The organism is Catenuloplanes sp. NPDC051500, assembly GCF_044454585.1.
Classification (GTDB): Bacteria; Actinomycetota; Actinomycetes; order Mycobacteriales; family Micromonosporaceae; genus Catenuloplanes.
In genome coordinates this window covers 170703-286045 of the sequence record NZ_JBITDX010000010.1, presented here as the reverse complement: position 1 = coordinate 286045, position 115343 = coordinate 170703, and the positions used below count along the sequence as shown (strand labels likewise).

Annotated in this window: 99 protein-coding genes, 3 tRNA genes and 2 pseudogenes (2 of these 104 cut by a window edge); 51 read left to right on the top strand and 53 right to left on the bottom strand. The window is 71.2% G+C overall.

Annotated features, from left to right (window positions below; all coding sequences use genetic code 11):
* Window positions 1–1846: the 5' portion of a CHAT domain-containing protein gene (locus ACIA8K_RS22340; RefSeq protein ID WP_396062163.1), read on the bottom strand. It extends 743 nt beyond the left edge of the window; only the first 1846 of its 2589 coding nucleotides appear in the window; it begins with the start codon at window positions 1844–1846; the stop codon falls past the left edge of the window.
* 34 nt (window positions 1847–1880) lie between these two features.
* On the opposite strand from ACIA8K_RS22340, the gene ACIA8K_RS22335 reads away from it, so the two are divergent.
* Window positions 1881–3245 (top strand): S8/S53 family peptidase, encoded by a 1365-nt coding sequence (locus ACIA8K_RS22335; protein ID WP_396062161.1) that lies wholly within the window; start codon window positions 1881–1883, stop codon window positions 3243–3245.
* A 197-nt stretch (window positions 3246–3442) separates the two neighbouring features.
* Here the strand turns inward: ACIA8K_RS22335 and ACIA8K_RS22330 are convergent, their stop codons facing one another.
* The 3 genes from ACIA8K_RS22330 to ACIA8K_RS22320 form a co-directional block, all read right to left on the bottom strand.
* Window positions 3443–4867, bottom strand: coding sequence for a rhamnulokinase family protein (locus tag ACIA8K_RS22330; RefSeq protein ID WP_396062159.1), 1425 nt, complete (start codon window positions 4865–4867; stop codon window positions 3443–3445).
* Window positions 4864–6894: a bifunctional aldolase/short-chain dehydrogenase gene (locus ACIA8K_RS22325; protein ID WP_396062157.1), complete on the bottom strand. Its 2031-nt coding sequence runs from the start codon at window positions 6892–6894 to the stop codon at window positions 4864–4866. Before ACIA8K_RS22325 ends, ACIA8K_RS22330 begins: the two co-directional genes overlap by 4 nt.
* A gap of 167 nt (window positions 6895–7061) precedes the next feature.
* Window positions 7062–8117 carry a LacI family DNA-binding transcriptional regulator gene (locus ACIA8K_RS22320; RefSeq protein ID WP_396062155.1) on the bottom strand — a complete coding sequence of 352 codons (1056 nt, stop codon included), beginning with the start codon at window positions 8115–8117 and terminating at the stop codon, window positions 7062–7064.
* Window positions 8118–8299: 182 nt separating this feature from the next.
* Here ACIA8K_RS22320 and ACIA8K_RS22315 point away from each other — a divergent pair, with 182 nt between their 5' ends.
* The 6 genes from ACIA8K_RS22315 to rhaI are packed head-to-tail and all read left to right on the top strand — an operon-like array spanning window position 8300 to window position 14512.
* Window positions 8300–9823 (top strand): sugar ABC transporter ATP-binding protein, encoded by a 1524-nt coding sequence (locus ACIA8K_RS22315; protein WP_396062153.1) that lies wholly within the window; start codon window positions 8300–8302, stop codon window positions 9821–9823.
* A 31-nt stretch (window positions 9824–9854) separates the two neighbouring features.
* A complete protein-coding gene (locus tag ACIA8K_RS22310) occupies window positions 9855–10886 on the top strand; it encodes an ABC transporter permease (RefSeq protein ID WP_396062151.1) in 1032 nt (343 codons plus the stop codon).
* On the top strand, window positions 10879–11874 hold the full coding sequence (locus tag ACIA8K_RS22305; RefSeq protein WP_396062149.1) for an ABC transporter permease: 996 nt from the start codon (window positions 10879–10881) through the stop codon (window positions 11872–11874). Before ACIA8K_RS22310 ends, ACIA8K_RS22305 begins: the two co-directional genes overlap by 8 nt.
* 36 nt (window positions 11875–11910) lie before the next feature.
* Window positions 11911–12981, top strand: a complete 1071-nt coding sequence (rhaS, locus tag ACIA8K_RS22300) for a rhamnose ABC transporter substrate-binding protein (RefSeq protein ID WP_396062147.1) — start codon at window positions 11911–11913, stop codon at window positions 12979–12981.
* A 21-nt stretch (window positions 12982–13002) separates the two neighbouring features.
* Window positions 13003–13344 (top strand): L-rhamnose mutarotase, encoded by a 342-nt coding sequence (locus ACIA8K_RS22295; RefSeq protein WP_396062145.1) that lies wholly within the window; start codon window positions 13003–13005, stop codon window positions 13342–13344.
* Between the two features lies 1 nt (window position 13345).
* On the top strand, window positions 13346–14512 hold the full coding sequence (rhaI, locus tag ACIA8K_RS22290) for an L-rhamnose isomerase (protein ID WP_396062143.1): 1167 nt from the start codon (window positions 13346–13348) through the stop codon (window positions 14510–14512).
* Here rhaI and ACIA8K_RS22285 read toward each other — a convergent pair.
* The 4 genes from ACIA8K_RS22285 to ACIA8K_RS22270 are packed head-to-tail and all read right to left on the bottom strand — an operon-like array spanning window position 14509 to window position 16577.
* The gene (locus ACIA8K_RS22285) at window positions 14509–15051 is read right to left on the bottom strand and encodes a GNAT family N-acetyltransferase (protein WP_396062141.1); all 543 of its coding nucleotides are present in this window, start codon (window positions 15049–15051) and stop codon (window positions 14509–14511) included. The two genes, rhaI and ACIA8K_RS22285, sit on opposite strands and share 4 nt — an antisense overlap.
* Window positions 15048–15623 (bottom strand): hypothetical protein, encoded by a 576-nt coding sequence (locus ACIA8K_RS22280; protein ID WP_396062139.1) that lies wholly within the window; start codon window positions 15621–15623, stop codon window positions 15048–15050. Before ACIA8K_RS22280 ends, ACIA8K_RS22285 begins: the two co-directional genes overlap by 4 nt.
* Before the next feature lie 24 nt (window positions 15624–15647).
* The gene (locus ACIA8K_RS22275) at window positions 15648–16160 is read right to left on the bottom strand and encodes a hypothetical protein (protein ID WP_396062137.1); all 513 of its coding nucleotides are present in this window, start codon (window positions 16158–16160) and stop codon (window positions 15648–15650) included.
* Entirely contained in the window at window positions 16161–16577 is a 417-nt protein-coding gene (locus tag ACIA8K_RS22270) for a hypothetical protein (protein ID WP_396062135.1), read from the bottom strand.
* Between the two features lie 1732 nt (window positions 16578–18309).
* Here ACIA8K_RS22270 and ACIA8K_RS22265 point away from each other — a divergent pair.
* Window positions 18310–18753 carry a YciI family protein gene (locus ACIA8K_RS22265; RefSeq protein ID WP_396062133.1) on the top strand — a complete coding sequence of 148 codons (444 nt, stop codon included), beginning with the start codon at window positions 18310–18312 and terminating at the stop codon, window positions 18751–18753.
* Window positions 18750–19994 carry an RNA polymerase sigma factor gene (locus ACIA8K_RS22260; protein ID WP_396062131.1) on the top strand — a complete coding sequence of 415 codons (1245 nt, stop codon included), beginning with the start codon at window positions 18750–18752 and terminating at the stop codon, window positions 19992–19994. The genes ACIA8K_RS22265 and ACIA8K_RS22260 overlap by 4 nt, the downstream gene beginning before the upstream one ends.
* Here the strand turns inward: ACIA8K_RS22260 and ACIA8K_RS22255 are convergent.
* Window positions 19937–20260, bottom strand: coding sequence for a hypothetical protein (locus ACIA8K_RS22255; RefSeq protein WP_396062129.1), 324 nt, complete (start codon window positions 20258–20260; stop codon window positions 19937–19939). The two genes, ACIA8K_RS22260 and ACIA8K_RS22255, sit on opposite strands and share 58 nt — an antisense overlap.
* Window positions 20261–20308: 48 nt before the next feature.
* Between ACIA8K_RS22255 and ACIA8K_RS22250 the strand changes: the two genes are divergently transcribed.
* Together ACIA8K_RS22250 and ACIA8K_RS22245 are read left to right on the top strand one after the other, a co-directional pair.
* On the top strand, window positions 20309–20803 hold the full coding sequence (locus tag ACIA8K_RS22250; protein ID WP_396062127.1) for a hypothetical protein: 495 nt from the start codon (window positions 20309–20311) through the stop codon (window positions 20801–20803).
* 43 nt (window positions 20804–20846) lie between these two features.
* The gene (locus ACIA8K_RS22245; RefSeq protein ID WP_396062125.1) at window positions 20847–21860 is read left to right on the top strand and encodes a Gfo/Idh/MocA family oxidoreductase; all 1014 of its coding nucleotides are present in this window, start codon (window positions 20847–20849) and stop codon (window positions 21858–21860) included.
* On the opposite strand, the gene smpB is transcribed toward ACIA8K_RS22245, so the two are convergent.
* From smpB to ACIA8K_RS22230, 3 genes are all read right to left on the bottom strand, one after another.
* Window positions 21826–22356 (bottom strand): SsrA-binding protein SmpB, encoded by a 531-nt coding sequence (smpB, locus tag ACIA8K_RS22240; protein ID WP_396062123.1) that lies wholly within the window; start codon window positions 22354–22356, stop codon window positions 21826–21828. The two genes, ACIA8K_RS22245 and smpB, sit on opposite strands and share 35 nt — an antisense overlap.
* Window positions 22357–22397: 41 nt before the next feature.
* Window positions 22398–22859, bottom strand: a complete 462-nt coding sequence (locus ACIA8K_RS22235; protein WP_396062121.1) for a response regulator transcription factor — start codon at window positions 22857–22859, stop codon at window positions 22398–22400.
* 70 nt (window positions 22860–22929) lie between these two features.
* Window positions 22930–23490 (bottom strand): CGNR zinc finger domain-containing protein, encoded by a 561-nt coding sequence (locus ACIA8K_RS22230; RefSeq protein ID WP_396062119.1) that lies wholly within the window; start codon window positions 23488–23490, stop codon window positions 22930–22932.
* A gap of 68 nt (window positions 23491–23558) precedes the next feature.
* On the opposite strand from ACIA8K_RS22230, the gene ACIA8K_RS22225 reads away from it, so the two are divergent.
* On the top strand, window positions 23559–24572 hold the full coding sequence (locus tag ACIA8K_RS22225) for an EamA family transporter (RefSeq protein ID WP_396062117.1): 1014 nt from the start codon (window positions 23559–23561) through the stop codon (window positions 24570–24572).
* Between the two features lie 17 nt (window positions 24573–24589).
* Here ACIA8K_RS22225 and ACIA8K_RS22220 read toward each other — a convergent pair.
* A pseudogene (locus tag ACIA8K_RS22220) lies at window positions 24590–25309 on the bottom strand (UbiA family prenyltransferase); the annotation flags it as partial.
* A 97-nt stretch (window positions 25310–25406) separates the two neighbouring features.
* Here ACIA8K_RS22220 and ACIA8K_RS22215 point away from each other — a divergent pair.
* On the top strand, window positions 25407–26237 hold the full coding sequence (locus ACIA8K_RS22215; RefSeq protein ID WP_396062115.1) for a PmoA family protein: 831 nt from the start codon (window positions 25407–25409) through the stop codon (window positions 26235–26237).
* Window positions 26238–26279: 42 nt separating this feature from the next.
* Window positions 26280–28040 (top strand): protein kinase, encoded by a 1761-nt coding sequence (locus ACIA8K_RS22210; protein ID WP_396062113.1) that lies wholly within the window; start codon window positions 26280–26282, stop codon window positions 28038–28040.
* A gap of 4 nt (window positions 28041–28044) precedes the next feature.
* Here ACIA8K_RS22210 and ACIA8K_RS22205 read toward each other — a convergent pair whose 3' ends face one another.
* Window positions 28045–28404, bottom strand: coding sequence for a winged helix-turn-helix transcriptional regulator (locus ACIA8K_RS22205; protein ID WP_396062111.1), 360 nt, complete (start codon window positions 28402–28404; stop codon window positions 28045–28047).
* 48 nt (window positions 28405–28452) lie between these two features.
* Here ACIA8K_RS22205 and ACIA8K_RS22200 point away from each other — a divergent pair, with 48 nt between their 5' ends.
* The 8 genes and pseudogenes from ACIA8K_RS22200 to ACIA8K_RS22165 all read left to right on the top strand — a co-directional run bounded on the left by ACIA8K_RS22200 (window position 28453) and on the right by ACIA8K_RS22165 (window position 33995).
* The gene (locus ACIA8K_RS22200) at window positions 28453–29214 is read left to right on the top strand and encodes a short-chain dehydrogenase (protein ID WP_396062109.1); all 762 of its coding nucleotides are present in this window, start codon (window positions 28453–28455) and stop codon (window positions 29212–29214) included.
* Between the two features lie 70 nt (window positions 29215–29284).
* Entirely contained in the window at window positions 29285–29488 is a 204-nt protein-coding gene (locus tag ACIA8K_RS22195) for a 4-oxalocrotonate tautomerase family protein (protein WP_396062107.1), read from the top strand.
* Window positions 29489–29493: 5 nt separating this feature from the next.
* Window positions 29494–30252 (top strand): annotated as a pseudogene (locus ACIA8K_RS22190) (helix-turn-helix domain-containing protein); the annotation flags it as partial.
* A 259-nt stretch (window positions 30253–30511) separates the two neighbouring features.
* Complete coding sequence (araA, locus tag ACIA8K_RS22185) at window positions 30512–32002, top strand: L-arabinose isomerase (RefSeq protein ID WP_396062105.1); 1491 nt, start codon at window positions 30512–30514, stop codon at window positions 32000–32002.
* A gap of 32 nt (window positions 32003–32034) precedes the next feature.
* Window positions 32035–32454, top strand: coding sequence for a MarR family winged helix-turn-helix transcriptional regulator (locus ACIA8K_RS22180; RefSeq protein ID WP_396062103.1), 420 nt, complete (start codon window positions 32035–32037; stop codon window positions 32452–32454).
* Between the two features lie 41 nt (window positions 32455–32495).
* Window positions 32496–32942, top strand: coding sequence for a universal stress protein (locus ACIA8K_RS22175; protein WP_396062101.1), 447 nt, complete (start codon window positions 32496–32498; stop codon window positions 32940–32942).
* A 133-nt stretch (window positions 32943–33075) separates the two neighbouring features.
* Window positions 33076–33480, top strand: coding sequence for a DUF3224 domain-containing protein (locus ACIA8K_RS22170; protein ID WP_396062099.1), 405 nt, complete (start codon window positions 33076–33078; stop codon window positions 33478–33480).
* Between the two features lie 8 nt (window positions 33481–33488).
* On the top strand, window positions 33489–33995 hold the full coding sequence (locus ACIA8K_RS22165) for a GNAT family N-acetyltransferase (protein ID WP_396062097.1): 507 nt from the start codon (window positions 33489–33491) through the stop codon (window positions 33993–33995).
* On the opposite strand, the gene ACIA8K_RS22160 is transcribed toward ACIA8K_RS22165, so the two are convergent.
* The gene (locus ACIA8K_RS22160) at window positions 33992–34930 is read right to left on the bottom strand and encodes a hypothetical protein (protein WP_396062095.1); all 939 of its coding nucleotides are present in this window, start codon (window positions 34928–34930) and stop codon (window positions 33992–33994) included. The two genes, ACIA8K_RS22165 and ACIA8K_RS22160, sit on opposite strands and share 4 nt — an antisense overlap.
* 273 nt (window positions 34931–35203) lie before the next feature.
* Between ACIA8K_RS22160 and ACIA8K_RS22155 the strand changes: the two genes are divergently transcribed.
* Complete coding sequence (locus ACIA8K_RS22155) at window positions 35204–35755, top strand: hypothetical protein (protein WP_396062093.1); 552 nt, start codon at window positions 35204–35206, stop codon at window positions 35753–35755.
* A gap of 353 nt (window positions 35756–36108) precedes the next feature.
* Here ACIA8K_RS22155 and ACIA8K_RS22150 read toward each other — a convergent pair whose 3' ends face one another.
* From ACIA8K_RS22150 to ACIA8K_RS22130, 5 genes are all read right to left on the bottom strand, one after another.
* Complete coding sequence (locus ACIA8K_RS22150; RefSeq protein WP_396062091.1) at window positions 36109–38982, bottom strand: AAA family ATPase; 2874 nt, start codon at window positions 38980–38982, stop codon at window positions 36109–36111.
* 165 nt (window positions 38983–39147) lie between these two features.
* The gene (locus tag ACIA8K_RS22145) at window positions 39148–40194 is read right to left on the bottom strand and encodes a LacI family DNA-binding transcriptional regulator (RefSeq protein ID WP_396062089.1); all 1047 of its coding nucleotides are present in this window, start codon (window positions 40192–40194) and stop codon (window positions 39148–39150) included.
* Window positions 40195–40218: 24 nt separating this feature from the next.
* The gene (locus ACIA8K_RS22140; protein ID WP_396062087.1) at window positions 40219–41088 is read right to left on the bottom strand and encodes an FAD-dependent oxidoreductase; all 870 of its coding nucleotides are present in this window, start codon (window positions 41086–41088) and stop codon (window positions 40219–40221) included.
* A gap of 78 nt (window positions 41089–41166) precedes the next feature.
* A complete protein-coding gene (locus tag ACIA8K_RS22135; protein ID WP_396062085.1) occupies window positions 41167–42414 on the bottom strand; it encodes an alginate lyase family protein in 1248 nt (415 codons plus the stop codon).
* Between the two features lie 93 nt (window positions 42415–42507).
* Window positions 42508–43110 (bottom strand): TetR/AcrR family transcriptional regulator, encoded by a 603-nt coding sequence (locus ACIA8K_RS22130; RefSeq protein WP_396062083.1) that lies wholly within the window; start codon window positions 43108–43110, stop codon window positions 42508–42510.
* 181 nt (window positions 43111–43291) lie between these two features.
* Between ACIA8K_RS22130 and ACIA8K_RS22125 the strand changes: the two genes are divergently transcribed.
* The 5 genes from ACIA8K_RS22125 (at window position 43292) to ACIA8K_RS22105 (ending at window position 46827) form a co-directional block, all read left to right on the top strand.
* Entirely contained in the window at window positions 43292–45421 is a 2130-nt protein-coding gene (locus ACIA8K_RS22125; RefSeq protein WP_396062081.1) for a TRAP transporter permease, read from the top strand.
* Window positions 45421–46422, top strand: coding sequence for a TAXI family TRAP transporter solute-binding subunit (locus tag ACIA8K_RS22120; protein WP_396062079.1), 1002 nt, complete (start codon window positions 45421–45423; stop codon window positions 46420–46422). Before ACIA8K_RS22125 ends, ACIA8K_RS22120 begins: the two co-directional genes overlap by 1 nt.
* 134 nt (window positions 46423–46556) lie before the next feature.
* Window positions 46557–46629: transfer RNA gene (locus ACIA8K_RS22115), tRNA-Gly, on the top strand.
* A gap of 34 nt (window positions 46630–46663) precedes the next feature.
* Window positions 46664–46734, top strand: a tRNA-Cys gene (locus ACIA8K_RS22110).
* 18 nt (window positions 46735–46752) lie between these two features.
* Window positions 46753–46827, top strand: a tRNA-Val gene (locus ACIA8K_RS22105).
* A gap of 250 nt (window positions 46828–47077) precedes the next feature.
* Here the strand turns inward: ACIA8K_RS22105 and ACIA8K_RS22100 are convergent.
* The gene (locus ACIA8K_RS22100; protein WP_396062077.1) at window positions 47078–47770 is read right to left on the bottom strand and encodes an SDR family oxidoreductase; all 693 of its coding nucleotides are present in this window, start codon (window positions 47768–47770) and stop codon (window positions 47078–47080) included.
* Window positions 47771–47817: 47 nt separating this feature from the next.
* Between ACIA8K_RS22100 and ACIA8K_RS22095 the strand changes: the two genes are divergently transcribed.
* The gene (locus tag ACIA8K_RS22095; RefSeq protein ID WP_396062075.1) at window positions 47818–48201 is read left to right on the top strand and encodes a MerR family transcriptional regulator; all 384 of its coding nucleotides are present in this window, start codon (window positions 47818–47820) and stop codon (window positions 48199–48201) included.
* 729 nt (window positions 48202–48930) lie between these two features.
* On the opposite strand, the gene ACIA8K_RS22090 is transcribed toward ACIA8K_RS22095, so the two are convergent.
* Entirely contained in the window at window positions 48931–51990 is a 3060-nt protein-coding gene (locus ACIA8K_RS22090; RefSeq protein ID WP_396062073.1) for a putative bifunctional diguanylate cyclase/phosphodiesterase, read from the bottom strand.
* An 85-nt stretch (window positions 51991–52075) separates the two neighbouring features.
* On the opposite strand from ACIA8K_RS22090, the gene ACIA8K_RS22085 reads away from it, so the two are divergent.
* Together ACIA8K_RS22085 and ACIA8K_RS22080 are read left to right on the top strand one after the other, a co-directional pair.
* Window positions 52076–53248 carry a cytochrome P450 gene (locus tag ACIA8K_RS22085; protein ID WP_396062071.1) on the top strand — a complete coding sequence of 391 codons (1173 nt, stop codon included), beginning with the start codon at window positions 52076–52078 and terminating at the stop codon, window positions 53246–53248.
* Window positions 53249–53492: 244 nt separating this feature from the next.
* Entirely contained in the window at window positions 53493–54026 is a 534-nt protein-coding gene (locus ACIA8K_RS22080; RefSeq protein ID WP_396062069.1) for a cupin domain-containing protein, read from the top strand.
* Window positions 54027–55070: 1044 nt separating this feature from the next.
* Here the strand turns inward: ACIA8K_RS22080 and bioD are convergent.
* On the bottom strand, window positions 55071–55772 hold the full coding sequence (gene bioD, locus ACIA8K_RS22075; protein WP_396062245.1) for a dethiobiotin synthase: 702 nt from the start codon (window positions 55770–55772) through the stop codon (window positions 55071–55073).
* A gap of 344 nt (window positions 55773–56116) precedes the next feature.
* Complete coding sequence (locus tag ACIA8K_RS22070; RefSeq protein ID WP_396062243.1) at window positions 56117–57349, bottom strand: 8-amino-7-oxononanoate synthase; 1233 nt, start codon at window positions 57347–57349, stop codon at window positions 56117–56119.
* 153 nt (window positions 57350–57502) lie between these two features.
* On the opposite strand from ACIA8K_RS22070, the gene bioB reads away from it, so the two are divergent.
* The 3 genes from bioB (at window position 57503) to ACIA8K_RS22055 (ending at window position 59424) form a co-directional block, all read left to right on the top strand.
* Window positions 57503–58498: a biotin synthase BioB gene (bioB, locus tag ACIA8K_RS22065; RefSeq protein ID WP_396062067.1), complete on the top strand. Its 996-nt coding sequence runs from the start codon at window positions 57503–57505 to the stop codon at window positions 58496–58498.
* 148 nt (window positions 58499–58646) lie between these two features.
* Window positions 58647–58835, top strand: a complete 189-nt coding sequence (locus ACIA8K_RS22060; protein WP_396062065.1) for a hypothetical protein — start codon at window positions 58647–58649, stop codon at window positions 58833–58835.
* Between the two features lie 85 nt (window positions 58836–58920).
* Window positions 58921–59424 carry a GNAT family N-acetyltransferase gene (locus ACIA8K_RS22055; RefSeq protein WP_396062241.1) on the top strand — a complete coding sequence of 168 codons (504 nt, stop codon included), beginning with the start codon at window positions 58921–58923 and terminating at the stop codon, window positions 59422–59424.
* A gap of 114 nt (window positions 59425–59538) precedes the next feature.
* Here ACIA8K_RS22055 and ACIA8K_RS22050 read toward each other — a convergent pair whose 3' ends face one another.
* The 4 genes from ACIA8K_RS22050 to ACIA8K_RS22035 form a co-directional block, all read right to left on the bottom strand.
* Window positions 59539–59736, bottom strand: coding sequence for a DUF3072 domain-containing protein (locus ACIA8K_RS22050; RefSeq protein ID WP_396062063.1), 198 nt, complete (start codon window positions 59734–59736; stop codon window positions 59539–59541).
* A 147-nt stretch (window positions 59737–59883) separates the two neighbouring features.
* The gene (locus ACIA8K_RS22045; protein ID WP_396062061.1) at window positions 59884–61764 is read right to left on the bottom strand and encodes a glycoside hydrolase family 9 protein; all 1881 of its coding nucleotides are present in this window, start codon (window positions 61762–61764) and stop codon (window positions 59884–59886) included.
* Window positions 61765–62028: 264 nt separating this feature from the next.
* A complete protein-coding gene (locus ACIA8K_RS22040; protein WP_396062059.1) occupies window positions 62029–63024 on the bottom strand; it encodes a GNAT family N-acetyltransferase in 996 nt (331 codons plus the stop codon).
* Between the two features lie 145 nt (window positions 63025–63169).
* Complete coding sequence (locus ACIA8K_RS22035) at window positions 63170–64735, bottom strand: hypothetical protein (RefSeq protein WP_396062057.1); 1566 nt, start codon at window positions 64733–64735, stop codon at window positions 63170–63172.
* Window positions 64736–64936: 201 nt separating this feature from the next.
* Here ACIA8K_RS22035 and ACIA8K_RS22030 point away from each other — a divergent pair, with 201 nt between their 5' ends.
* Window positions 64937–69217 (top strand): FtsK/SpoIIIE domain-containing protein, encoded by a 4281-nt coding sequence (locus ACIA8K_RS22030; protein WP_396062055.1) that lies wholly within the window; start codon window positions 64937–64939, stop codon window positions 69215–69217.
* Between the two features lie 352 nt (window positions 69218–69569).
* On the opposite strand, the gene ACIA8K_RS22025 is transcribed toward ACIA8K_RS22030, so the two are convergent.
* Genes ACIA8K_RS22025 through ACIA8K_RS22015 form a run of 3 tightly spaced genes read right to left on the bottom strand, consistent with a single transcriptional unit; the run spans window position 69570 to window position 70736 of the window.
* The gene (locus ACIA8K_RS22025) at window positions 69570–69866 is read right to left on the bottom strand and encodes a WXG100 family type VII secretion target (protein ID WP_033344845.1); all 297 of its coding nucleotides are present in this window, start codon (window positions 69864–69866) and stop codon (window positions 69570–69572) included.
* Between the two features lies 1 nt (window position 69867).
* A complete protein-coding gene (locus tag ACIA8K_RS22020; protein ID WP_396062053.1) occupies window positions 69868–70473 on the bottom strand; it encodes a hypothetical protein in 606 nt (201 codons plus the stop codon).
* A complete protein-coding gene (locus ACIA8K_RS22015; protein WP_396062051.1) occupies window positions 70473–70736 on the bottom strand; it encodes a hypothetical protein in 264 nt (87 codons plus the stop codon). Before ACIA8K_RS22015 ends, ACIA8K_RS22020 begins: the two co-directional genes overlap by 1 nt.
* Before the next feature lie 181 nt (window positions 70737–70917).
* On the opposite strand from ACIA8K_RS22015, the gene ACIA8K_RS22010 reads away from it, so the two are divergent.
* Window positions 70918–73647 (top strand): toxin glutamine deamidase domain-containing protein, encoded by a 2730-nt coding sequence (locus tag ACIA8K_RS22010; protein ID WP_396062049.1) that lies wholly within the window; start codon window positions 70918–70920, stop codon window positions 73645–73647.
* 13 nt (window positions 73648–73660) lie between these two features.
* Entirely contained in the window at window positions 73661–73981 is a 321-nt protein-coding gene (locus ACIA8K_RS22005) for a YrhB domain-containing protein (RefSeq protein ID WP_396062047.1), read from the top strand.
* Window positions 73982–73987: 6 nt separating this feature from the next.
* Here ACIA8K_RS22005 and ACIA8K_RS22000 read toward each other — a convergent pair whose 3' ends face one another.
* The 6 genes from ACIA8K_RS22000 to ACIA8K_RS21975 form a co-directional block, all read right to left on the bottom strand.
* Window positions 73988–74740, bottom strand: a complete 753-nt coding sequence (locus ACIA8K_RS22000) for an amino acid-binding protein (protein ID WP_396062045.1) — start codon at window positions 74738–74740, stop codon at window positions 73988–73990.
* Between the two features lie 120 nt (window positions 74741–74860).
* Entirely contained in the window at window positions 74861–75907 is a 1047-nt protein-coding gene (locus tag ACIA8K_RS21995; protein ID WP_396062043.1) for a LacI family DNA-binding transcriptional regulator, read from the bottom strand.
* Between the two features lie 63 nt (window positions 75908–75970).
* Window positions 75971–77347, bottom strand: coding sequence for a GH1 family beta-glucosidase (locus tag ACIA8K_RS21990; protein WP_396062041.1), 1377 nt, complete (start codon window positions 77345–77347; stop codon window positions 75971–75973).
* Window positions 77344–78168, bottom strand: coding sequence for a carbohydrate ABC transporter permease (locus ACIA8K_RS21985; RefSeq protein WP_396062239.1), 825 nt, complete (start codon window positions 78166–78168; stop codon window positions 77344–77346). The genes ACIA8K_RS21990 and ACIA8K_RS21985 overlap by 4 nt, the downstream gene beginning before the upstream one ends.
* 83 nt (window positions 78169–78251) lie before the next feature.
* Window positions 78252–79250, bottom strand: coding sequence for a carbohydrate ABC transporter permease (locus ACIA8K_RS21980; RefSeq protein WP_396062039.1), 999 nt, complete (start codon window positions 79248–79250; stop codon window positions 78252–78254).
* Window positions 79251–79355: 105 nt separating this feature from the next.
* Window positions 79356–80666: an extracellular solute-binding protein gene (locus tag ACIA8K_RS21975; protein ID WP_396062037.1), complete on the bottom strand. Its 1311-nt coding sequence runs from the start codon at window positions 80664–80666 to the stop codon at window positions 79356–79358.
* Between the two features lie 238 nt (window positions 80667–80904).
* Here ACIA8K_RS21975 and ACIA8K_RS21970 point away from each other — a divergent pair, with 238 nt between their 5' ends.
* The 5 genes from ACIA8K_RS21970 (at window position 80905) to ACIA8K_RS21950 (ending at window position 88407) form a co-directional block, all read left to right on the top strand.
* Window positions 80905–81609, top strand: coding sequence for a pyrimidine reductase family protein (locus tag ACIA8K_RS21970; RefSeq protein ID WP_396062035.1), 705 nt, complete (start codon window positions 80905–80907; stop codon window positions 81607–81609).
* 147 nt (window positions 81610–81756) lie between these two features.
* Window positions 81757–83520, top strand: coding sequence for an ATP-binding protein (locus ACIA8K_RS21965; RefSeq protein ID WP_396062033.1), 1764 nt, complete (start codon window positions 81757–81759; stop codon window positions 83518–83520).
* Between the two features lie 11 nt (window positions 83521–83531).
* Window positions 83532–84698 carry an exonuclease SbcCD subunit D gene (locus ACIA8K_RS21960; RefSeq protein WP_396062031.1) on the top strand — a complete coding sequence of 389 codons (1167 nt, stop codon included), beginning with the start codon at window positions 83532–83534 and terminating at the stop codon, window positions 84696–84698.
* Entirely contained in the window at window positions 84695–87412 is a 2718-nt protein-coding gene (locus ACIA8K_RS21955; RefSeq protein WP_396062029.1) for an AAA family ATPase, read from the top strand. The genes ACIA8K_RS21960 and ACIA8K_RS21955 overlap by 4 nt, the downstream gene beginning before the upstream one ends.
* Window positions 87409–88407: a hypothetical protein gene (locus ACIA8K_RS21950; RefSeq protein ID WP_396062027.1), complete on the top strand. Its 999-nt coding sequence runs from the start codon at window positions 87409–87411 to the stop codon at window positions 88405–88407. The genes ACIA8K_RS21955 and ACIA8K_RS21950 overlap by 4 nt, the downstream gene beginning before the upstream one ends.
* A 155-nt stretch (window positions 88408–88562) precedes the next feature.
* Here the strand turns inward: ACIA8K_RS21950 and ACIA8K_RS21945 are convergent, their stop codons facing one another.
* The 7 genes from ACIA8K_RS21945 to ACIA8K_RS21915 form a co-directional block, all read right to left on the bottom strand.
* Window positions 88563–89468: a DNA-3-methyladenine glycosylase family protein gene (locus ACIA8K_RS21945; protein WP_396062025.1), complete on the bottom strand. Its 906-nt coding sequence runs from the start codon at window positions 89466–89468 to the stop codon at window positions 88563–88565.
* Window positions 89469–89678: 210 nt separating this feature from the next.
* Entirely contained in the window at window positions 89679–90683 is a 1005-nt protein-coding gene (locus ACIA8K_RS21940; protein WP_396062023.1) for a Pecanex-like protein 1, read from the bottom strand.
* Between the two features lie 125 nt (window positions 90684–90808).
* Entirely contained in the window at window positions 90809–91573 is a 765-nt protein-coding gene (locus tag ACIA8K_RS21935) for a DUF4142 domain-containing protein (protein ID WP_396062021.1), read from the bottom strand.
* Window positions 91574–91766: 193 nt separating this feature from the next.
* Window positions 91767–92471: a hypothetical protein gene (locus ACIA8K_RS21930; RefSeq protein WP_396062019.1), complete on the bottom strand. Its 705-nt coding sequence runs from the start codon at window positions 92469–92471 to the stop codon at window positions 91767–91769.
* Between the two features lie 171 nt (window positions 92472–92642).
* A complete protein-coding gene (locus tag ACIA8K_RS21925; RefSeq protein ID WP_396062017.1) occupies window positions 92643–93443 on the bottom strand; it encodes a hypothetical protein in 801 nt (266 codons plus the stop codon).
* Window positions 93440–94081 (bottom strand): sigma-70 family RNA polymerase sigma factor, encoded by a 642-nt coding sequence (locus ACIA8K_RS21920; protein ID WP_396062015.1) that lies wholly within the window; start codon window positions 94079–94081, stop codon window positions 93440–93442. Before ACIA8K_RS21920 ends, ACIA8K_RS21925 begins: the two co-directional genes overlap by 4 nt.
* 814 nt (window positions 94082–94895) lie before the next feature.
* On the bottom strand, window positions 94896–95420 hold the full coding sequence (locus ACIA8K_RS21915) for a helix-turn-helix domain-containing protein (RefSeq protein ID WP_396062013.1): 525 nt from the start codon (window positions 95418–95420) through the stop codon (window positions 94896–94898).
* A 67-nt stretch (window positions 95421–95487) separates the two neighbouring features.
* Here ACIA8K_RS21915 and ACIA8K_RS21910 point away from each other — a divergent pair, with 67 nt between their 5' ends.
* From ACIA8K_RS21910 to ACIA8K_RS21900, 3 genes are all read left to right on the top strand, one after another.
* The gene (locus ACIA8K_RS21910; RefSeq protein ID WP_396062011.1) at window positions 95488–96999 is read left to right on the top strand and encodes a benzoate/H(+) symporter BenE family transporter; all 1512 of its coding nucleotides are present in this window, start codon (window positions 95488–95490) and stop codon (window positions 96997–96999) included.
* Between the two features lie 21 nt (window positions 97000–97020).
* A complete protein-coding gene (locus tag ACIA8K_RS21905) occupies window positions 97021–97500 on the top strand; it encodes a DUF3592 domain-containing protein (RefSeq protein ID WP_396062009.1) in 480 nt (159 codons plus the stop codon).
* Window positions 97501–97740: 240 nt separating this feature from the next.
* Complete coding sequence (locus ACIA8K_RS21900) at window positions 97741–98808, top strand: ATP-dependent DNA ligase (RefSeq protein ID WP_396062007.1); 1068 nt, start codon at window positions 97741–97743, stop codon at window positions 98806–98808.
* A 1422-nt stretch (window positions 98809–100230) separates the two neighbouring features.
* Here ACIA8K_RS21900 and ACIA8K_RS21895 read toward each other — a convergent pair.
* The gene (locus tag ACIA8K_RS21895; RefSeq protein WP_396062005.1) at window positions 100231–101061 is read right to left on the bottom strand and encodes a hypothetical protein; all 831 of its coding nucleotides are present in this window, start codon (window positions 101059–101061) and stop codon (window positions 100231–100233) included.
* Between the two features lie 67 nt (window positions 101062–101128).
* On the bottom strand, window positions 101129–102052 hold the full coding sequence (locus ACIA8K_RS21890) for an AEC family transporter (RefSeq protein WP_396062003.1): 924 nt from the start codon (window positions 102050–102052) through the stop codon (window positions 101129–101131).
* 93 nt (window positions 102053–102145) lie between these two features.
* Between ACIA8K_RS21890 and ACIA8K_RS21885 the strand changes: the two genes are divergently transcribed.
* Window positions 102146–103711 (top strand): alpha/beta hydrolase, encoded by a 1566-nt coding sequence (locus ACIA8K_RS21885; RefSeq protein WP_396062001.1) that lies wholly within the window; start codon window positions 102146–102148, stop codon window positions 103709–103711.
* Window positions 103712–103748: 37 nt separating this feature from the next.
* Here ACIA8K_RS21885 and ligD read toward each other — a convergent pair whose 3' ends face one another.
* On the bottom strand, window positions 103749–104750 hold the full coding sequence (gene ligD / locus ACIA8K_RS21880) for a non-homologous end-joining DNA ligase (protein WP_396061999.1): 1002 nt from the start codon (window positions 104748–104750) through the stop codon (window positions 103749–103751).
* Window positions 104751–104821: 71 nt separating this feature from the next.
* Window positions 104822–105454, bottom strand: coding sequence for a chaplin family protein (locus ACIA8K_RS21875; protein WP_396061997.1), 633 nt, complete (start codon window positions 105452–105454; stop codon window positions 104822–104824).
* Between the two features lie 202 nt (window positions 105455–105656).
* Here ACIA8K_RS21875 and msrB point away from each other — a divergent pair, with 202 nt between their 5' ends.
* Entirely contained in the window at window positions 105657–106067 is a 411-nt protein-coding gene (msrB, locus tag ACIA8K_RS21870) for a peptide-methionine (R)-S-oxide reductase MsrB (protein ID WP_396061995.1), read from the top strand.
* Between the two features lie 117 nt (window positions 106068–106184).
* On the opposite strand, the gene ACIA8K_RS21865 is transcribed toward msrB, so the two are convergent.
* From ACIA8K_RS21865 to ACIA8K_RS21850, 4 genes are all read right to left on the bottom strand, one after another.
* Window positions 106185–108287: a diguanylate cyclase domain-containing protein gene (locus ACIA8K_RS21865; RefSeq protein ID WP_396061993.1), complete on the bottom strand. Its 2103-nt coding sequence runs from the start codon at window positions 108285–108287 to the stop codon at window positions 106185–106187.
* A 187-nt stretch (window positions 108288–108474) separates the two neighbouring features.
* A complete protein-coding gene (gene fgd / locus ACIA8K_RS21860) occupies window positions 108475–109479 on the bottom strand; it encodes a glucose-6-phosphate dehydrogenase (coenzyme-F420) (protein ID WP_396061991.1) in 1005 nt (334 codons plus the stop codon).
* A 74-nt stretch (window positions 109480–109553) separates the two neighbouring features.
* Entirely contained in the window at window positions 109554–109832 is a 279-nt protein-coding gene (locus ACIA8K_RS21855; RefSeq protein ID WP_396061989.1) for an isoamylase early set domain-containing protein, read from the bottom strand.
* A gap of 57 nt (window positions 109833–109889) precedes the next feature.
* The gene (locus ACIA8K_RS21850) at window positions 109890–110933 is read right to left on the bottom strand and encodes an ABC transporter substrate-binding protein (protein ID WP_396061987.1); all 1044 of its coding nucleotides are present in this window, start codon (window positions 110931–110933) and stop codon (window positions 109890–109892) included.
* Window positions 110934–110982: 49 nt separating this feature from the next.
* Between ACIA8K_RS21850 and ACIA8K_RS21845 the strand changes: the two genes are divergently transcribed.
* Genes ACIA8K_RS21845 through ACIA8K_RS21835 form a run of 3 tightly spaced genes read left to right on the top strand, consistent with a single transcriptional unit; the run spans window position 110983 to window position 113876 of the window.
* Window positions 110983–112011: a FecCD family ABC transporter permease gene (locus ACIA8K_RS21845; RefSeq protein WP_396062237.1), complete on the top strand. Its 1029-nt coding sequence runs from the start codon at window positions 110983–110985 to the stop codon at window positions 112009–112011.
* Entirely contained in the window at window positions 112008–113012 is a 1005-nt protein-coding gene (locus ACIA8K_RS21840) for a FecCD family ABC transporter permease (protein WP_396061985.1), read from the top strand. The genes ACIA8K_RS21845 and ACIA8K_RS21840 overlap by 4 nt, the downstream gene beginning before the upstream one ends.
* A 15-nt stretch (window positions 113013–113027) precedes the next feature.
* Window positions 113028–113876 (top strand): transglutaminase domain-containing protein, encoded by an 849-nt coding sequence (locus tag ACIA8K_RS21835; RefSeq protein WP_396061983.1) that lies wholly within the window; start codon window positions 113028–113030, stop codon window positions 113874–113876.
* A gap of 47 nt (window positions 113877–113923) precedes the next feature.
* Here ACIA8K_RS21835 and ACIA8K_RS21830 read toward each other — a convergent pair whose 3' ends face one another.
* Window positions 113924–114508, bottom strand: coding sequence for a hypothetical protein (locus tag ACIA8K_RS21830; protein WP_396061981.1), 585 nt, complete (start codon window positions 114506–114508; stop codon window positions 113924–113926).
* A gap of 416 nt (window positions 114509–114924) precedes the next feature.
* On the opposite strand from ACIA8K_RS21830, the gene ACIA8K_RS21825 reads away from it, so the two are divergent.
* Window positions 114925–115343, top strand: the 5' portion of a protein-coding gene (locus ACIA8K_RS21825) for a polysaccharide lyase family 1 protein (protein WP_396061979.1). 634 nt of this gene lie beyond the right edge of the window; 419 of the gene's 1053 nt are visible here — the first part of the coding sequence; the start codon lies at window positions 114925–114927; the stop codon falls past the right edge of the window.

The following is a 115343-nucleotide window of genomic DNA, read 5'->3' as shown; positions in this document are numbered from 1 at the left end:
GCCGGCGCCCGGCCTGGACCAGCGCGTCCGTGGCACCTCGTGCGGTCCGGCCGCGGGCGAGGCGGCGCAGCATGAACCGGGCCAGCTCCACCTCCCGGACCGCGATCGCGGCCGGGCCGGTCGTGTGCAGCCGCACCCGCCGGTTCCGCACCGTGACCACGTGCAGCACGCCGTCCACCACGACAAGCTCAAGGAGCAGCCGGTCACCGAGCCCGTCCAGCACGTCCGCGGCCGCAGACGCCGACGAGCGGGGACGGTCGCCGGACACCCGCCGGGTACGGGCGCGGATCGCGGCCTCCAGGCTCCGGCGTCGCTGCTCAAGCGCGGTCGCGGGCTCGCCGGCCGCCCGGGCCGCGTCCAGCCGGATGATCACCGCCCGCAGCATGGTCAGGTCCGCGGCCAGGTCCGTGTCGTCCGCCGGGCGCGGCGAGGGATGACTGAGCGCGCCGGCCCGCCAGCGCTCGCTCCAGGCCAGCAGCGCCCGCGCGTCGTTGCGGCGCACCGCGTGCCGCTGGCCGAGCGCGGCCAGCTCGGTGCCGTACCCGGCCGCGTAGGCCCGCAGCTCCACCGCGCCGAGCCGCCGCTGATGGTCGGACGCGGCGACCAGCCCGCGCCGGCACGCGCTGAGCGCCGCCCGGGTGGCGCCCCGGGCCTCCGCCCGCAGCGCCTGCGCCAGCCAGCCGCCCGCACGGCCGTAACTGGGGCCGCGGCTCCGGGAACGCGCGGCCCGCTCCAGGTGCCGTTCCGCGTCCGCGAGGCGGCCGGTGACCGCGGCGAGCCGCCCAGCGAGCAGGTCCGCGGCCGGCGCCTCCTCCGCACCGAGCGCGTCCAGCCGGTCCGCGATCCGGCCGGCGGCGGCGCGCAGCCGGCCGTCCCGGCGCCCACCGTCGTACCGTGCCTGGACCAGCACGAACGCGGCCCGCGCCGCCCACCATGGACGGTGCTGCGCACGGAACAGGTCACGGGCCCTCGCCGCGCGGCGTGCCGCCTCGTCCGGGCGGCCCGCCAGGTGCGCCGCCCGCGCGGAGACGAACTGCAGCTCCGCCGTGTCCGAGGTGCGCCGGCCGAGCCGGGCCAGACCGGCGTCCGCCGCCTCCAGCGCCTCTGCGGCGAGCCCGGCCGCGAGCAGCACCTTGCACCGATCGAAGACCAGATCCGCCGGGTACGACCCGAGCGTCGAGTACCGCTGCTCCGCCTCGTCCAGGAACGCAAGCGCGGCCGGCAGGTCACCGGACTGCGCGGCCAGGTCGGCCCGGTTGTGCACAGCGGTCACCGACTCCAGCTCCGATCCGGCCGCCCGGAACAGCCGGTCCGCCTCGGCCAGGTCCCGGTGCGCGCGGGCCGCCTGGCCGAACGTGGCGTACACGCCGAATCTGCTTGTCCGCGCGCGGGCCTCCCACACGCCGTCGCCGGCCCGGTGCAGCAACGCGATCGACCGGTTCAGGTCGGCCAGCGCCTCCTCGCGACGGCCCATCGCGGCCAGCTGGTAGCCGCGCCGCATCAGCGCGCGCCCGGCCAGCTGCCCGCGGCTGGCCGCCACCACCTCGTCAAGCACCGCGAGCCCGGTCGCGGTCCGCCCCGACATGGCAAGCGTGACCCCGAGCGTGGCCTGCACGTCCAGCGCGCGGTCCCGGTCCCCGGACGCCCTGGCCAGCCGCAACCCGGTCCGCAGCGCGCGGATCGCCTCGCCGAACCTGCCCTCGTCGCGCAACACGATCGCGCGCGCCTGAAACGCCACCGACCCGGCCGCGCCGCCCACCCCGCCCGCGATCAGCCGGGAGGCCTCCGCAAGGGCCTCAACCGGCCGGGACAACGCAAGCCGAAGCAACTCGTCGCCATCGGGCACGCGCCAAGTGTCCTCGCCCACACAGGAGGTTGTCATGCCCCGCAACCACGACCGCCCGAGTCCCGACTCCGAACTGCGGGCCGACACCCAGGTCGGCCTGCTGCTCCACGACTACGGGCTGTACGCCGCCCCCGGACCGGAGAACTGGGCGGAGGTGGGCATCAAGTACTTCGTACGACGCCGGTTCGTGCTGGTCCGCAGCGAGTTCGCCGCCGCGGCCCGGGATCTCCTCAGGCACGATCCCCCGCTGCTCGCACCGCCCCACGCGGATCCACTTCCAGGCGAGCCCGCGGACGGAGACGTCGCCTACGGCATCGAGTGGATCCGCATCGTCGAGACCGAGGACATCACAGTCTTCACCGCGCTGAAGCGCATCCGTGAGGGCCTCCGCCGCACGGTCAATCGGGACATCATCGAGCCCGGCGACGCGAGCCGCACCCCGAGATACGCCGGCGTCGCCGGCCCGGAGCTGCTTGTGCACGTCGCACACGACCACGGCACGGTGTGCCCCTCCGAGGAGCCGCACCCGGTCTGCTGCGACGACCGCCCGGACCCGCCGGTCGTGCCGGACGACCAGGCCGGACTCGGCGTCAAGGTCCTGGTCATCGACACCGGCCTCGACCCCGCCGCGACGTCTCTGCCGTGGATGAAGGGCGTCTGCGGCGACCCCGACCCCGGCCTGATCACCACGAATTCGAAGACCACAATCAGCCGGTACGCCGGCCACGGCACCTTCATCGCCGGCCTGATCCGCACGGTGGCTCCCGCGGCCGAGGTCGTCGTCCGGCTCGGCGTGCCCGCGCCCGTGCACGGCCACACCCACCCGGCCGGCACCATGTGGGAGGGCGACCTGGCCGATGCGATCCGGCGCGGCCTGCTCTTCGACCAGCCGGACATCATCAACCTCTCCGCCGGCACCGTCTCCGGCGAACCCTCCGGCCCGATGATCCTCACCGCGTTCCACGAACAGGTTCTGCGTCACCAGAAGGGCTTGGTGCTCGTCGCCGCCGCCGGCAACGACGGGATACGACAGCGCTTCTGGCCCGCCGCCGCACCGTGGGCGGTCGGCGTCGGCGCGCTCGCGCAGAACCGCCGGCGGCGCGCCGACTTCAGCAACTCCGGCAGCTGGGTGGACGTCTACGCCCCCGGCGAACGCCTGGTCAACGCGTTCCCGAGAGGCAACTACACCTACGAGGAGCCCAAGAACCGCGGCACCGCCCGCGACTTCGACGGCCTGGCCCGCTGGAGCGGCACCTCCTTCGCCGCACCGCTTGTCGCCGGCCTGATCGCCTCCCGCATGTCCCGTACCGGCGAGAACGGCGAGCGCGCCGCCCGCCGCCTCCTCGCCAGGTCCCGCCGCCACCACCTCCCCGGCGTCGGCCCGGTCCTCCTGCCCTAACACCGACAGCACCTGGAGGTATCCCGCGGCAGCACATCACCCCGGTTCATCGCGCCTCCTCGGCGCGATGAACCGAGCCCGGAAGGGCCGCCGGCCGAGCGAGGTGTGCCGGGGCGGGGCGCGTGTCGGAACGGACGGCGGCCCGCTCGGGCTCATGGTCGAGAGGGCCGCCGTCCCGGTCGTACCGTGTGATGCTCTTAGATGTTTGTCCAGCCCAGGCGCGATGCCGCCGCGTCCCACGGTGCCTGGTCACCCGTGGGCTGGTAGCGGGTGAGGGACTGGGTGTCGCGCAGCAGCGTGCGCAGGTCGGTCAGGGTCGGGCCGGTGGCGCCGGCGGCACGGGCCTGGACCAGGACGTTGCCGAGCGCGGTCGCCTCGACCGGGCCGGCCAGGACCGGGAGGCCGCAGGCGTCCGCGGTCAGCTGGCAGAGCAGCGTGTTGCGGGCGCCGCCGCCGACGATGTGCACCACGTCGACGCGTTTGCCGGAGAGCGCGGCCGCCTCCCGGATCGTCCGGCGGTGTGCCAGGGCGAGGCTGTCCAGGATGGTACGGGTGACGGCGGGCGCGTCGGCGGGGACGGGCTGGCCGGTGCGGCGGCAGAATTCGGCGATGCGGGCCGGCATGTCGCCGGGGGCGAGGAAGTCCGGGTGGTCGGGGTCGATCACCGAGACGAACTGTTCCCGGTCGCCGGCCGCCGCGATCAGCGTGGGCAGGTCCGGGTCGCCCCAGGTGCGGCAGGACTCCTGGAGCAGCCAGAGGCCCATCACGTTGCGCAGGTAGCGGATGGTGCCGTCGACGCCGCCCTCGTTCGTGAAGTTCGCCGCGCGGCTCGCCTCGGAGAGCACGGGCGCGTCCAGCTCCACGCCGACAAGCGACCAGGTGCCGCAGGAGATGTAGGCGAAGTGCGCATCCGCAGCCGGCACCGCGACCACCGCGGAGGCGGTGTCGTGCGAGCCGACCGCGATCACCGGGGGATTGCCGTCGATCTCACGCGCGCGGCCGATGATCGTGCCTGGCTCGCGCAACGGCGGGAAGAGCGCGGCGTCGAGGCCCGCCTCGGCGATCAGCTCCGCGGACCATAGGCGTGCGCGAAGGTCGTAGAGCTGCGTGGTGGACGCGTTGGTGATCTCCGCGCCGATTTGACCGGTCAGCCAGTAGGCGATCAGGTCCGGGATCATCAGCAGCCGCCGGGCCGCCCCGAGCTGTGGCGTGCCCTTCGCGGCCGCCAGCTGGTAGAGCGTGTTGAAGCTCAGCTGCTGCAGCCCGGTGGTCGCGTAGAGCCGCTCCTCGCCGATCCGCGCGGCCACCTGCTGCCAGCTGTCCGTGGTACGCGCGTCCCGGTAGTGCACCGGGTTGCCGAGCAGCGCGCCGGTGCTGTCGATGAGTCCGTAGTCGACGGCCCAGGAGTCGATGCCGATGCTGTCCACCGGCCCGGCCCGGCGCAGTCCCTCGAGCACGCCCCGGTAGAGCGCGAGGACGTCCCAGTGCAGCGTGCCGTTGACTGTGACCGGCTCGTTCGGGAAGCGGTGCACCTCGTCGAGGCGCAGCTCCGCCCCGTCGAGGGTGGCGCGGATGACCCGCCCGGACGAGGCGCCGAGGTCGACTGCCGCGAAAACCCTCATCGCAGGAACGCGGCCGCGACGCCCGCGTCGACCGGGATGTGCAGGCCTGTGGTGTGCGACAGCTCGCCCGCGGTGAGCACGAACACCGCGTTCGCCACGTGCTCCGGCAGCACCTCGCGCTTGAGCAGCGTGCGCTGCGCGTAGTAGGCGCCCAGCTCCTCCTCGGGCACGCCGTAGACCGCGGCCCGCTTGGCGCCCCAGCCGCCGGCGAAGATGCCGGAGCCGCGGACCACGCCGTCCGGGTTGATGCCGTTGACCCGGATGCCGTGGCCGCCCAGCTCGGCCGCGAGCAGCCGGACCTGGTGCGCCTGGTCGGCCTTTGCCGCGCCGTAGGCGACGTTGTTCGGCCCGGCGAAGAGCGAGTTCTTCGACGAGATGTAGACGATGTCGCCGCCCAGGCCCTGCGCGACAAGCACCTTCGCGGCCTCGCGGGAGACCAGGAACGAGCCCTTGGCCATCACGTCGTGCTGCAGGTCCCAGTCCGCCTCGGTGGTCTCCAGCAGCGGCTTGGAGACGGAGAGGCCGGCGTTGTTGACGATCAGGTCGACGCCGCCGAACGCGAGCGTGACCTTTCGCAGTGCTTGCGCCACCGCCTGGCCGTCCGTCACGTCCGCCTCGACAGCGATGGCCTGGTCGGTGCCGCCGATCTCGCTCGCCACGGTCTGTGCGGTGTCAAAGTTGCGGTCCGCGACGACCACACAGGCGCCCTCGGCCGCGAGCCGGAGCGCGATCGCCCGGCCGATGCCGGAGCCGCCGCCGGTCACGAACGCGATGCGGGTGGCGAGCGGCTTCGGCTTGGGGAGGCGTTGCAGCTTCGCCTCCTCCAGAGCCCAGTACTCGATCCGGAACTTCTCCGCCTCGTCGATCGGCGCGTAGGTGGAGAGCGCCTCCGCGCCGCGCATCACATTGATCGCGTTGACGTAGAACTCGCCTGCGACGCGCGCTGTCTGCTTGTTCGCACCGAAGGAGAACATGCCCACGCCGGGGACCAGCACGATCGCCGGGTCCGCGCCGCGCATGGCCGGGCTGTCCGCGGTGGCGTGGCGCTCGTAGTAGGCCCGATAGTCCTCGCGGTACCGCTCGTGCAGCTCCCTCAGCTTTTCGACGGTCTCGTCCAGCGGCGTGGTGGGGTCGACATCCAGAACCAGGGGCTTCACCTTGGTACGGAGGAAGTGGTCCGGGCAGGACGTCCCCTTCTCCGCAAGCTCGCCGAGCCGCTCCCGGCCCACGAAGTCAAGCACCTCGGGCACGTCCGTGTAGTGGCCGACCTGTGGCCGGTCGGTCGACGCCAGGCCCCGGACCACCGGGAACAGGGCCGCGGCGCGCGCGTGACGCTCCGCCTCGGGCAGCGCCTCGACCACAGTGGCGCCGAACGGGTCCGGCCGGCCGTTCGCCTCGATGTAGGCGGCCGCGGCCTCGATGACGGCGAGCGAGTTGCGCTCCGACTCCTCGCTTGTGGCGCCCCACGCGGTGATGCCGTGGCCGCCGAGGATCGCGCCGATCGCCTGCGGGTTGGACGCCTGCACCGCCGCGATGTCCAGGCCCAGCTGGAAGCCGGGCCGCCGCCACGGCACCCAGACCACCCGGTCCCCGAAGATCTCCTTGGTCAGTGCCGGCCCGTCCGCCGCGGTGGCGATCGCGATGCCCGCGTCCGGGTGCAGGTGGTCGACGTGCGGCGCGTCCACAAGCCCGTGCATCGCGGTGTCGATCGACGGTGCCGCACCCCCACGTCCGTGCAGGCAGTAGTCGAACGCCGCGACCATCTCGTCCTCGCGGTGCACGCCGGGGTACACGTCCACAAGCGCGCGCAGCCGGTCCAGCCGCAGTACCGCGAGGCCGGCCTCGGTAAGCGTGCCGAGGTCGCCGCCGGACCCCTTCACCCAGAGCAGCTCCGTCGGCGCGCCGGTCACCGGGTCGGTCTCCGTGCCCTTTGCCGAGGTGTTGCCGCCGGCGTAGTTGGTGTTGCGCGGATCCGCGCCCAGCCGGTTGCTGCGATCAAGCAGGTCACGTACTGCGGGGTTCGTCATGGTGTCCTTCTCGCGCGGGGGACGGGACTGCAGGCTAACCTGAAACGTTTCATGAACGTCGGACAGGTTACGGCGAGTGGCCGCGCCGGGTCAAGACCCGGCGCGGCCACTGAAACGTTCAATGATGCGGCCGATCGTGCGCCCCCGCCCGCGGGAGTCCCGGGGACTCACGCCGAGGCGCCCGGCCGGTTCGCCGTGGAGGCGCGGGCCACCAGCTCCGGGATGAACGTCGCCTGCTCGTGCCGGTGCTGCGGGTTCGTCGCCTCGTCGAGCAGCAGCTTCGCGGCCGCGCGCCCCAGCTCCTGGCGGGGCTGCCGCACCGACGTGAGCGGCACCGCTGCGGCGGCGGCGAACTCGATGTCGTCGAAGCCGACGATTGCCAGATCCTCCGGGACACGCGCGCCCGCACTCACCGCCTGTTGCAGCAGGCCCAGCGCGAGCAGGTCGTTCGCGCAGAACGCGGCGGTCGGGCGGCGGCGGCCGGCGATCCCGGCCAGGCGCTCCCCCGCAGAGCGGCCCTCGCTCACCGTGAGCGCATCAGTCGGCAGCCAGACCAGGTCCTCGGGGTTGCGGCCGAACTCGGCCCAGAGCCGGCGCGCCCCCTCCAGCCGATCGCGGACCTGGCCGATCGAGTCGGGGCCGCCGACGAACGCCACCCGCGAGTGCCCCTGCTCGATCAGGTGCTCGACCGCGATCCGGCCGCCCAGCACGTCGTCGACGCCGACCGAACAGAACGCGCCGGAGTCGCGGTGCCGGTCGACGATCACGATCGGGATGCCGCGGCGGGCGATCTCGTCCAGGTGCGGCGCGTCCGCGTTCACCGGGGTGATCAGGATGCCCTGGACGCGCTGCTGGAGCAGCCGGTCGAGGTGCGCCTCCTCGCGGGCGGCGCGGCCGTTGCTGTTGCAGATGAACAGCGACAGGTCCGCGTCCTCCGCGGCCAGCTCGATGCCCTGCGCCACGTCGTTGAAGAACGGGTTTGTGGCGTCAAGCATCACGTACGCGAGCGTGCGACTGGTCCCGGCCCGCAGCTGGCGAGCGGACTCGTTGCGCACGAAGCCCAGGTCGGCCATGGCCCGCTCGACGCGCTCACGGGTGGTGGGGCTTACCCGCTCGGGGCGGTTGAGCACGTTGGAGACGGTGCCGAGCGAGACGTCCGCGGCGGCGGCCACGTCCTTGACCGAGGGCGTCCGGGAGCCCGGCCGGGCATGCTGCTGGCTCACCAAGGGGCACTCCTGACACTTTGAAACGTTGTAGAGACACCCTACGGTACGCACACCCGTGCGAACGACGTGTTTCCTAACGATTTCTCTCCGCTGCTTGACACGTGTGACCGGGGCCACCTAGCGTCGCCGTACACACCTTGAAATGTTTCAACGAACCCACTCAAACGCGGAGGTGGCCCGTGACGACAGCTCGAAGCGTGTCGTCAGGCCCGGCGTTGCTCGAGGTCCTTGACGTCTCCAAGTCCTTCGGCGCCGTGGCCGCGGTGCAGGGGGTGTCCTTCCCGCTCTTCCCCGGCGAGGCGCACGCGCTTGTCGGCGAGAACGGCGCGGGCAAGTCCACGATCGTCAAGATGCTCGCCGGCGTGCACCGGCCGGACACCGGCACGCTGCGGGCGAACGGTGCGGACGTCATGTTCGGCTCCCCCGCCGACGCGAAGGCCGCCGGCATAGCGGTCATCTACCAGGAGCCCACGCTCTTCCCGGACCTGTCGGTCGCGGAGAACATCGCGATGGGCAACGCGCCGCTGACCCGGCTGCGCCAGATCGACCGCCGGTCCATGCGGGCCACGGCCGAGGCGCTGTTCGCGCGGCTCGGCGTGCGCATCGACCCGGACCGGCCGGCCCGCGGCCTCTCCATCGCGGACCAGCAGATCGTCGAGATCGCCAAGGCCCTGGCGACGAAGGCCCGCGTGCTGATCATGGACGAGCCGACAGCCGCACTCTCCGGGGTGGAGGTCGAGCGGCTGTTCTCGGTGGTCAGGTCGCTTCGTGACGAGGGCGCCACGATCATGTTCATCTCGCACCGGTTCGAGGAGATCACCGCGCTCTGCCAGCGCGTCACGATCATGCGGGACGGTAGGCACGTCTGCACGGAGAAGGTCGAGGACCTCTCGGTCGACGACATGATCCGGCGGATGGTCGGCCGCGACCTCTCCGTACTCTTCCCGAAGCAGGACGTGACCGCCGGCGACGTGGTGCTTCAGGTCGAGGGCCTGACCCGGGAGGGCGTGTTCCGCGACATCAGCTTCGAGGTCCGGGCCGGCGAGATCGTGGCGCTGGCCGGGCTGGTCGGCGCCGGCCGTTCCGAGGTGATGCAGGCCGTGTTCGGCGTCGACCCCTACGACAGCGGCACTGTCACGTTCCGCGGCAAACGGCTCAAGCCGCGCAACCCGCGCGCCTCGATGAACGCGGGGATGGCGCTGGTCCCGGAGGACCGCCGCCAGCAGGGCCTGATCATGGACCTGTCGATCGCCCGCAACGTGACGCTCCCCCGCTCCGGCGCGCTCGCCCGGCTCGGCCTGCTGTTCGGCAGCGCCGAGCGGGACGAGGCGACCACCTGGACACGGAAGCTGCAGACCAAGTTCGGCCGGCTCTCCGACGCGGTCGGCACCCTCTCCGGCGGCAACCAGCAGAAGGTCGTGCTCGCCAAGTGGCTGGCCACCGGCCCGAAACTGCTCATCGTCGACGAGCCCACCCGCGGCATCGACGTCGGCACCAAGGCCGAGGTGCACCGGCTGATGTCCGAGCTGGCCGCGGACGGGATGGCCGTGGTGATGGTCTCGTCCGAACTGCCCGAGGTGCTCGGCATGGCGGACCGGGTGCTTGTGCTGCGCGAGGGCCACCTGGTCGCGGCGCTCTCCCGCGCGGAGGCCACCGAGGAGTCAGTGATGTATGCCGCGATGGGACAGAAGGTAGCCGCATGAGCGAGTCGGGAAGCGCAGCGGGGGAGACGGCATGACCGCCGCCACCGTCGAGGCCCACAAGCAGGATCACAGGCAACAGCGCAGCCTGGGGTACGTCTTCCGCCAGCGCGAGATGGGCATCGTGCTCGCGCTGGCGATCCTGGTCGCCTACACCGCGATCAACCAGTCGCGCTTCCTGTCCTCGCAGAGCATCACGGACATCCTGCTCAACACCGCGATCCTGGCGGTGCTCGCGTCCGGCATGGCGGTCGTGGTGATCACCAGGCACATCGACCTGAGCGTCGGCTCCGTGCTCGGCCTCAGCGCGTTCACCGTCGCGACGGTGATGCAGAACAACCAGGACCTGCCGGTGGTGGCCGCGCTCGCGCTCGGCCTGCTGATCGGCGCGGTGGCCGGCGTGGTCAACGGCGCGCTCGTCCACTTCGGAAACGTGCCCGCGCTGGTGGTCACGCTCGGCACCATGTACGCCTACCGCGGTCTCACCTACTCGTGGGCCGGCGGGCAGCAGGTCACCGCGGACGAGGTGCCCCGGCACTTCCTGCGCTTCGCGAACAGCGACGTGCTCGGCGTACCGTGGCTGGTCATCATCGCCCTGGTGGTGATCGCCGGCGTCGGCCTGATGATGCGCAACTACCGGATCGGCCGCGAGCTGTACGCGATGGGCTCCAGCCCGCAGGCGGCCGCGCTGGCCGGCATCGCCGTCGCCCGGAACACGCTTGTCGCGTTCGTGATCAGCGGCGCGCTCGCGGGTCTCGGCGGCGTGCTCTATGCCTCCCGGTTCGGCACCGTCGACGCGGCCTCCGGCAACGGGTACGAGCTGCAGGTCGTCGCGGCCGTGGTGGTCGGCGGCGTGGCGGTGTTCGGCGGCAGCGGCACGATCTGGGGCGCGGGCCTCGGTGCGCTGCTGCTCACGGTCATCGGCAGCGCGCTCGCGGTGCTTGACATCAACCAGTTCTGGCAGCAGGCCATCGTCGGCGCGCTGATCGTGCTTGCCATCGGCGCGGACCGGCTGGTCGCCGTCCGCATCGCCCGCTCGCTGAGGAAGAAGGACTCCCATGTCTGAGCTGAAGGGGCGGCTCGCCGGCTGGGACAGCGCGATCATTCTGATCACTGTGGTGGTGCTGGCCGGTGCGAGCGTCGGCGTGGAGAACTTCGGCAACGGCACGAACTTCACGTTCCTGATCCTCGATCTGCTGCCGATCGCGCTGATCGCGCTGCCGATGACGATGATCGTGATCACCGGTGAGATCGACCTGAGCGTGGCAAGCACGCTCGGCCTGACCAGCGCGATCATGGGCGACCTGTGGAACCGCGGCCTGACCATCGAGACGATCATGCCGCTCTGCCTCGTGGCCGGCGCGCTGCTCGGCGCCGTGAACGGCGCGCTGATCAACCGGCTCGGGCTGCCGTCGCTTGCGGTCACGATCGGCACGCTTGCGCTCTACCGGGGCCTGGCGCTTGTGGTGCTCGGCGACGCCGCGGTGGCGGACTTCCCGCGGGTCTACACCGGCTGGGTCACCGGCACGATAGGCGGCAGCGCGGTCCCGAACGTGCTGATCATCCTGGTGGTGCTCGCGGTGATCTTCGGGGTGGTGCTGCACGCCACGCCGTTCGGCAGGTCGCTGTTCGCGATCGGGGCGAACGACCAGGCCGCACGCTTCTCCGGCATCGACGTGGCCCGTACGAAGTTCTGGCTGTACGTGGTCAGCGGCGCGATCGCGGGTCTGGCCGGCGTGCTCTGGACGCTTCGCTACTCGAGCGCGCGGGCCGACAACGGCGCCGGGCTGGAGCTGGCGGTCGTGGCGGCCGTGCTGCTCGGCGGCGTCTCGATCTTCGGCGGCAAGGGCAGCCTGTGGGGCGTGCTCGCCAGCGTGCTGCTGCTGGCCACGTTGCAGAACGCGCTGCGCCTGCAGGACGTGTCCGGCCAGGCGCTCAACATCGTGACCGGCGTGCTGCTCATCGCGTCAGTGCTACTTCCCAACCTGATCACCGGCGTCCGGAACTCGGTGCAGAAACGGCGGCTCCGGGCCGTACCCGCGAAGAGTATTTGATCTTGTGATTCCGTGGCGAACACTGAAAGGGCACCCATGAAGATGCACACCACGCGCGCGCTGGCCGTGGCCACCGCGTCGCTGCTGACGCTCGGCATAGCCGCGTGCGGCGGCACCAGCAAGGGCGACCACACAGGTGCGGCCGGGCCCGCCTCCACCGCGAAGGCGGACCCGAATGCCGCGCTCAAGGAGGGCCTGAAGATCGCCTTCCTGCCGAAGCAGCTGAACAACCCCTACTCGGACGTGGAGACCAGCGGCGGCGAGGCGGCGGTCGGCGAGCTCAAGGGCGAGTACAAGCTGGTCGGGCCGAACGACGCGTCCGCGTCCAGCCAGGTCAGCTACATCAACACGCTGATCCAGCAGCAGCAGAACGTCATCACGATCGCGGCGAACGACCCGAACGCGGTCTGCCCGTCGCTGCAGCAGGCCCGCCAGGCCGGCATCAAGATCGTCGCGTTCGACTCGGACGCGTCGAAGGACTGCCGCGACGTCTTCATCAACCAGGCCACCACGCAGGGCATCGGCGAGAGCCTTGCGAAGATGGCGAACGAGCTGGCCGGCGGCGAGGGCGAGATCGCCATCCTGTCCGCGACGCCGAACGCGACAAACCAGAACGCCTGGATCGCGGTCGTCGAGCAGGAGCTTAAGAAGCCGGAGTACAGCAAGATCAAGCTGGTCAAGACGGTCTACGGCAACGACGACGACCAGAAGTCGTTCCAGGAGGCCCAGGGCCTGCTGCAGTCGTACCCGAATCTGAAGGTGATCGTCTCGCCGACCACAGTGGGCATCGCGGCGGCCGCCCGGTACGTCTCCTCCTCCAACTACAAGGGCAAGGTCGCGATCACCGGCCTGGGCCTGCCGAACCAGATGCGGGAGTACGTCAAGGACGGCACCGTCTCGAAGTTCGCGCTGTGGAACCCGGCGGACATCGGCTACCTGGCGGCGTACGCCGGCGCCGCGCTCGCCTCCGGCCAGATCACCGGCGCGGCCGGCGAGAAGTTCACTGCCGGCAAGCTCGGCGAGTACACGATCGAGGCCGACGGCGAGATCGTGCTCGGCCCGCCGACCGAGTTCACCGCGCAGAACATCGATCAGTTCAACTTCTAGAGGCTGTTACAGGGAGTGGTTGTGCCTCGGTACTGCTTTGCACTGCAGGTCCGGCCGGATCGCCTCGGCGAGTACGTCGAGCGGCACAAGGCCGTCTGGCCGGAGATGCTCGCGGCGCTTCGCGACACCGGCTGGCGCAACTACTCCCTGTTCCTCCGCCCGGACGGGCTTCTCATCGGATACGTCGAGGCGGACGACCTGGCCGCGGCGCAGGCCGCGATGGCCCGGACCGAGGTCAACGCACGCTGGCAGTCGGAGATGGCGCAGTTCTTCACCGGCATCGACGGGGGCCCGCCGGACGAGGGGTTCGTGCAGCTGACCGAGGTGTTCAACCTGGACGACCAGCTACGGAAGAGTGAGTGACATGGCTGACCTGAACGCGGTGAAGCAGGCGCTTCGCGAACAGCAGATCGAGACGCCGTCCTGGGCGTTCGGCAACTCGGGCACCCGGTTCAAGGTGTTCGCGCAGGCCGGGGTGCCGCGCACGCCGGAGGAGAAGATCGCGGACGCGGCCACGGTCCACCGGTTCACAGGCGTGGCGCCTTCGGTGGCACTCCATATCCCGTGGGACAAGGTCGCGGACTACTCGGCGCTGTCCGGGTTCGCCGCTGATCTCGGTGTGCGGCTGGGCGCGATCAACACGAACGTCTTCCAGGACGACGACTACAAGCTCGGCTCCGTCACCAACCCGGACCCGGCCGTGCGCCGCAAGGCCACCGATCACCTGCTCGAAGCGGTCGACATCATGGATCAGACCGGGTCGCGCGACCTGAAGCTCTGGTTCTCCGACGGCCTCAACTACCCGGGCCAGGACGACCTGCGGTCCCGCCAGGACCGGCTCGCTCTTGCGCTGCGCGAGGCCTACGACCGGCTGAGCGACGACCAGCGGATCCTGCTCGAGTACAAGCTGTTCGAGCCGGCGTTCTACGCCACAGACGTGCCGGACTGGGGCACGTCCTACGCGCACTGCATCGAGCTCGGCCCGAAGGCGACCGTCTGCATCGACACCGGCCACCACGCGCCCGGCACGAACATCGAGTTCATCGTGTCGTTCCTGCTCCGCCAGGGGAAGCTCGGCGCGTTCGACTTCAACAGCCGGTTCTACGCGGACGACGACCTGATGGCCGGCGCGGCGGACCCGTTCCAGCTGTTCCGGATCATGTACGAGATCGTCCGGGCCGACGCGCTGAACCCGGCCTACGGCATCAACTTCATGCTCGACCAGTGCCACAACATCGAGGCGAAGATCCCGGCGATCATCAGGTCCGTGATGAACATCCAGGAGGCGACCGCGAAGGCGCTGCTCGTGGACCGGGACGCGCTGTTCAAGGCGCAGGCCGAGGGCGACGTGCTGGAGTCGAACGCGATCCTGATGGACGCCTACAACACCGACGTCCGGCCGCTGCTCGGCGAGGTCCGCGAGGAACTCGGCCTCGACCCGAACCCGGTCGCGGCATACAAGCGCAGCGGTTACCAAGAGAAGATCGTCGCGGACCGGGTCGGCGGCGAGCAGGCGGGCTGGGGAGCCTAACGTCGGCCGTGGCGCTCTACCACCGCGTAGAGCGCCACGTCCTCGTTGCGGTCGGCGAAACGCATCGCCTTCCGCAGGACGCCCTCAAGCTCATAGCCGCAGCGCTCCGCGACCGCCCGCGCCCGCTTGTTCGTCACCATCGTGCGGATCTCCACGCGGCGCATGCCGTACACGTCGAACGCCGCCTCGGTAAGCGCCGTCACCGCGCGGGTGACCAGGCCCTTCCCCTCCGCGGCCGCGTCCAGCCAGTAGCCGATGTCCGCGATCAGCGTCTGCGGATCACGCCGCATCCCGCACGCCCCCACCGGCACACCCTCGTGCTCGATCATCAGGTACAGCTCGCGCCCCTCCGCGAACCGGTCCAGACACCCGCGGATGTACGACCTGGTGCTCTCCACCGACGGCCGGTAGGCCGCCCACGGCTGCCACACCGCAAGCCGCTCCTGATTACGAAGCATCAGGCCGGCGATCGGCTCCGCGTGATGCGGCTCGGCGAGAACCAGCCGGAGGCCGCCGTCGAGGGTAAGCGCGAACGTCATCCGGGTTCACAGGACGTCGAGTAGGTGGCCGGCCAGCCCGCCGCCGCCAGGTCCATCGAGGAACCGATCTCACTGCGCACGCCGTCAGCCGACTCGATCAGCACGCGCGTCGACGCCGGCACCGGCGTCTCCGACCCGCAGTCGAACAGGATCGTCACATCGATCTCGACAGTGCCACCCGGCTGCAGCCAGCGCGGCTTCTCCTCCACGGTGGTCATCCGCAGCCCGTTCGCCTCCGCGGACACCGCGTGCACCACAACCTCGGCGCGCCCGGTGTTGGAGACGACTATCCGGCCGTACGCCCGCGCCTCGGTACCCGTGCGGTCGACGGTGAAGAACTTCGGATCCCGGGAGATCGTCAACTCGGGCTCGGCCGTTCCCGCCTGCGCCTCCACCGGCCGCAACGCCAGATAGACGCCGCCACCACCCGTCACCGTGCCCGCGGCGAAGAACACGATCACCAGCAGAATCGGCGGGTACGCCCGGAGCCTCCGCCGCTGAAAGGCCAGCCAGCCCTCGCCCGCCTGCTCCGGCGGCTGTGCTGCCACGTCCAGCTCGATGGTCTGCGACACCGGGACACCCTACCGCCACCACGGTCAGCCGGCGGAGCCGTTCCGGAGCATCTCGCACGCGCGCATCCGCATCGCCGGCCACGACCGCACCGCGGTGATCGGCACATCCACCTCACCCCGGCGCCCACCCGCCCGGTCCACCACCGCACGCCCGACCGTCCCGCTCAACTCGCCGGCCGCACAGCTCAACGTGATCGTCACCCCCATCGGCGCCGTCCCGCCCGGCACCATCCGATGCGGTCGCTCCTCGTTCGCCGCGATCCGTACCCCGGGCCAGTCCGCACGCACGGCGTGCACCACCGCCGCCTCGTCATCCACATTCGTCACCGTGGCGATCCCCCGCACCCGGACCTCGGCCGCCCCCACCTGCACCTCGTCCCCCACCGAGACGTGCGCGGTGAACTCCTCCCCCATCACCGGCCCGCGCACCCCAAGCCACACCACCACCCCGAGCACCACCACCAGGGGGTACGCCCAGAGCGCCACCCGCCGCGGCCGGGCCCGTTCCGGCGGCGGCCCCCCATCCAACTCGATCATCTAGGCCCCGTCCCCCAGGCGCCGCCGCAGCAGTTCGGCAAGCGGCATCGAGTCCCCGTCCCGCCCGCCCTCGCCCACAGTCATCCGAGGCGTCGCAGGCAGGACAGTGACGCCGGCGAGCCGCGCCCACAGTCCGCCCGGCGCGCTGAGCGCGTAGAACTGCCCGTCCGTTCCGACCGCCACCGAACGGTCCGCCCGCAGGTACCAACCACGCAGGCCCGTCCGTAGTCGACCGCCACCCCCGTAGGCCTCGGCCGTCAGCTTCTCGGCCGCGATACCCCGGCTGCCGGCCTCCCTCACGAACCCCAGCAGCAGCTCCCTGGCCCGAGCCGCCTCGCCGTCACGCACTTCCTGCCGCGCGGCCGCGTGCGCCTCGATCGCGCGACGCCGCTGCTCAGCCCACTCCCCCTCACTCATGGCCGCAGCGTAGCCCGGCCCCCGCCGCCTCGCCTCCCACCGTTTCGGCGCCCCGGGCGGGAGCCCGCCGGACCTCCACCGCCGGTGGTCAGGACTCGTGACCTACTGACCTTTCGGCGCCGGAGGTCGAGCCTCAGGCGCTCCGTGCTCGAAATTCCGGCATAAAGCAGCCCACCGAGACACGCTCTGACCCCGGAAAATCGGACCTTCCGTTTTGGTTCTCCTCGATGTGCGGAGCACACCAGCGGTGACCGCCTGACCGCCCCGCCTGCCGTCGACCTGCCCTCCAGGGGAGCAGATCATCGGCGGGTGGGGATGAACCACTAGCCGGTGGGCGATTTGTAGGGTTTTACGGCCGCACTGCGTCGGCCCGCTCGGTAACGCGATCGCCGAACGATCAATGAGTGTCGCGAAAAGAGGGTCGATCAGCGAAATCGGGGCCGTTTTCGCGACACTCATTGATCGTTGCCCGCCAGGACCGGCCACCCACTGAGCGTTGCGCCACGACACCGCCGCCCACTTACTGAGGTTTCGCGGTCGGGGTGTGAGTCGGGCACTCCGCGCCCGAAATTTCGGTATATAGAAGCCCTTGACGCGCCCTCACCCTGACAGCGAAAGGTCAGTAGCGTTGCGCCACGACACTGGCCGCTCGTTGAGCGTTGCGGCGATCGGGGGCAGCCGCTGGGTTTTCGGGAGCAGCGCGGGACCGGCTCCGAGCGACGTGGGAAGCACCAGCGGAGCCCGGCGCGAGATTTGCCGCGGGAGCGACTCTGTTGCCCATTCGTGTCCGGCGGCCTGGGGCCTGACGGATCGAAGGCTGGCATCGAGGCCGGGAGCGTGGCGGTTTGTTCCGGCTGGTCGGCGGTCTCGCGGCACGCGGGGGCAGCACGGCCATCATCTACTAAGGTTTCGCGGTCGGGGTGCGAGTCGGGCACTCCCCGCCCGAAATTTCGTCATATAGAACCCTGGCGCGCCCTCACCCTGACCGCGGAAGGTTAGTAAGCGGCGGCCGGTCAGGGCGACTGCTGTCTGGACGGCTGCGGCCAGGACGGCTGCGGCCAGGACCGCTGCGGCCAGGACCTGCACCGAGGGAGCGATGTGGCCGGGAGGGTCGGTTGATCTTGGCCTGGGTGGTTGCAAGGGCCAGCACCGAAGCCGAGAGCCTGCCGAAGCGCCAGTCGATCTTGGCTCTCGCGTGTCGCCGCGCCAGGGCAACGGCAGCCCGGACGCGCCGCGCCGAGATGGGTTCGTTGTTCGGGATCTCGCGTCCATCTGACGGGATGCAAGATCCTTGCGGCTCTGATGGCCCTTATCGCGCTCGAATAAGGGCCACCAGAGCCGCAAGGATCTTGACGTAGGCCTTCCTTGACCTTCGGCGTCAGGAAGAACCCAAGGCAGGCACTCATATAACGAAATATCGGGCGAGTAGGGCTCGAACCTGAGCACTGACCGCGGGGCCTCCACCTGGCCCGGGCCATGAGCGCGAGCTGTGTCCTGACATATGCGGATCCGGTATGGCTCCGCATCGGTGACCCCGACCCTGAGACCTGCCGAAGTGCCACGACTGACCCGCACGCCTACGGAACCCGCGGCCTCGGTGGAAGAACGGGTGAGAAAGAAAGTGGCGGGCGGTGTCGAAAACGGGGAGGGCTGGATCGAGGAGCAGGTGAGAAGGGCTTGGGGGCCGTTAGGGTCGCCGAGCGGAGAGAGTCACGGGAGAGGGAGCAGCGGGATGCGGGTCATGGTGATGATCAAGGGGCATGGGGTCGACGAGGAGCGGATCGCGCCTACGACTGAGATGTTCGAGGAGATGGGGCGGTACAACGAGGAGCTGGTCAAGGCGGGGATCATGCTCGGTGGGGATGGGCTGAAGCCGACCTCGGCCGGGGCGCGGGTGGTCTTCGCGGCGGGTGGTGACACGTCTGTGGTCGACGGGCCCTTCGCCGAGTCGAAGGAGATCGTGGCCGGGTACTGGATCTGGCAGGTGTCGTCGATGGCGGAGGCTGTGGAGTGGGCGAAGCGGTGTCCGCATGACGCCTACTACGGGGCGGAGCAGGTGTTGGAGGTGCGGCCGTTCTTCGAGCCGGAGGACTTCGCTGATCAGATGACGCCGGAGCTGCTGTCGAAGGAGGCGGATCTCGCCCGGCAGATCCGGGAACAGCACCCGGGGGCGTGAGCGTGGAGCGACGGATCGAGGCGATCTGGCGGATGGAGTCGGCCCGGCTGATCGCCTCGCTCGCCCGGCTGACCCGGGATGTGGGGGTGGCGGAGGAGATCGCGCAGGATGCGTTCGTGGCGGCGCTTGAGCAGTGGCCGGTGGAGGGCGTACCGCCGAATCCGGGCGCGTGGCTGCAGACGACCGGGCGGCACAAGGCGATCGACCGGATCCGGCGGGACCGGATGCGGGACGACAGGCAGCTTCTCGCCGCGAGCGATCCCACAGTGTCCGGCACGTCGGATGACGACCTGCTGGCGCTGATCTTCACGGCGTGTCATCCGGTGCTGGCCAGGGAGGCGCGGACCGCGCTCACGCTGCGGCTGCTCGGCGGGCTCAGCACGGAGGAGATCGCCCGCGCCTACCTGAAACCGCCTGCCACGATCGGTCAGCGGATCTCCCGGGCGAAGCGCACGCTTGCCGAGGCGAAGGTGCCGTTCGAGACGCCTGCCGACAAGGCGGAGCGGCTGCCCGCGGTGCTCGAGGTGGTCTATCTGATCTTCACCGAGGGGCACGCTGCGACGAGCGGCGACGGCTGGATCCGGCGGGACCTGGCCGAGGAGGCGATGCGGCTGGGGCGGATGCTGACCGGCCTGCTGCCGCGCGAGCCGGAGCCGTACGGCCTGGTGGCGCTGATGGAGTTGCAGGCCTCCCGGTTCCGGGCGCGCGTCACCCGGGAGGGCGAGCAGGTGCTGCTGCAGAACCAGGATCGCGCCCGCTGGGACCGGACGCTGATCCGGCACGGACTGTCCGCGCTGGACCGGGCGATCGCGCTCGGCCGCCCGCTCGGGCCGTACTCCGTGCAGGCCGCGATCGCCGCCTGCCACGCGCGGGCCGGCAGCTTCGAGACGACGGACTGGGAGGCGATAGTGGCGCTGTACGACGCGCTCGCCCAGATCGCGCCGTCACCTGTGGTGCTGCTGAACCGCGCGGTCGCGGTGCTCTACGCGGACGGGCCGGAGGCGGCGCTGAACGCGATGGACGCGGTGCGCGCGGACCCGAGGATGGCGCGGCATCACCTGGTCGGCGCCGTGCGCGCGGACATCCTGATCGCGCTGGGCCGGAATGCGGAGGCGGTGGACGAGCTGGCGGGCGCGGCCGCGCTGGCGCCCACCGAGCGTGAGCGCGACCTCCTGCACGACCGTCAGCGGAGGATCAGCACCGCGATCACGACGACCGCGACCACGCCCGGCACCAGGTAGGGGCGCAGGGTCCGGAGGCGTTCGGGGACGGCGACCGGTTCCAGCCATTCGTCCGGGCCGAGCACCTCCGGATATCCGCCGCGCCACTCGACCCGGTAGTCGGCCGGGACCCTGATCGTGACGATGTCCCGGCGGCGCGACCAGATCAGCGCGTGCATCGCATAGACCGCCACCCACCAGCCGAGCGTCAGAAACGACAGCGCCAGGTGCAGCGCGTGCGCCGGATGCCCGAACTGTCCCACCCGTACCGTGTAGGTCTCGTCCACGTATGGGTGAACGCTTCACCGGGCGGCGAGGAAACTACGCTCTCCCTCATGGACGACGGTGCGGAACTGGCCGCGGCGCTCGCCGCCCACTTGGACGGGCTGGCCTTCACCGGGCTCGGTGCGGATCAGGTGACAGCGCTTGTCATCGACGAGATCGCGGGCTGGGCGCAGGGGCAGGGGTGGCGCGTCTACCGCCGGGCGCCGAGCGTGGTGTCGTTGCCGCCGCCGCTGGACCGGCAGAAGTCGGTGCTTGACGTGGCGTGCGCGCGGCCGGGCGGCGCCCCGCCGATCGCGATCGAGGTCGATCACACGGACCGACGCCGGACCGTGGACAAGCTTGTCGAGGAGGTCGCGGCCGGCCGGGTGGCGCTCTGGGTCCGCTGGTCGCCCGGGAAGATCGCGGATCCCGGGCCGCCTGTGCACCTGGTTCCGCTCGCGGTGACCCGGCCGCGTCCCGGCCAGTTCGCCAGGGGTGCCGAGCGGCCGCCGCCCCCGCACTCGACCGGGGCCGGTTCCGGCACGGCCCAGGAATTCCCCCTTTAAGATCAAAAAATCGCCACGGTACGCCCCGGAAAGGCGGATTTTCATGGCTGTTCGCGTCGGTCTGCTCGGTTTCGGCCTCGGCGGCCGGGTGTTCCACGCCCCGCTGATCGCGGCCACGCCCGGCCTGGAGTTGTCCGCGATCGTGACTGGCAACGCCGACCGGCAGGCCGCCGCGCACGGGGCCTACCCGGGCGCCGCGATCGTCCGGGACCTGGACACGCTGCTGGCGGGCGGTGGAATCGACCTGGTCGTGGTCGCCACGCCGAACGCGCAGCACGTGCCGCAGGCGCGCGCCGTGATCGACGCCGGGCTGCCGGTGGTGGTGGACAAGCCGTTCGCGCCGACCGCCGCGGAGGGCCGCGATCTGATCGAGGCCGCGCAGACCGCGGGCGTGGCGCTCACCGTGTTCCAGAACCGGCGCTGGGACGGCGATCTGCTCACCGTCCGCAAGCTGCTCGACGACGGGGTGCTCGGCAGCGTGCACCGGTTCGAGTCCCGTTTCGAGGTGTGGAAGCCGGCACTGAAGGAGGGCTCCTGGAAGGAGGAGTCCGCGCCTGGCGCCGGCGTCCTCTACGACCTCGGCGCGCACGTGATCGACCAGGCGCTGCTGCTGTTCGGCCCGGCCGAGGTGGAGCACGCGGAACTGGGCGTGGTGCGGTCCGGCTCGGCCGTCCCGGACGACGCGTTCGTGGCGTTGCGGCACCTGACCGGCGTGCGCTCACATCTGTGGATGAGCCGGCTCGCCGCGCAGCCGGGGCCGCGGTTCCGGGTGCTGGGCTCGGCGGCGGCCTACGTCAAGCACGGGCTGGACGGCCAGGAGGCGGCGCTCGCCGCCGGTGGAGACCCGGCCGCGCCCGGCTGGGGTGCGGGATCGCCGGGTCTGCTCGGCGCCGGTGACGCGGTGGAGCCGGTCGAGACCGAGCCGGGCGCCTATCCCGCCTTCTACGCGGGTGTGGCGGCCGCGCTGCTCGAGGGTGCGCCAGTGCCTGTCGACCCGGCGGGCCCGCTCGCCACGCTGGAGATCATCGAGGACGCGATGCGGGTTTCTGACCTTTGAGGTGCCGGCCCATCTGGCGGGCGATCTCGCGGTTCGCATCCCGTTCCGCGAGCGTCTGCCGCTTGTCGTAGGCGCGCTTGCCCTTCGCAAGTGCCAGCTCGACCTTGGCCCAGCCGTTGAAGAAGTAGAGCGACAGCGGCACCAGCGTGGTTCCGCCGCCCTCGCGCAGCTTCGCGACGATGCGGTCGATCTCCACCCGGTGCAGCAGCAGCTTGCGGGTGCGTTTTGGCACGTGAAGCGAATAGTCGCCGAAGCCCCAGTCCGCGATGTGCAGGTTGTGCAGCATCAGCTCGCCGTCCCGCTCCTGCGCGAACGCCTCCTTGAGCGACACGTGCCCGGCGCGAAGCGACTTGACCTCGGCACCGGCCAGCACCAGCCCGGCCTCGTAGGTCTTCAGCACCGTGTACTCGTGCAGGGCCTTCTTGTTGGAGGCGACGAGCGTCCGCCCGTCCGGGCTCTCCCTCTTCGCCTTCGGCGACACGTTGCGCTGGACCATGGCGAAGAGGTTACGCGGCCGGGCGGGTTGTCGGCCTCTGGTTATCCGCGCATGTTCCGCGGTCCGGACGGGCTGGCGAAGCGGTGCTTGCGGGCGTGGGCCGGGACGCTCCTCCCGGAGTGCCGTCCGAGCAGCGCGGTCAGCCGGGCCCGGAACGCGCGCGGCGAGAACGGCTTGGCCAGGTATTCGTCCGCGCCGGCGGCGTACCCCGCCTCGATGTCGTCCGCGTTGATCGCGGCCGAGACCATGATGACCGGCACGCCCCGGTGTCGCGCCTGCGAGCGCACCAGGCGGCACAGCTCCAGCCCGGTCATGGCCGGCATGCCCACGTCCGTGACGATCGCCCGTGGCCGCACGGACTCGAGGATGCGCGCGGCAGTGATCCCGTCCGTGGCGCAGATCGTGCGGAGCCCGGCGGCCTCGACGGACATGGCGATCAGCTCCCGCAGGTCGGGGTCGTCCTCGGCGATGAGGACGAGGTCGGTGGCGGGGGCATGGGTCATCTGGCCTTCTCCCGGGCTCGGCGGACGTGCGGGGACCACGTTCCGCCCCGGGCGGAGCGGCAACCGGCGGTCAGGGGTTGCCGTTGAGGTGCTTCCGGCTGCGATGGGCGATCATGTTCATCCGGTTTCCGCAGCGCACGGTGCAGAAGCGCTTGGAGCCGTTCTTCGAGAGGTCGACGAAGAGGCCTGTGCAGTCGTCGGCCGCGCACACCCGCAGCCGCCCGGTCTCGTTCGTCCGGACCACGTCGATCAGCGCGAACGCGGCCTCGACCTCCATCCGGGTCGCGAGCGGCGCGTCCGGGTCGGTGGCGTGCAGATGCCAGTCGTAGTCGTCGTGGCGGGCGAGGTAGGGCAGCGCGCGTCCGTCCCGCAGCATCCGGTTGATCACCACGACCGCGTCGTCCCGGTCGAGTGTCCAGAGGTCGCGCAGCAGGTCCCGCGTGCGCCGGACCGCGTGCAGCTCGGGCTCGTCCCAGTCGAAGCGGCCGGAGTAGGTGAACCGGCCGATCAGCGCGCGCAGGTCGTCGATCGAGGTCAGCTCGTCCGCGCCGGAGCGGGAGGCGCCGGGCTCGGTGTTGACGAGCGCGACCACGAACTCGAGCGCCTCCTCGGTGTCAGGGGCGAAAAGCAATTTGACTCCTCACGTGGGTCGCCCTAGCGTCAGGGGTGACAGTAATTTAGCCCATGACAGGAGGCACCGTGAAGCAGTCCACAGGCCTGGTCGCCGCGTTCGTGTCCGCCGCGTCCTTCGCCACGTCCGGCGCCTTCGTCAAACCACTTCTGGAAGCGGGCTGGTCACCTGCGGCCGCGGTCTCCGCCCGTACCCTCTCGGCAGGTCTTCTGCTTCTGCCTTTCGTGCTCTGGTCGCTGCGGGGGCGCTGGCACGCGCTGTGGCGGGCGCGCTGGCGGGTGCTCGGCATGGGCGTGGTCGCGGTCGCGTTCACCCAGGTCACCTACTTCGCGGCGATCTCCCGCATCCCGGTCTCCACAGCGCTGCTCGTGGAATACCTGGCGCCACTGCTGCTCGTGCTCTGGGCCTGGCTCAGCACCCGGCGCGCGCCACGCCCGGCCGTGCTGCTCGGCTCCGTGCTGGCGATCGGCGGCCTGGTGCTGGTGATCGGCCCGGGCGCGGTGCAGGCCGTCGACCCGGCCGGTCTGTTGCTCGCGGTCGCGGCCGCGGTCGGCTGCGCGATCTACTTCGTGGTCGGCGCCCGCCCGGCGGACGGGCTGCCGCCGGTCGCGCTGGCCGGCGTGGGACTGCTTGCCGGCGGCGCGCTGCTCGGCCTGATCGGTGCGGCCGGACTGCTGCCGTTCACTGCCACGTTCGACGACGTGCCGCTGCTCGGGACGCCGGCGCCGTGGTGGGTGCCGCTGGCCGTGGTCGCGATCTTCGGCACCGCGATCGCCTACGCCACAGGCATCTTCGGTGCCAACCGGCTGGGCTCGCGCCTCGCGTCCTTCATCGGGCTGCTCGAGGTGGTGTTCGCGTCGATCTTCGCCTGGCTGCTGCTCGGTGAGAATCTCACGCTCATGCAGCTGGCCGGCGGCGTGCTGATCCTGGCCGGGATCGCGGCGGTCAATCAGGCCACCGACACCACGAACCCGGCCGACGGCAGCGCGAACAGCAGCGCCAGCACCGCAAGCCTCGGAATCGACGGCCTCCAGGTCAGCCCGGCGTACGCGCCGAGCAGCACCGGCGCCAGCCCCAGCTGATACGGCAGCGTGGACGTGGGGATGAGCACGCCCGCGCTGGCACAGGCGAGCGACAGGCCGAGAGCGAAGGACCAGAGCGAGAGCCCGAGTCGGTACGCCCCGGCGGCGCCGTACCGGACCGCGATCGTGGAGTAACCGGCCCGCAGGTCAGCGGGCCGGTCCACGACCGTGGTGGGGAGGTAGAACGCGGCCGCGAAGAGCAGGCCGAGAACCCCCATCTGCCACGGGAAGTCCCACGGCTCGCGCGCCACCGACCAGCCACCGAGCGGGGCGACCACGCCCACCACAAGCGCGTTGACCAGGACGTCCGCACCGGGCCTGGTCTTCAGCCGCAGCGGCGGGGCGCTGTAGGCCCAGCCGAGCGCCAGGACCGCGGCCACGCCGAGCACGAAGAGCGGGCCGATGAACGCGGCGGTCACCAGCGCGGCCGCTCCGGCGATCAGCGAGTAGGCCCGCAACGTGGCCGGTGCTACCGCGCCGGCGCCGGTCTTCCGCGGATTCAGCCGGTCGGTGGGCAGGTCGTGCAGGTCGTTCTGGGCCAGCACCGCGCCCCAGATCAGCGGGCCGAGCACGAGCAGCGTGAGCGCCGCCCGTCCCCAGTCGGCAGGGGTGAGCGACCCGCCCGCCAGGACCAGGCCGAGGTAGGCCGGCACCCAGGAGACCGGCCAGAACCACGGGCGGGACACGGCCGCAAGCACGACCGCCCGATGTGTACGCACCCGTGACCGCTGCAGCATGGGCCGATCCTGTCCGGACCCCGCTGTGACGACGCTGAGAACAATCGACGGGGTAGGCTGGGCAAGCGCTTTCCCCGATCACCCGGAGGTGCCGCACATGGCCGAGACAGCCCGCCTCACCGTCGGCGGCATAGTCGTCGCCCGGCTTCAGGACGGCACGGACGTGGAGCACACGCTCGGCCCGCGCCCGTACCTGCACCCGGTCTCCACGCTCGCCGGCGTGCCGGTCACCGACGCGTTCCCGGAGGACCACCGCTGGCACCTCGGCGTCTCCGTCGCGATGCAGGACGTGGCCGGGACCAATCTGTGGGGCGGCCGCACCTACGTACGCGACCGGGGCTACACCTGGCTCGACGACCACGGGCGGATCGTCGACGTCCGCCTCTCCCCCACCGCGGCGTCGGACGCGCTTGTCCAGACGCTGCACTGGCTCGATCCGGACGGCGCGCTGCTGATCACGGAGGACCGCACGTTCGCAGCCCGGCCACTGTCCGCGCGTGCGTGGTCACTTGAGGTCGCCTACACGCTCGCCGCGCCCGCGGACCGGGACATTCCACTCGGCAGCCCCGCCACGAACGGCCGCCCGGACGCCGCGGGGTACGGCGGCTTCTTCTGGCGCTGCGCCCCCGGGCCCGCCGAGGTGTTCGACGCATCAGGCGCGCACGGCGAGGCCACTGTCAACGGCGGCACGGCGGACTGGGTCGCGTTCGCCGCGGCCGACCACACACTGATCTTCAGCGGGCTCGGCGAGGGCGACCACTGGTTCGCCCGCACCGGCATCTATCCGGGCGTCTGCGTCGCGCTCGCCTGGGAGAAGCCACTGATAGTTCCGGCGGGCGGTACCCTGTCCCGTCGCCACACAGTGATCGTCGCGGACGGCGCCCTGACGCCGGGCGAGGTGGCGTCGACCGTCCACACTGGCGACTGACATCCGCGGCCTCCGGCCCATCGACACCCGGGATTGCGTTCCATGGCTCAGACGATGCCGTTACAGCAGGACGACCCACGACGGATCGGCGACTACGAGGTGATCGGCCGGCTCGGGGCCGGTGGCATGGGCGTCGTGTTCCTGGCCCGGTCCGCCACGGGCCGGCCGGTCGCGATCAAGGTGGTGCACGCGGAGCTGGCCCGGGACCCGGAGTTCCGCAGCCGGTTCAGCGGCGAGGTCACCCGCGCCCGGCAGGTGCCGCCGTTCTGCACGGCCGAGGTGATCGACGCCGACCCGGAGGCGGACCGGCCGTACCTGGTGGTGGAGTACGTCGAAGGCCCCACGCTTGCCGAGGAGGTCACGGCGCGCGGCCCGATGAGCGCGGCGAACCTGCACGGGCTGGCGATCGGCATCGCCACCGCACTGACCGCCATCCACGAGGCCGGCGTCATCCACCGCGATCTCAAGCCCGGCAACGTGCTGCTCGCGCCGGGTAGCCCCAAGGTGATCGACTTCGGGATCGCACGGGCACTCGAGGCACCTCACCAGGAGACGCGGAACGGGCAGTTCGTCGGCACGATCGGCTACATGGCGCCGGAACGGTTCGAGGGGTCCGCGCTCACGCCTGCCGCGGACGTGTTCTCGTGGGGGTGCGTGGTCACCTACGCCGGCACCGGGCGGGCGCCGTTCGACGCGAACACGCCGGTGGCGACGCTGGCCCGGATCCTGACCCAGCCGCCGGCGCTCGACGGGCTGGCCGAGGGGCCGTTGCGCCGGCTCGTCGAGCGGGCACTGTCCGCCGATCCGGCCCAGCGGCCCAGCGCGCGGGAATTACACGCGGCGCTGCTGTCAGGTTCGTCGAGCGTGCCGCGTGCCGCTGAGGTGCCGCCGTCGTCGCTCGCCGGCATGCCGTCGCTTCAGGCCGGCGACGAGGCGCCCACCCAGGCCGCTGACGTGCCGGCCCGGCAGCCCGCCGCACGCCCGGACCGCCGCCGTCCGGTGGTCACCGTGCTGGGCGCCGTACTGGCGCTGGCGTTGGCCGGTGGCATCGGCTTCCTGGCCTATCGCGGCACGGCCGAAGCGCGCGCGGACACCGACCCGGTTTCCGGGCTGCAGTCCGTCGACCCGGGCTACTCCACCCCGCAGAACGCGCCGCCGCTCTCCTCGATCCCGGCCAGCGCGATTCCCACGCCGAGCGCCTCGACCCCGGCCGCCCGGCCACCGTCGTCCGCAGCGAAGCCGAGCAGCGCGCCGCCGAAGCCCACACCGCCCGCGGGCCGGAAGAACCAGCCGGCGATCAAGGCTGCCGACCGGAACGGCGCCGCCGCGTACGGGCCGTACTTCGTCCAGAACCTGCACACCGGCCGGTGCATCGACGTGCCGGGCACCGGGGCGGGCGCCGTCAACCAGCAGGTGAAGCAGGACGTCTGCCTCACCGCTGCGGACGACAACCAGGAGTACCTGTTCATACCGCACGGCGCCGATGCGGCCGGCAACCAGCTCTACTGGATCCGGAACACCGCCGACGACCTGTGCCTCGACGTCCCCGGCGCCGGCGCGGTCCCGACCGCCACCCGGGTCACCGAGATGAACTGCATCGAGCAGGACAACCAGGACTACACCCTGGTCCCGCGGCTCACCTCCGGCGGCTGGGAGTACTACCACCTGCGGAACGCCGCCTCCGGCATGTGCATCGACGTGTACGGCAACCGCGACCCCGCCCCGGCCCTCGTCCTGACGCTCGTCACCTGCGGCACCGACAACGACCACGAGTGGGCGCTGATCGAGAGGTCCGAGTGGTGACCACTCACCCGGCGGCGTCGGCGACCGCCCAGTCCGCGAGCGCGGACAGCGGCACCAGCAGCGAACGGCCGCGGGGCGTCAGCGCGTACTCCACGCCCGGCGGGACCGTGGCGAAGACGGTACGGGTGATCAGTCCGTCGGCCTCAAGCGTGCGCAGCGTGCGGGTAAGCATGCGCTGGCTGACGCCCTCGATCGACCGGTGCAGCTCGTTGTAGCGGTACGGCCTCGTCCCGAGCAGGATCACCACGAGCATGCTCCACCGGTCGCCGACCCGGCGGAACACGTCGCTGACCGGGCAGGTGTCGAACTCGGCGAGCGGCACCGGGCTGGGCAGGCGGTGGCTGACGACCGAGGGTACGGACATTGATGTGCCTTCTTTCCCGCTGCGGGGCGACGCCGGACGATGTCCATCATGACGAAGACCGTGGTGATCAGCGGGGGCACGACCGGAATGGGACGTGCCACAGCGCTGGCCCGGACCGCGCGCGGGGACCGGGTGGTCGTGATCGGTAGCCGGCCCGGCGCGCCCTACCGCGCCGACCTGAGTTCGATCGCGGAGACCCGGCGGGTGGCGGCGGAGATCGTGCGGGACCACCCGGTGGTGGACGCGCTGCTGCTGTTCGCGAACCGCATCTACCCCCGCCGTACGCCGACGCCCGAGGGCCTGGAGTCGACGTTCGCGCTCTACTACCTCAGCCGGTATCTGCTCGCCGAGCTGCTGGCGCCACAGCTGGAGGCGGCCGGGAATCCCGTCATCGTCAACGTCTCCGGCACGGGCACGACCGCGGGCCGCATCATCTGGGACGATCCCCAGTTCACGACCACGAGATACGGCGCGATCAAGGCGCAGTTGCAGGCCGGCCGCGCGAACGACCTGCTCGGCGCCGCGTACGCCGGCCCGGCCCGTTATGTCCTCTACCACCCCGGCTTCACCAGGTCCGGCGCGAGTCCGAACCCGGTGCTCGGCGCCGCGATCCGCGCGCTGGGCCTGGTCGCGGCGCGCCCGGTCGAGGCGTCGGTCCGGCCGGTCGTCGGCTGGGTCGACCACCCGCCTGCCGCCCGGCTGACCGCGGTCGACCGGGGGAAGGAGCTGCCGCTCACGTACCCCACGCTCGACCCGGGCAACGCGGAGCGGCTGCGCGTCTACACGGAGGGGTTGCTGACCCCCGGGTGAGCGGCCACTGGTTCCGCCGGCCGGCAGCGCCGACGATCGAACGGCACGCAGTAACGACGAAGGAGAGATCATGCCGTTCGCGAACTTCAAGGTGCCCGCCGGAACGCTCAGCGCGGACCAGAAGGAGACGATCGTCCACCGCGCCACCGACCTCTACGCCGAGATCTACGGCGACCAGGTGCGGCCGAACACGATGGTGCTGGTCGAGGAGGTCGCTGACGGCGGCTGGGGCATCGGCGACACCGTGCTCACACTCGCGAAGCTGTCACACTAGGACGTGTGGATCTCGCGGAGTTAGGACTCTTCCTGGCCTCGCGGCGCGGCCGGATCACGCCCGAGGCGGCGCGGATCCCGGCCGGGCCGCGACGCCGGGTGCCCGGCCTGCGCCGTGACGAGGTTGCCGCGCTGGCCGGCGCGTCGACCGACTACTACATCGAGCTGGAGCGCGGCCGTGGCGTGCAGCCGTCCGCGCAGATGCTTACCGCGCTGGCCCGCGCGCTGCAGCTGGACGGCGACGAACGGCACCACCTGTTCGCGCTGGCCGGCCGCCAGGCGCCGCCGCCGGACGACACGCCGCCGGCGGACGCGATGCTGGCGCTGCTCGACCGGCTGGACGACCCGGCCCGGATCATGACCGACCTGCACGAGACGCTGGCGCAGAACGCGGCCATGACCGCGCTGCTCGGCCCGCCGGACCGGGACCATCCGCACCGCTGGTTCACCGACCCGGCCGGCCGCGACCTCTACCCGGCCGAGGACCACGCGCACCACTCGCGCGTGCTCACCGCGGATCTGCGGGCCGCCCTCGCCCGGCGCGGCGGCACCGGCCGGGCCGCGGACCTGGTCGCCGGCCTGCGCCGGGACAGCCCGGAGTTCGCCGCGCTCTGGGCCACCGGCGACGTGGCGGTCCGGCGCGGCGACCGGAAGCGGATCGTGCACCCGGAGCGCGGCCTCGTGGACGTCGTCTGCCACAACCTGTTCAGCGAGGACGGCCTGCAGCGCCTCCAGTTCTTCACCGGCTCCGCGCTCGGCGGCCCGCGCTGAGCACGGCGGAGCACGATCCAGACCAGCAGCGCTACGGGCGGGCGGGCGCGGGACCGTACCCAATTAGCCGTGATCGCCCATCGGGCGCGCCTGTGACGGGGGACCGGGCTGTGCCATGATCCAGGATGTGAGCGCTCACTTTCGCCGTGGGGAGATCGGCGTGTCCTCCGCCGGCGGGCCCCACGGGCGACGACGGTGAGTGCAGACAACCCACCGAGCGCGACACCGCGATCACGGCAGACAGGAACCTGCGATGACGCACCAGATCTGGTTTCTCACCGGCAGCCAGCATCTCTACGGACCCGAGACGCTGGAGCAGGTGGCGGCGCAGAGCCGGGACATCCAGAACCAGCTGACCGCCGGAGGACTCAGCGCCGAGCTGGTCGGCAAGCCGGTCCTCACCGATTCCGGCGCGATCCGGCAGGTGATGCTCGACGCGAACGCCGACCGCAACTGCATCGGCGTGATCACCTGGATGCACACGTTCTCCCCGGCCAAGATGTGGATCACCGGGCTGGACACGCTGCGCAAGCCGCTTCTGCACCTGCACACGCAGCACAACGTCTCGCTGCCGTGGTCGACGATCGACATGGACTTCATGAACCTCAACCAGGCCGCGCACGGCGACCGGGAGTTCGGGTTCATCCAGGCGCGGCTGGGCGTGCCGCGCAAGACGATCGCCGGGCACGCGTCCGACCCGGTGGTGGTCACCCGGGTCAACGACTGGATCCGCGCGACCGCGGGCGTGGCCCGGATCCGCAGCCTGCGCCTGGCCCGGTTCGGCGACAACATGCGCAACGTCGCGGTGACCGAGGGCGACAAGGTCGAGGCGGAGCTGCAGTTCGGCGTCTCGGTCAACACGTACGGCGTGAACGACCTGGTCGAGGTGGTCGACGCGGCCTCGGACAAGGCGATCGACGCGCTGATCGACGAGTACACAGACGCCTACGAGCTGGCACCCGAACTCGCGAAGGGCGGCGACCGGCACGAGTCGCTGCGGTACGCGGCCCGGATCGAGGCCGGTCTGCGCACGTTCCTGACCGACGGTGACTTCGGCGCGTTCACCACGAACTTCGAGGATCTCGGCGGTCTGCGCCAGCTCCCCGGCCTCGCGGTGCAGCGGCTGATGGCGGACGGCTACGGCTTCGGCGGCGAGGGCGACTGGAAGACGTCCGTGCTTGTCGCGACGTTCAAGGCGATGGGCGAGGGCACGGGCCGGGGCACCTCGTTCATGGAGGACTACACCTACCACTTCGGACCGGGCGAGCCGAAAATCCTCGGCGCGCACATGCTTGAGGTCTGCCCGACCATCGCGTCAGGCAAGCCGCGCCTGGAGATCCACCCGCTCGGCATCGGCGGCCGCGAAGACCCGGTCAGGATGGTGTTCGACGCCAAGCCCGGCGCCGGCATCGTGGTCGGCCTGGCCGACATGGGTGACCGGTTCCGCCTGGTGGCGAACGAGATCGAGGTGACCGAGCCGGACGAGCCGCTGCCGAACCTGCCGGTCGCGCGCGCGGTATGGAAGCCGGCGCCGTCGCTCTCCACGTCCGCCGAGTGCTGGCTGACCGCGGGCGGCCCGCACCACACGGTGCTGACCCAGGCGATCGGCACCGAGACGCTTCGCGACTTCGCCACGATCCTGCAGACCGAGCTGCTGCTGATCGACGGCAAGACCACCACGCACGAGTTCGCGGACCGCATCAGGTGGAACTCGGCCTACTACCGCCTGGCCCGCGCGCTGTAACGCACGTGCTCGGGCCTGTGCATAATTTACTTATGAACAGGCCCGAGCTCGGCACGGTCTTCGACGAACTCGCGGTCATGGTCCGCCGTCTCTCCACGGCCGGGCAGCTCAACATGACCGCCGCCGCCGTCCTGGCCCGGCTGCGCCGCGACGGCCCGCAGCGCCTCACCGAGCTCGCGGTCTGCGAAGGCGTCTCCCAGCCCGGTATGACCCAGCTCGTCACCCGCCTCGAACGCGAGGGCCTCGCCCGGCGTACCCCCGATGCCTCTGATCGTCGCGTCGTGCTTGTCGAGGCCACACCGGCCGGCCTGGAGCTTGTCGAGCGCCGCCGCGCCGAACGCGCCGCCGCGCTCCACGACCTGGTTTCCGCACTCGCTCCTGACGAACGCGCCGCCCTCGACGCCGCGCTGCCCGCGCTGACCCGCCTGGTCGCCATCCACCGCGAATCCTGAAACAATCTCGCCCACGCACGGCAGATGCAGGAGGCCCGGACGTGGGCGCTTTCGAACTCGGCACCGACGGCCCCGCGGCCCTCGTCGTCGGCGTGGACGGGTCCGAGAGTTCGTTACGGGCGGCCGCCTACGCGCTCGGGCTCGCACGACGGCAACGCGCGCGGCTGGTCGCGGTCTACGCCCGCCGCGAGCCGGGCAGCTTCCTCACCTTCGGCGGGACCGCGGTGCAGGCCATCGTCGAGGCGCAGGGCGAGGTCGAGGCGCAGCTGCTGGGGATGCTGGACGAGCAGGCCCGCGAGTGGGGCGTCGACGCGCGGCTGGTCGTGCGCTCCGGGGACCCGCTGCGCGTGCTCGGCGACGTGGCCACCGAGGTGCGCGCGAGCGGCATCATCGTGGGCGCGTCCGCCGGGCTCGGCCACAAGATAGCCGGCTCGCTGGCGATCCGCCTGGTGCGCGCGGCCCGCTGGCCGGTCACTGTCGTTCCATAACCGATATTCCCGCTTCCGCCGTGGTCAGGACCCGCGTGCTCCCGCGGGCCGGCGGATCCGTGGGTGGGCACGCCCCCGCGGCACCTGCCACCGATCCCACAGGTCATCCCACCGGGCCGTTACAGTCTTGCGGATGAGAGCCGATGGCATCTTCACCGTGACGTCCTTCGTCCCCACCGACCTGGCGCAGGAGCCGCCGATCGCCACCGCGCTCCCGGTCGGCGTCGCGCGGCTTGAGAAGGTCTTCGCCGGCGAGATCGAGGGGCGGTCGGCCACCATGTTCACCGCCGCGTTCGACCAGGGGACAGGCGTGGGCACCTACGTGGCGATGGAGTCGTTCGAGGGCTCGCTGCACGGGCGCGCGGGCACCTTCAACTTCGCCCACTCCGCCACCACCCGGGGCAGCGACCGCGCGGCCGAGTTCTTCACGATCGTGCCGACAAGCGGCACCGGCGACCTCGGCACGATCACAGGCGGCGGCGGACTGGCCATCGACGAGGACGGCACCCACCGCCTGTGGTTCGAGTACGAGCTGTAGGTCGGATCATGAACATCTCTCTGCGCCGCGCCGACCTGCCCGCCGACTCCGACGCGCTTGCCGGGCTGCTGAGCGACTACCTGACCTGGGCGGTCGGGCGGCTGCGCGAGGAGTACGGGCTGGCCGACTCGCCCACCGATCTGGGCACGATCCGGGAATCGCTGCCCTCGTTCGTACCCCCGAAAGGCCTTCTGCTCGTCGCCGAGGCGGACGGGGAGGCCGTCGGCGTCGCCGCGCTGCGCACGATCGGCCCCGGGATCGTCGAGGTCAAGCGGATGTATGTGGCGCCGCACGCCCGCGGGACGGGAGCCGGGTCCGCGCTGCTGGACCGGCTGATCGAGGAGGGCCGGGAGACCTTCGGCGCGAAGATCATCCGGCTGGACACGGTCCGGTTCATGGCCGAGGCGCAGGGGCTGTACGGCTCGCGCGGCTTCATCGAGCGCGAGCCGTACGAGGAGACGGAGATCCCGGCGCACATGCGGCAGTACTGGCGGTTCTTCGAGCGGGAGCTCTAGACCGCTGGGGTCGGCCTGCCGTGCAGGCGCAGGCTGGTCAGGCCCGCGGCAAGCAGTGTCAGGCCGGCCGCGAGCATGACGCCGCTCGGGCCGAGTGAGCCGCCGGTGAGGTCAGAGAGGAACTCCGGGACCAGCACTGTCGCGCCGACGACGCCGCCGGCCAGCAGGATCCACTCCCGGGTGCGGAGGTAGGCGGCGAAGCAGGCGGCGGCGACAAGCGCGGGCACGGCGTACCGGCCGAGGTTGTCCATCGAGAAGATGACGATCTGGCCGCCGGCGAACGCGAGAATCACAGCGATCGCGAGGGCGGGGCGGCGATCCGCGCGGAGCACGAACCAGCCGAGCGCGGCCCAGAGCGCGGCCATCGCCACCAGGCCGAAGCCCCACGCACCGGATTCGTCGACGAAGAACCGGTCCAGCAGCGCGCCGTAGAGTCCGCAGACCGCCACGGCCGCGGTGAGCAGGCCGAGCGCTCCGCGAGCGAGCAGGTAGCCGGCGACCGCCACCACCAGCGCGGCAAACCAGGTCGCGATGTCCTTGTCCCCGGCCGTGAGCACGGTCAGGTCCAGGGCCGCGTGCGCGGCCGCTGCGGCGGCGATCGTGGCACCGGTCAGCAACGTGGCGGCCAGGCGGCGGCGCACCGCGTCGGCCCCGCGACGGGCCAGCAGCGCGCTGCCGAACAGGACGACCGCCAGCGCGGCGAGCACCGCCACCCGGCCCGGCTTCCCGAGCTCCTCCCAGTGCTCGCCGACGATCAGCACTGTCGCGCCAAGCACCAGCGAGGCGCCAAGATATCCGGCGACCTCCGCCAGCCGCTTGCGCAGTCCCTCCACACGCCGGACCGGAACCGTGAACTCGGCCGCCACCGCCTCGGCCTGCGCCTGGTCAAGAACGCCGCGCGCGACCAGGCCGGCCAGCTTCGTCTCCATCTCCATGGCGCCAGTCTCGTGGAGCCGCCGGTCACCGGTCCTGAGCCCTCATACTCACCCGATCCAGATCTCCGCGGTCGAACCGTTCGGTTTTTTCCGGCGGTCGTCCCGGCTGCATCGCGTGCCGGCCGCCCCCGGTCAGGCTCGACAGCTCTGCGTGACGATTCAGTGACGCGCTCATGGGAGCGCTACCAATAAATCTAGACATATTTAAGTTTTGTGATCTTTATCGAGGAGATGAGTATTCGCGTACGCAAAACCAACAGATAGGGATGAAGCATGACGAAGCTCTCCATGCGGACACTCGCTGCGGCCTGCGTCCTCGCGATGGCGGCAACCGGCCTCACCGCCGCCCCCGCAGCTGCCGCCCCCGCCGAGCCCCTGGGCACGCTCACCTCGACGGTCACCGGCACCTTCACCGACGCCACCGGCGGCATCGGCACCTTCACCGGCACGTTCACCCCGTCGCAGTTCACCGAGGACGGCGAGACGATCTCCGCCACCGGCCTCGTCGACGGCGAGCTGATCGACTCGGCCGGCACCTCCCTCGGCACCACCTCCGCGCCGGCAACCACACAGGTCACCCAGCTGCTGCCGGGCGCGAGCTGCGAGGTTCTCGACCTGCGGCTGGCCCCGCTCAACCTGGACCTGCTCGGCCTGGTCGTCCACCTGGACTACCTGCACCTGAACATCACCGCCGTCCCGGGCGCCGGCAACCTGCTCGGCAACCTCCTGTGCGCGGTCGTCGGCCTGCTGGACCCGCTCGGCCCGCTGAGCGGAATCGTCGCGCTCCTCAACCAGATCCTGGCGGCCCTGGGCCTCGCCCTCTGACATGACGTCGCCGGGTCGTGATGGCAGTCGCGACCGTGTGGTTGATGATCGGGCGCCCTCGTCTGACGGGGGCGCCCGATCACGTCCACGACGCGACGGCACTGCCGGACCCGGGGCTGTCGAGCGCATCCACCACACGCGGGTGTCACTCCTCCGCAGGATGTCCTGATCGACGCCGATTGCCGCAAAATCGCGCGAGGGACCCGGACATCTTCCGTTTCCGGATCGGTAACAAGAAGCGCGGCCGGTGGGTCCTATGTGTACTGGTAGGACGCCAAGCACGAGGTCCACCCGCTCGAGAAGGACCAACCGCACCGCGCCTGTCCCGCTTGAACCGGGTGGGGTCGCCGGCGTCAGCCCTCCGTCAGACGCGACGCCAGCTGCGTCCGGGACCGGACCCCCACCTTCCGGTAGATGCGGGTCAGCGTCGCCTCGACGGTTTTGACGCTCAGGTACAGCTGGGTGGCTATCTCGCGGTTGCTGGCGCCCTGCCGGACCAGGGCCGCGATCCGCGCCTCCGTCGTGGTCAGTCCCGCCTCGGAGACCGAGGTGGTCGACGAGGACGGGGGCGGGTCCGACTCCGGCGAGCGCCGCTGCGCCCCGACGGTCAGCGCGCCAAGCGCCCGCTGCGCCCGCTGGGTCCACGGGGTCGCCTGCGCCTGCGCGAAGATGTCCCGGGCCTGCTCGATCGCGGCCCGGGCGGCCGCGTAGCGACGGCGGCGTCGTTCGGCGGTGCCGAGCACAAGCAGGGCGCTGCCCTGGGCGATCGGCTGTCCCAGGTCCGCGAACGTCTGCGCCGCGCCGGTGGCAAGCGCGGCCGCGGCCGCCGCCTCGCCCTGATGCACAAGCACCAGCGCTTCGGCTCGGTCGAGCTCGGCGAGCACGCCACGGGACCGTTTGAGCCGCTGGGCCGCGTCCCGGGCCTCCGCGATCACCTCGGCGGCCGCGGTCGCCTCGCCCGCGTTGACCAGGGCGGCGACCAGGTCGCCGTGCCAGCGGAGCGTGGACGGGTCGGCGGTGCCGCGGTCCGCCTCGAGCGTCTGGAGGCGGCGCAGGGTGGTGAGCGCGGCGCCGTTGTCGCCTGTGGTCAGCTGGGCCTGGCCGAGGACGTGCAGGTTGCGGGCGAGGTAGACCATGTCCATGTCGAACTCGGAGGATCGGACGCCGCGGTCGGCGTAGGAGAGCGCGCGGGCGGGGCTGCCGCCGGCCAGTTCCGCCATCGCCAGCGTGTACCAGCTCGGGCCGAGCGACAGCTCGTTCTCCTGGAAGAGGCGGGCGGCGCGGTACGCGTACTCCAGCGCGTCCCGGGTGTGGCCGTCCCGGCTGGCCACCTCGGCCAGGTTGCGCAGGATGTCGAGCAGCTCGTCGAGGCCGCTGCGTTCCGCCTGGGGCAGCATGCGGAGCAGTTCGGCTCGGGCCTCGGTGAGCCGGTCGTCGAAGAGCGCGAAGCGGACGGCCAGGAAGCGCGGCGTCAGGTTCAGCATGCCGCGGCCCTCCTCGGCCGGCACGTCGAGCGCCTCGGCCAGCACCTGGAGGTAGTCCGGCCGGCCGGAGGCGCGTGTCACCTGCGCCACGATCGCGCCGGCCATGCTCTCCACCCAGGTGTCGCCGACGAGCCGGGCGAGGCGTACCGCGGCGTTCGCCTCGCGTTCGGCCAGGTCGGTTTTGCCCTGGTGGATGCGCTGCCAGGCGAGGCGCAGGCGCAGCGGCGCGAGGAGCGCGGCGTCGTCGCCGGCCTCGACGAGCGCGGTGGACAGCGCCTCCTCCATCACGCCGAGCTGCTGGCCGCGGACGTCGAGCATGGCGATTCGCGCGCGGACCCGCTGGGCCGGTGACGCGTCCGCCGCGAGCACGGCCTCGCCGGCCTGCAGGCAGAGTTCCCGGCGGCTGGCGGAGGCTGCGGCTTCGGCGGCGGAGACCAGCCACTCCGTGCGTTCCGATTCAAGATCTCCGCCGGTACGGTCCGCAGCCAGCAGATACAGGTCGGCGACAAGGCCTGGTGCGCCCCGCTGCAGCGCGGTCTCCGCGGCGGCGACAAGCGACCGGGCGATCTCCGCGTCCGGGTGTTCGTCGGCCAGTGCACGGTGCCGGATGCGTTCGACCGGGTCGGACGCGGTCGCGGCAAGCTGTCTGTGCATCGCGGACCGCCGCTCGGCCGGCGCCTCCTCGGCGAGCACGATCGCGATCGCGGGCGGGGTGAAGCGCACGGTGCCGTGGTCGATGGAGATCAGCCCGGCGGTGGCGGCGGCGCGCAGTTCCCGGTCGGCGTCCGGGCGGCCGGCCATCCGCAGCTGGGCGGCGGTGGGGCGGGTGGCGAGCGCGGCCGCGAACAGCGTTTCGCGGACCGCGCCGGGCAGCGCGTCGAGCCGGTCGACAAGCGCGGCGCGCACCTGCTCGGGCAGCCGGGTGCGGGTGCTCCCGGCCGGGGAGTCGTCGAACGCGAACGCGCCGGCAAGTGCGAGCGCGAGGTAGGGGTTGCCGCCGCTGTCCGCGTGCAGCCGGGCCGCGGCCCAGTAGGTGAGGCCGTGTGCGTCAAGCAGCGGGGTGAGGTCCTCCGCGGCAAGCGGCGGCACGGTCAGCTCCTGCACCGGCGGCGGGCTGAGGTGCATGACCCGGGTCCGGACGGCCGGGCTGTCCGGCGAGCGCTGGGCGACCACGGCCCGGACCGGGCGGTCGGCGAGGCGGCGGCTGGCGTACCCGATCACGTCAGCGGACGCGCCGTCCAGCCACTGTGCATCGTCGATGATCAGCAGCACCGGATCGGCGGCGGCTTCCAGGCAGGCCTGCCAGGCGAGACGGCGGGCCAGCTCGGCGCGGCCGCCGCGGCCCTTGGAGTCGCCGCGGCGGACAAGCATGGTGTCGAACGCGGCGCGCTGCGGGCCGGGCAGCCGCTCGACCACCTCGTCCGGCACCTGGGCGAGCAGCTCGGCCATGCCCGCGAACGGCAGGAAGCGCTCGGCGACTGTCGCGGTCAGCCGGAGCACACGCTCGCCGCGCTGGACGGCGGCGGACGCCACCGCCTCCAGGATGGCGGTCTTCCCGATGCCGCTCGGGCCGGTGAGCACCACGCCACCGCCGGACCGCAGCCGGCTCTCGATCGCACCGAGCAGTGCCGCACGCCCTACCAGGGGTACGCCGTGGGCCGAGACGTCGGTAGTCAGCGTGATCTCCGAACTGTCGGCGCCCGTCCCCACCAGGCAGGCGCCCTCAATCTTGATCGGCGGCACGCCACCGATGGCATCACTGTCAGCGGCCGGCCCGCCGAACGGCGACCGACTCGCACGCAGACGTCCGGCGGAGCCGATGTTTCCGGCGCTTACCGGCCGACCTGGCCTTCTGGGCACGTGCCGGCGATCTGGGAGCTGCCCCCAGCTTACTCGTTGATCCTGCGATTACGCCGTCCCGGATCCGCGGGTGAACTGGCTCGATTCGCGTACGACAAGCTCCGGCTCGAAGATCACCTGGCGGTGGATGTGCGTCCGCGGATCGGCGGCCTCGTCGAGCAGCAGCTCCGCGGCGGCCCGGCCGAGTCGCTGGCGGGGCTGGCGGACCGAGGTGATCGGCACCGCCGCCGCGGCCGCGAAGTCGATGTCGTCGTACCCGACCAGCGCGATCTCTTCCGGCACCCGTACCCGCTGCATGGTCAGTCCTTGAAGCATGCCCAGCGCGAGCAGGTCGTTCGCGCAGAACACCGCGGTCGCGCGCGTCCCCTTGGGCAGCCCGAGGAGGCGGGCGGCCGCGTCCCGCCCGGCGGCCACTGTCGGGCTCGGCGTCTCGCAGCGGCGCAGCGACTCCTCCGGCAGCCCGGCCTCGGCAAGCGCCCGCACGCCGCCCCGGTATCTGTCGCGGACCTGCGGCAGCCCCCACGGGCCGCCGACGAACGCGACCCGCCTGTGGCCCATCTCGATCAGGTGCCGGAGCGCCTGTTCGCCGCCGTGCACGTCGTTGACCGAGACGGAGCAGATCTCCGCGCGCGGCGACACCCGGTCGAGCAGCACGACAAGCACGCCGCGCTCGCGCAGCCGCAGCAGCCGGGCGCTGGTGTCGTCGACCGGCGTGATCAGCACACCCTGCACCCGCTGTTCCTCAAGCAGGTCGAGGTAGGCGGACTCCTTCGCCGCGTCGCCGTCCGAGTTGCAGAAGATCACCGGGAGGCCGGCCGGGCCGGTCGCGTCCTCCACGCCCTTCGCCACGTCGGTGAAGAACGGGTTGGCCACGTCGAGCACGACCAGTCCGAGCGTGCGGCCACGGCCGCGGCGCAGCTGGCGGGCCGACTCGTTCGGTACGAAGCCGAGCGCGGTGATCGCGTCAAGCACCCGGGTGCGCGTGGTCGGTGCGACGATGTCCGGACGATTGAGCACATTGGAGACGGTGCCGACTGACACGCCCGCCCGGGTCGCCACGTCACGGATGCTGATCGTCGGAGTCGCCACCTGCATCGACCGCCCTGCCTGGGGAAATCGTCAGGATACTCTGAGAGCCAGCTCCATGACGTCGTCCGCGCAGCCCCAGGACATGGTCATCCCGGCGCCGCCGTGGCCGTAGCAGTGGATGATGTTTCCCTGCCGTTCCAGGCGGGGCCCGCCGCGCCGGGTGGGTCGCAGCCCGATGAGCGAGCCGAGCACCCGGGCGCCCGCCAGCCGGGGCTCCACCTCGACGCACCGCGCCCTGATCGCCTCCGCCCCCGCCGGGTCGGCTGTCAGATCGCCGCGTCCCTGCTCGAACGTGCCGCCCAGCACCACGTCTCGGCTGCGTGGGTGAATGTAGAGGGATCGGGACTCGTCGCGGATCGAGACGTCCAGGCCCGGGTTCTCCACAAGCACGATCTGGCCGCGGGCCGGTTCCACCGCGTCGTCGCCGGCCAGCTCGCGGGCGGCCAGGCCGGTCGCGTTGACCACGAGGCCGGGCAGCTCGTCGAGGGCGGAAATGCGGCGGCGCTCGATCGTCAGACCGCGGGCCAGCCAGGCGAGATATACCGGCATCTCCACTAAAGGGGCGGTGAAGCGCAGCTCGTCGTCGAGGAGCGTCACGTCGCCTGCCGCGGCCGCCCACCAGGGCACAGTGGACAGCAGCATCCGCGTCCGGCGCAGCAGCACGCCCGGCACGCCGTCGTGCGCCTGCCGGGTGAACTCCTGGTACGCGGCCGCGGACCAGCGCAGCACACGCGGATCCGCCTCCTGGTGCGCCGGGTACCAGACCGCGGCCGCCACCGCCGACACCGTGTCCTCCGGCGGATCCGCCGCGATCACCGTCACCCGCGCGCCGGCCTCGTGCAGCCGCCGCGCGGCCGTCAGCCCGATCACGCCGCCGCCCACCACAGTCACATCCGTCATAAGCTCATCGTGGGGGTTGGCGTTCCTGGGCGACAGTACGAACCCGGCCGTACACCGGCTGCGTGATCTGCTCGTGAATCACCCGCCGTGGGTCACGGTCTCCCAGGCGAAGAAGTAGGCCGCCTCCGCCGGGCGGTATTTCCGGACATAGGCAGTGGTGCCCGGCAGGTCGAGCCCGAGGCGGTCGACCAGGTGATGGCGGGCCGCCTCCGGCAGCGGCGCGTACGACTCGGTGTCCGGCTCGCCGTCGCAGAGCCAGGACGGCGCCTTCTCGCCAAGCGCGTACGGCATGTGCAGTTCCAGCGCGGCCACCATCCGCGGCTGGATCTCCGACCACAGGTCAAGCCCCTGCAGCCGCGCGGTCTCCGCCACGTGCGACGCCGCGGACAGCCCCCAGCCGGTGTGCCCGAAGTCGCGGCAGGTCTCCTGCGTGAGCCCGTCCACGAACGTCTCCTGCCCCTGCCAGTAGCCGATCAGCCGCCCCTCCGGCACGTCCGTCTCACCGGGCGGCGCGACCGGCAGCGGCCCGTCGCTCGTCAGGTAGATGTAGGCCTTGACCCGCTCCCGGAACCGCGCCACCGCCCGGTCGAACGAGGCCCGGTCGTCCAGGAACACCGCGATCCCGGTCGCCGCCTCCATCATGATCAGTTCCCAGTTGCCGTTCGTCCAGGTCGCGCCGCCGATCACCTCGGGCAGGTAGACGTCGCGGAACATCGCCTCGGCCGGCGCCGGATCCCAGCCGTCGTAGCTGTAGCGGATCAGTTCGGCCGCGCGCACCATCGGCACCGCGGACCAGGCCGACTGCAGCGGCCCGTTGACGTTCGTGTGGCTCTCCAGCACCGCCGCCCACGCGTCGATGATCCGGATCGCGGCCTGCGCATGCGCCCGGTCGCCTGTCAGATTCCAGAGCAACGCCTGCGTGTACGCCGCGACGCCGTCCTCCGCCTCCTCGGTGCACCCCAGATCCGGATCCGAGTACGGCCCGCACTCCACCACCGCGCGCGGCCGCGGCTGCCAGTCCGCCTTGCCGTACCGGGTGCCGGCCATCTGCGCGAAGGCGGACGCCCACGGCTCCGTCCCCGCGTCGACCCGCTCCTTGATCCGGGCCAGCTCGTCCGCCCCGATCAGCACGCCCGGATGCCGAAACGCTCCGTCCGGAGGCGCGGCGAGCACGGCCGGCCCGGCGGACTCCCACGGCGTCTCCGCCACCGCCGGTTCGTCGCCCGGCCGGTTGATCATCGCGAGCCCGATCACCGCGGCAAGCATCACGACGACGGCTGCGGAACAGGCCACCACCACGCCTCTGCGGGTACGAGTGAGGGTCACCGCTCCATCGTTATCCCAGGCAGGAGCGATGTCGCCACTTCGGCTGCCGGTTACCTACCCGTCCGGCCCGCGCTCGCCGGAATGTCCTGTCACTCAGGCGACCTGCTCCGGCTTGAGGGACAGTTCGCGGGAGACCGCCTCGCTGACCCAGCCGCCGATCGCCGTGCGGGCGATTATTCGCGGATGGGCTGAGGACTGGATGGCGAGGCCGTCGATGAGCGACGCGATCCGCCAGGCCGCCGCCTCCGCGTCCGCACACTCGAAGGAGCCGTCCCGCACGCCGTCGGAGATGACGTCGCGCAGCGCCTCACGCCAGCGGAGCACCCGGCGGCGGGAGATCTTCTCCAGCTCGGGCACGCGCGGCGCCTCGGCCCAGCCGTCTATCCACATCGTCCAGGCCTTGACGCGCGTGGTCGGCGTGTAGTGCCGCAGCAGCTTGCGCAGCCGGTCGAGCGGAGAACCGGGCGATTTGAGGATCGCGTCGAGCTTCTGAAGGTCCTGCTCCGTCGCATAGGCGAATGCCTGAGCGAGCAAGCGTTCTTTTGTGGCGAAATGGTAGAAGACCAGCGCCTGACTCACGCCGGCGGCGCGTGCGACATCGGCGGTCCGCGTGTTAGCGAGGCCGCGTTCGGCGATGACATCACAGGCAGTACGCAGGAGTGCGTCGAGCCGTACCTCGGCAAGGCGTCTGGTCACGAAACACACCGTAGCCGATGAATACCAGTTCACGGATGCCCTGGTTGCGTCACTCATATGAGCGCGAAGTCGCTTTCGGACGACTCGAAGTTGCAAATTCCCACGATGGGATTACCACGGTCGAGAATTGACGTCGCGGATTGACCGTTACAAACGGAAAATAGCGCGGTAAAGTCCGATCATGTTGGACGGTGCAGCCCGGGCCACGCGTACGGTGGACGTCCCCGAGCCCGTTTACGACGACGAGGAACGGCCCTCCCGCGAGCTCACCGGCGGCGTCGCGCGCATCGTCGGCGGCGTCGCGCTGACGATCACGCTGCTCGCGCTCTGGCAGGTCTTCCGGCCGTTGCCACAGGGCAGCCAGTACTACCTGATCTTCTTCCTGGCCGGCGCACTGCCGCTGGTCTTCCTCGCCTACCGGTCCGGCGCACGCCTGCCCGTGCTGGGCGGCGGCGACCGTCCCGCGCTCGCGGACTGGGCGCTCGCCGTACTCACCGCCGCCGTCTGCCTCTACCCGGTGCTGCCGTTCCGCGGCGGCTACGACGGATTCCTCGATCGGCAGGGCCTGCTCGACCCGGTCGACGTGCTGCTCGGCGCGTTCCTGCTGCTCCTGGTTCTGGAGGCCGCACGGCGTACCACCGGATGGGTGTTGCCGTTGGTGTGCCTGGCCTTCCTCGCCTACGGCTACTACGGCGGGCTGCTGCCGCAGGACTGGTCCGTCGCCCACGCGGGGCTGGACTTCTCGCAGATCGTGGACGCGCTCTACAACTCCGGCAGCGGTTTCTACGGCACGCCGCTTGACGTCGCGGCCACCTACATCGTGCTGTTCACCATCTACGGCGCGGTGCTCGACCTCTCCGGCGCGGGCCGGTTCTTCGTCGACCTGTCCGTCGCCGCGTTCCGCCGCTCCCGAAGCGCCGCCGGCCGCACCGCGGTCACCGCCGGATTCCTGCTCGGCACCGTCTCCGGCTCCGGCACCGCCACCGCGGTAAGCGTCGGCGCGGTCACCTGGCCGATTCTTCGCCGCGCCGGATATCCCGCGGAACGCGCCGGCGGCATGCTCGCCGCGGCAGGCGTCGGCGCGATCCTGTCCCCGCCCACGCTCGGCGCGGCCGCGTTCATCGTCGCGGAGTACCTCGGCGTCTCCTACCTGATCGTGCTCGGCTGGGCCACCATCCCGACGATCCTGTACTACCTGGGCATCCTGCTCGCGGTCGAGATCGACGCGCGGAAGCTCTGCACGCGACAGGTCTCGCCGGAGGCCGGCTCGCCGTGGCGGCTGCTTGCGCGCTTCGGCTACCACTTCTCGTCGTTGATCGTGATCGTGGCGCTGCTCGCGGTCGGCGTCAGCGCCACCCGGGCCGTCGTCTACGCCACGCTTCTCGCGTTCGCGCTGGCGTTCCTCGACCGGCGGACCCGGCCCACCCTCTCCTCCACCGCCGCCGCGCTCGCCGCCGGCACCCGCGGTGTGCTGCCCGTCGCCGCCGTCTGCGCCGCCGCCGGGATCATCACCGCCACCACCACCAAGACCGGATTGGGTACGCAGCTGGCGTCGCTGCTGATCAGGGGCGCGCGGGCGCTGTCCGACAACCCGCAGGTGGTGCTGGCGCTCACCGTGCTCGCGGCCGCGGTGGCGCTGAGCCTGCTCGGCCTCGCGGTGCCGGTAACCGCGTCGTTCATCATCGGCTGGGTCATCGTCGGGCCGGCACTGCTGGATCTGGGTGTGCCCGGACCCGCCGTCGCGATGTTCGTCTTCTACTACTCGGTGCTGTCCGAGGTCACGCCGCCGACCGCGCTCGCCGCCGTGGGCGCCGCCTCGATCACCGGCGGGCGGATCGTGCCGACCATGTGGCAGGCGCTGCGGTACGCGCTGCCCGCGTTCCTGGCACCGATCGCGTTCGTGCTGACGCCGGCCGGGTCGTACCTGCTCGGACGCGGTCCCGTGCTCGACATCGCGTGGGCCACCGCCGCCGCGATGGCCGGGGTGGGCGCGCTGGCGATCGCTACCGGCGGGTGGGTGCTTGGCGTCGGAGAGGCGGGGACGCCCGCGCGGGTCTGCGCCGCACTGGGCGGGCTGCTGCTGCTCTACCTCGACCCGGTGGGGATCGCGGGCGGATCGGCGCTTGTGGCAGCCGCGGTGGCGCTCACGCTGATCTCGGCCCGCGCGTCCTCCACGGCATCTTCCACGTCGCCCACTGTGGCGCCTTCTGTGGCGCCTTCTGTGGCGCCTTCTGTGGCGCCTTCTGCGGCGTCGGGTGAGTCGTCCGCCGCACCGATGTCCGAATCGTCCGAACGGGGAGTTGAGGCGTAATGCGTACCCTCGGAGCTGTTGGTCTTGTCTTTGTACTTGCCGCCGGGGCGGTGAGCGGATGCGGGGGCCGGCAGGACACCGCCGACACCGACACCGGCGGCGACGTGACCTGCCAGGTGAGCGGCGAGACCCGGGTCGGCATCGCCACCGGCAACGTCGGCGGCGTCTACTACACGATGGGAAACGCGTTCGCCGAGCAGGTCGCGACCGCGACCGGCGGCACCGTCAAGGCGACCGCCGCCGAGACCGGGGCGTCCGTCCAGAACATCCAGCAACTCGTCGCGGGTACGTACGCGGTCGCGTTCTCGCTCGCCGACACCGCCGCCGACGCGGTCAACGGCACGGGTTCGTTCACCGCTCCGCAACCCGTCGCCGCGCTCGCCCGCATTCACACGAACTACACGCAGGTCATCGTGCGCACCTCAGCCGGCATCACCGACGTCGCCTCGATGCGCGGCAAACGCATCTCCACCGGCTCCCCCAAGTCCGGCACCGAGGTGATCGCGAACCGCCTGCTCAAAGCCGCAGGCCTCAACGCCGAGACCGACATCCAGGCCCAGCGCCTCGACCTCACCAAAACGATCGACGGCATCAAGGACGGCAGCATCGACGGCTTCTTCTGGTCCGGCGGCTTGCCCACCCCCAACCTCACCGACCTGTTCACCACCTCCGCGTCGTCGATCAGCTTCCTCGACATCACCCCGCTGCTCCCCGCCATGCGCCAGTTCAACCCGGTCTACGAGCAGGGCGCGATCCCGGCCTCGGCGTACCGGCTGCCGGCCGACGTGCCGACCATCGTCGTCCCCAACTACCTGCTTGTTAAGAACGACCTCGACGCCAACGTCGCCTGCGCCCTCACCAAGGCCCTCTTCGACCGCAAGGACCAGATCGCCCAGGCCTCCCCCGCCGCCGCCGAACTGGCCGTCTCCAACGCCCGCAATACCGCCCCCGTCCCCCTGCACCGCGGCGCCGCCGAGGCGTTGTCCCTGCTCGGCGGCTGACCCCCCACTCCCCGGTCCCCCCGCCGCGACGCGCGGGGGGACCCTGATTTGGCGCGGGCGTGACGGTCCGCTAAAGTTCTCTTCGTCAGCGAGGAACGGAAACGGGACTTAGCGGACAAAGAAGTAAGCAGTACGCGGACGTAGCGCAGCTGGTAGCGCATCACCTTGCCAAGGTGAGGGTCGCGGGTTCGAATCCCGTCGTCCGCTCGGAGAAGGCCGCCACCAACACGGGGGTCACCTCGGTGGAGTGGCCGAGAGGCGAGGCAACGGCCTGCAAAGCCGTGTACACGGGTTCAAATCCCGTCTCCACCTCGGCAGTAGTTTTGCCTAGGGCGATTGGCGCAGTGGGAGCGCGCTTCCTTGACACGGAAGAGGTCACTGGTTCAATCCCAGTATCGCCCACCACGTCAGGCCCCATCTTCATCGCTGAAGATGGGGCCTTTTGCTTGCCCAGTATCAAACCTTCCGAGTGTCAGCAGTCTCCGCGAAGATCCGAGTCCGGGTGAAAGCTTCGCCATGATCGGTCAGATATCGATGATTCTTTCGATGGAACTCCGAATCGATTAGCCGGAGTCGGAACTGCATCATTTCGGACCGATCAATTACTTGCCGCCGTCAACTGCGCTGGTTGACCCGCGGCATGTTGGTCGGCGAGCTAGAGGCTCAAGGTCGTAGGGGGGCCGGACAGCGCGGCCTTGGCGCGTCGCGCAAGGTCGTCGGCAACGACCTCGATCTCGCCGGCGGCCAGCCCGTCCAGCACGGTGGTCACGAACTCCTCGGCACTGATCTTGGCGAAGTCCCACCCCGCGCTCATGTCGGTGTCGACCAGGCCGACGTGGGCGCCCAGGACCTGGGTGTGCTGGTCGGCGAGCTCGACACGGAAGGCGTTGTTCAGGTTCCAGGCGGCGGCCTTGCTCACCGAGTAGGCGGCATTGCCGGGTACGGCGTACCAGGAGGCGGCTGACAGCACCGTGACGATGGCGCCGCCACCGTTGCGGCCGAGCGTGGGGGCGAATCCGCGGGTCACCTGGAGCATGCCGAAGACGTTGGTCTCGACGTCCCGCCGGATGGTGTCGAGGTCTCCGGTGAGCACAGGCTGCAGGGTGGCGATTCCGGCGTTGTTGATCAGCAGGTCGACGTCGGGAGCCGCACGGACCGCAGCTTCCACGCTGGCGGCATCCGTGACGTCCAACTCGAGCGGTACGACTCCGGCGATGTCGATCGAGCGCGGGTTGCGGGCGGTGGCATAGACCCGGCCGGCGCCGCGCATGAGCAGCTGGCGGGTGAACTCGCGACCCAGCCCGCGGTTGGCGCCGGTGACCAGTGCGGTGGAGTTTTCGATTCTCATGATCCGACCGTAGGATCTGACATATATGTCAGTTTCAACTCCTTGTCGTGAGACGTGTGCCACGGAGGTACCAGATCGTGCGGATCGGTGAACTGGCCCGGGTGACCGGGGTGAGCCAAAGGTCGCTGCGCTGGTACGGCGAGCTGTCACTGCTGCGGGAGACGCGCACAAGTGGAGGGCACCGGGAGTACGACGACGGCGCGGTGAACCGGGTCCGGACCATTCAGCTGCTGTTCGCCGCGGGTGTTCCCGCCCGGCACGTCGCGGAGATCCTGCCCTGCGCCGACACCGGGATGACGACGCCGGCCATGGTCGCACGCCTGGAGGAGGAGCGGACCCGGCTGCGGGCGCAGGCCGCGGAACTCATCGCCACCCTCGAGAAGCTCGATGAGGTGGTCGTGGAGACGCGCCTCAGGCTCGTGACGGCCTGACGCCGGAGCAGGTGGTCCCCGCTGCCTCAGGCGTGCATGCCGCCGCCGGGCACGTGGCGACCGCGGCCCGGCGGGAGCGCACGGGCCTCACCCTGCCGGATCAGCGCAGCAGCCACTCCCCCAGGTCCGCCGGGCCAGGGCGCGGACCCGACCCTGGAAGTGGGCGAGGTCCGTCGCCGTCACGAGCGCAGCCCCGCCGCCGGAGCGGCCTTCGCGGAAGATGGCGGTGCGGCTACGTAAGGGGAGGTCGCGCATGCGGGTGAAGGTCGCGGCCTCCACCAGGTCCGGCCAGAGGCCGTCCGGCACCGGGATGTTCAGCCGGGCCGCCAGCCCCGCAACGTCTCGCCGAGCTGCACAGCCACCGCCCCTTCGACGACGCCCGATTCTGCCCCCACAGCCGGCAACGGACGGCCGCACCGACAGCCGCACCGACGGCCGGCGCGGGAAACCACTGACCGCAAGGGTTTTCCCCGATTCGGCACGGGGGTGGAGTGCATAGCGTGGTGGGCAGCACGAAGACGAGGTGCCGCCCCGCGGTCACCGGAGCCGGTCGCGACAAGTAGCCGGATCCGCCCGCGTGTCCGTCCAACACCCCGAGTACGGACCGGGAGGATTACCCCGCGAGGGGACCTGGCCCCAGATCCTCGGCACCGTCTCCCATGCCGCACCGCCCGGCTTCGACCGCTCCCCCCGCGGGCAGCCGGGCGGGTGCTTTTCCTGGGAAGGATCTCAGGCGGTCGTGTTCGCCGGCTTCCCCCGGGTAGCGAGCCACCCGTAGATCTCCGCCGCGTTCACCGGCCGTGAGAACAGATATCCCTGCCCGTAGGGACATCCCATGCTCGCGAGCATCTCGCGGTGCACGGGCTCCTCGATGCCCTCGGCGATCACCCGCAGGTCGAGGGTGTCCGCGAGCTGCACGATCGCGGCCACCAGGGCGCGCTGTTTGCGGCTGTGCACCATGTCGTCGATGAACGACTTGTCGATCTTCAACACGTCGATCGGCATGTGCCGGAGGTAGCTCAGCGACGAGTAGCCGGTGCCGAAGTCGTCGATCGCGATCCGTACCCCCGTCTGGCGCAGTGCTGCCATGTCGGCCCACACCTGCTCGTCCTCGCGCAGCAGCAGGCTCTCCGTGATCTCCAAAAGCAGAGCCCGCGGGGGTACGCCGGAGTCCGCAAGCACCTGCCGCACCGAGTCCATGAAGCCGGGGTGCCGGAACTGGCGCGCCGACACGTTCACGCTCACGTAGCGGGGGCGGTCGGAGGGCACCAGCCGGTTCCAGCGTTCGGCGGAGCGCAGCGCCTCCTCAAGCACCCAGTGCCCGATCGGCACGATCAGGCCGGTCTCCTCGGCGAGGTTGATGAACTGGTCGGGCGGGATGACGCCGCGGGTGGGGTGCTTCCACCGGACCAGTGCCTCGAACCCGGCCGCTTCGTCGGTGAGCAGGTCCACGATCGGCTGGTACTGCAGGACGAAGTGGCCGCCGCTGACCGCCTGCTCGAGCGCGGCCCGCAGTTCCAGGCGGGCGACAAGCGCGGAGTGCACCTCGGCCTGGTACCGGCGCCACTGCCCGCGGCCGGCTGCCTTCGCCACGTTGAGTGCAAGGTCGGCCTGGCGGAGCAGCTCCTTCGCGTCCCGGGCCTCCGCGGTGGTGGACACGCCGACGCTTGCGACGCCGCCGATGTGCTCGCCCTCGACTGTAAACGGCGCGGACAGCGCCTCGGTGACCCGGCCGGCGATCTCCTCAAGCTCGGTGATGTGGCTGACGTCCTCGATCAGCGCGGCGAACTCGTCCGCGCCCAGCCGGGCCACTGTGTCGCCGGGCCGCAGCACCTCGGTCAACCGTGCCGCCACGCCGACAAGCAGCTGGTCGCCGACGGTGTGGCCGAGCGCCTCGTTGATCAGGCGGAAGCCGTTCAGGTCGATCAGCAGCACGCCTACCAGTTCGCCGTCCCTGCCGGCCCGGGCGGCCGCGTGCTGGGCACGGTCGGTGAAGAGCGCGCGGTTCGCCAGGCCGGTAAGCGAGTCGTGAAGCGCCTGGTGGGTCAGTTCGCGTTCCAGCTTGCGGCGCTCGGTGACGTCACGCAGCGTCAGGACCAGGCCGTCCACGGTCGGCTCGTCGCGCAGGTCGCGGCAGTCGAGTTCGATCTGCACGCGGGCGCCGTCGCCGCGGACCGCGGTGAAGTCCATGCCGTCGTGCCGGCCCACCCCGGCGCGGGCCTGCGCGAGCATGTGGCGGAACCGGGTGCGGTCGGCCGGATCGATCACTGTGTCGAGCGTGGCGCCGATCAGCTCCGGCAGGTTCAGCACAGTGGTCGCGGACGGGCTGGCGTACCGGATGGTGTCGTCCTGGGCGGCGATCAGGATGACGTCCGAGGTGTGCATGATCAGCGTCCGGAAGTAGGCCTCGCTCTGCGCGCGGTTGACCTCCTCGTTCAGCGCTATCCGGGCCAGCGCCAGGCCGGTCTGCGAGGCCAGCACCTCCATCGAGCCGGCGAGCAGCCGCAACTGCTCCTCCGCCGCGCCCAGGTAGAGCATGCCGCGGTCCACGCCGAGCGGGCAGCACAGCACCCGGTCGAAGCGGGCCAGGTCGGGCACGAGCAGCGCGGCCGGGCCCGCAAGCCACGGTCGCCGGCCGGGCGGCAGCACCTCCCGGTCCAGGTCGCCGACCTCGCCGTCCGCGTCGTGGTCGGTCACGACAAGTTCGGCGAGCACGGCCAGGTGCGGAGTCTCCGGGGGCAGCAGGCGGGCCACGGCCGTGCGGACCACCTCGCGGACATCCGCCACCGTGGTGGCCGACACCAGGCGGGCACCCGCCTCGCGCAGCGCCGACTCCCGGTTGAGCGTGGCCGTGAACTGCAGGCGGGAGCCGCCGGACCAGGCCACACCGAGCAGGGAGATCAGCAGCGAGACGCAGGCGATCAGCGGTACGTCAGGCGTCTGCCCGCGCAGCGACTCGATCAGCAGGATGCCGGGGCCGACCAGGCTCACGGCCAGCAGCATCATGCCCTGGAATGCGCTTGTCTTCGACGCGTACCCGGGGAGTCTGGGCATCGGCTCGGTAAGCCACCGCATCGACGGCTGCAGCGCGGCCAGGCCCGGCGCACCGTAGAAGACCACCCAGCCGAGGTCGACCGGGCCGCCGACCTGCCAATCGCCGAACATCAGGCCGACCGAGTACACGCAGTCCGTTATAAGCAGCGCAAGCACGCCGACGACAAGCAGGTTCGCGGAAGCGGGACGCCGGCCGCCGATCGCCAGCAGCCGCAGCAGCGCGGCCAGGCACACCACGTCGCCGACCGGGCTGGCGATGGACGCCAGCTTCTCGGTGAGCGTCAGGTCCGAGTCGTGGAGCAGCGGCGCGACCAGGTAGATCCAGACCACGAGCGCGAGCGCGGCCGTCACCAGCAGCGCCTCCAGCAGCGCGTTGCGGTCCCGGCCGACAGTGCGCGCGGCCATGAACCCGAGCAGCGCGGCGGCAAGCAGCACCGGGACGAAGAGGTAGATCGCGTCCGCGTACGACGGGAACGGATCGGCGACGTGCGACACATCGACGATCCAGTTGTAGTACGTGTCACCCGCGCACAACGCCGCGAGCGAGGCGGCCAGCAGGTACCACGGGAGTCGTTTCCGGGGCCGGTGCAGCCACGTGCCCACCAGGGTCGCTGTCACGCCGGAGAGGCCGATCAGCACCCAGAACAGCATCCTCTGCTGCGGAAACGCGTAGAAGAGCACGGTGAGCACGACCAACCAGACGGTGTAGCCGAAGCCCACCCGCCGTGCCGACATGCAGATCCCCCCACCGGTCCCTTTCCCGCCTATCGGACAATCGGCGCGTCTCCGGCCCGGATGAGGGAAACCGCACCAGGCGGTCATGATCCGCGCCAGGCGTAGCGTGGTCGCCGTGCTGTTTCGACTCTGGGACTCCCCCGCCGCGCCTGGGACGGCCCGTCTCGTCGCCGACGGCGTCGGCGGCGAGCACCTGCTTGTCACCCAGCATGCCGAGGTGCGGGCCGTGCTCACGGACCAGGACACGTACCGGCCGGACAACGCGCTCGACGCGGTCACACCGATCCCGGCGAGTGCGCTGCGCATCCTGGTCCGGCACGGCTTCCGGCTGCCGCCCACGCTCGCCAACAACGGCGGCGTCAGCCATCCCGCCATCCGGGCCGAGGTCGCGGACCTGCTGCACCCGCGCTCGGTGGAGACCCAGCGCTCCTGGCTGACCGCGCTCGTGCGTACCCGCGTGGTGTCGGCTCGTGAAGATCTTGATCGTGGACGCCCGGTCGACCTGCACGCGACGCTCGCCGCCGACCTCCCACTGCTGGTCCTGGCCCGGCTGGTCGACCTGCCCGCCGCCGAGACCGACGCGGTCAAACGCTTCGCCCGCGCCGCGCTCGAACTCTTCTGGGCCCCGCTCTCCACCGACCGGCAGAATCACCTGGCCACGATCGTCGGCGAATTCCACCTCACGCTGCGTGACTTCGCCGCTCACGGCGGTGGCCTGGCCGCCCGCCTCCGCGCCGCAGGTCACCCGCTCGACGTGGTCGCCGGCGCGCTGTTCTTCCTGCTCGTGGCCGGCCAGGAGACCACGTCACAGTTCCTCACGCTGCTGATGCACAGGCTCGCCACCACAGCAGTGCCGGCCGCCGCCCGCCCCGCCGACATCGTCGAGGAATCGCTGCGCCTCGACACCCCGATCGTCACCTGGCGCCGGGTAGCCGCGCGCGACACCACGCTCGGTGACGTTCCCGTCCCGGCCGGCACCAGCCTGCTGCTCTGGCTCACCGCCGCCGCCCGGGACCCGTCCGCCGTCGCCGCGCCCGACGACTTCGTGCCCGGCCAGCGCGGCAGCCGGCGTCACCTCGCGTTCGGCGCGGGCGCCCACCGCTGCGCCGGCGCCAGCCTGGCCCGCATGGAGGCGGAGGTCGTCACGGCCGAGACGCGCGACCTGCTGGGCGGGGTGGAGGTGCTGCGGGCGCCGTGGTCGCCGGACAACCTGACCTTCCGCATGCCTGACACATTCCTCATAGGCCCCAAGAGCTGAATTTTCCCACCTGGTCGGTGGTCCGGCCCGCACGCTCCCGCGGGCCGCGGCCCCGTCGTGGTCCCGCCGACCCCACGGCCGTTGCGCACGCGTCGAGGTCCGCCGGGCGCCGGCGCACCGTGGACGGCCACAGGCACGGAGACGCTCGTCACGGGGCACTCGATGACTAACCGGAGGAGCCTCCATTAAAGTGGAGGGGTGCCTCCGCTTCATCGGGCGGGAATGACTCTTCAGGGAGAACAGCATGACGGTGAGACGAGTGGCCACCGGTCACGACGCGAACGGCAAGGCCGCTTTCGCCTCCGACGTGGAACTCGAGCACGACGGGGGCGGCGGCCCGATCCACCAGATCTGGGGAGCCGATTACAAGCTCGTGCACCTGCCTGACGACGGCGCGGAGCCGGTCTGCGAGGACGAATACTTCCCCAAGCCCGGTGGGTTCCGTTTCGTCATGGTCACGCTGGCGCCGAACGGCGCAGACCCCCTGCCGGAGCCGGCACCGGGCACGTTCACCCCGCGGCGGCAGATACGGTACGGCTTCGACGGCAATTTCCCCGAAGGCGGCGGAATGCACAAGTCGGCAAGCATCGACCTGATGGTGGTCCTGTCCGGCGAACTCACCCTCGAACTCGACGACGGCGCCAGGAAGACGCTGAAGGCAGGCGAGACGATCGTCCAGAACGGGACAAAGCATCGATGGATCAACGACGGCGACGTGCCGGCGGTCTGCGCGGCCGTCATCATCGGCGTCGACCACGACCACTTCGCCTCGACATAGCCCCGTCGTCACGTCGTCGCCGGTCCCCCTCTGGCCCGTCACGCGCGGCCCCGACACGCGCGCCCCGGTCACACGCGGCCCGGTCACACGCGGCCCCGTCACACGCGGCCCCGTCGCGCGCGACCCCGTCACACGCGACCCCGTCACACGCGACCCCGTCACACGCGACCCCGTCACACGCGGCCGTTACGCGCGACCCTGTCACGCGCGGCCCCGTCACACGCGACCCTGTCACGCGCGGCCCCGTCACACGCGGCCCTGTCACGCGCGACCCCGTCACACGCGGCCCCGTCACACGCGGCCCTGTCACGCGCGACCCCGTCACACGCAGCCCTGTCACGCGCGACCCCGTCACACGCGGCCGTTACGCGCGGCCCCGTCACGCGCTGCCCCCGTCACGCGCGCCCCCGTCACGCGCCGCCCCCGTCACGCGCGCGGGTGGCAGGGTGAAGTGCGGCGCGGGTGACGCGTCAGCGGCGGGTGGGAGGTGCGGGTGTCGCCTCGGTGCTCACAAGAGCGGGCATCGAAGCCGGAGACCTGTGGCGCACCGGTCGATCGTGGCACTCCGGCGTCGCCGGGGCCCGGCTCAACAGCCACAGCGACCCACAAATCCGACATGTCAGGACACGAGCCTTGCCTACGGCGGCTCTTCCGCGGACCCATGATCCTTGCGTCTCTGGTGGCCCTTTCAAGTCCGAAATAAGGGCCACCAGGGACGCAAGGATCATGGATCCCACTCTCTGGACGCCAGTTCCCGAACTCTGGACCGTCTCCGCAGGGCCGGCCACGCCGGGCGCCACCCACCCGACATTTCGCCGTAGGTAACCCGCAGGGAGCGGGACTCAGGCCCACGGCTCAAGCCGCGCCGAGCCGGTAGGCGGCCGGCCGCAATGCCACCGGACTTTTCCCACGTTCGGGATCCGGCCCATGCTCGGGACCCGACCCACGCTCGGGACCCGACCCACGCTCGGGACCCGGCACACACTCGGAGCCCGGCACACACTCGGGGCTTGAGCTGGGTTGAGGGTTGGGGCGGAGAGCCGGTCAGAGCTCTTCGGCCCAGGTGCGCCAGTCGTCGAGGACGCCGTAGAGGGTGGGGGTGAGCCAACCGGAGGCGGAGCGGCGGAAGACGCCGGGGTCGATGGTGGCGGCGCCGTCAGGGATGACACCTGCGAGTTGGGGGATCAGGTCGGTGAGGTTGGACCAGTGGACCAGCTCGGGGGTGGCGGGCCAGGCGCCGATGACGATGCTTGCGGGTACGCCGCGGCGGTCAAGTGCTTCGAGCGTGAGCGCGGTGTGGTTGAGCGTGCCGAGGCCGGCCCGGGAGACGACCACGGCCTTGGCGTCGAGGGTGACGGCGAGGTCGGCGACGGTCCAGGGCTCGCCGGACGGGCGCAAGCCCATCGGGACCAGCAGGCCACCGGCGCCCTCGATCAGGACAAGGTCGTGGCGGGCGACCTCGGCGCGGATCTCGTCGACGACCGTGTAGAGCTCGATCGGCTCCAGGCCGGCGACCCGGGCCGCGGCGAGCGGGGCCAGCGGGTCGGGGAAGGAGGCAAGCGTGCGTACCGTATCCGGGGCCGCGAGCCGCGTGATCACCTCGGCGTCGGGCGGATCGTCCGTGGCGGTGCCGGTCTGACCCGGCTTGATCACGGCGACCCGCAGGCCGGCCCCCTGCGCGGCGGCCGCGATCGCGGCGGTGGCGATGGTCTTCCCGACGCCGGTGTCCGTGCCGGTCACCAGCACGGCGCCCCGCCACTCGTCGGACAGCGGCACCGACACCGCGGGCACCGACACCGGGCCGGGCTCGGTCACCGACGTCGCCGAGGTCACCGACGTCACCGACACCGGGCCGGGCTCGGTCACCGAGGCCACCGACGTCACCGCGGGCACCGAGGTCACCGCGGGCACCGAGGTCACCGCGGGCACCGAGGTCACCGCGGGCACCGCGGGCACCGAGGTCACCGCGGGCACCGAGGTCACCGCGGGCACCGAGGTCACCGACACCGGGCCGGGCTCGATCACCGAGGTCGCCGAGGTCGCCGAGGAAGGACGCGGCTCGGTGGGGTCGGGTGGAGTGGGGGAGGTGGTCATGGGGCGGGGTCCGGGTGGGGGGCTGTCTTCACGATCACGTCTAACGCTCGCTCGAAGTCCGGCCGCGGAACGCCGACGTTGATGGTCAGGCGCAACCGGGACCGGGGGTCTGGTGTGGTCGGTGGGCGGAAACAGCCTACGGCCACCCCCTGCTCACGGCAGTCGGCGGCCCAGGCCACGGCCTCGGACGGGCCGGGCGCGGTGACCGAGACGACGCCGGCGGAGGGGCGGGCGGAGGAGAGTCCGGCGTCGGTCAGGCGGGCGTGGGCGAGGGCGGCGCGGGCGGCGAGTTCCACGCGGGGGGCGTCGTCGGAGCGGGCCAACTCAAGCGCGGCGAGCGCGGCGGCGGCGGTGGCGGGTGGGAGCGCGGTGTCGTAGATGAACGTGCGGCCGGTGTCGACCAGGTGGCGGATCAGCGCGGCGGGGCCGGCGACGACGCCGCCGGCGGCACCGAGCGCCTTGGAGAGCGTGGCGGTGACGACCACGTCGGGCAGGCCGGCCAGGCCCGCGGCGGCCACTCCCCCGGCGCCGGACGGGCCGAGCACGCCGAGCGCGTGTGCGTCGTCGACAAGCAGGAGGGCGTCGTGTGCACGGACCAGCGCATGCAGCTCGGACAGGGGCGCGAGATCGCCGTCCACCGAGAAGACGGACTCCGTGATCACCAACGCCGGAGCCGGCCCCGCCCGCAGGGCCGCGCCCGAACCCGGCGCCACGTGCAAACCCGGCCCCGCGTGCGCACCCGGCCCCGCGTGCGCGCCCGAACCCGGCCCCGCGTGCGCACCCGGCACCGCGTGCGAATCCGTGCGCGAACCCGGCTCGCCTGACGCCGACCCCGACCCCGCGCTCCCGCCCGGTGACAGCGCGAGCGCCTCGCGTACCCCCGGGATGTCGTTGTGGGGTGTGATCGTCGGGGTCGTGCCGGTGAGGCGGATGCCGTCGACGAGGGAGGCGTGGTTGTGGGCGTCGGAGAGGAGGCGGGTGGAGGTCTGGACGAGGGCGCGGATCGCGCCGAGGTTGGCGAGGTAGCCGGAGGAGTAGACGAGGGCGGACTCGGTGCCGAGCCAGCCGGCCAGCGCGGCCTCAAGCGAGGCGTGCAGGTCTGTCGAGCCGCGGACCAGGCGGGATCCGGTGGCGCCGGCGCCGTACCGCTGAAGGGCCTCGGTCGCCGCGGCGATCACCCGCGGGTGGCGGGAGAGGCCGAGATAGTCGTTTCCGGCCAGGTCGACCACGTCCTCGGCGGCGCCGCGCGGGCGCAACCGGCGGGTGAGCCCGGCCCGTGCGCGCAGGCCCGCCTTGCGGTCGAGCGCGTCCAGCCAGCGAGTCACCGCACACTCCCCTGCGTCTCGTGAAGCAGCACCGAACCGCCTTGTAGGGTACGGACCATGGCTGACATCCTCGATCGCGCCCGGACCCAGGTGCTGGAGCGCGGCATCGGGCTTGACGAGAGCGGCATCCTCGAGGTGCTCACCCTTCCCGACGAGGACCTGACCGCCGCGCTGCAACTCGCCCACGAGGTGCGGATGCGGTGGTGCGGCCCGGAGGTCGAGGTCGAGGGCATCGTGTCGCTGAAGACCGGCGGCTGCCCGGAGGACTGCCACTTCTGCTCGCAGTCGGGGCTGTTCACGTCGCCGGTGCGCGCGGTGTGGCTGGACATCCCGCAGCTGGTGGAGGCCGCGAAGCAGACGGCCGCGACAGGCGCGACCGAGTTCTGCATCGTGGCGGCGGTTCGCGGGCCGGACGCGCGGCTGATGAAGCAGATGCGCGAGGGCGTGGCCGCGATCCGGGCGGCGGTGGACATCCAGGTCGCCGCGTCGCTCGGCATGCTCACCAAGGAGCAGGTCGACGACCTGGTCGAGATGGGTGTGCACAGGTACAACCACAACCTTGAGACGTGCAGGTCGTACTTCCCGAACGTGGTCTCCACGCACAGCTGGGAGGAGCGCTGGGAGACGCTGACCATGGTCCGCGAGTCCGGCATGGAGGTCTGCTGCGGCGGGATCATCGGGCTCGGCGAGAGCGTGGAGCAGCGGGCGGAGTTCGCGGCGCAGCTCGCCTCGCTCGACCCGCACGAGGTGCCGCTCAACTTCCTGAACCCGCGCCCGGGAACACCGCTGGAGAACCAGCCGGTCCTCGCGCCGCGGGACGCGCTGCGGGCGATCGCCGCGTTCCGGCTGGCCATGCCGAAGACAATTCTGCGGTACGCCGGGGGCCGCGAGATCACGCTCGGCGATCTGGGCACCCGCGACGGCCTGCTCGGCGGCGTCAACGCGGTGATCGTCGGCAACTACCTGACCACGCTCGGCCGCCCGGCGACCGCGGATCTGGACCTGCTGAACGAGTTGAGTATGCCGGTCAAGGCGCTCTCCGCGACGCTGTAGACGGTGCGCTGACGATCCCGCGCCTCGCCCGAAGACAGCACGCTGAGACCGCGACCGCCGAATCCGCGCCCGGACACGACCCGCCCCTCGGGCACGCATCCGCCGAAGTCCCGTCCTACCCGTCCCCGACCGCTGTGAGGGTGTGCCGATGACCGCGACGTGGTGTGACAGGTGCGGCGCGGCGCGTGCCGACGGTGACCACACCGCCTGCGCGGCGGCCCGCGAGCTGGAGCCGCCACGTTACTGCCCGGACTGCCGGCGCCGGATGAAGGTGCAGGTCCTGCCGACCGGCTGGACCGCGTCGTGCGTCGAGCACGGCGTGTCCTCCCCGCGCTGAGCGAATTCGTTCCGCCCCGGGCCGTACCGACGGGCATGATGACGTCGTGGACGTCACCGTGGAGTGCGGACCGCCGTGCGCGCCCGTGTTGCCGGGCGCGGCCGTGTTGCTGCGCCCGACCGCGGCCGCGGACATCCCCGCGCTGGCCGTGATCCGCCGTCACCCGGAGGTCTGGCGCTGGTGGGGTGGCGGTGACGACCTGGCCGCGGCCGTCACCGACGACCATCTGGACGCGGAGACGCCCACGTTCGCGATCGTGCTGGCCGGCACCGTGATCGGCATGGTGCAGTGGCACGAGGAGCCCGACCCGATGTACCGGCACGCCGGCATCGACATCTTCCTGGATCCGGCGGTACGCGGCCGGGGCCTGGGCACCGACGCGGTCCGCACGCTTGCCCGGCACGTCATCGACGCCCACGGCCACCACCGCCTGGTCATCGACCCGGCCGCCGGGAATGAGGCCGCTATCCGCAGCTACGCCAAGGTCGGTTTCCGCCCGGTCGGCGTGCTACGCCGCTACGAGCGGTCCCCGGACGGTTCCTGGCACGACGGACTGCTGATGGACCTGCTCGCGGAGGAGCTGACCTGAGCGGCCGGACCGACCTGAACGGCCAGACCGATCTGAACGGCGCCGGACCGACCTGAGCGGCCAGGCCGGCCTGAACGGCCGGGCCAACCGGAACAGCCGGTCCGGCCTGAGCCGTCAGCGGCCGCGGCCGGTCTTCTCTTGGAGTTCGTCGATGTGGACGGACGCCTCGGCCTTGGTGAGGCCGTCGGGGACCTCCTCGCCGGCCTCGGTGGCCAGCGTGTGCAGGTAGGACTCCTGGGCGCCGGTCGCCGGCTCGTCGCCGGTCGTCCACTCGGCCGGGTCCTTCTCCGCCGTGTTGTGCTGCTCGGTCATGACCGGCCCTTCCGTGAGGTTCTCGAACGCGTGTACCCCTACCCGGCCCGGACCTGGTCAAACCGGTCGCCGGGGAGAGTGTGACTCTCCCCGGCGACCGGCGCGCGGCCGGCCGATGGACGGTTCGGCCGGCTCGCCGGTGGAGGATTACGGGGCGGCACCCCAGACCAGCGTGCTGCCGTTCCAGAGCGGCACGTGCGGGTTCGGTCCGGACGCGGCCTGGTAGGAGGGGTCGTTCGCCGGGTTCCAGAGGCCGCCCTCGGCGACACCGATCTTGATCTGGACCTCCATCCGGTGCTGCGATTGACCGGCCGGCGCGATCACGTAGCCGGTGCAGTCGACCTCGACGTACCAGACGGCGCCGGAGTGTTGGTGTGCCGTGGCCGGCTTCGGGCAGCCCTGGGTGTACGGGCTCTCCACGGTCAGCGCCGCGTCCGAGTCGCGGGTGAAGTAGTAGCGGAACCGGCCCGCGGTAAGCGCCCGCGCCGGGAACGCCGACCGGTTGTAGATGATCGCCTTGATGCCTGTGGACCGGGTCTCGTTCTGCATGACAGTGGTCTCGACGGTCAGCTCCGGGATGTCCGGCTGCTCGGGCACGGGGAACCCGGCCTGTGGCGCGCCGCCGTACTCGCGGTAGAGGCGGGCGACCGCGGACGTGAAGCCCGCGTTGTAGTCGGTCGCGACCTCGTTCATCACGTAGTCGCCGCGGCTGTCCGTGTACGCGTCGTTCGGTGCGGACGGCCCGCCGACGAGCGCGCCGGAGAGCACGTGCCGGGTCGCCTCCGGGACCTGCTGGCTGTCCCACCAGGAGCCGTGCGCGGTGCGGTGGTGCGGGTTGCGCGGAGGGTTGGCCCCGAAGCCGATCACATAGCTCGATGATCGCGGGTTGTCCCCGAGCGCATAGTTGATCTGCCGTGCCGCGAAATCATGATATGTCGCTTTTCGCGTGGCATCGGTTGTCTTATCGCTGTACACCAGCGCGACAAAGGCGGTGTTGGCGGCATATCGCAGCGCACCCCAACTGTCCACCACCACCATGCCGCCGGGCGAGGTCCGCACCCGCTCCCCGTTGACCCCGACGGTGAACCAGTCCAGCCACCGGTTCGCGTCGTCGATGTACTTCTGCTTACCGGTCAGGTTCGCGAGCAGCACATAGTTGCCGTACTGCTTGTTGTCCCAGCTGATCGTCCACTTGTACATCTTGGTGCCGGTCTGGTTCTCGTTCCCCTGCGCGTCGTACCCCGCTTCCGCGCGCGCCAGGTAGGACGCCTCCGACGTGGCCCGGTAGAGCCAGATCGCGCCCCACACCAGCTCGTCCGCGTACCCGCTCCACGATCTGTAGAACGCGGTCGCGTCAGTGATGCACTCGTGGTACATCCGCCGCACCGTGTCAGCGAACGTGTAGAGCTGCCGCGCATGCCCGAGCAGCAGGTCCGCGTACGCCGGGTCGCTGGGCCGGAACACGATCGAACCGGCCGCCATCGCCGCGGCCGTCTCCGCCGCCAGGTCCGACCCGCCACAGCTCGCATCGATCTTGTAGGCCGGCCGCGCCATCGGCAGCACCTCGGCCGGGCCCCACCAGCGGTGGTCGTCGTCCCCGCGCCCGACCTGCCCGTACAGCACGTTCGCGGACGGGTGCGCCCGGATGAACCAGTCGTTCGCCACCCGCAGGTTGTTGAGCAGGTACGGCAGCTGCCCGGACGACACGTACGCGTCCCGGTACTCGACCGCGCCCCAGGCAAGCATGGTGGCGGAGAACGCCATCGGAAAACCGAACTTCACGTGGTCACCCGCGTCGTACCAGCCGCCGGTCAGGTCGAGTCCGGCATCCGACCCGTCGGTCAGCGCGGAGTCGCCGCGCCAGGAGACGCGGTTGGTCGCCGGCTTACGCCCGGACACCTGCGCCTCGTAGAAGAACAGCGATTTCTGCAGCGCCTCACCATAGGAGAACGGCGCGGCCGCGGCCTGTGAATGCGGTGCCAGCCATACTCCGGCGAGGCCGAGAATGACGACCGTGAGCCCTGCCACGACTCTTCGGCCGAAAGGCGGGCACGATTTCTTGCGCGGAAGCACTAGACTCGCTCCTGTCCGTGGAGCCGCGCGCGACTACGCGTAGTGGAGGACACCGAGGGGACGGGTGTGGGCGCACCTGTCCCCTCACCTCTGGAGGCTTACATCTCCATCGAGGTCTACATCTCGACCACACGGAAAAGCACGGGCATGGAAGCGCTCCCATCGATGGAAGCGAATACCCGATTTAACCCCGCCGCAATCAGTTTGTGAAGAGCCCAATCACGCGGGCGACGTCGCCCTGGTCGGCGTGATGGGAAGCGTCACCGTCACCAGATCCGCGTCCTGCTCCGTCGACACCACCGGGCCGAGCCGCTCCAGGGTGGACAGCAGTGCCCGCTCCCGGGCCCGCACGTGCACCACAAGCGCGGCCAGCCCCGCGCTCCCGGCCTGCGCGACAAGCCGCCGCAGCAGCGTCGCGCCGATCCCGCGCCCGCGCCACGCGTCGTCGACGAGCAGCGCCACCTCGGCGATCTCGCCCTCCCGCGCGAACCCGGCCAGCCCGACGACCCGCTCCCCGGCGACCGCGACCAGGCCGTGTGCGACAAGGCCGTGCGGCCGGGCAGCACCTGCTGTCAGGCGTGCCGCGCGCATGCGGCGTACCGCGGCGAGGTCTTCGGTCTGTGCCCTGCGGATCGTGATCTCGTCGCCGTCCGGAAGCAGCAGGGTGACCGGCTCCTCCGCGGCACGCAGCGCGGCCGTCGCGACCTCCACGAGCGCCTGGGCCCGCGCGTACTCGGCGGGTGTGAACGCCGGCTCGTTGCGCACGATCTCGTAGACGCCGCCGGCCGGATCCTCAAGCCGCATCGCGGACCGGGCCAGCCCGAACCGGGTCGGCGGCACGGTGCGCGGCAGCTCGGCCCGCCAGGTCACCTCGGTCGCGCCGAGCAGTTCGCCGAGCGCACCGCCGAGCGAGTCCGGATCGCGCACCAGCCGGGCCGCGAAGCCGAGCGCACGGGTCGGCGCGTCCGCAAGCGCCTGCGCCTCGGCCGGCGCCACCCACGGGTCCCGGCCGCGCCCCTTCTCGACGGCCGCGAGCAGGTCGCGGCCGGTCATCGCGTCCGGCGCGTCGACAAGGAAGTCGTCCACCGCGCCGCCCTCGGTGGTGTGCACCTGAACGGCCAGGATGTTCACCGACTTGAGCGCGAGGCTCGCGGTCAACACCGACAGGTACCCGGGGCGGTCATCCACAGTCGCCCTGATTCGCCACAGTCCCACGCCGCACCAGCTCCTTTCCGCTGGTCCTAGCGTCGCACGCTCCTGTTACTGACCTATTGCTCAGCGCAAGATGTGCCGCGTGCCGATCGTCACGCCGGCATCACAGTCAAAACCACAAAAACAAGACGCCTCGGGGGTACGGAGGTCAGCGCGACCGGGCGTAGACCGTCAGCCCGAGCGCGCCCGCCTCAAGCCGCCCGTCCGCCGCGATTGTGAAACGCCACCTGTCGTACCGGGTCTGGCCGAGCACGACCACCACCCATGGGCCGGTGAGCAGCGCCTGCACGCGTTCCAGGTCGCGGCTGCCCGGCGCGGAGCCGAGGATCAGCACGCCGGGCCCGCCGGACGAGGTGCCGCGCAACGCGTAGGACTCCTCCGGCCGCTCGCCCTCGGCCTCGGCGATCGCGTCGCGCACGCTTCCGAACACGGCCAGCCGGTCGCCCGCGGGAAGCTGCGGGCGGATGTCGCCGGCCACCACGCGTACGCCTGTCGACCACGGGCTGCCGGTCAGCTCCTCCGCCCACGCCGCGACAAGCGCGCGCGAGGCGGCGGCGTCCCCGCTGAGGCTGATCACGCCGGTGGCCTGGCCGAGGTCGATCAGCTCGCGGGTGCCGCCCGCGGTGCCGAGCGTGACCAGGCGTGGGGTCGGGCTGGCGGCGTTCACCGCGGGCAGCGCCTGCAGGTCCCGCAGCTGCGCCCGCCAGACGCGGCCGTTCTCGGCCGGCTCCCACGGCGCGACCGGGTCGGTGTCCGGCGCGGCGAGGCGCAGCGCCATGTTCTGCTCGTCGAGCGAGACGCCGTAGATCGGCGGGACCGGGCGGCCGGCCGACCGCGCGCCGGCGACCAGCACACTCAGCGCGCGGTCGACGGTCCAGGACGCGGCGGTGTCGAACGTGCGGGTCGGCGCGGCCGTCCCGGGCGCGGGAGCCGCGGCGGCACGACGCCGGCGGAGGAGCAGGAGACCGATCACCGCGCCGGCCACGAGCAGCGCACCGAGCACGATCAGCACGACGAGCAGCACCGGGAAGCCGGCACCGGGCGCCGGCTGGGAGGCCGCGGCGGAGGTGGGGGTGGCCGGCGCGGCGGACGCGGCGGCGATCGCGTCGGCGGGCAGCGGGCCGGCGCTCACGGTCACGCCGCTCGCGTCCACCGGAAGCAGCAGGATCCAGCCGGGTGCGACCTTGTCCGGTGTGGTCATCGCGGTGCCGTCCGGCTGCCGGCGGCCCTTGTTCAGCTCGAAGATCTCGGTGTAGCGGTTGCCGTCGCGCAGGAACCGGGTGGCGATCGCGTGCAGGAACTCGGGCTCGCCGCCGAACTCCTTCTGCACCCGGTACCAGAGCTCGCCGGTCTGGACGCCCTCGCCCTTCGCGTCGGCCGGCAGGAACAGCACCCAGCCGGGCGCGAGCACCTCCGGCTTCTCAAGCGCCTTTCCGTCCGCCTGCACCCTGCCCTTGTTCCGCTCGAAGATCTCCGCGTTGCGGTTGCCATCACCGAGCAGCCGCTCCGCGATGGCGAACAGGAACTCCGGCTCGCCGTTGTAGGAGGGCTGGACCTGGTACCACTTCATCAGGTCCCGCTGCTCGACCGGGGCGGACGGGGTGGCGGCGCCAAGCGGTTCCCGGGGCGCCGCGAGGGCCGGGCCGCCGGTCAGCGAGACGGCGAGGAGCAGCGCCAGCACGACGGTGCTGACTCGACGGACGTGACGGGACATCGGCCTACTTCCTCGCACGAAGATCACTGAAAACACGGCCACCTTACGCGGTGCGATAACGTGGGCGCACTGTCCGCGCGCCCGACTCAACATTGAAATCCACGAACGCGGGGTCGCGACCGGACGGATTTACCCCCCGGCGGAGGCATAGTGCAGCTAATACTTACCGTTGTCGATACTGTGAACAACGACGCAGCCAATGTGTCTCTCACTGTCGACGGCCAAGCCACAGTCGCCTCCGTCGGCTACGCAGCGCAACGGCTGATGCGCGACGCCGGTAACCGGGCGGACTCGGCGACGCTCTTCGCGAACGGGCGGGCCATCGACCCCGGGCTCTCCGTCGCCGACTCCGGCATCCGCGACGGCAGCGTGCTCAGCCTCGGCGGCCCGGCCGGGCCACCCCCGGAACAGACCGGGCTGCTGGAGATCCGGGTGGCCGGCGGACCTGCCGCGGGCGCGTTCGTCCGGCTCGGTGCGGGCAGCGGTGACATCGGCGGCGACGCGCGCTGCTGGGTGCCGGTCGCGGACCCGGCGCTGCCGCCCGCCGCCGCCACGGTGAGCGTGGACATCCAGGCCCGCTGCCGGGTCGCACCAGCAGGCGGCACACAGATCCGGCTCGACGGCGACGAGGTGACCGGCCCGGTCAGCTGGTCGCCCGGCCAGCTGCTGCACCTCGGCGGCAGCGTGCTTGAACTGGCCGAGTACACCCGCCCGGACGCGGCGCTGCAACCGTCGGCGGACGGCGCAGGCCTCGACTACAACCGGCCGCCGCGGATCCGGGCGCCGCGCCGGCAGACCCGCTTCCGGCTGCCGATGCCGCCCAAGGAGCCGCCGCGCAACCCGCTGCCGTGGCTCATCGCGCTGGTTCCGCTGGCCGGCGCGCTCGCGCTGATGCTTCTCACCGGCAACCGGACCATGCTGTTCCTGGCGCTGCTCAGCCCGCTGTCGCTTGTCGCGAACCACTTCTGGACCCGGCGGCAGGGCAAGCGGACGTTCGCCGACCTGCGCCGCGAATACGCCGAGACCAAGGCCCGGATCGAGAACGACGCCGCGGCCGCACTCGAGGTCGAGAAGTCGGACCGCCGCACGGCCGCGCCCGACCCCGGCCTGATCGCGGTCATCGCCACCGGGCCCCGCCGCCGGCTCTGGGAGCGTCGCCGCCGGGACGAGGACCACCTGCTGATCCGCGCCGGCGCCGGCGACCTGCCCGCAGAGGTGGCGCTTGACGACCCGGAGCAGGACGAACACCGGCGTACCGTGCACCGGTCCCTTCCGGACGTGCCTGTCACGCTGCCACTTCGCGAACACGGCGTGATCGGCTTCGCCGGCCCCGGCGACACCGCCCGCGCGCTCGGCCGCTGGGCCGTGCTGCAGACCGCGGTGCTGCACAGCCCCGCGGACGTGCAGATCACCGTGCTCACCGATCCGGCCGGCAACTCCAGCTGGGACTGGGTCCGCTGGCTCCCGCACACCCGCCCCGGCGGCGCCGGCGCACCAGCCGTGCTGATCGGCCTGGACGCGGAGTCGGTCGGCCGGCGGGTGGCGAGCCTGCTTGAGCTGATCGAGCAGCGCCTCGTCGTCCGGAAGGAGACCGGCGAGGCCGGCTTCCGCGAACCGGACCAGCTCGTCGTGCTGGACGGCTCCCGCCGGCTGCGCTCGCTGCCCGGCGTCATCCAACTGCTGCGTGAGGGCCCGGCGGTCGGCGTCTACGCGATCTGCCTGGACGCGGACGAACGCCTGCTGCCCGCGGAGTGCCAGGCCGTGGCCGTGGTGGAGGGCGGCACGCTGCGGATCTCCCGCACCGGCGCGGAAGAGCTCTACGGCGTACGCCCGGACTTCGTCAGCCCGGCCTGGTGTGCGCGCGTCGCCCGGCCACTGGCCCCGATCCGGGACGTCAGCGACGACGAGGAGGACGCGGCCCTGCCCGCCGCCAGCCGGCTGCTCGACGTGCTGTCGCTCGACCCGCCACGCGCGGAGGACATCGTGGCCCGGTGGGCGTTGCGCGGCGCCACCACCTCTGCCGTGGTCGGCGAGTCGTTCGACGGCGCGTTCGAGATCGATCTGCGCCGCGACGGCCCGCACGGCCTGATCGCCGGCACCACCGGCTCCGGCAAGTCCGAGCTGCTGCAGACCATCGTGGCATCGCTCGCCGCGGCGAACCGGCCGGACGCGATGACGTTCGTGCTCGTCGACTACAAGGGCGGCAGCGCGTTCGGGGACTGCGTACGGCTGCCGCACACCGTGGGCATGGTCACCGACCTGGACGACCACCTGGTCCGGCGCGCGCTTGAGTCGCTCGGCGCGGAGCTGCGCCGCCGTGAGCACATCCTGGCCGCGGCCGGGGCGAAGGACATCGAGGACTTCACCCGTACCGGCGGCGGGCTTCCCAGGTTGTTGATCGTGATCGACGAGTTCGCGTCGATGGCACGCGAACTGCCCGACTTCGTCACAGGCCTGGTCAACGTGGCACAGCGGGGCCGGTCGCTCGGCATCCACCTGCTGCTGGCCACGCAGCGCCCCAGCGGTGTGGTCTCGCCGGAGATCCGCGCCAACACGAACCTGCGCATCGCGCTGCGGGTCACCGACGCGGCTGAGAGCCAGGACGTGCTCAACGCGCCGGACGCCGCCCGGATCGCGAAGAGCACCCCGGGTCGCGCCTACGTGCGCCTCGGCCACGCGTCGCTGGTGCCGTTCCAGGCCGGGCGGGTCGGCGGGCGGCGGCCGGGCACCGACGGCGGCGCCGTCCCGTTCACCGCGCCGCCGGAGATGCGCGTGCTCGACTGGGCCGACCTGGTCCGGCCGCTTGACGCCGGGAACGCCCACCGGCCGCACGCGGTCCAGGACGAGGTCACCGACCTCCAGGTGCTTGTCGAGGCGCTGCGCGGTGCGGCCGAGCTGGCCGGCGTGCCGGAACAGCACAGCCCGTGGCTGGCGCCGCTGCCGGACTCGGTGCTTCTGCACGACCTGCCGGCCGAGCCGGGCGCGGTCCCGTTCGGCATCGAGGACCTGCCCAAACGGCAGGAACAGCGCACCGCGGCACTGCGGCTGGAGACCTTCGGCCACCTGATCGTGGCGGGCGCGCCGCGGACCGGACGATCGCAGCTGTTGCGCACGCTTGCCGGCGCGCTGGCGCGCACGCACTCCGCCGCCGACGTGCACCTCTACGGGCTGGACTGCGGCAACGGTGCGCTGCTCCCGCTGGCCGCGCTGCCGCACACAGGTGCTGTCGTGCAACGTACCGAGGTGGAGCGCGCGGTCCGGCTGATCGGCCGGCTCGGCGAGGAGATCCGCCGCCGGCAGGCAGTGCTGGCGGCGGGCGGCTTCGCGGACGTCACCGAACAGCGCCGCGCCGGCCGCGCGCCGCTGTCGCACATCGTGCTGCTGCTTGACCGGTGGGAGGGCTTCCTTACCTCGCTCGGCGAGCTGGACGCGGGCACGCTCGCCGACCAGATCTTCACGTTCCTGCGCGAAGGCGCAAGCGTCGGCGTGCACGTGGTGATCACCGGCGACAGGTCCGTGCTCAGCGGCCGGATCGCCACGCTCACCGAGGACAAGCTGGCGTTCCGGCTGGCCGACCGCGGCGACCTGGCGATGATCGGGCTGCATCCGCGCAATCTGCCGGAGAACACGGCGCCGGGCCGGGCGTTCCGGGCCGAAACCGGGATCGAGGTGCAGGTGGCGCTGCTTACCGCGGACCCGAGCGGCGCGGCCCAGGCGGCGGCGCTTACCGAGATCGGCCGCCGGGCCGGCGAGCGGGACGCGGATGTCCCGGCCGCCCAGCGCGCGTTCCGGCTGGGCGAGATTCCGCAGCAGATCGGCTACGAACAGGCCGCGGCGCTCCCCCGCACCGGTGGTGCCGGCGCCGGCTGGCTGCTGGCAGGCGTCGGTGGTGAGCAGATGGAGGCCTACGGGCCGGACATGGCCGCCGGGGTGCCCGCGTTCGCGGTGGGCGGGCCTTCGAAGTCCGGGCGCAGCACGATGCTTGTGGCGATGGCGCGGTCCGCGCTCGACGCCGGGCAGCAGATCATCGCGCTGGCGCCGCGCACCTCCCCGGTGCGCGACCTGGCCGGGCGGGCCGGTGTGATCGCGGTCTTCACCGGAAGTGACATCACGCCGGACGAGCTGAACTCCGCGCTGGCCGAGGTCACCGGGCGGGCGCTGCTTGTCGTCGACGACGCCTCCACGCTGCGGGATGCCGCCGCCTCCGCCGAACTGCGCGATGTGGTGCGCAACGGCGAGGCCCGGCACCTCTCGCTGATCTACGCCGGCGACCCGGAGGACCTGAGCGTCGGCTTCAGCGGATGGCTCGTCGACGCCCGCCGCAGCCGACGTGGCGCGCTGCTCTCCCCGCAGAACCGCACGGACGGCGACCTGGTCGGCCTGCGCCTGCCCCGCACCGCGGTCGGCCAGCCGGTGCGGCCGGGACGCGCGTTGTTGCACCTCGGAGACGGAGAGCCGATCACGATCCAGGTCCCGGAGTAAAACCCTTCAAGCGATATACCCGCTTCCGCCGGGGCACAGACCGTTTGCTCCCGCGGGCAACGGTCGTCGCCCAGGGGCTCCTCCCTGCGCGATCCGTGGTCGCACGAGCAACCCCGCGCGCCCGAATGCCGGTGACTCATGTCGAAGTGCGCGATGCGGCGATCGGGGGTTGGTCGTGGTGCGCGGGGCCGGCAGGGAGGAGCCCCTTGGGCGACGACCGGTGCCCGCGGGAGCAAACGGGCTGGAGCCCGGCGGAAGCGGGTATATCTGGAATTTCAGCTTTTGCACCTGTGTGGCGTGCGGGCAGCGAAAAGGGCGGCCACCGGGTGACCGCCCCTGCTTGCGCGAGCGCCTACTTGCGCAGGGCCTTCGCCAGTTCGTCGTCGGCCTGCTGGAAGGTGTCGGCGGCGGCGGTGAGGTACTTGCCCATGCCCTCGAGGCCCTCGGCCATCTTCTGGGCGCCCTCGTTGAACTCGCGGTAGGACTCGTCGAACTGCTTCGACGAGGCGTCGGTGACGTAGCCGCCGTTGACCAGGTTGTTGACCATGTTCTGCAGCTCGGTGAGCTTGCTGAAGATCTCTTCCTTGCCGCGGGTGAGCCGGTTGGCCGCGTCGCGCATCTCCTGGTACGTCACATTGACGTTCGCCATGTCATGCCTCCTGGTCGTCGGTGATGAAACGGAAGGTGCCGGTGATGGCGTCGAAGACGTCGAACAGCTCCGACTCCAGCGCCAGCAACGGGGAACTGCCGGTGATGAGCGCGACCCGGGTGGGGTCGGGGCCCGGGAACGGCACGAACGTCTGCATGACAAGCGCGCGGACCCAGCCGGCGCCGTCGGGCAGCGTCACGTCGTCGACGCCACGCGTGCGTGGCACCCGGCCGGCGCCGGGGAGTTCGGTGGACTCGGCCTGGCGCCAGAGCGAGTCGGGGCCGCGTCTGGGTACGGCCGTGAGGTGGTCCGCGACGGCGGCGTCCTGATTCGGCGCGTCCACGATGGTCACGGTCACGGTGGCGGTCATCACGGCGCCGCCGAGGCCGGTGACGAGCGTGCCGCAGAAACGGGCGCCGCTGTCGTAGGCGCGGCGGGCTGTCTCGCGCAGCACCTTGGCCAGCGCGCTGCGGTGTTCGCGCAGCTCAGGGACGTCGCGTAGGCGTTCCTCGACGAGGGTGCCGATGGCCGCGTTGCGCGCGTCGGGGTGCAGCTCGATCTCGAACCACGAGTCGGGGATGGTGATCGAGAATCCGGCGGCGGGCATCAGGCCTGGCCGTCCGTGCGGAGTTGGTCGCGGAGGTCGTTGTCGGCCTTGCGGAGGCCCTCGACGGCCTGCTTCGCCATGCCGATCAGCTGTTCGCAGTTCTTGTCGACCCGTCCCCGGCCGTCCCGCCAATGTGACTCAAAGTTACCTATGGCGTCGTCGACGTCCGGCCCGCCGAGGTCTCCGGAGAACTCGTTCATCCACGAGCGTGCGGAGTCCATGCCGCTGCGGATCGTCTCCAGTTGATTGGCGAACTCCGTCAATCCGTCCAGATTGACTGTCAAACGATCGGATGCCATAGATTTCCGTCTCTGCCTTTGACACGGGGCCGGTGGCGACCGTAGAGGGCGCGCACACAATCACCCTCAACGTTGACCACGACGGTACCCGAAGGTACCGTTGGCTCCCACTATACGTACAGTCACCACAGGACCTGGGGAGCGGATGACACGGCCGACCGACTGGCACGTCCTCGACCTGGACGGTGACCCGACACCCGGCGATCCGGTACGTGTGCGGCAGTTGGCGTCCCGGTTCCACGACTTCGCGGAGACCGCGCACCGCGCGAAGCTGGCCGTGGAGTCGTTGCAGGGCGACGGCGCGCTGCTGACCTGGGTGGGCAAGTCCGGCGACGCGTTCCGGGAGCAGTTCGGCGACTTCCCGAACCAGGTCACCAAGCTCTACCGCTCGCACCTGATGGTCGGCGACGCGCTTGACACGTTCGCCCCGGAGCTGGAACGGGCCCAGGCGCAGGCGGACCGCGCGCTGGCCGACGGGCGGGCCGCGGCCGAGAAGGTGTCCTCCCTCAAGGGTTCGCTGTCGGTCGCACAGCTGGACTTCACCGGCGCGTCGAAGGCGGCCGAGGCGGCGCAGGCGGAAACGGTCAAGCCGGACCCGGACCAGGTCAAGCAGGCGGTCCGGGACGCCACCGCGGCGCAGCAACGGCTCAGCGCCGCGCAGGGGCAGGTCGACGGCGCGCAGGGCGAGCTGGATCTGGCGAAGCAGCTGGCGATGCAGGCCAAGGAGATGCGCGACGGTGCGTCCCGGGCCTGCGTGCGGGAGATCGACGAGGCCTCGGACGCCGGCATCCAGCCCCGGAACTTCTGGCAGAAGCTCGGCGACGCGTTCAAGGAGATCTGGAACATCATCTGCGAGGTCGCGAAGTGGGTCGCGCTCGTCGCCGGCATCATCGGCATGATTCTCGGCGGCCCGCTCGCCTGGATCGCGCTCGCGGCCGGCGCGATCCTGCTGATCAAGGCGATCGTCGACTTCAGTCAGGGCAAGGGGTCCGTGATGGACCTGGTCTTCGGGCTCCTCGGCGTGATCCCCGGCGTCAAGGGCCTGACCAGCCTCTCCAAGCTGTCCGCGCTCTACAAGGCGGGCGGCATGAAGGAGATCGGCAAGGCCGCGCTGAACGGCATGAAGATCATGGCCAAGGACATGGTCAACCTGGTCAAGGCGGCCGGGCAGGGCGCGGTGACTGTGGTCAAGGCGCTCGGCGACGGCTCGGCGGCCGCGCTTGCCGGCCTCAAGAACGCGGGCAAGGTGGTGACCGGCGCGATCGACACCGGCAAGGTCGGCGACTTCATCCCGGCCGGGTTGCCCAAGGGCGGCGGCCCCGGGTTCGGCGCGCTGCCGACGCCGACGCTGCCGCCGGTCTCGGTCACGCCGGGCAAGACGTTCAAGCAGCACTTCGACGATCTCGCCGCGGTCAAGACGCAGACCGGCAACGCGCACGTCCAGGCGATCAAGAACGACATCGCGGGCAGAATCAGCGCGGACAAGCTGAAGATCGAAGGCGTGCACGCGGCCGATCTTCAGGTCAAGGTCAGCAAGATCGACGCGGATGCCGCCTCGAAGCTCGCGGTGGACAAGCTGAAGATCGAGAATGACTTCAAGGTCGATCTCAAGGCCCAGTCGGACCGGGTGAAGGTCGACGCCGCGGCGGACCTGAGCATCGCCAAGGGTGACCTCGACCTGACGTTCGACGGCCTGCGCGCGGCGAAGCTTGATGAGATCAAGGTCGCGTCGGACGCGAAGTTCAGCGCGGACGAACTGGCCGTCAAGAACGCGTCCGCCGAGCGTGGTGCCCAGATCGACGTCGAACTCAAGGCGATCAACGATCAGGCCAACGAGATCAAGGCGGTGATGCAGTCGCCCGCGGCGCAGGCCGACATGGTCCGGTTCAACGAGGTCTACGGCGGCGCGATGAAGCACCTGGACGCCGAGAACATCCGGCTCCTCGACGCCAAGGCGAACCTGCCCTCCGACCTCGCCGCCGACCTCGGCAAGCTCCGGACGGACACCGCGGCGAAGCTCTCCGGCGACCAGGCCGCCGCCCTCAAGGAGCTTGACATCCAGAAGCTGGACGAGATCACGGTCGCGGAGAAGACGTCCGCGGACGGCGTGAAGGCCGAGATCGAGAACCTGACGAAGAACCTTGAGCAGCAGCGCGACCTGGACGTGCAGAACCTCACGAACCAGATCGAGAACACCCGGCTCGGCGACATCAAGACCGCGGAGACCCAGGTGGACGCCGCGAAGAACCTGGACCTCGCGAACAACCTCCAGATGCATCAAGCGGACGAGCTGACCGAGATCAACGCGTTCACCAAGGACCTGGACCTGCAGTTCGACACCGCGAACATGCAGCTCAACCACCAGATGCTTGACTCACTCGGTGAGAACGTCGGCACTGTCAAGGTGCTGCACGGGGGCTCGCCGTACGGGATGCCCGGCGATCTCGGCACGGTGATCGAGAAGAACCTGCCGAAGCTCGACCAGATCAACCCGAACAAGATGCCGACGGACGTGAACTGCACGATCTGCGTGCAGCGGGTGGACGACTACGTCAAGACGGACACCATCACCATCGCCCCGAAGATCCCCACCACCCGGCCGCTGCACACCATCGAGGCCAACTACCCGGGCATGCAGTTCCAGCAGGTGCCGGGCGCGAACTACGCCACTGTGGTGGCGGACATGGCGGCGGCGAGCCCGGGTACGGTCGGCATCATTGGGTACAAGATCGGCGGGACCACTGACGGCCACGTCATGAACGTGTTCAACAAGGACGGGCGGATCATGTTCGTCGACGGCCAGACGGGTGGACTCGGGCACCTGCCGCCGCTTACCAATCCCGGCAGCGAGCTGTGGTTCACCCGGATCCCGTGACGAGGAGCGACCGATGATCGACATCCACCAGGCGCGTGCGCTCGCGGAGGCCAAGGTCCGTGAGATCGAGGAGCCTGCCACGCCGCTCGTGCTCACCGCGCCGGACGCGCCGCGCGAGTACCCCTGGGCGTGGGCGTTCTCCTACAACGCGGCCCGCTACCTGGAGACGAACCACTTCTCGGACATGGTGCCGGCCGGCCCGATCATCGTGCTGAAGGACGGCAGCGACGTGTGGATCGCGAACTCCGCGCCGCCGGTCGAGCAGTGGCTCAACATGTACGCGGAGCAGCACGGCCTGGCGACCCTGCCGCTCCCGCGGTCCTTCACATTCTGAGACGTTCTAGAGAGTGGACGGCTCGCGCGGCGTGACCAGGTCGAGGCGGTCGCCGAGGATCACGGCGGCCGCGCGGACCAGCTGCGAGATCCGGTCCACCTCGGTGACGTGGAACGACGCGGCGGAGAGGCCGTCGCTGTCCATCCGCGCCACCACAAGCACCAGGCCGGCCCGGCCGAACGGCGCGACCGCGTACCGGGTGCCGTCCACACCTGTCAGCGAGCGGGCCCGCAGCGGCGTGACCTCGGGCAGGTGCAGCGGCGCGGGCGCGCGCCAGCTGGCGTAGGCCACGTCCGGCTCACGGCCGGTCGCCACCGCGGGCTCGGCCTGTTCCGTGTCGGCTGCCGGCGGCCGGGGCGCGGCAGACCTGGCAGCCCAGTCGGCCGGGACCACCGCGGCGGCGGCCCAGTCCGCGGCAAGCAGGCCGGGGACCGCGTCGACAAGCGTGGCGAGGCCGTCCGCCGGGTTCGCGGCGACCTGGGCCAGCAGTTCGGCGTCGTGACCGCCGGCCACCGGCGCGCCGATCGCCCGCCAGACGCCGTCGACCTGCACGCCGGGGATCGCGGCCAGGCCGGCCATCAGACGCTCGACGCGCGCCGCACCGGGCCAGACCACTGTGAAGTCGTCGACGGCACGGCCGCCGAGCCGCTCCAGCACCACGACCTGCACGATGTCCGCACCGGCGACGCCGAGCGTGCGTGCCACCTGGCCGAGCGCGCCAGGACGGTCAGGAAGCGTGACCCGGACCCGCAGCAACATTGACGCTCCCCCTCGGTCCTCTGAACTTCAGAGAAATTCCGTACGGGACAAGCATGGCGGGTGTCCGTTTCGTGGTCGTTGCTGACCCATGTCCGTGCATAAAAATACAGATGGGACCGGTTACGCCGACGCCCGCCGAACAAGGTGCGTGTCGAGCAGGATGTACGGCCGTTCCATCGGCTCGTGCCGGATGCGCGCCACCAGCAGCCGGGCCATCTGCCGGCCCATCTCCTCGACCGGCTGGTGCACCGTGGTCAGCGGCGGGTCGGCCTGGCGCGCTATCGGCGAGTCCTCGAAGCCGACCACCGCGACGTCGTGCGGCACCCGGCGCCCGGCGTCGCGCAGCGCCCGCAGCGCACCGCACGCCATCAGGTCGGACGCGACGAAGACCGCGTCCAGATCCGGGTTCAGCTCGAGCAGCCGGTGCATGGCCGCGGTGCCGCTGCCCTCGGAGAAGTCGCCGTACGCGATCAGGCTCTCGTCGGCCGGCCGCCCACGCAGCTGCACCGCCTCGCGGTAGCCGGTGAGCCGGGCAACGCCCACGCCCATGTCCTGCGGCCCGGCGATGGTGGCGACCACCTGCCGCCCGCCGGCGATGAGATATTCGGTGGCGAGCCGCGCGCCGCCGGCGTTGTCCACGTCCACGAAGTAGGCCGCCTGCGCGCCCGGCTGCAGCATGCGCGCCGGCCGGCCGCCGAGCACGGACGGCAGGTCACGCTGTTCGAGAAGCGTCGGCAGCGGGTCGGAGTCGTGAAGCGAGAGCAGCAGCACGCCGTCGACGTGCTGGTTGGTGAGGTGGTGCTCGACGCGCTCCCGCTCGGCAGGCGACTGCGCCATCGCGAGCCACAGCTGCATCTGCGTCTCCAGCAGGCCGGAGCTGATGCCGCGCACGATCCCGGCGAAGAACGGCTCGCCGAACACCCGCTCCTCGGACTCGGAGACGACAAGCGCCACCGAGTCGGTCCGCTGGGTGACAAGCGCGCGGGCCGCCCGGTTCGGCACGTAGCCGAGCTCGTCGATCGCGGCCTGCACTGCCGCGCGGGCCTCCGGGCTGACCTGCGGGGAGCCGTTCACCACGCGGGAGACGGTGCCGCGCCCGACACCCGCGCGCGCGGCCACGGCATCGAGGGTTGGCCGGCCGAGCGATCGCGTGCGCTGGGTTGTCATCTCTGCTCCAAAGGCCCGGGGGCGTGCCGGTGGAGGCACGCCCCGCTACGGTACGACCACGCTTTACTGTGCGGCCAGACCGTTACGTCGGATCACGTCGGCGTACCACCTGGCGCTGCTCTTGGGGATGCGCTCCTGCGTCTCGTAGTCGACGTAGACCATGCCGAACCGCTTCGCGTAGCCCCACGACCACTCAAAATTATCCATGAGTGACCAGGCGAAGTATCCCTTGAGCGGCACGCCGGCCTCGATCGCGGTGTGGCAGGCGCGCAGGTGCTTGTCGAAGTAGTCCACCCGGCCCGGGTCGTCCACCTCGCCGTCGACCACCTTGTCCACGAACGCGGAGCCGTTCTCGGTGACGTAGAGCGGCACCGGCGGGTAGTTCTCCGCAACTCCGCGAAGCGTTTCGATGAGCCCCGGGGCGTCGATCTCCCAGTCCATGTCGGTGACCGGCACGCCGTCCCGGTGCACGAACCGGACCGTCTCGCTGCCCGTCCACGGGGACGGCTCGGCTACGGCAGAAGGCAGCGGCGCGGCGACCACGTGCCGGCTGTAGTAGTTGATGCCGAGGAAGTCAAGCGGCTGGTTGATCGTGGCCAGGTCGCCGTCGAGCAGGTGGGTGAAGTCGGTGACGTGGGCCAGATCCTCGACCACGTCCGCCGGGTACTCGCCCTTCAGCACCGGGTCCAGGAAGAACCGGTTGGCGAGCCCGTCGATCCGGCGGGCCGCGTCCGCGTCCGCGTCGGAGGAGGTGGCGGGCGCCATCGAGTACAGGTTGAGCGTGATGCCGAGCTGCGCGGCAGGCGTGGTGTCGCGCACGGCCTGCAGCGCCAGCCCGTGGCCGAGCAGCAGGTGGTGAGCGGCCTTGACCGCGGCGGCGCCGTCCTGGACGCCTGGCGCGTGCACGCCGGACCCGTACCCCAGGAAGGAGGAGCACCAGGGTTCGTTGAACGTCGTCCAGTTGGTGACCCGGTCGCCCAGGGCTGCCACTGTCAGCTGGGCGTAATCGGCGAACCGGGCCGCGGTGTCCCGCGCCGGCCAGCCGCCCGCGTCCTCAAGGGCCTGCGGCAGGTCCCAGTGGTAGAGCGTCGCCCAGGGCAGGATGCCGACCTCGAGCAGCTCGTCCGCGAGCCTGCGGTAGAAGTCCAGGCCGGCCTGGTTGACCGCGCCTGAGCCGGTGGGCTGGATGCGCGACCAGGCCAGCGAGAACCGGTACGACTTCAGGCCCAGCTCGGCCATCAGGCGCACGTCTTCCCGCAAGCGGTGGAAGTGGTCGCAGGCCACGTCGCCGGTGTCGCCGTTGAGCGTCCGCCCGGGCGTGTGGCTGAACGTGTCCCAGATCGACGGGCCGCGGCCGCCCTCGGTGACCGCGCCCTCGATCTGGTACGCCGCGGTCGCGGCGCCCCACAGGAAGTCCTGAGGAAACAACTGAGTCGTCACGCCTTGACGGAACCTTCCATGATGCCGCCGATGATCTGGCGGCCGAACGCGAGGAACACGAGGAGCAGCGGCACGATGGCCAGCGCGGTCCCGGTGAAGACCTGGACGTAGTCGGTCGTGTAGTTGCCCGTGGCAAGGATCTTAAGCGAGTACTGGATCGTCGGGGTGTCTCCGTCGAGAACCAGGTACGGCCAGAGGAACTCGTTCCACGTCTCCATGAACGTGAGCAGGCCGAGCACGGCCGCGGCCGGGCGCAGCGTGGGGAGCACGACGCTCCAGTAGATGCGCCAGGTGGAGCAGCCGTCCATCCGGGCCGCCTCGATCAGCTCGTCCGGGATCGCGGACATCGCGAACTGCCGCATCATGAAGACGCCGAAGCCCTTGACCAGGAAGGGCACGATCACGGCCTGGAGCGATCCGAGCCAGCCCAGCTTGATCATCATGATGTACAGCGGGATGTAGCCGAGCTGGGTGGGGATCATCATCGTGACGATGATGATCAGCAGCAGCGCGTTCGCGCCCCGGAACTTGAGCTTGGCGAACGCGAAGCCGGCAAGCGTGGAGAAGAGCACCACGGAGATCGTCACGACGCTCGACACGAAGATCGAGTTGGCCAGGCCGATCAGGAAGTGCGCCTGGTCGTTGGCGAGCAGCCGCTGTGTGTTCGCGACGAACTCACCGCCCGGCACGAGCGGCGGCGGGATCTTGTAGACCGCCGAGTTGTCGCGCGAGGCGACGATGAACGACCAGGCGATCGGGAAGATCGCCAGCAGCACCGCGATGATCAGCGCCACGTAGGTGAGCGGGCTGGCCTCCCACAGCCGCGCACCGGGGCGGCGGCTGCGGCGGGCGGGCTTCTGCGGGACCTGCGAGGCCTGCGGCGAGGGCGGGACGGTCAGCGTGGTCACTGGACGGACCCCTTCAGCGAGCGGCGGACCATCAGGAAGTTGATCAGCGCGAACAGCATGATCAACATGAAGAGCAGCCAGGACATGGCGGAGCCGACTCCATACTTGAAGTTGCCCTCGAACGTGGTGGAGTAGATGTACATCGCGATCGTCTGGAAGCCCTCCAGACCGCTGCCCGAGCCTGCCGCGCCGTAGTTGAACATCAGCGGCTCGGTGAACAGCTGCATCCCGCCGATGGTCGAGATGATCACCGTGAACAGGATCGTCGGCTGGATCAGCGGCACGGTGATCTGCCAGAACTGCCGGGTCGGGGACGCGCCGTCAAGCGAGGCCGACTCGTAGAGGTCCCGCGGGATGGCCTGCATGGCGGCCAGGTAGATCAGCGCGTTGTAGCCGGTCCACCGCCAGTCGACCATGAACGAGATGGCGGTCCAGGACGCCCAGCGGCTGCCCCGCCAGGAGATCGGGTCCAGGCTCAGCGACTGCAGGATCCAGTTCGCCAGGCCGTACCGGTCGGCGAAGATGAAGCCGAAGACGATGCCCACCGCGGCGACCGAGGTGATGTTCGGAAGCAGGATGCCCATCCGCAGCGCGGTACGGAAGCGCAGCTTACGGTTCAGCCAGTTCGCGAGCATCAGCGCGAGCAGCAGCTGCGGGACTGTCGACACGACGAAGATGCCCGCCGTGTTGTACATCGCGTTCCAGAAGTTCGCGTCGGTGAGCACCTCCTGGTAGTTCTCCAGGCCGACGAAGCCCTGGTCGCCCTTGATCAGGCCCCAGTCCCGCATCGACACCCAGCCGGTGTAGAGCAGCGGGAAGAAGCCGAAGACGAGGAAGAGCACGAAGAACGGCGCGACGTAGAGGTACGGCGACGCCTTCATGTCGAGCCGCCCGCGCCGCGCCTGACGCGCCTGCTTGCGGAGCTGCCCGGGGTCCAGCGGCGGGGGGCTCGCCGCGTGCCGCGGGTGTCCCGCGGCCTCAGTATTGACGCTCATGTGGTGGGGTTCCTTCCCCGGCCGCCACGGCCGGTGACTCCTGACCGTGTGACGGTGGCGCCCACGCGTCGAGCGTGAGCGCCACCGCGCGCCGGTACCGGTCGATCAGCCCTCGGCCAGCTTCTTACCGTCCGCGACAGCCTTCGCCCAGGCCTCGGCGGACGTCTTCTTCCCCTGCTCCGCGTTGCGCATCTCGGTCTCGAAGTAGTTCTCCCAGATCGCCTGGTGCTTCGGGCCGAGGTAGATCGGCTGGAGGCTCTTGGCGCTGGCGCCGAAGAGCTCGCCGGTCGGGGCGTTGCTGAAGTACTCGTTCGTCGAGCCCTTGAACGCCGGGTCGTCGAGCGCCTTCACGTTCGACGGCATGTTGCCCTTCTCCGCGTACGAGGAGAGCTCGCCGTCCTTGCCGGTCAGGTAGGTCAGCAGCTTGTAGGCCGCCTCCTTGTTCTTGCTCTGCTCCGGGATGGCCAGGTACGAGCCGCCCCAGTTACCGCTGCCGCCCGGGATCGTGGCGATGTCCCACTTGCCCTTGCCGGCCGCGCCGGCCCGCTCCGCGATCGAGCCGGTCATCCACGCGGGGCACGGCACTGTCGCGAACGCGGCGTTGGCGAACGCGGCGTTCCAGTCCGGCTGCCAGCGCTGCAGCTTGCCGGTGAGACCGTCGGCCGCCATCTGCAGGCCGAAGTCCCAGGCCTCCTTGACGACCGGGTTCTGCTCGACGACGAAGTTGTTGTTGGTGTCGTAGAACCAGGTCTTCGACTTCTGCATGATGTACGGCTGCATCACCGCGGTGGCGGTGTCGATGAACGCCACGTCCTTACCGGCCGGCGAGCTCTTGAAGCGCTTGCCGGTGGCCGCGTACTCCTCCCACGTCGGCCACAGCTTGGAGACCTCGGCGCGGTCGGTCGGCAGGCCGGCCTCCTTGAAGAGGTCGGACCGGTAACACATCGCCAGACCGCCGATGTCGGTGCCGAGACCGACAAGCTTCGACTTGTCGGAGGTGAAGCCGTTGGCCCACTTGTAGGGCAGGAAGTCCTGCTCCAGGGACGCCGCCCCCAGGTCGAGCAGGTTGGTCCACTTGTCCGGCGTCTCCAGGTAGCCGAGGAGGGTGCCCTCCTCGAGCATGACCACGTCGCCGGCGCCCTGGCCGGTGGCGAGCCACTGGTTCAGCTTCGGCGTGAAGTCCTTCAGTTCACCCATGTTCTGGGCGTCGACCTTGATGTCCGGGTTCGCGGTCTGGAAGGCCGCCACGGCCTTGTCGAAACCGGGACTGCCGAAGTACTGCAGCGTGACGGTGCCCCCGCCGCCCTCGCCGCCCTCGTCGCCGTCACTCGCGCTGCACGCCGCGGCGGAGAAGACCATGCCGGCGGCGAGAGCCGCCGCCGCGATGCCGCGCAGACGGCGCCTCGGAACGCTCATCCTGACCCCTTTGAAGTGGTGGAAGTGTGGGTATGCCGGTGAAGCCGGTCGATGTGCAGACCGGCGGACGCGCTCCGCTGACAGCGAAGTGTGGTGCCCGACACCGCAATCCGGGAGCGCTCCCATGAGATTGCCGACACGTTACGAAGGTGTCAAGGGGCCGATGGGAGCGTTCCCATTTCGTTACCGCCCTCTATGTAGCCGGTTACAAAAACCGTGCCGGCACTAGGCTTTGACCGTGAAACAGCTGCTGACCGGCCCTGACCTGGACGATGAGACGCTGATCGCGTACTACGCGCGCCCGAATCGGCCGACGCTCCGGGTCAGCTTCGTGTCGAGCGCGGACGGGGCGATGGAGATCGGCGGCCTCTCCACCGCGCTCTCCGGCCCGGACGACAAACGCGTCTTCGGCGTGCTGCGCATGCTCGCGGACGCGGTGCTTGTCGGCGCCGGCACGCTGCGCCGGGAGAACTACCGCCCGATCCGCCTCAGCCCGCCGCGCATCGAGTGGCGCCGCGCGCACGGCCTCCCGGACGTACCCACGCTCGTCACGGTCTCCCGCTCGCTCGACCTCGACCCGGCGATGCCCGCGCTCGCGGACGCACCGGCCCGCCCGCTCATCCTCACCTCGTCCGGCGCGCACCGCCCCGATCTCGCGGCGGTGGCCGACGTGATCCGTTTCGAAGATCCAGATCAACTTCTCGCGGGGGTACGGGCGAGAGCGCTCGACCACATCCTCTGCGAGGGCGGCCCGCAGTTGTTCGGCACGCTGCTCGCCGCGGACGCGGTCGACGAACTCTGCCTCACCGTCGCACCCCTGCTGGCCGGCGCCGGTGCCTCCCGGATCGCGGCCGGGCTCCCCGCGGCCGCCCGGCGGATGCGCGCGGCGCACGTGCTCCGGGGCGGTGACCACCTGATGATCAGGTATGTCAAGGCGAGTTAGACCTGTCACCCGATCGGGTCTTTAAGATCCACTGGTTGTGGATAACCCTGTGGGCAACCACAATATCTTGTGGAAAACCTGGGGACAGAGGGTGCCGGCCGCGGCGTGGCTTCCGTTGTTGTCGTACCTGTGGGGCACGATGATCGGGTGCCAGTAGACACCCAGGACCCGGGCCCCGTCGTCGGCCGCGTGCTGGGCACCGAAGACGCCACGCCGCTGCAGTTCTGGACCGCCGTCACCCCGGGGGCCTACCTGCAGCTCGACGACGTGGTCGTGACCCGGCGCGAGCTGCCGGGCCGGGAGCCGGTGACGATCGCCGGCGTGGTCACCCAGGTCCGCGCGCGGCACGAGGGCGCCCAGTTCGACTCCGACGTCTTCGCGATCGCGGAGGGCACGCTTCCCGCGCTGATCCAGGAGGCCGCGGAGATCACCACCACCCGCGTCGACCCGGAGCTCTACGTGCCGCCCGCGCCCGGCGCGCCGGTGCATCGCGCCGAGGGCGTCGCCCGTGCCCAGGCGCTGCACTTCGACCGGATGGAACGGCCGGTGCCGATGGGTTCCGGCCGCGACGGCGTACCCGTGTATCTGAATGCGGATTTTCTTGACGGCACCCGCGGCGCCCACGTCTCGATCTCCGGCATCTCCGGCGTGGCCACCAAGACCAGTTTCGCCACGTTCCTGCTCTACTCCGTGTTCCGCTCCGGCGTGCTCGGCGCGGACGGTGTCAACTCCAAGGCGCTGATCTTCAACGTCAAGGGCGAGGACCTGCTCTTCCTCGACTATCCGAACGCACGGCTGGACGAGAAGACCACCGAGGCCTACTCGCGGCTCGGGCTGCCCGCCGCACCGTTCGCGGACGTCCGGGTCTACGCGCCGCCGCGGATCGGTGACGCCTCCGGCACGCCCGACGTGAGCAGCCGCCTGACCGGCGTCGACGCGTTCTACTGGACGCTCGCCGAGTTCTGCGCGACCGGCCTGCTGCCGTACGTCTTCGCGGACGCGGACGACGAACGCCAGCAGTACACGATGGTCGTCCACGCGGTCGCGGCCCACCTGCAGCGCGTCGCGGTCCCGGCCGAGGGCGGCGTGAGCATCGAGGGCAAGCGCATCTCGTCCTACGGCGACCTCGTCGACTTCCTTGTCGAGCAGCTCAGCGACGAGGAGACCCGCCGCGACTGGGCCGGCTCCGCGGTCGGGATCGGCACCACCAACGCGTTCGCCCGCCGCCTGATCAGCAGCAAGAAGGACCTGTCCCGGCTGATCCGCGGCGACCTCGCCCAGCGCCGCCCACACTCGATCAACACCTCGGAGAGCGCCCAGGTCACAGTGGTCGACCTGCACAACCTGCCGGACCGCGCCCAGCGCTTCGTGGTCGGCGTGACGCTCAAGGCCGAGTTCGAGCGCAAGGAGAAGGCCGGCACCGCCAAGCCGCTGCTCTTCGTCGTCCTGGACGAGCTGAACAAGTACGCACCCCGCGACGGCACCTCGCCGATCAAGGAGGTGCTGCTTGACATCGCGGAGCGCGGCCGGTCGCTCGGCGTGATCCTGATCGGCGCGCAGCAGACCGCGAGCGAGGTCGAGCGGCGCATCGTGACCAACTCCGCGATCCGGGTGGTCGGCCGGCTCGACCCGGCCGAGGCTGGCCGCCCCGAGTACGGGTTCCTCCCGCCCGCGCAACGTCAGCGCGTGCTGCTCGCCAAGCCCGGCACCATGTTCGTCAACCAGCCGGACATCCCGGTACCGCTCTGCGTCGAGTTCCCGTTCCCGGCCTGGGCCACCCGGGTCTCCGAGGCCGGCGCGGCGCCCGCGGCCTCGCTCCGCTCGATCGTCCAGGCCTCGGACCCGTTCGCGGTCGTCGGCGGCCGGGGAGTGACAGGGGCCCGCATCTCCGACGACGACATCCCCTTCTGAGGACGCGACATATGAAGATTTTGCACACCTCGGACTGGCACGTCGGGAAGGTCCTCAAGGGCCACGCCCGGGTGGAGGAGCACATCGCCGTGCTCCGCGACCTGGTGGAGATCGCCCAGAAGGAGCGGCCCGATCTGGTCATCGTGGCCGGCGACCTCTACGACACCGCCTCCCCCACGCCCGACTCGACGCGCATCGTGACCCGCGCGCTCACCGCGCTGCGGGCCACTGGCGCCGAGGTAGTGGCGATCGGCGGCAACCATGACAACGGCGCCGCCCTCGATGCACTGCGCCCCTGGGCGGACGCGGCCGGCATCCAGCTGCGCGGCACCGTCCGGGAGAACGCGTCCGAGCACGTGCTCACCGGCACCACCGCCGGCGGCGAGGCGTGGCGGCTGGTCGCGCTGCCGTTCCTCTCCCAGCGCTACGCGGTGCGCGCGGTGGAGATGTACGAGCTGACCGCGTCCGAGGCGCAGCAGACCTACGCGGACCACATCGGCCGGCTGATCGCGAAACTCACCGAGGACTTCGCCAAGCGCGACGCGGTCAACCTGCTCACCGGCCACCTCACAGTGGTCGGCGCGAAGATGGGCGGCGGCGAGCGGGACGCGCACACGGTGCTCGGCTACGCGGTACCGGCAAGCGTCTTCCCGTCGTCGTGCCACTACGTGGCGCTCGGGCACCTGCACCGTACCCAGCAGATCCTCGGCCCCTGCCCGGTCCGCTACTCCGGCAGCCCGCTCGCGATCGACTTCGGCGAGGAGGAGAACCAGCCCTCCGTCACGATCGTGGAGGTCACGGCCACCACCGCGGCCCGCCCACGCACCATGCCGATCGCGTCCGCCACCCCACTTCGCACCCTCCGGGGTACGGTCGCCGACCTGCAGCGGTACGCCGAGCGCAACCCGGCGGCGTCCGGCTGGCTGCGCGTCTACGTGCGCGAGATGCCCCGCGCCGGCCTGCGCGAGGAGGTCCAGGACCTGCTGCCGAACGCGCTTGACGTGCGCATCGACCCGGACATGCTGCCGACCCGTACCAGCCCCACCGCGGCGCAGCGGGCCGGCCGCTCCCCGAGCACGCTGTTCGCCGACTACCTGAAGGTCCGCGGGCACGACGACGAGGGCATCAAGGACCTGTTCGACGAGATCTACGAGGAGATTCCGGGAGGCACGTCGTGAGGCCGCTGCGACTCGACATGGCCGGTTTCACCGTGTTCCGCGAACCGACCACTGTCGACTTCCTCGACGCGGACTTCTTCGCGCTGGTCGGGCCGACCGGCTCCGGCAAGTCCACTGTGCTCGACGCGATAACGTTCGCCCTCTACGGCCAGGTCCCGCGCTGGGGAACGGCCCGCGGCATCGTCAACGCGCTCGCGCCGTCCGCGGCCGAAGCACGCGTCCGGCTCGTCTTCGAGTCCGCAAACGAGCGGTACGTCGCCACCCGGGTGGTCCGCCGGGACGGCAAGGGACGCGTCGCCACGAGCGGCGCCGGCCTGCAGCTGATGCCGCGCGGCTTCGACGTGTCCAAGCTGGACACCGGGCTCTCGCCGGAGGATCTGGGCGAGGTGCTGGCCGGGACACCCGCGGAGATGGACAAGGCGGTGCAGGAGGCGGTCGGGCTGCCGTACGAGCAGTTCACCACGTGCGTCGTGCTGCCGCAGGGCCAGTTCGCCGACTTCCTGCACGCCAAGCCGGCCACCCGGCAGCAGATCCTGGTCAACCTGCTCGACCTCGGCGTCTACGAGGAGGTCCAGCGGCGCGCCACCTCCCGGGCCGGCGCCGCCGACGCGAAACTCGAAGGCGTCGACCAGCTGCTGGCCAACCTGGACGACACGGACGACGAGCACCTCGCGGCCGCCACCGAGCACGTCGCGCTCGTGCACGGACTCACCGAGGGCGTCGAGACCGCGCTCCCGGACCTGCGCGCCGCCGCGGCCCGTACCGAGGCCGCCGGCGCCGCGCTCGCCACCCTTGACTCCGAGATCGCGAAGCTGCGCGGCGTGCGCGCGCCGGCGGACGTGGCCGCGGTGGCCGGCGCCGCAGCCGACGCCCGCACCGCCGCCGCGGAGACGGTCCGCGCGGTCCACGCGGCCGAGGAGCTGGAGGAGAAGGTTCGCGGCGAGGTGTCCGGCGCCGGTGACGCCACCGCGCTCCGCCTGCTGCTGGAGGCCCACGCCGACCTGGACAAGCTCACCGCGCAGGCCGCGGAGCTGACCGCGATGCTTGCCTCCGCCGAGACCGAGCACGGCGCGGCAGCCGGTGCGGTCGCGGACGCACGGGCCGGGCACGAGCGCGCGATCGCGGCACTTGAGGCGGCCCGCCAGGCCTACCAGGACGCACAGAACGCGGACCGGGCCACCGCGCTGCGCCTGCACCTGGCTGTCGGCGACGCCTGCCCGGTGTGCGCGCAGACGGTGACGGCGCTGCCGGAGGACGCCCCGGCACAGGGGAACACCGGTGCTGGGCAGGCGGTGCCGGTCGACGGCGCCGGACGGGCCGTCGGGCACCGGCACGGCTCCGACGCGGGCGGCCGGCCGGGCGCACCCGCCGGCGCCTCCGGACGCGGCGCCGACAGCCGTGGCGCCGACAGCCGTGGCCGGGCCGGCGCACCCCGCCCGCGCGGCGAGGCGGAGCCGCAGACCGACGCCGCCGCCCGGCGCGCCGCCGGACGCTCCGCGGTCGCCGCCGCCGAGGCCGAGGGCAAGGCCGCCCGCGCGGCCGCGGACAGCGCCGCGAAGCTCGTCGCCACCCGTGAGCAGGCCGCCCGCGAGCTGGAGCGCACGCTCGACCGCGCGCGGGCCCGCCACGACGACCTGCAGCACCGGCTCACGGCCACCACCGCGAAGGTGGCCGGCTCGCCCGGCCCCGCCGCGCTGCGCCGCGAGCTTGACGAGATCGCCGCGCTGCAGGCGAAGCTGGACGGCGCGGGCGTCGCCGTGCGCCGGGCCCGCGAGGCCCAGCGGCGCGCCCAGGCCGAGGCGGAGCGCGCGGAGCAACGGCTGCGGGCCGCCTGGCAGGGCTTCGACACCGCCCGGGACGCGGTCGCGCCGTTCGGGCCGCCCGCGCCGGACCGGGAGGACGTGGCCGCGGCCTGGGCCGGGCTCACCGGCTGGACCGGGGAGCAGGTCACCCGGCGGGCCGAGGCCCGGACCGCGGCCGAGGCGGAATTGCGGGCCGCACGGGGCGGCGCGGACGGCGTACACCTGCGGATCGAGGCTCTTTTCGACGGTGTCGGCGTGTCCGCGCCGGCGAAGCGCGGCGAGTCCGACTACCTGCGGGCCGCGGCCGTCGCCACCGAGCGGGCCGAGGGCGCGCTCCGGCGCATCGAGGAGCGGCGCGAACAGGCCGCGGCGCTGCGCGAACAGCGGGCCGGACACGAGCGGACCGGCCGGGTCGCCAAGACCCTCGCCGGCCACCTGCGGGCCAACAACTTCGAGCGCTGGCTGCTTGAGGAGGCGCTGGACCTGCTTGTCGACGGCGGCTCCCGGATCCTGCGCGAGCTGTCCGGCGGTCAGTACGAGCTGGTCCACGACAAGGGCGAGTTCTGGGTCGTGGACCACTACGACGCCGGCCTGCGCCGCGGCGTGCGCACGCTCTCCGGCGGCGAGACGTTCCAGGCGTCGCTCGCGCTCGCGCTTGCGCTCTCCGAGCAGCTGGCCGGCATGTCCACCACCGCTGCCAGCCTGGAGTCGATCGTGCTCGACGAGGGCTTCGGCACGCTTGACGCCGCCACGCTCGACTCGGTCGCCGCCACGCTTGAGAACCTGGCCGCCCGTGGGGACAGGATGGTCGGCGTCGTCACCCATGTCAGCGCGCTCGCCGAGCGGATCCCGGTCCGTTTCGAGGTGCGCAAGGATGCCCGTAGCGCGCGAGTGACCCGGAGCGGCCTGTGACCCGTTACTTCATCGACGCGTGGGACCCGGCCTACGGGTCGTCGATCGAGACCGACGGCTCCGCGGGCTTCGCCGGCCCGTCCGAGCAGAGCACCGTCCAGGTCGACGCGGACCTGGAGGTCCCGTCCGAGCAGTGGCAGCCGCTCCTGCCCCCGTCCGGTCTGCGCCCGCCACGGGTGGTCCTGCTCGTCGACGGCGTGCGCCGCATCGACGCCGGCCTGTGGACCGAGGAGGAGGACGGCGCGTCCTATCCCGGCCTCGCCGCCTCCTACGCGGCCGGCGTGGTCCGCTGCGACCTGGAACAGGGTGTCGCGGTGCTGGCCGGATCACGGGTCCGGCGCGGTCTCTTCACCGCCAGCCCGAGCGCGGCCGACGCGGTCGCCGGTTCGATCCGTTACGAGGTGCACCGGGTCAGCGGCGCCGGCGAGCAGAGCAAGCTCCCGGCCGCGATCCAGGCGCCGCTCACCGCGCTCGAGGTCGAGGTGTCAGGTGAGGCCCGCGCGGACGCCGGCGACGACGACCTGCTGATCGTGGACGGGCCGCTGCGCAACCGCCGCCAGCTGGCGCGCACGATCGGCTACATCAAGACCCAGCACCGGCAGTACCTGCCGCCTCGGCTCTCCGCGGTCGTCACGTCGCTGAAGCCGGGCCAGCGGTCCCCGGTCTTCCTGACCGGCACGACCTGGGGCGGGTACTCCTGGTACATCCGGCTTCCCGGACGGCCGGGCGCGCCGTGGGCCGGCATCATCCGCGCCGAGTGCTCGTCCGATCTGGCGCCGGCGGCCGCGTTCGCGCTTGCCGACCTGTCGCTTGTCACGCTGCCGCGCTTCGCGTCCACCGCCTACAAGGACCCGCGCGCCCCGCAGAATCTGATCCCGATCGCAGGGCTGGAACGCCGTCTCCGGTCGATGCTCGGCGATTCGCGGCTGCTTCATCGCGCGCTGACCCAGTCGGCCGCGCGCGCCGCCTACGAGGCCGCAACCCAGAACCGCTGACAAGCACATTTACCCACACCCGCGGTGGTCCGGCCCGCACGCTCCCGCGGGCTTCCGGTTCCGCGGTGGTCCGGCAACACCCGGGACCGTCAGCGCGCCGGCCCCGGCAGACCCGGAGACCGTCAGGGTGATGCTCCCCGCGGGTCCGGGACGCGTCAGAAACGGGCGAAGGAGCGGATCGGCGTCCGGGGCCCGAACCGGGGCGCGGCGATCCCACCGGCGGCAAGCAGCACGCAGACCCGCCCACGATGGCCCGCGAACGGCTCCAGCAGCGCAAGCATGCGGGCGTCATCACCCCGCGCCTCGCCGGCCAGGCCCCAGGCGACAGTGTTCGGCACGTGGAAGTCGCCGACGCTTACCGCGTCCGCGTCGCCGAAGACGGTGCGGACCGTCTCCGCGGCAGTCCACGGGCCGATGCCGGGAATGCTCAGCAGGCGTCGGGTCAGCGACGCCGAGTCACCGCAGCGGTCGAGCGTCGCGGCCAGCGCCGCCGCGCGGAGGATGGTCTGGGCGCGCCGCTGCTCGACGCCGAGCGGGTGCAGCGCCCAGTAGGCGAGCCCGGCCACCACCTCGGCCGGCGGCGGCACCCAGAGGTCCGGACAGGGGCCGGGCGCAGGGGTCCCGTAGCGGCGGGTCAGCGCGGACCAGGCGTGGAACGCCTCCTTGCCGGTGACCTTCTGCTCCAGGATCGCGCGGGCCAGGCGCGGGAAGACCAGGCCGGTGGCGGGGAAGCGGATGCCCTGGTGGGTGTGGGCCAGGTCCGCCACGACCGGGTGGGCGGCGGCCAGCGCGGGGAAGCCGGAGACGTCGTCGCGCAGGCCCGCGATCGCGTCCGACCGGTCGAGCAGCCAGGTGGCGCCGTCGCCGTACGCGGTAGCGGTCAGGCAGTCGCCGGTGCGGGTCAGGCTCAGTGCGGCGGGACCGTCAGGGGTGTGCGCCGCGCACCAGAAGACGCCGTCGACGAAACGGGCGGCCGGGTCGAACCGGCCGAGCCCGAGCAGGCGCAATGTGCCCGAGACGTGGTAACCCGGCGGGAGCGTCAGCCGGCGTTCGTGAGGCACGCGGCAAGTGTGCCACCTGGGAAGACACGCTGGAAAGACTCGTGGGTACGGGGAGCGGCTGCTCCCCGTACCCACGGGATGGATCGTGAAAGCGGGGCGCCGGGGCATCCCTTCAAAATGCCCCGGCGCCGCCTCTTTCAGAACCCTTGGCGTTGTCCGGCGTCGCCAGGGGGGTAGGTCCGGCGACGGCGGACGGCGCCGCGGGAAGTGTCAGCCGCCGACCTGGACCCGCGCGGAGTCGATTGCGGGCGTCTGGTTGGCGCGCTCCATCATCGGGGTGCGGTGCGAACCGTCACCGGCCCACACGGTGCACTGGAACTCGCCTGCGGCCGGGAGGCCCGGCACGTTGATCTGCACGGTGTCGGCCTGACGGCCGCCGCCGCCGTCCTCGGTGGCGACGAAGAACGCGGGGGCCGGAGCGGCGTCCGGGGCCTCGTTGTTGTTCGCGAGCACCCGGCACGCGGTGTGGAAGTGGCCACGGACCAGGCCGTCGTTGTTCAGGAAGGAGCTCTCCAGGTAGTAACCGCCGGCAGCGGCACCCAGGAAGCGGTCACGGACCAGATTGCGGGTGCTGACCGCGATGGTGAACGGCTGGTTCACGCCCACGTTGTCCGGGATGTCGGTGATCAGCAGCGACGCGTTGTTTGCGGCGCTGGCGACCTCACCGAACTCGGTGTCGACGCAGCGGTTGCCCTCCTGGAAGCCGGTGTGCGGCTGCAGGCGGCTCTCGGAGCAGTCGTCGCCCAGGATGGCGAGACCGTTGGTGTCCTCGCGGACCGTACCCTCGCCGGCGCCCGGGTTCTGGCCGTTGCCGCCGCCGTTGTTGTTGCCGCCGCCGTTGTTGTTACCGCCACCGTTGTTGTTGCCGCCACCGTTGTTGCCGCCGCCGGTGGTGCTGGACGGGTTGGCGGCCGGCGTGCTCGCGGCCGGGGTGGTGGGGGGCAGCGAGGCCGGCTTGCAGCCACGGTTGCGGCGGTTACGTCCGCGCGCCTCGTTGATCTCCTGCTCGGAGGCCTGGCCGTCACCGACGTTCTGCCGGCGGCCGTTCTCGTCGATGAACGTGCCCCGGCCGTTGCGCGGGTACGTCGTGGCGGAGACCTGCGGCTGCGGGGCTGCCTGGCAGGCGTTGCCGCGGTTGTTGCCGCGGCGGTTGGTCGCCGCGTTCGACACCTGGGTGATGGCGATGATCCCGCCGAACACCGCAACCGTCGCCACAGCCGCGACGATCTTCCTGTTCCGTGAGGCCAGGGAGTACCTGAGCTTATCCGTCCACCTGGGCATGACGGGCAACCTTCCTTAACAACAGATCGAGCGCTGACGGGGTTGGGGTGGTCAGCGCCTTATCGACTACGGATGATGCGGACGGCGCCGAACGCGCCGGCTACCACGGCCACGACCAGCACCAGCCAGATGGCGGTCGTGTCGAAGCCACCGGTGGCGCCGCGTGCCTGTGCCGCCGCCAGGAGGGCGTTGGCGCCGGTGACCGGGTCGGCCTGCGCGTTGGGCGCGGCCGGAAGGGCCGCGTAGTTCACGAGGTCGGTGCTCTCCAGCAACGTCAGGTGAGTGAGCACGAAGGTGTTGGCCTGCTGCGCGAGCGCGCGGACCACGTCGTTGCGGGTCGAGCCGCGGATCGTCCCGATGACCGGGAAGATCTTGCCGTGGGCGGCGCGCAGCCGGGCCACGAAGATCTCGTCGAACTGGGCGCCCTCGGCGGCCTCCATCTCGGCCAGCCAGTTCTGCTGATCCTGGTTCGGCTGGTCGGGGAGCTGAACGTTCAGCTTCTCGGCCACGTTCCGGGTCAGTTCGTCGAGTTCGACGTGCTGCTCGCGGATTGCGGCGCCGACCTCCTGGACGCGCTGCGACTCGCCCTTCTCGATCGCCATCTCGCCGGCCGGGATCTCCCACAGGCCCGCGAGGCGTACCGCGATCACGAACTGCTCGTCCGCGGACGTGACGGGGCCGGAAGCGTCCTGCGCGGCCGGGTCCACCACGCCGGGTGTCGGCGCCGCGAACGCCACCGCGGGGGCGGAGAAGAGGACCGCACCCAGGACAGCAAGGGTGGAAACCGCGCGTACGCCGCGTTGCCGGAGTCGCACAGCCACCATCACTTCACCTCCATTAGTCGACACATCACGTCTCACGGATTTGAGGGTTCAGAGGGTTCAAGCCATCGAAAAAAGGTTCTTCGAATTTGTTTTGAACCTGGATCATCACCCGATCGGGTGATGGGACCCCGCCAATGCGAAGGGCCGACCGCTTTCGCCGCGGTCGGCCCTTTCAGTTATCGCTTAATTGCGATCAGTAGTCGTAGTCGCTCGACTTGGCCGACGAGCTCGCCTCGGGAGCGGACTCCTTGCCGGACTCCTGCTTCTTGGGGAGCGGCACGGCCTTCGGGGTGCCCTCCGGGAGGCACTCGAGGTTCTTCTTGCCGTCCGGCGCCGCGATGAACCAGGTGCCGCCGACCTTCTGGCCCTTCCACTGACCGGGCTTCTCGTCGCCGAGGTAGGTGTACAGCGGCCAGCCGTCAAGCGTGATCTGGCGGGTGCCGTCGGACCGGAGCACGGTGCCGACCAGCTCCTCGTCGACGCCCTCAAGCGCGGGCTCGCCGTCGGTGAGCGCCGGCGGCCAGATGATGGCGCAGTCGCCGTTGCAGTTCGAGATGGCCGGCTTGTTGCTGTCCTTGTCGAAGCGGTAGAGGAGGAAGCCCTCCTCGTTGGCGACGACGTTGCCCATCTGGTCCAGGGACTTGGCGATCAGCTTCTCGGTGAGCTGCTCGGGCGCGAGCTCGACCTCGTCGTCGCCGGCCGGCGCGGCAGAGGCGTCGGGGTCAGCGCTCGCCTCAGAGTCCGGGGACCCGCTCACCTCGGCCGCGGCGGGCACGGGGTTCGAGTCTCCGGCGGTGTCGTAGCTGACCGGCGCGCAACCCGACGCCAACATCAGCGCCGCGGCGAGCGCACCCATGGTGCCGCTCATGGCGAGGAGGGTTCGCTTCTGGGTAACCACGTTGATCTCCCTGAGGGTTCGTCCGCTTTTCGGTTCTGCCGGTGAATACGCACGACAACGCGGAGAGGATCGGAGATCGGCGGTGGACAATTTCACACCGAAACGTTGAACCAAAAAGCGCCGGGGCCCGTGAATGCACAGGCCCCGGCGCGTTTCATGCTTTGGTACGGATCAGTCCGGAGCGGTCACCAGCGTCGCGCCGGGCTTGCCGTCCGAGCCGACCAACTGCACCTGCACGTGGGCGATCTCGGCCCGCTTGGCCGCGGTCTGCGCGGACAGCTCAAGCGGGTTCGGGTTCGCGGTGGTGCCGTAGCCCTTGTCCGGGACGAGCCAGCCGGACAGGGTCTCGCTTGTGCCGTCCGTCTTGACCATGACCAGGCGGCACTCCTCGGGCCCGGTGATGTTCGAGACCATGAAGTTGACCTGCGTACCCCAGTCCTTCTCCTGGAAGTCCACAAGGAGCTGAACGCCGGTGCGCGGGTCGGTGGCGCGGTACTGCTCGCCGCCGTCCGGCCCACCGAGCCCGGGACCGTCCGGGTCCGGAGGCAGCTGGCCGTTCTGGGACGGGACCGCCAGCGCCCCGCCGGTGCCGTCGCCGCCGAACCACTGACCGCCGGCGAAGAGCGACAGGCTCGCCACCACTGCCACGATCCCGAGTGCGAACGCGCTGCTGACCAACTGGCGGCGCCGGGCGCGCTTGCGCTCCTTGCCGACAGTGCCCATCATCCGCTGCAGCACGCGGCCCTCGCGGTGCGTCTGCTCCGCGGCCACGTAGCTCGGCGGGTCCACCCGGCTGAGCACGTCGACCACTGGCATCAGAGACTCCAGCTCGGCCGCGCACTCGTCGCAGTCGATCAGGTGTTCCTCGAACGCGGCGGTCTCGTACTCGTCGAGCGCGCCGATCGCATAGGCGCCGACGTCCGTGTGCGGCGCTGACCCTTCCGGGGCAGCCGTCGAGAATCGGTCGCTCACCCCGTCACCCCCCGCTCCTGAAGCGCCGACCGCAGAGCCCGCAGCGCGTAGTAGACGCGCGACTTGGCGGTGCCGAGCGGCAGCCCGAGCGCATGTGCGGCCTCCTGCACGGTGCGCCCCTTGAAGTAAGTCTCCACCAGAATCTCCCGGTGCGCCGTGGTGAGCGTGCGCATCGCGTCGGAGACGGTCATCTCCTGCAACAGCCGATCGGTTTCATCGGATGTCGTGGGGAACGTCTCCAGCTCGCGGTCGTAGGTCTCGGTCGGGCGGGCCTTCTCGCTCCGGTGATCGTCGATCGCGATCCGCCGGGCGACTGTCACCAGCCACGGCCGCAATGAGGTCTGTCCCTGTGCACCCAGCCGGTGCGCATTGCGCCAGGCCCGAAGCAGCGTCTCCTGGACGATGTCCTCCGCGCGCTGCCGGTCGCCGCCGGTCAGCCGCAGCACGAACATCAGCAGGGGTCCCGCGTGCTCGTCGTACAGCGTGCGGACGAGCGCGTCCTCGCTCTTGGCGGAGCCGGTCGGGCCGAAGCCGCCGGTGCTCTCGCCGTCGTCGCCTCCACCGCGTCGCCCTCTTCCGCGAGGGTCGACCGGTCCGGTGGGGCCGCCGGGTATGCGAGGTGCGGGTGCTGGGTTCATGGCAGGGCGCGAGAAGTCAGGAGTTGCCTCGTGCGCGGCAGGCCTGGCCTCGTGCCGGGGAGCCGGTCGTGGCGTCACCGGCCCATCATTGCGGTTGATCGAGCTGCCGTCGAGCGTCAGCCACCGGTTTATTGATCGCGGCTGCCCAGGGGCACACAGTGTGTCCGTTCCACGACCACCGCCGGCTACCTGCTGCATCGCCACCTCCTCGTACGGTTACGGTCGCTGCTCGACTCGATCGCAAGTAGGTACGCGGTGGCAGGGCCCGTTGGATCAATCTGACGAGGAGAAATCCGTGAATCTGTGTGGCCTCGGTCACTCGTCCGGGTGACGACCCAACATTTCCGAAATGTCACCCACAGATGTGCATTAAGTCACATTTCACATTCTGGGACTGATTCCGGGCGCAGGCCGGTGCGACGGCGCCGGACGGCCCCCTCCGCCGCGCGCTCGTGGGCACCGGGCGACCCCGGCAACAACATGCACACCCACTCCCGGCACATTCCAAAAACACGAATCGGCCGGTACGACAGCGTGGGCACACTGCCGTACCGGCCGATTCAATCGTGCGCCGGCGATATCCGGGACGACCGTCGTTGTCGCAGCTCACTGGGCTGGTGAGCGGCACGGTCGCTGCCTGCGCCGATCCGGGAGCCTGCACTACCACAGTAATTCTGGCATGCTTTCGCAGAGGAACATTAAGTCGTCTAAGCACTCCTTAATCAAGCGAAAAGAATCGTTCGATCGGGGCTTTCTCACTATTCATAACGCGTGCCGGGCATTCAAGGTCGCCACCGCGACCGTGACCGTTCCGTTACCGGAGGTGCGGCGTCCGGATCAACAGCGACGCCTGCACGTCCGTCCCGCCGACCGCCTCGTAGACGTGCGGCACGTCGGCCCGCCAGGACACGTACCCACCCGCGCCGACAAGCAGCGGAGCATCGGCCGGGCCGGCCCGCAGCACGCCCGCGAACACGGTCAGGTCCTCGGTCACGCCGGGCTGGTGCGCCGGTGACGACTGCCTGGTACCCGCGGCGACGACAAGCCGGTACAGCTCGAACGTGACGCCCGGCTCCTCGAACGTGCGCAGCAACGTCGCGGTCACTGCCGCGCCGCTCACCTCCTGCGCCGGGTCCGCCGCAAGCGCCGCGCTCAGTGGCACACCGAGCTGCGCGGTCACCGCGTAGAGCGTCTCGAGCGTGGGATTGCGCACGCCGGTCTCCAGCCCGGAGAGCGTCGCCTTCCCGATCCCGGCCCGGCGCGCCACCTCGGACAGCGACAGCCCGCGCGCCTCCCGCAGCTCGCGCAGGCGCGGGCCGATTCCCCCTGGCGTGGTCACCGCCCCATGGTGCACGATGCCCTAGGCGTTCCGTTTATGAAACACCACTAGCATCCGGGGGTACGCCGTGAGCACGCGACTTCAACCGATCATCGCCGGGGCGGTCACCGCCGTCGTCGGCTTCGCCAGCTCGTTCGCGGTCGTGCTGGCCGGCCTGCGCGCGGCCGGTGCAAGCCCGGCGGAGGCCTCGTCCGGGCTGCTCGCCGCGTCCGTCGCGGTCGGACTGGTCGCGATCCTCCTCGGGGTGCGTCACCGCATGCCGATCGCGATCGCCTGGTCCACCCCCGGCGCCGCGCTGCTTGTCGCCACCGGAGTTCCCGACGGCGGCTGGCCCGCCGCGGTCGGCGCGTTCCTTGTCACCGGCGCGCTGATTGTGCTTGCCGGCCTGTTCACCCCGCTCGGGCGCGCGATCTCCGCCATCCCCCAGCCGATCGCCGGAGCCATGCTGGCCGGCGTGCTGCTCGACCTGTGCCTGGCCCCGGTACGCGCCGCCGCGGAGGTGCCGGCGCTCGCCGTACCCGTGATCGTGGTCTGGGCGGTGCTCTTCCGATTCGCACGGTTGTGGGCCGTCCCGGTCGCGCTCGCCGTGGCCGCCGTAGGCATCGCACTGACCGCGCCGCCCGGCGGGCTCGGCGGCGTCGACCCGTGGCCGACGCTTGTACTGACCGCGCCCGCGTTCACACCCTCCGCGCTGATCTCGCTTGCCGTGCCGCTGTTCCTGGTCACGATGGCCTCGCAGAACGTGCCGGGGATGGCGGTGCTGTCCGGCTTCGGCTACCGGCCACCGCTGCGGCCGCTGCTGCTGACCACCGGCGTCGCGACCGCGGTCACCGCGCCGGCCGGCGTGCACGCGGTGAACCTGGCCGCGATCAGCGCAGCGCTCGCCGCCGGGCCGGACGCCTCGCCCGATCCCGCCCGGCGCTGGATCGCGTCGGTAAGCGCGGGCGGGTTCATGATCCTGCTCGGCCTGGGCGCCGGGCTGGCCACCGCGCTTGTGCTGCTCTCACCGCCAGTGCTGATCGAGGCGGTGGCCGGGCTGGCGCTGCTGTCCGCACTGGCGTCCGCGCTCTCCTCCGCCGTGGCCGTGCCGGACGGGCGGGAGGCGGCCGTCGTGACGTTCGTGGTGACCGCGTCCGGGGTGTCGTTCCTGGGCATCGGATCCGCGTTCTGGGGACTGATCGCGGGTGCGCTGCTCCTGCTCCTGCTCCTGCTCCGGTTCCGGCAGACCCGCCGTCGAGCGGCCGCGCCGGTGACCGCCGACATGCCAGGCAGCGACTCCATGACCGGGCGACCGGCCCCCGAGACAGCACAGCCGAACCCCGGCGCGGCACAGCCGGACCCCAGCGTGGCGCAGCCGACTCCCGAGACGGCACAGCCGGACCCCAATACGGCGCAGCCGAACCCTGGCACAGCGCAGCCGGACCCTGATCAGGCGCAGCCGAACCCCGAGACGGCGCAGCCGCCTCCCGAGACGGCACAGCGGGACCCCGAGACGGCGGGCCGGGCTCCGCGCCCCGCCACTGATTCGGTGAAAGCGCCGCCCCGGCCACCGGCGGTCGATGTATCAAGGACTAAGTGATGTCGTTTCGGAGGGAGGCGCATGTCAGCGAAGCGGCGTCGCCCCCGCGGACTGCACCGGAATCCGTTCACCACCCGGGACGGCTTCCTGGCCTGGGCGAACAGCGCGCCGGTGACCGGAGCGCTCTGCCTGCTCGCCACGCTGCTCTGCCTGACCGGCGCGGTTGCGGCACACCGGCACACGTCCACGCTTCGTGACCGCGGCATCCAGGCGCAGGCGGACGTCCTGCGCGCCGGCAGTGACCGCAGCGTGCTGCTGCGGTTCACCACCGCGAAGGGCCAGGAGATCACCGCCGAGGTGGGCGCGCTCGACTGGGACCCGGCCCCGGTAACGGGCGGCACCGCCAAGGTCGTCTACGACCCGCTGAACCCGGCCGGAAGCGTCACCGACGCCCGCAACGGCCCCGATCGCCTGGTCACCTGGCTCCTTCTCGCCCTCGCCCTGCTCTTCGCCGTACTCGCACCGCTCTCTTTCACCCGCCGGGTCCGCTGGAGGAGCTGACCCGGCGGCGGCGTGGGAGACCCCGGGCCGGCGCCCGGGAGGCTCGGCCAGTCCGCACAAGTCCGGCCGGACGGGTCTTTCCGGACCACCGCGAGGCTTGCAGGGAGGAGCGCCAGCGACGACCGTTGCCCGCGGGAGCATGCGGGCGTGACCACCCGCAGAGCGGGAAGATGTGGCTTGTGGCGATCTTTGCGGACGTGTTTCTTTAACGGACTGTGATCAGGGTGTATGCATAGGCTCATGGATCTTCCGCTGATGCCGCCGATCTCGCCGATGCTGGCCAAGCCGATAAGCGAGATCCCGGCCGGGCAGTTGTACGAGCCGAAGTGGGACGGGTTCCGGTCGATCGTCTTCCGGGACGGCGACGAGGTCGAGATCGGCAGCCGCAACGAGAAGCCGCTGACCCGCTACTTCCCTGAGGTGGTCGAGGCGGTTCTGGCGAACTTCCCGGACCGCGCCGTGATCGACGGCGAGATAATCGTCGCGGACACCGAGCGGAACACGCTCGACTTCGAGGCGCTGCAGCAGCGCATCCACCCGGCCGCGTCCCGCATCACGCTGCTCTCCACCGAGACGCCGGCCAGCTTCGTCGCGTTCGACCTGCTGGCACTCGGCGATGAGGATCTGACCGCGCTGCCGTTCGCGGAGCGCCGCCGGCGGTTGCAGGAGGCGTTGTCGCACTCGGCGCCGCCGGTCCACGTCACGCCGCTCACAGATGATCTGGAGACCGCGCGGCGCTGGTTCGCCGAGTTCGAGGGCGCCGGGCTGGACGGGCTGATCGCCAAGGGGCCGGAGCTCACCTACCAGCCGGACAAGCGGGTGATGACCAAGATCAAGCACAAGCGCACTGCGGATTGCGTGGTGGCCGGCTACCGCGTGCACAAGTCCGGCGCGGACCGGATCGGCTCGCTGCTGCTCGGCCTGCACGACGAGAACGGCGCGCTGGTCTCGGTCGGCGTGATCGGCTCGTTCCCGATGGCCCGCCGCCAGGAGCTGTTCCAGGAGCTGCAGCCGCTCGTGACCGACTTCGACGGCCACCCGTGGAACTGGGCCGCCCACGAGCAGGGCGAACGCACGCCCCGGCGGAACGAGCAGAGTCGATGGAACGCAGGCAAGGACCTGTCCTTCACGCCGCTGCGCCCGGAGCGGGTGGTCGAGGTCCGCTACGACTACATGGAGGGGGTGCGCTTCCGGCATACCGCGCAATTCGAGCGGTGGCGCCCGGACCGCACGCCGGAGAGCTGCACGTATGAGCAGCTGGAGCGGCCCGTTCGGTTCAACCTTGCGGACGTGCTCGGCACGCACTGACCGTGACCCGCGCGGCACGCGCCCGACAGGACCCGCGCGGCACGCTGACCAGGATGCGCGCGGCACGCGACCGACGCCGGAAATCTCGCGGATGGTTCCGGTAGGTCAGGGCCTTTACGGAGCACGGGTGTCGCGCGGCCGCCGCGTCAGCGGCGATCGGCCGGAGCGGCAGCGCCCGGAGCGGCAGCGCCCGGAGCGGCAGCGCCCGGAGCGGCAGCGCAGCCGGAGCTGTCGTAAAGACCGGCACCGAAGCGGGACGGCTCCGGTAGGTCAGGGCTGTTGCGGAGGCCGTGTGAGGCGCGGCTGCCGCCTCAACGGCGGTCCGCAGGGCCGCCGCAGCGTGATTGGCCGCCAGGATCGGCATCGACACGCTGAGGATCCCGCGATGGGCAAGCCCACGTGGCTCTCGGGATCCGTCTCCGTCCGGTTCTCGGGGATGGAGCACCACCACTCCCGACATGTCGGACAAATTAGTCACTCACTGATCCGCCGGAGGCGAAGTCAAGATCCTTGCGACCCTGGTGGCCCTAATTCCAGTCAAATAAGGGCCACCAGGAACGCAAGGATCTTGCATCCCGAGAAATGGACGCCGATTCCCGGAATCCAGCCGACCCCACGCGCGATCCGCGGGTCCGAGCGCTGCGCGCGTGGAAGCTCACCAGAGCCCTCCGTGCTACGCACGCAACACACCGCAGTCGGGACCTTCCTGAAACGATCCATGTGCCGAGGCACGTGCGAAAGCGGATGCATCGCAGTCTGCCGCAGGCGGTAGACAAGGTCGTCAGACCAGCATGCGTCGCCGCGCCGGGTGGCGCCGGGCACTGCGGGGGCCGTCGGCGCGCCGGGCATCGTGGGCGAGACCAGCGCTGCAGGCGGAGCAACGAACTCCGTTAATGGGATGAGAAAAGCAGAAAGCCGTGGGCGCGAAGCGCCCTCGAAGAATCACAAGCCGAGACCAGCGACATCCCTGCGACACCCCGGGCTTCGGGGCCGGCGCCAGCAGCCCTGCGAGCCGCGGGCCCCGGCCGGCCGGCACTCACGCGGTAACCGCACCCCACCCGCGCTCTCGTGAGAGCCCTACCTGCCGGACCACCCGCGAGACTTCCGACTTCGGTGCCGGTTCTTGCGACCGACCAGCGAGACCAATGCCACGTGGCCTGTTGATCAAGGAATCCGACCTGGTCTTTCGCGAAGCGCCCAGCTCCGCCTGCTATCCGCCTGCCGGACCAGGAGGCATCGGCGCTGGCCAGAAGCTCGCAGCCAGACCCGAGCCATTTCAAGATCAAAATAAACTGTGGTCAGGATGGACATCTCAGTAGGCGGCCTTATGGCGAAATTTCGGCATAAGGCGCCCGAGTTTCAACCTTGACGCCAAGAGGTCAGTACGTGGCGTCGGACCAGGACCCACGCAGCACCCGCTGATCAGTAGCGGCGCAAACCGAGGCTGGTCAGAATCTCGCGGGTTGCGGAGGCAGCCGGGCGCCAGATCGAGTCGCGGAGCCAGTGGTGCACCGGTGTGACAGTGTGTGCCCAGAGGTAGGCCACCGCCCGCGCCACCGGGACCACCGTGTGCCGCCAGGTCCAGGCGACGGCCAGGCCGAGCCAGCGCAGCGGGGTCCAGACAAGGTACCGCCACAGCCAGGCGATCAGCCGCCCGACCGGCACCGCGGTGTACCGCCAGGCCCAGGCGAACGCGCTCGCGATCACGTGCCACACAGCGGCCAGCGCTCGCTCGATCACGTGGAACATCCAGCCCACCGCGACCGCGATCGGCCGGAGAACCCAGCGGTGGATTGCCGAGAGGACGTGGCCGAGCAGGGTGAAGAAGCCGGTGATCAGCGGCCGGACCGCCCGGAGCACGGGCCTGACCGCGTGCTGCCACACCCAGCGCAGCGGCTCGTAGATGAGCGTGACAGTCACCCAGGCGATCGGCGTGATCACCAGGTAGACCAGGATCCAGCGCAGCGGCGGCCGCAGGACACGCTGCCAGACCCAGCGCGCGGGGCGCGTAATCAGGTTCACGGCGATCCAGCGCAGCGGCAGCCAGACCAGGTAGACGCCGGCCCAGCTCAGCGCGGCCGCGATGCGGCGGGCCAGTTCCCACAGCAGCCGGAACGGCAGAACCAGGACGAATGCGATCGCGCGCACCGGGTAGCTGATCCACGCGGGCACGTCGTCGTCGGCCGGGGGCCGGTGTGCCAGCTCCCGGCGCCGGGCGGCGTCGCGGGCGGCAAAGAGGTCGTCACTGTCCATCGCCGGCTCACGGTACGTGCCCTGGTCAAGGCCGGCGCACGGCGTACCCCGGCATGATCTTGATCTGTCAGGTCAGGAAGACGGCGGCGACGATCATGGACAGGGCGGAGGCGAGCGTGGAGAGCATGACCACGTCGCGGGCAAGCGTCTCGGACTCCTGGTAGCGCAGCGCGAAGACGAACACGTTCTGCGCGGCGGGGAGCGCGGAGGTCACCACTGCCGCGAACAGTTGATCCTGCGGGAGGCCGACAAGGAAACGCCCGATGAGGTACGCCAGTGCCGGCTGCACCACGACCTTGAGCGCCACCGCGAGGTAGCGGTCCGGGGACTCCGGGCCGGACTGCAGCGGGCGCGCGCCCGGCAGCGACATGCCGAACGCAAGCAGCGCGGCCGGCACCGCGGCGGCCCCGACCAGCTCGAACGGTTGCAGCAGCAGCGCGGGAGGCGTCCACCCGGACACGGCCACCACGATGCCGGCCACGGACGCCACCATGATCGGATTGCGGGCCGGCAGGAGCAGCAGGTCCCTGACCGACGGCCGGCCCTGCCCGCTGGCCAGGTCGAGCACGGTAAGCGCGAACGGCGCGGCGAGCAGGACCTGGAAGAGCAGCACGGGTACGACGAGCGACACGTCCCCGAGCACGTAGGCAGCGATCGGCAGTCCCAGGTTCGCCGCGTTCACATAGGACGCGCCGAGCGCGCCGATCGTGGTCCGCCGGGCGGCACGCTTCCAGACCAGGCGCGCGACAAGCACGTAGATCACCGCGACAAGCACCGTGGCGGCCACGAAGACAAGCAGCGCGCCGGTGACGATCCGGTCCAGGCTGGTACGGCTGAGCGTGACGAACAGCAGCGCGGGCGTGGCGACGAAGAAGACCAGGCGGCCGAGCACAGTGGGCGCGTGTTCGCCGAGCACCCGGCCGCGCGCGAGCAGGTAGCCGAGCAGGGCGATGGCCCAGATAGCCGCGAAACCGCTGAGTACTCCGCGCATTCACCTGATCATGCCGGGTAACTGCGGTTCCGGCGCACCGGATGTGACCGGATAGTCTCAGTGGGCCTGTGTCGACGCTCGAAGGGACTCGCAGTGCTGCGTACACCTCACCGCGTGCTGGCGGCGTTGGTCGCCACGGTGCTCACGGTGTCCGGCTGCTCGCTGCCGGTCTTCGCACCGGGCGGCGGTTCCGGCGCGACCCGCCCGGACGGCGTCGGCCCCGGCGGCCCCGGCCCGGCGAACCTGGCCTGGCGCAACTGCGCGGACATCCCGCAGGACCTGTTCGGGCAGAAGGCGCCGCGGATGCGCTACGAGTGCGCCGAGATCACCGTGCCGAAGGACTGGAACGCGGCGGGCAACGGCGCCACGTTCGAGTTGGCGCTGATGCGGGTGCGGTCCACCCAGCAGAAGAACCGGATCGGCTCGCTGCTGATCAACCCGGGCGGGCCGGGCGGCTCCGGAATCGACACCGCGGCGTACCTGTCGTTCGGGCCGCAGGCGCAGGGGCTGCCGTCCGAGGTGCTGGAGCGCTTCGACCTGATCGGCTTCGACCCGCGCGGCGTGTCCCGGTCGTCGCCGGTCAAGTGCATCTCGGACACCGACCTGGACGCCAGCTACGGCGCGGAGCCGGACCCGGAGACACCTGCCGACTTCGAGGAGCTGGTCACGCTCAACAAGCGGATCGGCACGGAGTGCGGCGCGAAGTACGGCGCCGAACTGCAGCTCTTCTCCACCGAGCAGGCCGCGCGGGACATCGACGCGATCCGGTCCGCGGTCGGCGACGAGAAGTTGACCTACCTGGGCTACTCGTACGGGACGCTGCTCGGTGCCACGTACGCGCAGCTGTTCCCGCAGAACATCCGCGCGATGGTGCTGGACGGCGCGGTCGACCCGCAGCAGGGCATGGTCGCCGGCTCGGAGTCGCAGGCGAAGGGGTTCGAGCGCGCGTTCGACAACTTCGCCGCCTGGTGCCGGAGCACGCCGGCGCAGTGCCCGATCGGGCCGGACGCGCGGGCCACGCTCACCGGACTGCTGGACAAGGCGCGGGCCACACCGCTGACCGGCTCGGGCGGGCGGAAGGCCACGGCCGGCTGGATCTTCTACGCCGCGGTGGCCGCGCTCTACACGGAGCTGTACTGGCCGGAGCTGGGCAAGGCGCTCGGCGCGCTTCGCGACGGCGACCCGGACGACATGTTCGCGCTCGCGGACACGTACACGAGCCGCACCGACCGGGGCACCTACGACAACCAGGCGGACGCGCTGCTGGCCGTGAACTGCGCGGACAGCGACGAGACGGTGACGGCAGAGCAGGTCAGGGCGCTGCAGCTGGACTGGGAGAAGAAGTACCCGCTGTTCGGTGCGCCGCTCGCGCTCGGCATGCTCGGCTGCGCGTTCTGGCCGGGGGCGCGGGATCCGTACCCGACCGGGCCGGCCCAGGGCGCGCCGACGATCGTGGTGGTGGGCACGGTCGGCGACCCGGCAACGCCCTACGAGCAGACCGCGGTGCTTGCGAACATGCTCGGCACCGGCCAGGTGCTGACCTGGGAGGGCGAGGGCCACACCGCGTACCCGAATACGTCGTGCATCACCCGCGCGGTGGACGGCTATCTCATCGATCTCACCGCGCCGGCCCGGGACCTGCGCTGCCCGGCCGGCTGACGAAGACGATCGCCTGAAACCGAGGACGCGGTCTTACCTAGTCTTTACCTGATCCCTTCGCGCGGGACGGCTGCACCCGCATCGGCTCTCCGGGCATCTTGGGATATTCCGGCGGATACGGAAGGTCACCGCGGTCGTCCGGCTCAAGCAGCGGCGTGATGTCGAACGCCGCGTCGTCGATGGCCGCGTGCGGGTCACCGATCTTCGCGAAGCGCGGCGGAACCGTGCGCAGGTCGAAGTCGTCCGGCTCGACGTCGGCCAGCTCGTCCCAGGTCACCGGCGTGGACACGGTGGCGCGGGCGTTCGCCCGCAGGCTGTACGCGCAGGCGATCGTCCGGTCCCGGGCCATCTGGTTGTAGTCGAGGAAGACCCGCTCGCCGCGCTCCTCCTTCCACCAGTTCGTGGTGGCCAGGTCCGGCCGGCGCGCCTCCACCGCACGGGCCAGCGCGATCGCGGCGCGACGCACCTCCACGAACGACCAGAGCGGCTCGATCCGCACATAGACGTGCACGCCGCGCCCGCCGGAGGTCTTCGGATAGCCGGTGGCGCCCAGCTCGGACAGCACCTCACGAACCGTGCCGGCCACCGTCACCGCGTCCGCGAAGTCGGTGCCGGGCTGCGGGTCGAGGTCGATGCGCAGCTCGTCCGGCTGGTCCACGTGCGTACGCCGCACCGGCCACGGGTGGAACACGATCGTGCCCATCTGCGCTGCCCAGGCCACATGCGCCAGGTCAGCGGGGCACAGCTCGGCCGCGGCCCGCCCACTCGGGAACGTGATCGTGGCGGACTCGATCCACGGCGGCACGCCCCGGGTCGGCACCCGCTTCTGGAAGAACGTCTCCCCGTCCAGACCGTCCGGGAAGCGTTGCAGCGTCGTCGGCCGGTCGCCGAGCGCGCGCATCATGCCGTCGCCGACAGCCAGGTAGTACTCGAAGACGTCCCGCTTGGTGAACCCGCGGCTGGGAAAATAGATCTTGTCCGGGCTGGTCAGCCGCACGGCCCGGCCGGCAACCTCGATCTCCTCAGCTTTTGACGCCATGCTCGGACCCTACGTGACGACAATGCCGCCCGGGGGCCGATGTGGACCCCGGGCGGCTACCGATCAGATGCTCAGACCTCGAAGCGGCGCCGGTGCCGGCCCGCGTAGAGCAGCGCGGCGCCACCCGCGGTGACAAGCGCGCCCGCGCCGACCATCCCGGCCAGCGGCAGGCCGGTGACAGGCAGCTCGCCACCCGGCGTCTCCGGCACGTCCTGCTCACCTGCGGTCGGCGTCGGCGCCTCAGGCGAACCGGCCGAGACGCCACCGCCCGGCGGCACCTCCTGCTGGCCCGCGCCCGGCACCGAGCTGGTCGGCGTCGGGGTCGGGACGTCGGACGGGGTCTCCGGCGGGGTCTCGTTGCCGGGGCCGCCCGGGCTCTCCGGCGGCGTCTCGTCGCTCGGGCCGCCCGGCGTGCCGTATCCGCTCTGGCCACGGGTGGGTGCCTGGTCGCCGTACCCCGGGGTGGAGGCCACGCGCGGCGCTGCGGCGGCGCACTTGGCGGTCGCGTCACCGAGCACACCGGCCGCGATGCCGCACACGTTGACCGGAGCGTTGATCGGCAGGCCGATCGAGGCACCGTTCAGGATGCCGTTGGTGTCGTCCGGTGCCGCGCTCGCCGGCTGGGCGCCGAAAGCAAGCGCCGCCGCGAACATCGTGAACCCGGCGGCCGGCAGCGTTGCCGCCGCGATGATGCGCCGTTTCATGCTCGTCACGCTGTGTTCTCCTCAGGGTGGGTGGCAGGGGAGGCTTAAGTTGATATTTACAGTTAAAGACCGTTTTGCGTTGATCCTAACTGTCGTTAGGCGCAAAACGGTCCAACACGCGCACTCCACGCCTAACGGGGCAGACGAGCGTCAGGACACTGGTCGACAGGCGACGACCGGCTGCCGGAGTACCGTTGATCGCATGACCATCGAGAAGAACGACGTCCTGCCGGTCACCGAGGAGGAGTGGCGCGTCCGCCTCAACCCCGAGGAGTTCCGCGTCCTCCGCCAGGCCGGCACGGAGGCACCGTGGACCGGTGAGTACGTCGACACCAAGACCGAGGGCGTCTACCACTGCCGCGCGTGTGGCGCGGAACTGTTCAGCAGCGACACCAAGTTCGACAGCCACTGCGGCTGGCCGTCCTTCGACGACGCCCTCCCGGGCACGGTCATCGAGATCGAGGACCGCACGCTCGGCATGCGCCGCACCGAGATCCGCTGCGCGAACTGCCAGTCGCACCTCGGCCACGTGTTCCACGGTGAGGGCTACACCGCCAAGAACACCCGCCACTGCGTCAACTCGATCTCGGTGCGCCTACAGCCGAAGGCCTGAAGCCCACAGAGCCGAAGGACCGAAGCCTCTCCCGCCTCCGCGGTGGTCCGGTTTCGCGAGCTCCCGCGGCCTCAGATCCGTGGGTGGTCCCGGAAAACCCCGCCGGGCGTCTGACGCTCAGGACGGCGCCGATCCCGCCGGGCGGGACCGGCGCCCGTCGAAGGCCTGCTCCAACTCCCGCTCGATCCGGCGGCGCTCCTCGTGGCGCCGGCCCATCGCGGGCGTATAGACGGTCACCGAGCCCTTCCGGTGGGTCTTCGAGGCGTACATCGCCATGTCGGCGTGGGTGAGCAGCCGTTCCGCGTCGTCGTAGTCGGCGCCGCCCACCGCGACGCCGATGCTCGCGCCGATGGTGACCCGGCCGGAGATGCGGCGCAGCGCGTACGGCGCGGAGATCACGTCCTTCATCCGGTGCGCCACCTCCCGCGCCCGCGCCGGATGGTCAAGCCCGTCCAGTAGCACCAGGAACTCGTCGCCGCCGAACCGGGCCGCCACGTCCCGCTCGCGCAGCGCGCCGGTGAGCCGCTCCCCCACCGCGACCAGCAGCTCGTCGCCGGCGTCGTGCCCGTGGTCGTCGTTGACCTTCTTGAACCCGTCCAGGTCGAAGAAGATCAGCGCGTGTACGTCGCCGTGGTCCATCGCCTCGCGCAACCGGTCCAGCAGCAGCGTACGGTTCGGCAGCCCGGTCAGGTGGTCGTGGTGCGCGGCCCGGGCCAGCTCCCGCTCCCGGGCGCGCAGCTCCGCGACCAGCTCCTCGCGCTTCAGCGCCACAGTGAGCAGCGCGGACCACTGGTTGAGCGGCTCCCGCCCGGTGGCGACCCGGTCGTCGATTGCGTCCACCACCGCGAGCAGGCCCCAGTCCTCGTCGCCGGCCCGGACCGGCGCCACGAACACGGTGCCGTCCGGGTGCGCGGCCGCGGCCCGGCGCAGTGCGGCGGGCGGGAACTCGCCGACCGGTACCACGCTGCCGATCCGCGCGGACGCGTCCGGGTCGCCGGGCGCGAACACGCCGGCGATCTCCACTGTCTTCCCGCGCTCCCGCCAGACGCCGAGGCAGCCGGCCCGAACTCCGGTGGGGGCCAGCCAGCCCAGCGCGCGGGGGTCCTTCTGGTGGCTGCGCAGCAGGTCGAGGCTTACGCCGTACTGCGTGCCGAGCACCCGTTCCAGGTGCGTCTGCTCCTCGAACTGGGCCCGGCCCTGCGCCTCCATCAGCTCCAGGAGCAGCGCGGACGGGTCGCCGGCGCGGAGCGCGTTCACCCGGTGGGCGGCCTCCAGCAGCTCCGGCGGCCGGCCCGGCGCGGCAAGCAGCGGGGCCAGGCGGCGCAGCCGGTCCGGCGGGGCGGTCATGGCCACGGCCTCGACCACGTCGTCCGGCAGCGGCGGGTCGTCGAGCACCCGGCTGCCGGGCGTGCAGCCGCACGACTCGCGGATCACCAGGCGGGTCGGCACGTCCACCCGCTCCGCGACCGGCTCACCGTCCAGCCGGCGCAGCAGCGCCTCGGCCGCGGCCGCGCCGATCGACTCCATCGGCTGTTGCACGCTTGTCAGCCGCGGCTGGGAGTAGGACGCCGCCTGCCGGTCGTCGAAGCCGATCACGGCCTGGTCGCGGGGCAGCCGCATACCGGCCGCGCGCATCGCCCGCATCAGGCCGAGCGCGTTCGCATCAGTGCCGAGCAGCACCGCGGTGGACGGCAGGCCGGCGGCAAGCATCTGCCGGGCCGCCTCCACGCCGCCGTGCTCCTGATTGTCCGGCAGGTCGTAGCGGAGCGCCGGGCCGGTCGCCAGGCCGTGCGCATGCATCGCGTCCACGTAGGCCGCGTGCCGTTCGCGCACGTCCGCGCCGCCGAAGTAGCCGGCGAACGCGATCCGGGTGTGCCCGTGCCGGATCAGGTGCGCGATCGCGGCGCGTACGCCGGTGCGGTTGTCAGGTCGTATCAGCCCTGCACCGGCGTAGCTCCGGCTGATCGACACGACCGGCCGGCCGGTACGGAGCAGCTCGTCGACGTACTCCTCCGGGACCGCGTTGATGACGACCACGAAGCCGTCCGCGAGCTCCCGGGAGACCGGGCCGCCGAGCGTGGCCGGCGCGGCGGCTTCGGCCTGATCCGTTCCGGCGTCAAGCGTCTGCACCACGATCAGGCCACCGCCGGCGTGGGTGGCGACGCGGGCCGCGCCGCGCAGCACACCGCCGTGGTACCAGCCACCCAGAAACGGTGACAACACTCCGAGAATGCGAGTTCTCGACACCTGCAAGGCCTCCCTCGCCGTTCGGGCGCCTCCGCGTCGGCGACACGGCCGCTCGCCCGGCCGTGACCCCTGCGCCGTCACGAAGCGCGCGCCACAGTGCAGGGGCCAACCCTAGGGCAGAAGCGGCGGCCGCGGTCACCCTCCGCCACGGAAGGAGTACCTATCTCGCGTTCTTCTCCCGGAGCCGGGGGAGGATCTCCTTGCCGTACACCTCGATGAAGCGCGGCTGGTCCGGGCCGGGGCCGTGGAAGACCAGGTGCGTGAAGCCCATGTCGATGTACTCCTGGATCTTCGCGACGTGCTCGTCCGGATCCGTGGAGACGATGAACCGCTTCGCGGACCGCTCGACCGGCAGCGCGTCGGCAAGCCGCTCCATCTCGATCGGGTCCTCGACGCCGGTCTTCTCCTCCGGCGAGAGCGCGAGCGCGGCCCAGTGGTGCGTGTCGTTGAGCGCGCGCTCCGCGTCGTGGTCGAAGGACACCTTGACCTCGATCATCAGATCCAGGTCGTCGAGGGTACGGCCGGCCTTGCCCGCGCCCTCGGTCAGCGCGGGCAGCAGCGTACCCGTGTAGAGGTCGTGGCCCTTTCCGCTTGTGGTGATGAACCCGTCGGCGACCCGCCCGGCCATCCTGGTCGCGGCTGGGCCGGACGCGCCGATGTAGAGCGGGACCGGCGTCTCCGGCTTGTCGTAGATCGTTGCCTTCTCGGTGCGCCAGAACGTGCCCTCGAAGTCGAGCCGGTCCTCGGTCCACAGCGCCTTGATCAGCGTGACCGCCTCCTTGAGCCGGGCGAAACGCTCCTTCGGCTCCGGCCAGGCAGTGCCGAGCGGCACCTCGTTGAGCGACTCGCCGCTGCCCACGCCCAGGATCACCCGGCCCGGTGCGATCAGGCCGAGCGTGGCGAACGCCTGCGCGATCATCGCCGGGTGGTAGCGGAACGTCGGGGTCAGCACGCTCGTCCCGATCGCGACCCGCTGGGTGCGCGCAAGCGCGGCGCCCAGCCAGGGCAGCGCGGCCGGCGCGTGACCGTGCGTGTGCCGCCACGGCTGCAGGTGGTCGCTGATGAAGACGGAGTCGAAACCGGACTCCTCCGCCTGGACTGTGAAGTCGAGCAGTTCCGTCGGGCTGAACTGCTCGGCGGAGGCCTTGTATCCGAACCGAAGCATCACGATCTCCTTGTCGAGCCGTCAGCCTCGATCTTCCCGCACGCTCCTCCGTTTCACCGGCCTTGGCGCGAACGTCACAGATCCAGCCGGCCGCCGAGACCGTCGATGACCGCGTCCGCGCCCTCGTCGTCGAGCCAGATCCCGCCGGTGGCGAGGTAGCGGAAGTGATACCGCCCCGGCGGGAGGGGAAGGCTGACGGTGCGGGTGCCGTCGCGTCGCGGCACGAGCTCATGCCGTCCCGGCTCCCAGCCGTTGAAACAGCCGACCACGCTGATGGTGCCGCCCGGGCCGCCCGCCGGCAGGCAGAACGTCACCCGCGTCTTGCCGCCGAAAAGCCTGCTCCGTTTGATCATGTGCCCGCCCCCGCCTGGCTCGCTTTTCAAAGATCAACGAGCCAGGTGGGGTACGGGTTAGGCGACCTTCTTGAACGTGGCCAGCTTGGCGGCCAGCTCCGTCATCTGCGGCGTGTAGCCCTGGTAGCTGTACTGCGCCTCGGAGAACCAGTCGACGATCTGACCGGCCTTGACCGCGGGGAGCGCGGCGAACGCGGGCTGCGTCTTGATCAGCTCGGCGCTCGGCAGCGCCTGCGTGCGCGCGTCGTAGAGGATCACGTCGACCGGGTACTTCGCCGCGTTCTCCCAGCTCAGCGACTCCCACCAGGCGCCCGCGCTGTCCGGCTTGGCCGGCACGGTCATCGGCACGCCCTGGGCCAGGTAGTACGACAGGTCCGGGCTGTACTTCGGGATGGACATGTAGAGCACGTCCTTGCTCCCGGAGAACGCGGCGACGCGCAGGCCGGCGGCGGTCGCTGCGGCACCGGCGGTCTTCACCGCCGCGGACGCGGTCTGGAACGCGGCCTTCGCGGCGGCCAGTTCCGGTGTCGCGGTGTTCGCGCCCAGCTTGCCGGCCAGGTCCTCGTAGAGGCCGATCGCCCGGTCCAGCGGGACCTCGCTCAGCTGCACGCCGAGCGTGGGGGCGATCTGCTCGATCTGCGGCTCGGTCTCCTCCGGGACGTACCAGAGCAGCTTGGGGTCGTACATGCCGGCGATCAGCAGCTGCGGCGCGAGCGTGAGGTACTTCTCCACGTTGAACTCGCCGTAGACGTTGCCCACGGAGGTCACCGAGGCGAGGTCCACGCTTCCGGACTGCGGGTCCTGCGTGCCGTCCGCCTTGGTGGACGGGCCGAAGATGCCGATCGGACGGATGCCGAAGTCCCACAGTGCGGCGGCCGCACCGACCTGGGCGACGATCTTCGTCGGTACGGCGGGCAGCGAGATCTGCTTACCGCGGCCGTCGGTGTAGGTGAACGGGCCCGCGGCGGCGGCACTGCCGGACGCGGACGGAGCGTCGTCATCGGAGCCGCCACAGGCGGCGAGCACGGCGGTGGCACCAAGGCCCAGCGCGCCGGTGAGCAGAGTCCGGCGCGAAGCACGGGCACCAAGGTCGTATCGCATGGTCGGTAAGGCTAGCCTTCCCTCAGTAAACGAGAAACCCAGGGTGACTATGATCGCCCTGCCCCGCACCTTGATCAGGGAGACATTGGTGAAAAGACGCCTTGTCGGCCTCCTACTCGTCTTAGGACTTCTCCTGGTCACTGTGGGTCTGAGCATCGCGGTCGGCAGCCGCACCATCCCGCTCGGCGACGTGCTCGGCGCGCTCAACGGCACCGGCCGGCCGGACGACGTGCTCACCGTCCGCGAACTGCGCATCCCACGTACCATCCTCGGCCTGGTCGCCGGTGCCGCGCTCGGCCTGGCCGGCGCGCTGATGCAGTCGCTGACCCGCAACCCGCTCGCCGACCCCGGCATCTTCGGCATCAACCACGGCGCCGCGGCCGGCGTGGTCCTGGCGATCACCATCTTCGGAATCACCTCGCCCGCCGGGTACGTCTGGTTCGCGTTCGCCGGCGCGGTCCTCGCCACGCTTGTCGCCTACGGAGCAAGCAGCGGACGCGGCGGCACCAACCCGGCCCGGCTCGCGCTCGCCGGCATCGCGGTCCAGTTCGCGCTGGCCGGCGTGAATCAGGCGCTGCAACTCGCCGACCGCGGCGCGCTTGACCAGATGCGCTTCTGGATCGTCGGCTCGCTCGCCAACCGCGAGACCGGGACCATGTGGAAGCTCGCGCCGTTCTTCGCCGCCGGCATCCTGCTCAGCCTGCTGCTCGCGCGCAGCCTCAACGCGCTGGCGCTCGGCGACGACACCGCCCGTGCGCTCGGCGCCGGCGTCGCCACCACCCGGATCCTCGCGCTGGTCGCGGTCACGCTGCTCTGCGGCGCGGCCACGGCGGCGTGCGGGCCGCTGGCGTTCATCGGCCTGATGGTGCCGCACATCGTCCGCACCTTCACCGGCCCGGATCAGCGCTGGGTGCTGCCGTTCAGCATGCTGCTGGCGCCGGTCGTGCTGCTCGGCGCGGACATCCTCGGCCGCGTACTGTCCCGGCCCGGCGAACTGCAGGTCGGCATCGTCATGGACGTCATCGGGGGAATCGTGTTCATCGCCATCGTCCGCGCCCGACGGGTGGTGCACCTGTGAAACCGTTCCGGGTCGTACCCCCGCGGGCCTTTCTGGTTTCGGCACTGCTCGCAGTCGCGCTGCTGGTGATGGCCGGTTTCACGATGACCACAGGCGACTTCCAGGTGCCGATCGGCGACGTGATCACCGCGATCGTCGGCGACGCCACGCCCGCGGCCGAGTTCGTCGTCAACACGCTGCGGCTGCCCCGGCTGCTTGTCGCGGTGCTGGCCGGGGCCGGGCTCGGCGTGGCCGGCGCGGTCATGCAGAGCCTCAGCCGCAACCCGCTCGGCAGCCCCGACATGATCGGCTTCTCGATGGGCGCGGCCACCGGCGGCATCGCGGCCATCCTGCTCACCGCGAGCGGCACCCTCGGCACCTCGATCGGCGCGTTTCTGGGCGGGCTCGCCACCGCGCTGACCATCCTGCTGCTGGTCGGGCGGCACGGGCTCAACGGGTACCGCCTGGTGCTTGTCGGCGTCGGCATCTCCGTCGTGCTGGCGGCGGTCAACGGGTACCTGCTCACCCGCGCCACGCTCGGCGACGCGCAGCGCGCGGTCGCCTGGCAGGTCGGCAACCTCTCCGGCCGCGACTGGGACCACGTGACGGTGGTCGCGATCGTGCTTGCCGTGCTCCTGCCGCTGATCATGGCCTTCAACAGGCAGATGTCCATGCTTGAGCTTGGCGACGACACCGCCACCGCGCTCGGCGTCAGCGTGTTCGCCACCCGGCTGGTACCGATGCTCGCCTCGATCGGGCTGATCGCGGCCGGCATCTCGATGGCCGGGCCGATCCCGTTCGTCGCGCTGGCCGCGCCGCACCTCGCCCGCCGCCTCACCCGCCACCCCGGCCCGAACGTGCTGCCCGCGGCCGTGATCGGCGCGCTGCTCACAGTGGTGTCCGACTTCGCGGCACAGCACGCGCTGCCGGTGCAGCTGCCGGTCGGCATCGTGACAAGCGTGTTCGGCGGCGTCTACCTGGTCGCGCTGCTGATCGTGCAACGCCGGAGCCGCCGTGCGTGATCTATCCTGCGAACTATGGGCATCGAGGACGCGGAACGGGTGACGTACCGGGTGGAGCAGACGTTCCGCTACAGCTACGACAGCCCGGTCACGGCCGTGCGCCAGCGGCTGGTCTGCGTCCCCCGGGCCCGGCACGGCGACCAGAGCCGCCGTCGCCACCGTCTCTCCGTGCACCTGGGTGACGGCGGTCCGGCCGTGCGGGTGCCACGGCGCAGCGACCGCGACCGGGCCGGCAATTCGGTGCTGCGGGTGCTGGTCCCGGCGGTCGCGTCCACCCTGTCGTTCCGGCTGGTCGCAGAGCTTTCGAGGGTACGGGCGGAAGGCCCGCCGCGATTGCCGGAGTCAGCGCTTCGCGACCCGCGGCTACTCCTCCCGACCCGGCTGACGGCGCCGGACGACCGGGTACGCGAGCTGGCGGCCACCTGCGCGTCAGCCGACCCGGTCTCGGCCGTCGAGGCGATCAACCACGCGGTACGGCAGACGCTTGTCTACCGGCCGGGTGCGACCGGGGTGACCACCACCGCGGTGCAGGCGCTCACGCTTGGTGCGGGCGTGTGCCAGGACTACGCGCACATCATGCTTGCGGTCTGCCGGGCAGCCGGGATCGCGGCCCGGTACGTCTCGGGACACCTGATCGGCGAGGGCGCGAGCCACGCGTGGGTGGAGGCGGTGGTGCCGTCCGGGGACGGGGCGGTGGCGCTGGCCTTCGACCCGTGCAACGACCGCCGGGCCGGTTTCTCCTATGTGACAGTGGCGACCGGGCGCGACTATGCGGACATTCCCCCGACGTCGGGGACGTACGTGGGCGCGCCGGGCGGGCAGCTGGTGTCCACACAGACGGTGCGGGTGTTGGACTGCGGCTGAGCTGCGGGTCAGCGACTCAGCCCGGTGCCGACAACCGGGTCAGCGGCTCAGCCCGGTGCCGACAACCAGGTCAGCACCTCGCCCGCGGCCACGCGCAGATCCGGATCGGGATCGGCGTCGCGCAGCCGTTCCAGCAAGGGCCGGCCGGTCAGGACCGCCTCGTAGACGCGCAGCAGCAGCACCGAGCCCAGCCGCTCCTGGTCCGGCTCGGCCAGGCCGAACAGGTAGTGCTCGAACTCGTCGCCGTCCCAGTCCCCGGCCTCGAACGCGTCAATCAACGCCCGGCCCTCGGCCGCCTCCGCGCGGATCTCCGCGAGCGGAAACTCCTCGGACGCGTAGAACGAGGGGTCGCCGATAGCCAGTTCGCCGAGCAGCTCCACCAGCCGGAGCCGTTCCGATCGCGTCAGCGGCGACGGCCCGGCCAGGATCTCCAGCAGGAACGGGACCGCGTAGGAGCTGGCCTGGTACCGGCTGCCCTGGTGCACGATCGTGCCGCCGAGCTGCCAGAGTGCCATCTTCCGGTCGCTGGCGTCGTCCGAGAGCAGCGCGCGCAGTTGTCCCGGCACGTCGGAGGCCGAGCCGTAGGCGTGACTGAGCCGCCGCCAGGCGATGTCGTCGATTCCGTCGAGCATGGCCCGCATCCTGCCACGCATGCACATATCGACGCGCATCAGCTGCAAAGCCGGGAGTGGGGCGCTAGCCTGAAACCGGAGCGAACCGGGCGCATCACGAATCAATCGCGCACCGGCCACTTCCCCTTGCCCGTATTTGTCGCAATAAATCTGCACACGATACGCATTGACCCTCTTCACTGCGCTTGCCTACGGTGGGGCCAGAAGGTTTCGGAGTCGTTAACACAACCGGCCAACGGCCCAAGACTCCGAGATCGGAAATATCGCCCTATGGCGTGGCGGCGGGCAGGCAGAGGCCCTCGCCCACGCCGGGCGGTGGCCCTGAGACCGCACCACTCGAACGCCCGGAACGGCCGCGCCCACGGCCGGAACGGCCACGCCCACGGCCGCCCAGGGTCACCGCCTCCCGTCGAGGGATGTCCACCGCGGACATCCCACCGAAGGAGGAACGGCACATGCAGGACAACACTCCGGTCCGGCACCGCACCGCGCGGCGTCGCGCCCTTCCGCTCGTGATCGGCGCCGGCTTCACTGCCGCCGTGCTCGCGACCGGCATGGGCGCGATCGCCAACGCGGCTGAAGCGCCGCAGGCCGACGCCGGCACGGGCACCCTCGCGGCTCCGGCCCTGGTCGGCTGGGCGACGCAGAACGGTGGCACCACAGGTGGCGGCAGCGCCTCCCCGGTCACCGTCACCTCGTCGTCCGCCCTGATCAGCGCCATGCAGTCGAGCAGCGCCGCGGTGATCAACGTGTCCGGCACGATCTCGCTCAGCGGCATGCAGAAGGTCGCCTCGAACAAGACGATCCGTGGAGTCGGCTCCAGCGCGACGATCAC

Excerpts from the sequence above, each read along its gene's own strand:
- ACIA8K_RS21920 (WP_396062015.1), bottom strand. The coding sequence starts at position 94,081 with ATGAACCCAGCACCCGCACCTCGCATACCCGGCGGCCCCACCGGACCG.
- ACIA8K_RS22025 (WP_033344845.1), bottom strand. The coding sequence starts at position 69,866 with ATGGCGAACGTCAATGTGACGTACCAGGAGATGCGCGACGCGGCCAAC.
- ACIA8K_RS21980 (WP_396062039.1), bottom strand. The coding sequence starts at position 79,250 with ATGAGCGTCAATACTGAGGCCGCGGGACACCCGCGGCACGCGGCGAGC.
- ACIA8K_RS22035 (WP_396062057.1), bottom strand. The coding sequence starts at position 64,735 with ATGTCCCGTCACGTCCGTCGAGTCAGCACCGTCGTGCTGGCGCTGCTC.
- ACIA8K_RS22145 (WP_396062089.1), bottom strand. The coding sequence starts at position 40,194 with ATGCAGGTGGCGACTCCGACGATCAGCATCCGTGACGTGGCGACCCGG.
- ACIA8K_RS22060 (WP_396062065.1), top strand. The coding sequence starts at position 58,647 with ATGACCGCGACGTGGTGTGACAGGTGCGGCGCGGCGCGTGCCGACGGT.
- ACIA8K_RS21855 (WP_396061989.1), bottom strand. The coding sequence starts at position 109,832 with ATGATCAAACGGAGCAGGCTTTTCGGCGGCAAGACGCGGGTGACGTTC.
- ACIA8K_RS22140 (WP_396062087.1), bottom strand. The coding sequence starts at position 41,088 with ATGACGGATGTGACTGTGGTGGGCGGCGGCGTGATCGGGCTGACGGCC.
- ACIA8K_RS22210 (WP_396062113.1), top strand. The coding sequence starts at position 26,280 with ATGGCTCAGACGATGCCGTTACAGCAGGACGACCCACGACGGATCGGC.
- ACIA8K_RS22325 (WP_396062157.1), bottom strand. The coding sequence starts at position 6,894 with ATGACGAACCCCGCAGTACGTGACCTGCTTGATCGCAGCAACCGGCTG.
- ACIA8K_RS22335 (WP_396062161.1), top strand. The coding sequence starts at position 1,881 with ATGCCCCGCAACCACGACCGCCCGAGTCCCGACTCCGAACTGCGGGCC.
- ACIA8K_RS21960 (WP_396062031.1), top strand. The coding sequence starts at position 83,532 with ATGAAGATTTTGCACACCTCGGACTGGCACGTCGGGAAGGTCCTCAAG.
- ACIA8K_RS21845 (WP_396062237.1), top strand. The coding sequence starts at position 110,983 with ATGATCGCCCTGCCCCGCACCTTGATCAGGGAGACATTGGTGAAAAGA.
- ACIA8K_RS22180 (WP_396062103.1), top strand. The coding sequence starts at position 32,035 with ATGAACAGGCCCGAGCTCGGCACGGTCTTCGACGAACTCGCGGTCATG.
- bioB (WP_396062067.1), top strand. The coding sequence starts at position 57,503 with ATGGCTGACATCCTCGATCGCGCCCGGACCCAGGTGCTGGAGCGCGGC.
- ACIA8K_RS22050 (WP_396062063.1), bottom strand. The coding sequence starts at position 59,736 with ATGACCGAGCAGCACAACACGGCGGAGAAGGACCCGGCCGAGTGGACG.
- ACIA8K_RS21830 (WP_396061981.1), bottom strand. The coding sequence starts at position 114,508 with ATGCTCGACGGAATCGACGACATCGCCTGGCGGCGGCTCAGTCACGCC.
- smpB (WP_396062123.1), bottom strand. The coding sequence starts at position 22,356 with ATGGTCCAGCGCAACGTGTCGCCGAAGGCGAAGAGGGAGAGCCCGGAC.
- ACIA8K_RS21995 (WP_396062043.1), bottom strand. The coding sequence starts at position 75,907 with ATGACAACCCAGCGCACGCGATCGCTCGGCCGGCCAACCCTCGATGCC.
- ACIA8K_RS22080 (WP_396062069.1), top strand. The coding sequence starts at position 53,493 with ATGACGGTGAGACGAGTGGCCACCGGTCACGACGCGAACGGCAAGGCC.
- ACIA8K_RS22155 (WP_396062093.1), top strand. The coding sequence starts at position 35,204 with ATGACGAAGCTCTCCATGCGGACACTCGCTGCGGCCTGCGTCCTCGCG.
- ACIA8K_RS22265 (WP_396062133.1), top strand. The coding sequence starts at position 18,310 with ATGCGGGTCATGGTGATGATCAAGGGGCATGGGGTCGACGAGGAGCGG.
- ACIA8K_RS21850 (WP_396061987.1), bottom strand. The coding sequence starts at position 110,933 with ATGCGATACGACCTTGGTGCCCGTGCTTCGCGCCGGACTCTGCTCACC.
- ACIA8K_RS22205 (WP_396062111.1), bottom strand. The coding sequence starts at position 28,404 with ATGTCCGTACCCTCGGTCGTCAGCCACCGCCTGCCCAGCCCGGTGCCG.
- ACIA8K_RS22020 (WP_396062053.1), bottom strand. The coding sequence starts at position 70,473 with ATGCCCGCCGCCGGATTCTCGATCACCATCCCCGACTCGTGGTTCGAG.
- ACIA8K_RS22090 (WP_396062073.1), bottom strand. The coding sequence starts at position 51,990 with ATGTCGGCACGGCGGGTGGGCTTCGGCTACACCGTCTGGTTGGTCGTG.
- ACIA8K_RS22305 (WP_396062149.1), top strand. The coding sequence starts at position 10,879 with ATGTCTGAGCTGAAGGGGCGGCTCGCCGGCTGGGACAGCGCGATCATT.
- ACIA8K_RS22165 (WP_396062097.1), top strand. The coding sequence starts at position 33,489 with ATGAACATCTCTCTGCGCCGCGCCGACCTGCCCGCCGACTCCGACGCG.
- ACIA8K_RS21935 (WP_396062021.1), bottom strand. The coding sequence starts at position 91,573 with ATGGTGGCTGTGCGACTCCGGCAACGCGGCGTACGCGCGGTTTCCACC.
- ACIA8K_RS22310 (WP_396062151.1), top strand. The coding sequence starts at position 9,855 with ATGACCGCCGCCACCGTCGAGGCCCACAAGCAGGATCACAGGCAACAG.
- ACIA8K_RS22005 (WP_396062047.1), top strand. The coding sequence starts at position 73,661 with ATGATCGACATCCACCAGGCGCGTGCGCTCGCGGAGGCCAAGGTCCGT.
- ACIA8K_RS22235 (WP_396062121.1), bottom strand. The coding sequence starts at position 22,859 with ATGACCCATGCCCCCGCCACCGACCTCGTCCTCATCGCCGAGGACGAC.
- msrB (WP_396061995.1), top strand. The coding sequence starts at position 105,657 with ATGACCATCGAGAAGAACGACGTCCTGCCGGTCACCGAGGAGGAGTGG.
- ACIA8K_RS22100 (WP_396062077.1), bottom strand. The coding sequence starts at position 47,770 with ATGAGAATCGAAAACTCCACCGCACTGGTCACCGGCGCCAACCGCGGG.
- ACIA8K_RS21905 (WP_396062009.1), top strand. The coding sequence starts at position 97,021 with ATGTCAGCGAAGCGGCGTCGCCCCCGCGGACTGCACCGGAATCCGTTC.
- rhaI (WP_396062143.1), top strand. The coding sequence starts at position 13,346 with ATGGCTGACCTGAACGCGGTGAAGCAGGCGCTTCGCGAACAGCAGATC.
- ACIA8K_RS22170 (WP_396062099.1), top strand. The coding sequence starts at position 33,076 with ATGAGAGCCGATGGCATCTTCACCGTGACGTCCTTCGTCCCCACCGAC.
- ACIA8K_RS22330 (WP_396062159.1), bottom strand. The coding sequence starts at position 4,867 with ATGAGGGTTTTCGCGGCAGTCGACCTCGGCGCCTCGTCCGGGCGGGTC.
- ACIA8K_RS22270 (WP_396062135.1), bottom strand. The coding sequence starts at position 16,577 with ATGAGTGAGGGGGAGTGGGCTGAGCAGCGGCGTCGCGCGATCGAGGCG.
- ACIA8K_RS22275 (WP_396062137.1), bottom strand. The coding sequence starts at position 16,160 with ATGATCGAGTTGGATGGGGGGCCGCCGCCGGAACGGGCCCGGCCGCGG.
- ACIA8K_RS22120 (WP_396062079.1), top strand. The coding sequence starts at position 45,421 with ATGCGTACCCTCGGAGCTGTTGGTCTTGTCTTTGTACTTGCCGCCGGG.
- ACIA8K_RS21975 (WP_396062037.1), bottom strand. The coding sequence starts at position 80,666 with ATGAGCGTTCCGAGGCGCCGTCTGCGCGGCATCGCGGCGGCGGCTCTC.
- araA (WP_396062105.1), top strand. The coding sequence starts at position 30,512 with ATGACGCACCAGATCTGGTTTCTCACCGGCAGCCAGCATCTCTACGGA.
- rhaS (WP_396062147.1), top strand. The coding sequence starts at position 11,911 with ATGAAGATGCACACCACGCGCGCGCTGGCCGTGGCCACCGCGTCGCTG.
- ACIA8K_RS22085 (WP_396062071.1), top strand. The coding sequence starts at position 52,076 with ATGATCCGCGCCAGGCGTAGCGTGGTCGCCGTGCTGTTTCGACTCTGG.
- ACIA8K_RS22000 (WP_396062045.1), bottom strand. The coding sequence starts at position 74,740 with ATGTTGCTGCGGGTCCGGGTCACGCTTCCTGACCGTCCTGGCGCGCTC.
- ACIA8K_RS22250 (WP_396062127.1), top strand. The coding sequence starts at position 20,309 with ATGGACGACGGTGCGGAACTGGCCGCGGCGCTCGCCGCCCACTTGGAC.
- ACIA8K_RS22285 (WP_396062141.1), bottom strand. The coding sequence starts at position 15,051 with ATGACGTTCGCGCTTACCCTCGACGGCGGCCTCCGGCTGGTTCTCGCC.
- ACIA8K_RS21895 (WP_396062005.1), bottom strand. The coding sequence starts at position 101,061 with ATGGACAGTGACGACCTCTTTGCCGCCCGCGACGCCGCCCGGCGCCGG.
- ACIA8K_RS22195 (WP_396062107.1), top strand. The coding sequence starts at position 29,285 with ATGCCGTTCGCGAACTTCAAGGTGCCCGCCGGAACGCTCAGCGCGGAC.
- ACIA8K_RS22125 (WP_396062081.1), top strand. The coding sequence starts at position 43,292 with ATGTTGGACGGTGCAGCCCGGGCCACGCGTACGGTGGACGTCCCCGAG.
- ligD (WP_396061999.1), bottom strand. The coding sequence starts at position 104,750 with ATGGCGTCAAAAGCTGAGGAGATCGAGGTTGCCGGCCGGGCCGTGCGG.
- ACIA8K_RS21835 (WP_396061983.1), top strand. The coding sequence starts at position 113,028 with ATGGGCATCGAGGACGCGGAACGGGTGACGTACCGGGTGGAGCAGACG.
- ACIA8K_RS22215 (WP_396062115.1), top strand. The coding sequence starts at position 25,407 with ATGGCCGAGACAGCCCGCCTCACCGTCGGCGGCATAGTCGTCGCCCGG.
- ACIA8K_RS22160 (WP_396062095.1), bottom strand. The coding sequence starts at position 34,930 with ATGGAGATGGAGACGAAGCTGGCCGGCCTGGTCGCGCGCGGCGTTCTT.
- ACIA8K_RS21890 (WP_396062003.1), bottom strand. The coding sequence starts at position 102,052 with ATGCGCGGAGTACTCAGCGGTTTCGCGGCTATCTGGGCCATCGCCCTG.
- ACIA8K_RS22010 (WP_396062049.1), top strand. The coding sequence starts at position 70,918 with ATGACACGGCCGACCGACTGGCACGTCCTCGACCTGGACGGTGACCCG.
- ACIA8K_RS22245 (WP_396062125.1), top strand. The coding sequence starts at position 20,847 with ATGGCTGTTCGCGTCGGTCTGCTCGGTTTCGGCCTCGGCGGCCGGGTG.
- fgd (WP_396061991.1), bottom strand. The coding sequence starts at position 109,479 with ATGCTTCGGTTCGGATACAAGGCCTCCGCCGAGCAGTTCAGCCCGACG.
- ACIA8K_RS22200 (WP_396062109.1), top strand. The coding sequence starts at position 28,453 with ATGACGAAGACCGTGGTGATCAGCGGGGGCACGACCGGAATGGGACGT.
- ACIA8K_RS21900 (WP_396062007.1), top strand. The coding sequence starts at position 97,741 with ATGGATCTTCCGCTGATGCCGCCGATCTCGCCGATGCTGGCCAAGCCG.
- ACIA8K_RS21875 (WP_396061997.1), bottom strand. The coding sequence starts at position 105,454 with ATGAAACGGCGCATCATCGCGGCGGCAACGCTGCCGGCCGCCGGGTTC.